Source organism: Pseudomonas sp. 10(2024) (assembly GCF_045164175.1).
Classification (GTDB): domain Bacteria; phylum Pseudomonadota; class Gammaproteobacteria; order Pseudomonadales; family Pseudomonadaceae; genus Aquipseudomonas; species Aquipseudomonas alloputida.
On sequence record NZ_CP174006.1, the window covers coordinates 509,086 to 620,801 of the forward strand.

The window sequence follows — 111,716 nt, forward strand, 5'->3', positions numbered from 1 at the left end:
TGCGTCGCGTTGCCGACGGTAGCGATAAGCCGAAGCCCAAGACGCTGTTCGAGCCAGGTGAAGTGGTTCGAGTCATTGATGGTCCGTTCGCTGACTTCAATGGTAGTGTCGAAGAAGTTAACTACGAAAAGAGTCGCCTGCAGGTTGCGGTGCTCATTTTCGGTCGCTCTACTCCGGTGGAGCTCGAGTTCAGCCAGGTCGAAAAGGTCTAGGCGGACGAAGCATCCCATACCCCGCAGCCCTGTGTGCTGCGGGGTTTTGTCGTCACTGGGATAAAACGCAAGTCATCCGGGGAGCCATCAGGCGTTCGTACCCGATTTTGGAGTAGCTCATGGCTAAGAAGATTCAGGCTTACATCAAGCTGCAAGTTAAGGCCGGCCAGGCCAACCCAAGCCCACCCGTTGGTCCAGCACTGGGTCAACATGGTGTGAACATCATGGAATTCTGCAAGGCCTTCAACGCCCGTACCCAGGGTCAAGAAGCCGGCCTGCCGACTCCAGTGATCATCACTGTCTACAGCGACCGTAGCTTCACCTTCGAGACCAAGAGCACCCCTGCCTCGGTTCTGCTGAAGAAAGCTGCTGGCCTGACCAGTGGTTCGGCTCGCCCGAACACCGTTAAAGTCGGTACCGTTACCCGTGCTCAGCTGGAAGACATCGCGAAAGCCAAACAGGCTGACCTGACTGCCGCTGACCTGGACGCTGCTGTACGCACCATCGCTGGCTCTGCCCGCAGCATGGGCCTGAACGTGGAGGGTGTGTAATGGCTAAGCTGACCAAACGCCAAAAGGCAATCGCCGAGAAAATCGAAGCAGGCAAGGCCTACAACTTCGAAGAAGCGGCAACTCTGCTGGCCTCGCTGCCTGCTGCCAAGTTCGTCGAGTCCTACGACATCGCCGTTAACCTCGGTGTTGACCCGCGTAAATCCGACCAGGTCGTACGTAGCGCTACCGTGCTGCCACACGGCACTGGCAAGACCGTTCGCGTTGCTGTCTTCACCCAGGGTCCAGCTGCTGAAGCTGCTCTGGCTGCCGGCGCTGATCGCGTAGGTATGGACGATCTGGCTGCCGAAATGAAAGGCGGCGACCTGAACTATGACGTCGTTATCGCATCGCCTGATGCCATGCGCGTTGTAGGTCAGCTGGGTCAGGTTCTGGGTCCTCGCGGCCTGATGCCTAACCCGAAAGTTGGTACCGTGACCCCAGACGTAGCCACTGCCGTGAAAAACGCCAAGGCTGGTCAGGTTCGCTACCGTACCGACAAAAACGGTATCATCCACACCTCCGTTGGCAAGATCGGCTTTGAAGCTGACAAGCTGAAGGAAAACGTTGAAGCCCTGATCGCTGACCTGAAGCGTATCAAGCCAGCTTCCTCGAAAGGTATCTACGTTAAGCGCGTTACCCTGAGCACCACCATGGGCCCAGGTCTGGTCATCGATCAGAGCTCGCTGAACGTGTAAGAACATGGCGGCGCGACCAGTCGCGCCGCCAGCAAAAATTGGGGTCCCTGCCTGGCGGGGGCTATCCAAGACCGTAGGCGGCGCAAGCCTTAAAACATCAGCCCACGCAGATGGTGCTCCCGATTCGTTACCGAATCAGACACCAAAACGACATCCGGCCTCGGCCAGATGAAACGGTAAAAACCAGGAGTAAACCCGTGGCAATTAAACTCGAAGACAAGAAGGCCATCGTCGCTGAAGTCAACGAGGCTGCCAAAGTCGCTCTGTCCGCTGTCGTGGCTGATGCCCGTGGTGTGACTGTAAGCGCAATGACCGGACTCCGTAAAGAGGCCCGCGAAGCTGGCGTATACGTACGTGTAGTGCGTAATACCCTGCTCAAGCGCGCTGTTGAAGGCACCGAATTCTCGATCCTCAACGACGCGTTCAAAGGCCCGACCCTGATTGCTTTCTCCAACGAACACCCGGGCGCTGCTGCTCGTCTGTTCAAAGAGTTCGCCAAGGGTCAGGACAAGTTCGAGATCAAGGCAGCTGCGTTTGACGGCAATTTCATTGCAGCGAACCAGATCGACGTGTTGGCTACCCTGCCGACCCGCGACGAAGCTATTGCACGACTGATGAGCGTTATTCAAGGCGCCACCAGCAAGCTGGCTCGTACTCTGGCAGCCATTCGCGACCAGAAAGAAGCTACCGCCGCCTAAGGCGCGCGAATTCTTTCAAAATCATACGTTTAATTTGATGGCTGCGTAGGCTGTCACCCCAATACAGGATTTAAGTCATGTCTCTGACTAACGAACAAATCATCGAAGCAATCGGCCAGAAAACCGTTCTGGAAGTTGTTGAGCTGATCAAAGCAATGGAAGAAACCTTCGGCGTTACCGCTGCTGTTGCCGCTGCTGGCCCAGCTGCTGCTGCTGCCGTTGTTGAAGAGCAGACCGAGTTCAACGTTGTTCTGGTTGAAGCCGGCGACAAGAAAGTGAACGTGATCAAGGCCGTTCGCGAACTGACCGGTCTGGGCCTGAAAGAAGCCAAAGAGAAAGTCGATGGCGCTCCTCAGGTTGTAGCTGAAGGCGTTTCGAAAGAAGCCGCTGAAGACGCTAAGAAGAAGCTGGAAGAAGCAGGCGCTAAAGTCGAGCTGAAGTAATCTCGACCTTGCGATGCCAGCCTGAGCGTTGAGCGAAAGGCTGATGGCTGGTGGCTTATGCCACCGGCCTTTTTCCGTTATTGGTGGCCGGTCAGGCCGGTCCCGATAACGAGCTGCAAGACACCCATGTGGGTGGCGCAAACCAAGGGGTTTGCACGATTTTCTGGCTGCTCCCGCCGGGAGAAGCCAAACAAGCAGGTGACCAAGCTGGGGAACGCTGATGGCTTACTCATACACTGAGAAAAAACGTATCCGCAAGGACTTTAGCAAGTTGCCGGACGTCATGGATGTGCCTTACCTCCTGGCCATCCAGCTGGATTCGTATCGCGAATTCCTGCAAGCGGGAGCATCCAAGGATCACTTCCGCGACGTCGGCCTGCACGCGGCCTTCAAATCGGTATTCCCGATCATCAGCTACTCCGGCAATGCTGCCCTGGAGTACGTAGGCTATCGCCTGGGCGAACCCGCCTTCGATGTGAAGGAATGTGTCCTGCGTGGCGTGACCTTCGCGGTCCCACTGCGGGTCAAGGTGCGCCTGATCATCTTCGACAAGGAATCGTCGAACAAAGCGATCAAGGACATCAAAGAGCAAGAAGTCTACATGGGTGAAATCCCCCTGATGACTGAGAACGGTACCTTCGTTATCAACGGTACCGAGCGTGTGATCGTTTCCCAGCTGCACCGTTCGCCTGGTGTGTTCTTCGACCACGACCGTGGCAAGACCCACAGCTCGGGCAAGCTGCTGTACTCCGCTCGCATCATCCCTTACCGCGGTTCCTGGTTGGACTTCGAGTTCGACCCGAAGGACTGCGTGTTCGTGCGTATCGACCGTCGCCGCAAACTGCCGGCCTCGGTGCTGCTGCGCGCCCTGGGTTACAGCACTGAAGAAGTGCTGAACACCTTCTACACCACCAACGTGTTCCACATTTCCGGCGAAAAACTCAGCCTGGAACTGGTACCGCAGCGTCTGCGTGGTGAAGTTGCAGTCATGGACATCCATGACGAAACCGGCAAAGTCATCGTCGAGCAAGGCCGCCGTATTACCGCGCGCCACATCAACCAGCTCGAGAAGGCCGGCGTCAAGCAACTGGACGTTCCAATGGAATACGTCCTGGGCCGCACTACCGCCAAGGCTATCGTGCATCCGGCTACCGGCGAAATTCTCGCCGAATGCAACACCGAGATGACTACCGAGCTGCTGATCAAGGTCGCCAAGGCGCAGGTTGTCCGTATCGAGACCCTGTACACCAACGACATCGATTGCGGTCCGTTCATCTCTGACACTCTGAAGATCGATACGACCAGCAACCAACTGGAAGCGCTGGTCGAGATCTACCGCATGATGCGTCCAGGCGAGCCGCCAACCAAGGACGCAGCCGAGACCCTGTTCAACAACCTGTTCTTCAGTGCCGAGCGTTACGATCTGTCCGCCGTAGGCCGCATGAAGTTCAACCGTCGTATCGGTCGTACCGAGATCGAGGGTTCGGGCGTGCTGAGCAAGGAAGACATCGTCGAGGTTCTGAAGACCCTGGTCGATATCCGTAACGGCAAAGGCATCGTCGACGACATCGACCACCTGGGTAACCGTCGCGTACGTTGCGTCGGCGAGATGGCCGAGAACCAGTTCCGCGTTGGCCTGGTGCGTGTCGAGCGCGCGGTCAAGGAACGCCTGTCGATGGCGGAAAGCGAAGGCCTGATGCCGCAAGACCTGATCAACGCCAAGCCGGTAGCGGCAGCGGTGAAAGAGTTCTTCGGTTCCAGCCAGCTGTCCCAGTTCATGGACCAGAACAACCCTCTCTCGGAGATTACCCACAAGCGCCGCGTCTCCGCACTCGGCCCTGGCGGTCTGACCCGTGAGCGTGCCGGCTTCGAAGTCCGTGACGTACACCCGACCCACTATGGCCGTGTGTGCCCGATCGAGACCCCTGAAGGTCCGAACATCGGTCTGATCAACTCCCTGGCGGCCTACGCCCGCACCAACCAGTACGGCTTCCTGGAAAGCCCGTACCGCGTGGTGAAGGAAGGCGTTGTCAGCGACGACATCGTGTTCCTGTCGGCAATCGAAGAGGCAGATCACGTTATCGCACAGGCTTCGGCCGCGATGAACGACAAGAAGCAACTGATCGATGAGCTGGTAGCAGTTCGTCACCTGAACGAATTCACCGTCAAGGCGCCGGAAGACGTCACCCTGATGGATGTTTCGCCGAAGCAGGTTGTTTCCGTTGCAGCGTCGCTGATTCCGTTCCTCGAGCACGACGACGCCAACCGTGCGTTGATGGGTTCGAACATGCAGCGTCAGGCTGTACCAACCCTGCGTGCCGACAAGCCGCTGGTAGGTACTGGCATGGAGCGCAACGTTGCCCGTGACTCCGGTGTCTGCGTGGTTGCTCGCCGCGGTGGTGTGATCGACTCGGTCGACGCCAGCCGTATCGTTGTTCGCGTTGCCGACGACGAAGTGGAAACCGGCGAAGCAGGTGTGGATATCTACAACCTGACCAAGTACACCCGTTCGAACCAGAACACCTGCATCAACCAGCGTCCGCTGGTGAGCAGGGGTGACAAGGTTCAGCGTGGTGACATCATGGCCGACGGCCCGTCCACCGACATGGGTGAGCTGGCTCTGGGTCAGAACATGCGCATCGCGTTCATGGCGTGGAACGGCTTCAACTTCGAAGACTCCATCTGCCTGTCCGAACGTGTTGTTCAGGAAGATCGCTTCACCACCATCCACATTCAGGAACTGACCTGTGTGGCGCGTGACACCAAGCTTGGCCCAGAGGAAATCACTGCGGACATCCCGAACGTGGGTGAAGCCGCACTGAACAAGCTGGACGAAGCCGGTATCGTATACGTAGGTGCTGAAGTTGGCGCTGGCGACATCCTGGTCGGCAAGGTCACGCCAAAAGGCGAAACCCAGCTGACTCCGGAAGAAAAACTGCTGCGCGCAATCTTCGGTGAGAAGGCCAGCGACGTTAAGGACACCTCCCTGCGTGTGCCAACCGGCACCAAGGGTACTGTCATCGACGTACAGGTCTTCACCCGTGATGGCGTGGAGCGCGATAGCCGCGCGCTGGCCATCGAGAAGATGCAGCTCGACGAGATCCGCAAGGACCTCAACGAAGAGTTCCGCATTGTCGAAGGTGCAACCTTCGAGCGTCTGCGTTCTGCTCTGAACGGCCAAGTGGTTGATGGTGGTGCAGGTCTGAAGAAAGGCACCGTGATCACTGACGAGGTGCTGGACGGTCTGGAGCATGGCCAGTGGTTCAAACTGCGCATGGCTGAAGATGCACTGAACGAGCAGCTGGAAAAGGCTCAGCAGTACATCGTCGACCGTCGCCGTCTGCTGGACGACAAGTTCGAAGACAAGAAGCGCAAGCTGCAGCAGGGCGATGACCTGGCACCGGGCGTACTGAAGATCGTCAAGGTTTACCTGGCAATCCGCCGCCGCATCCAGCCGGGTGACAAGATGGCCGGTCGTCACGGTAACAAGGGTGTCGTCTCGGTCATCATGCCGGTTGAAGACATGCCGCACGATGCCAACGGTACTCCGGTTGACGTCGTACTGAACCCGCTGGGTGTACCTTCGCGTATGAACGTTGGTCAGATCCTTGAAACCCACCTGGGCCTCGCGGCCAAGGGTCTGGGCGAGAAGATCGACCGCATGCTCGAAGAGCAGCGTAAAGCCGCTGAGCTGCGCGTGTTCCTGACCGAGGTCTACAACGAGATCGGCGGTCGTCAGGAAAATCTCGACGAATTCACCGACGAAGAGATCCTGGCCCTGGCTAACAACCTGAAGAAAGGCGTGCCGATGGCTACCCCGGTCTTCGATGGTGCCAAGGAGCGCGAGATCAAGGCCATGCTGAAACTGGCCGACCTGCCAGAGAGCGGCCAGATGGTGCTGTTCGACGGCCGTACCGGCAACAAGTTCGAGCGTCCTGTGACCGTTGGTTACATGTACATGCTCAAGCTGAACCACTTGGTGGACGACAAGATGCACGCGCGTTCCACTGGTTCCTACAGCCTGGTTACCCAGCAGCCGCTGGGTGGTAAGGCGCAGTTCGGTGGTCAGCGTTTCGGGGAGATGGAAGTGTGGGCGCTGGAAGCATACGGCGCGGCATACACCCTGCAAGAAATGCTCACAGTGAAGTCGGACGACGTGAACGGCCGTACCAAGATGTACAAGAACATCGTGGATGGCGATCACCGTATGGAGCCGGGCATGCCCGAGTCCTTCAACGTGTTGATCAAAGAGATCCGTTCGCTCGGTATCGATATCGATCTGGAAACCGAATAACACGTGACGCGAAGGGGAGTGGGGCAGGTAATGCCCGCTCCCTGCTCCGCCAGGAGGAAAGGCCTTGAAAGACCTACTGAATTTGCTGAAAAACCAGGGTCAAGTCGAAGAGTTCGACGCCATCCGCATCGGTCTGGCGTCGCCTGAAATGATCCGTTCGTGGTCGTTCGGTGAAGTTAAGAAGCCGGAAACCATCAACTACCGTACGTTCAAGCCTGAGCGTGACGGCCTGTTCTGCGCCAAGATCTTTGGCCCAGTCAAGGACTACGAGTGCCTGTGCGGCAAGTACAAGCGCCTCAAGCACCGCGGCGTAATCTGCGAGAAGTGCGGCGTTGAAGTTGCCCTGGCGAAGGTTCGTCGTGAGCGCATGGCGCACATCGAGCTGGCCTCGCCGGTTGCCCACATCTGGTTCCTGAAGTCGCTGCCGTCCCGTATCGGCCTGCTGATGGACATGACCCTGCGTGATATCGAGCGCGTGCTCTACTTCGAGAGCTATGTCGTTATCGACCCGGGCATGACTACCCTGGAAAAGGGCCAGCTGCTGAACGACGAGCAGTACTTCGAAGCGCTGGAAGAGTTCGGTGACGACTTCGATGCCCGTATGGGTGCCGAGGCTGTCCGCGAGCTGCTGCACGCTATCGACCTGGAGCACGAGATCGGCCGCCTGCGCGAAGAAATTCCGCAGACCAACTCGGAAACCAAGATCAAGAAGCTTTCCAAGCGTCTGAAGCTGATGGAAGCTTTCCAGGGCTCGGGCAACCTGCCTGAGTGGATGGTCCTGACCGTCCTGCCAGTGCTGCCGCCGGACCTGCGTCCGCTGGTTCCGCTGGATGGTGGCCGTTTCGCGACTTCCGACCTGAACGACCTGTATCGCCGGGTGATCAACCGTAACAACCGTCTGAAGCGCCTGCTGGATCTGTCGGCGCCGGACATCATCGTGCGCAACGAAAAGCGCATGCTGCAGGAAGCGGTTGACGCTCTGCTGGACAACGGCCGTCGTGGTCGCGCCATCACTGGCTCGAACAAGCGTCCGCTGAAGTCCCTGGCCGACATGATCAAAGGTAAGCAAGGTCGCTTCCGTCAGAACTTGCTCGGTAAGCGTGTTGACTACTCCGGCCGTTCGGTAATTACCGTAGGTCCGACCCTGCGTCTGCACCAGTGCGGTCTGCCGAAGAAGATGGCCCTCGAGCTGTTCAAGCCGTTCATTTTCGGCAAGCTGGAAATGCGTGGTCTGGCGACCACCATCAAGGCTGCCAAGAAGATGGTCGAGCGCGAGCTGCCAGAGGTGTGGGACGTTCTCGCTGAAGTGATTCGCGAACACCCCGTACTGCTCAACCGTGCACCGACCCTTCACCGTCTGGGTATCCAGGCGTTTGAACCCGTACTGATCGAAGGTAAGGCTATCCAGCTGCACCCGCTGGTCTGTGCTGCGTACAACGCCGACTTCGACGGTGACCAGATGGCCGTTCACGTGCCGCTGACCCTGGAAGCCCAGCTCGAAGCGCGTGCGCTGATGATGTCGACCAACAACATCCTGTCGCCAGCCAACGGTGAGCCAATCATCGTTCCGTCGCAGGACGTTGTACTGGGTCTGTACTACATGACCCGGGAAGCCATCAATGCCAAGGGCGAAGGTCGCGTGTTCGCCGACCTGCAGGAAGTCGACCGCGTATTCCGCGCCGGCGAAGCCGCCCTGCACGCGAAAATCAAGGTTCGTATCAACGAAACCGTGAAAGAGCGTGATGGCTCGGTGGTCAAGAACACCCGCATCGTCGACACCACCGTAGGCCGTGCGCTGCTGTTCCAGGTTGTGCCGGCAGGTCTGCCGTATGACGTGGTCAACCAGCCGATGAAGAAAAAGGCGATCTCCAAGCTGATCAACCAGTGCTACCGCGTGGTTGGTCTGAAAGAGACCGTTATCTTCGCCGACCAACTGATGTACACCGGTTTCGCATACTCGACCATTTCCGGCGTTTCCATCGGTGTTAACGACTTCGTTATCCCGGACGAGAAAGCCCGCATCATCGGTAACGCTACCGACGAAGTGAAGGAAATCGAGAGCCAGTACGCCTCCGGTCTGGTAACCCAGGGCGAGAAGTACAACAAGGTCATCGACTTGTGGTCGAAGGCGAACGACGAAGTGTCCAAGGCGATGATGGCCAACCTCTCGAAAGAGAAGGTCATCGACCGCGAAGGCAAGGAAGTCGAGCAAGAGTCCTTCAACTCGATGTACATGATGGCTGACTCGGGTGCGCGGGGTTCCGCAGCCCAGATCCGTCAGCTGGCCGGTATGCGTGGTCTGATGGCCAAGCCGGACGGCTCCATCATCGAGACGCCGATCACTGCGAACTTCCGTGAAGGTCTGAGCGTACTTCAGTACTTCATCTCGACTCACGGTGCTCGTAAGGGTCTGGCGGATACCGCACTGAAAACCGCTAACTCCGGTTACCTGACTCGTCGTCTGGTGGACGTTGCCCAGGATCTGGTTGTGACCGAGATCGACTGCGGCACCGATCAGGGCCTGGTGATGACGCCACACATCGAAGGCGGCGACGTTGTAGAGCCGCTGGGTGAGCGTGTATTGGGTCGTGTCATCGCCCGTGACGTGTTCAAGCCAGGCACCGAGGACGTTATCGTTCCGGCCGGTACCTTGGTCGACGAGCAGTGGGTTGAGTTCATCGAGCTGAACAGCATCGACGAAGTGATCGTGCGTTCGCCGATCAACTGCGAAACCCGCTACGGCATCTGTGCCAAGTGCTACGGTCGTGACCTGGCTCGCGGTCACCAGGTGAACATCGGTGAAGCTGTCGGCGTTATCGCTGCCCAGTCGATCGGTGAACCGGGCACCCAGCTGACCATGCGTACGTTCCACATCGGTGGTGCTGCAAGCCGTACCTCGGCTGCCGACAGCGTCCAGGTTAAGAATGGCGGTATGGTGCGTCTGCACAACCTGAAGCAGGTTGAGCGTGCCGACGGTAACCTGGTTGCCGTATCGCGTTCGGGTGAGTTGGCGATTGCTGACGAGTTCGGTCGTGAGCGTGAACGCTACAAGCTGCCTTACGGTGCGGTGATTTCGGTCAAGGAAGGTGAAAAGGTCGAAGCTGGCGCCATCGTCGCCAAGTGGGACCCACACACCCACCCGATCGTTACCGAGCTGAAAGGTACCGTGACCTTCGTGGGCATGGAAGAAAACATCACCATCAAGCGTCAGACCGACGAACTGACCGGCTTGACCAACATTGAAGTACTGGACGTCAAGGATCGCCCTGCCGCAGGCAAGGAAATCCGTCCGGCAATCAAGATGGTCGATGCTGCAGGCAAGGACCTGTACCTGCCAGGTACTGACGTACCTGCCCAGTACTTCCTGCCGGCCAACGCCCTTGTCGGTGTGGCTGACGGTGCTCAGATCGGTGTTGGTGACGTTATCGCGCGTATCCCGCAAGAGACGTCGAAGACCCGTGACATCACCGGTGGTCTGCCGCGCGTTGCCGACCTGTTCGAAGCGCGTCGTCCGAAAGAAGCCTCGATTCTGGCTGAAGTCAGCGGCACCATCGCATTCGGTAAAGAGACCAAGGGCAAGCGTCGCCTGGTGATCACTCCGACCGACGGTAGCGATCCGTACGAAGAGCTGATTCCAAAGTGGCGCCACCTGAACGTCTTCGAAGGTGAACAGGTAAACCGCGGCGAAGTTATCTCCGACGGCCCGAGCGATCCGCATGACATCCTGCGTCTGCTGGGTGTGAGTGCGCTGGCGAAGTACATCGTCAACGAGATCCAGGACGTTTACCGTCTGCAAGGCGTGAAGATCAACGACAAGCACATCGAGACCATCCTGCGTCAGATGCTGCGCAAGGTTGAGATCTCCGAGTCGGGCGATTCCAGCTTCATCAAGGGCGACCAGATGGAACTGACCCAGGTGCTGGTAGAGAACGAGCGTCTCGCTAGCGAGGACAAGTTCATCTCCAAGTTCACCCGAGTGCTGCTGGGTATCACCAAGGCCTCGCTGTCCACCGAGTCGTTCATCTCCGCGGCTTCCTTCCAGGAAACAACCCGCGTACTGACCGAAGCGGCGGTAACCGGCAAGCGCGACTACCTGCGCGGCCTGAAAGAGAACGTGGTCGTGGGTCGTCTGATCCCGGCCGGTACTGGTCTGGCCTACCACAGCGAGCGCAAGCGTCGCCGTGATGCCGACAAACCGCTGCGTGTAAGCGCCAGTGAAGTGGAAGCTGCACTGACCGAAGCGCTGAATTCCAGCGGTAATTAAGTACAGGGCAAGGCCCCGGCAAGCCTCGGGCGATCATCGGCGACATGAAATGTTGCCGATGATCGGGCGGGGAGGGCCGGGGCCTCGTCTTGACTGGGTGCAAGATCCTCTTTAGACTTTTGTACCCTTAAATTTGGTGAGGCTCCGTCTCGCCAATTTTTGGCTTTCTTGCAAGACAATAGAGTCGCAAGACAATCAGTGGAGCTAGTAGATGGCAACTATCAACCAGCTGGTACGTCAGCCGCGTAAGCGTTCGGTCGAGAAGTCCGACGTTCCTGCGCTGCAGAACTGCCCGCAGCGTCGTGGCGTGTGCACCCGTGTGTACACCACCACGCCGAAAAAACCTAACTCGGCACTGCGTAAAGTATGCCGTGTGCGTCTGACCAACGGTTTCGAGGTTTCCTCGTACATCGGTGGTGAAGGCCACAACCTGCAAGAGCACAGCGTCGTCCTGATTCGTGGCGGCCGTGTAAAAGACTTGCCAGGTGTTCGTTACCACACCGTTCGCGGCTCTCTGGATACTTCGGGCGTTAAAGGCCGTAACCAGGGTCGTTCGAAGTACGGTACCAAGCGTCCGAAGTAATCGGTCGTTTGCAGACATCCATTTTTTTGAGTCGATAAGAGTAAGGTCGGGCGTGGGTCGAATGACCTGGTCCCGGGCTAACCTGAAGACCGTTTGAGGGCTTATCATGCCAAGACGTCGTGTAGCAGCAAAACGTGAGATCCTTGACGATCCGAAGTACGGATCCCAGATTCTCGCGAAGTTCATGAACCACGTGATGGAAAGCGGCAAGAAGGCCGTAGCCGAGCGCATCGTTTACGGTGCCCTGGATACCGTCAAAGCACGCAAGAACAGCGACCCCCTGGAAATCTTCGAGAAAGCTCTCGACGCCATCGCTCCGCTGGTCGAAGTAAAGTCCCGTCGTGTCGGCGGTGCCACTTACCAGGTCCCGGTTGAAGTTCGTCCATCCCGTCGTAACGCTCTGGCAATGCGCTGGCTCGTAGACTACGCCCGCAAGCGCGGCGAGAAGTCGATGGCTCTGCGTCTGGCCGGCGAACTGCTGGATGCTGCCGAAGGCAAGGGTGCTGCAGTCAAGAAGCGTGAAGACGTTCACCGTATGGCTGAAGCCAACAAAGCGTTCTCGCACTACCGCTTCTAATTCAAGCATCAATCTTTTTGCGAGGGCTTTATGGCTCGTACTACAGCAATTAACCGCTACCGTAACATTGGTATCTGTGCCCACGTTGACGCGGGCAAGACCACCACTACCGAGCGGATCCTGTTCTACACAGGTCTGAGCCACAAAATGGGCGAGGTGCATGACGGCGCCGCGACCACCGACTGGATGGTGCAGGAGCAGGAGCGGGGTATCACCATTACCTCCGCTGCCGTTACCACCTTCTGGAAAGGTTCCCGTGGTCAGTATGACAACTACCGCGTAAACGTTATCGATACCCCTGGCCACGTTGACTTCACCATTGAAGTAGAGCGTTCGCTGCGTGTACTCGACGGCGCGGTCGTTGTGTTCTGTGGCACCTCCGGCGTTGAGCCGCAGTCCGAAACCGTATGGCGTCAGGCCAACAAGTACGGCGTTCCGCGTGTTGTTTACGTGAACAAGATGGACCGTGCTGGTGCAAACTTCCTGCGCGTCGTAGGTCAGATCAAGAACCGTCTGGGTCACACTCCGGTTCCTGTTCAGCTGGCCATCGGTTCGGAAGATAACTTCCAGGGTCAGGTTGACCTGATCAAGATGAAGGCTATCTACTGGAACGACGACGACAAGGGTACTACCTACCGCGAGGAAGAAATTCCTGCGGATATGGTCGAGCTGGCTAACGAATGGCGCAACAACATGGTTGAAGCCGCCGCCGAAGCCACCGAAGAGCTGATGAACAAGTACCTTGAAGAAGGTGAGCTGTCCGTCGAAGAGATCAAGGCAGGCCTGCGCGCGCGCACCCTGGCCAGCGAGATCGTTCCGGCTGTCTGCGGTTCGTCGTTCAAGAACAAGGGTGTTCCCCTGGTTCTCGACGCCGTTATCGACTTCCTGCCAGCTCCGACCGAGATCCCTGCGATCAAGGGTATCCACCCTGACCTGATCGACGTGCCTAAGGACGAAGTCAAGCCAGAGCAGTTCGACGAGCGTCATGCTGACGACGACGAGCCGTTCTCGGCCCTGGCCTTCAAGATTGCCACCGACCCGTTCGTTGGTACTCTGACCTTCGTTCGCGTTTACTCGGGCTTCCTGACCTCCGGTGACTCCGTCATCAACTCGGTCAAAGGCAAGAAAGAGCGCGTTGGTCGTATGGTCCAGATGCACGCCAACCAGCGTGAAGAGATCAAAGAAGTACGTGCAGGCGACATCGCTGCTCTGATCGGCATGAAGGACGTCACTACTGGTGATACCCTGTGCAACGCCGACAAGCCGATCATCCTTGAGCGTATGGACTTCCCTGAGCCTGTGATTTCGCTCTCTGTAGAGCCGAAAACCAAGCAGGACCAGGAGAAGATGGGTATCGCACTGGGCAAGCTGGCTCAGGAAGACCCATCGTTCCGCGTCAAGACCGATGAAGAAACCGGTCAGACCATCATCTCCGGTATGGGTGAGCTGCACCTGGACATCCTCGTTGACCGCATGAAGCGCGAATTCAACGTCGAAGCCAACATCGGCAAGCCGCAGGTTTCGTACCGCGAGAAGATCACCAAATCCAACGTCGAGATCGAAGGCAAGTTCGTTCGTCAGTCGGGTGGTCGTGGTCAGTTCGGTCACTGCTGGGTTCGCTTCTCCGAGCCGGACGTGGACGACAAGGGCAACATCACAGAAGGTCTGGTGTTCTCCAACGAAGTCGTTGGTGGTGTGATTCCTAAGGAATACATCCCTGCGATCCAGAAGGGTATCGAAGAGCAGATGAAAAACGGCGTTGTTGCCGGTTATCCTCTGATCGGCCTGAAGGCCGCGGTATTCGACGGTTCGTACCACGACGTCGACTCCAACGAAATGGCGTTCAAGATCGCTGCTTCGATGGCGACCAAGCAACTGGCCCAGAAGGGCGGTGGCGTGGTTCTCGAGCCGATCATGAAAGTCGAAGTTGTAACCCCGGAAGACTACCTGGGTGACGTGATGGGTGACCTGAACCGTCGTCGTGGTCTGGTCCAGGGTATGGATGAGTCGGTCTCTGGCCGCGTCGTCCGTGCTGAAGTACCGCTCGGAGAGATGTTCGGTTACGCAACCGACGTTCGTTCCATGTCTCAGGGTCGCGCAAGCTACTCCATGGAATTCTCCAAATACGCCGAAGCTCCGTCGAACATCGTCGAAGCACTCGTTAAAAAACAAGGCTAATCCCCTTTAGGCAAGAGGTTCACTGTCGTGGCTAAAGAAAAATTTGATCGTTCCCTTCCCCACGTTAACGTCGGCACCATCGGCCACGTTGACCACGGTAAGACCACTCTGACCGCAGCTCTGACTCGCGTCTGCTCCGAAGTTTTCGGTTCGGCAGTCGTTGAGTTCGACAAGATCGACTCGGCTCCGGAAGAAAAAGCGCGCGGTATCACCATCAACACCGCTCACGTCGAGTACAACTCGAACATTCGTCACTACGCTCACGTTGACTGCCCAGGTCACGCTGACTACGTGAAGAACATGATCACCGGTGCTGCCCAGATGGACGGCGCGATCCTGGTTTGCTCGGCCGCCGATGGTCCGATGCCACAAACCCGTGAGCACATCCTGCTGTCCCGTCAGGTAGGCGTTCCGTACATCGTGGTCTTCCTGAACAAGGCTGACCTGGTTGACGACGCTGAGCTGCTGGAACTGGTCGAGATGGAAGTTCGCGACCTGCTGTCCACCTACGACTTCCCAGGCGACGACACTCCGATCATCATCGGTTCCGCTCGTATGGCCCTGGAAGGCAAAGACGACAACGAAATGGGCACTACCGCTGTCAAGAAGCTGGTAGAAACTCTGGATGCCTACATCCCTGAGCCAGTTCGTGCCATCGACCAGCCGTTCCTGATGCCGATCGAAGACGTATTCTCGATCTCGGGTCGTGGTACCGTTGTTACCGGTCGTATCGAGCGTGGTATCGTCCGCGTTCAGGATCCGCTGGAAATCGTTGGTCTGCGTGACACCACCACCACCACCTGCACCGGTGTTGAGATGTTCCGCAAGCTGCTGGACGAAGGTCGTGCTGGCGAGAACTGCGGCGTTCTGCTGCGTGGTACCAAGCGTGACGACGTTGAGCGTGGCCAGGTTCTGGTCAAGCCAGGTTCGGTCAAGCCGCACACCAAGTTCACCGCAGAAGTCTACGTCCTGTCGAAGGAAGAAGGCGGCCGTCACACTCCGTTCTTCAAAGGCTACCGTCCACAGTTCTACTTCCGTACCACTGACGTGACCGGTAACTGCGAACTGCCGGAAGGCGTTGAAATGGTAATGCCAGGTGACAACATTCAGATGACTGTTACCCTGATCAAGACCATCGCAATGGAAGACGGTCTGCGCTTCGCTATCCGTGAAGGCGGTCGTACCGTCGGCGCCGGCGTTGTGGCCAAAATCATCGAGTAATCACTCGACCGATTGAAAAAACCCCCGCTCAGCGGGGGTTTTTTTTATTGGGTTGACACTAATTGGGGGCGTCTATAGAATCACGCCTCCTTTTAGCGGGCGTAGTGCGTCCGTTGGGAACAGCCTGGAGTCTGAAATCCAATGCAAAATCAGCAAATCCGTATCAGGTTGAAGGCTTTCGACCATCGCCTGATCGACCAATCCACCCAGGAAATCGTGGAAACCGCGAAACGTACTGGTGCACAAGTGCGTGGTCCAATTCCACTGCCTACCCGCAAAGAGCGTTTCACCGTTCTGGTCTCCCCGCACGTCAACAAAGACGCGCGTGACCAGTACGAGATTCGCACTCATAAGCGTGTTCTGGACATCGTCCAGCCAACGGATAAAACCGTTGACGCGCTGATGAAGCTTGATCTGGCGGCAGGTGTGGAAGTACAGATCAGCCTCGGCTAAGACTTCGGTCTAGTCGTGTAACGCTCTGAAATGGGCGGCCATAGCGGGTGAAAGCCCCGTACACTCATGAGGTTTACAACATGACTATTGGTGTAATCGGTCGCAAGTGCGGTATGACCCGCATTTTCACCGAAGAAGGTGTCTCCATTCCGGTCACGGTCATTGAGATCGAGCCGAATCGCGTCACCCAGTTCAAAACTGAAGAAACCGATGGCTACCGTGCAGTGCAAGTCACTGTCGGCGAGCGTCGTGCTTCGCGTGTGACTGCCGCTCAGGCAGGCCACTTCGCCAAGGCCAACGTTGCCGCTGGTCGCGGTGTTTGGGAGTTCCGTCTTGAAGAAGGCGATTTCCAGGCTGGCGATCTGATCAAAGCTGAACTCTTCACTGCAGGCCAGCTGGTAGACGTTACTGGTCAGTCCAAAGGTAAAGGCTTCGCCGGTACCATCAAGCGCTGGAACTTCCGTGGTCAGGACAACACCCACGGTAACTCCGTGTCGCACCGTGTTCCTGGTTCCATCGGCCAGTGCCAGACTCCTGGTCGTGTGTTCAAGGGCAAGAAAATGTCCGGTCACATGGGCGCCGAGCGCGTGACTGTTCAGTCCCTGGAAGTAGTTCGCGTAGACGCTGAACGCAACCTGCTGCTGATCAAGGGTGCCGTACCTGGCGCTACTGGCGGCGACGTGGTTGTACGTCCAGCTGTCAAGGCTCGCGGTTAAGGGGAAACTGACATGCAACTTAATGTAAATGACGCTCAGGCGATCGAAGTTTCCGAACTGACTTTCGGTGGCGAATTCAACGAGACGCTGGTTCACCAAGCAGTCGTGGCCTACATGGCCGGCGGCCGTCAGGGCACCAAGCAGCAGAAGACCCGTTCCGACGTGGCTGGTGGCGGTAAGCGCCCATGGCGTCAGAAGGGTACTGGCCGTGCTCGTGCTGGTACCACTCGTGGTCCGATCTGGCGTGGCGGTGGTGTAACCTTCGCAGCTCGCCCTCAAGATCACTCGCAAAAGCTCAACAAGAAGATGTATCGCGCAGCTCTGCGCTCCATCCTCGCTGAGCTGGTGCGTAGCGACCGTCTGGTCGTGGTTCAGGACTTCGCTGTTGAAGCACCGAAAACCAAAGATCTGCTGAACAAGCTGAACGGCATGGGTCTGAGCGATGTACTGATCGTTTCCGACGCTGTTGATCAGAACCTGTACCTGGCTGCTCGTAACCTGCCGCACGTCGACGTACGTGACGTACAAGGTTCCGACCCGGTCAGTCTGATCGCATACGAGAAAGTGTTGATCACTGTCTCGGCCGTGAAGAAATTCGAGGAGCTGCTGGGATGAACCAGGAACGCGTATTCAAAGTCCTCCTTGGCCCGCACGTTTCCGAGAAGGCTACCGTTCTGGCTGAGAAAAAAGGCCAGTTCGTATTCAAGGTTGCTACTGATGCAACCAAGCTGGAAATCAAGAAAGCTGTCGAAGGCCTGTTCAACGTAAAAGTTGAAAACGTGTCGACTGTTAACGTTCTGGGTAAAACCAAGCGTACCGCACGTGGTCTGGGCAAGCGTAATGACTGGAAGAAGGCGATCGTCTCCCTTCAGCCAGGCCAAGATCTCGATTTCAGCAGCAGTGCTGAGTAAGGAAGGGGTGCATCATGGCAATCGTTAAATGCAAACCGACTTCCCCTGGCCGCCGTTTCGTGGTCAAGGTGGTCAACAAGGAGCTGCACAAAGGCGCTCCTCACGCACCGCTGATCGAGAAAAAATCGAAGTCTGGTGGTCGTAACAACAATGGCCGCATTACCACTCGTCACGTTGGTGGTGGTCACAAGCAGCATTACCGTCTGGTCGACTTCCGTCGCAACGACAAAGATGGCATTCCAGCCACTGTCGAGCGTATCGAATACGATCCAAACCGTACTGCTCACATCGCCCTGCTGTGCTACGCAGACGGTGAGCGTCGCTACATCATCGCGCCTAAAGGCGTGAGCGCTGGCGACCAGCTGATCGCAGGTGCCCTGGCCCCAATCAAGGCCGGTAACTCCCTGCAGCTGCGCAACATTCCAGTAGGTAGCACCATTCACGGCATCGAACTGAAGCCGGGTAAAGGTGCTCAGATCGCTCGTTCCGCTGGTGCTTCGGCTCAGCTGATCGCTCGCGAAGGTGTCTACGTGACCCTGCGTCTGCGCTCTGGTGAAATGCGTAAAGTCCTGGCTGAGTGCCGTGCGACCCTGGGCGAAGTCTCGAACTCCGAGCACAGCCTGCGTTCGCTGGGTAAAGCTGGTGCCAAACGCTGGCGCGGCGTTCGCCCAACCGTTCGTGGTGTTGCCATGAACCCGGTTGACCACCCACACGGTGGTGGTGAAGGTCGTACCTCCGGTGGTCGTCATCCGGTATCGCCATGGGGCTTCCCAACCAAGGGTGCTAAAACCCGTGGTAATAAGCGTACCGACAACATGATCGTCCGTCGTCGCAAGTAACTAGAGGGATACGACAGTGCCACGTTCTCTGAAAAAAGGTCCTTTTATCGATCTTCACCTGTTGAAGAAGGTCGAAGTGGCGGTGGAGAAGAACGATCGCAAGCCAGTTAAAACCTGGTCGCGCCGTTCGATGATCCTGCCACAAATGGTCGGTCTGACCATCGCGGTTCACAACGGTCGCCAGCATGTTCCAGTTCTCGTGAACGAAGACATGGTCGGCCACAAACTGGGCGAGTTCGCCGGTACCCGCACCTATCGCGGGCACGTGGCTGACAAGAAAGCCAAGCGTTAAGGGGTAAGGAAATGGAAGTAGCCGCTAAGTTGTCGGGCGCTCGCATCTCCGCCCAGAAAGCCCGCTTGGTCGCCGACCAGATCCGCGGGAAGAAGGTGGGCGAAGCGCTCAACCTGTTGGCCTTCAGCAGCAAAAAAGCCGCTGAAATCATGAAGAAAGTCCTCGAGTCGGCCGTAGCCAACGCCGAACACAACGAAGGCGCAGACGTTGATGACCTGAAGGTCTCCACCGTCTTCGTCAACGAAGGGCGTTCGCTGAAGCGCATCATGCCACGTGCCAAAGGCCGTGCTGATCGCATCGTCAAGCGGTCTTGCCATATCACTGTCAAGGTTGCGGACAAGTAACGGAGTCGATCAGATGGGTCAGAAAGTACATCCCACTGGCATTCGCCTGGGAATCGTCAAGGAGCACACCTCCGTCTGGTACGCAGACGGTGCTACTTACGCAGATTACCTGTTGAAGGATCTGAAAACGCGTGAGTACCTCCAAGACAAACTAAAAAGCGCGTCCGTAAGCCGTATCGATATTCATCGTCCGGCTCAAACTGCACGCATCACCATCCACACCGCTCGTCCCGGTATCGTTATCGGTAAGAAAGGTGAAGATGTCGAGAAGCTGCGTCAGGACCTGACCAAGCAGATGGGTGTGCCTGTGCACATCAACATCGAAGAGATCCGCAAGCCGGAACTCGACGCTATGCTGGTTGCGCAGAGCGTAGCTCAGCAGCTGGAACGCCGTGTAATGTTCCGTCGCGCCATGAAGCGCGCGGTACAGAACGCCATGCGTATTGGTGCCAAGGGCATCAAGATCCAGGTGAGCGGTCGTCTCGGCGGTGCTGAGATTGCTCGTACCGAGTGGTATCGCGAAGGTCGTGTGCCTCTGCACACCCTGCGTGCCGATATCGACTACAACACCTACGAAGCTCACACCACTTACGGTGTGATCGGTGTGAAGGTTTGGATCTTCAAAGGCGAAGTTATTGGTGGTCGCCAAGAAGAACTGAAACCACAAGCACCAGCGCCTCGTAAAAAAGCTGCTAAGTAAGGGGTACGCCAAATGTTGCAACCAAAGCGTACAAAATTCCGCAAGCAGATGACTGGCCACAACCGTGGTCTGGCACTGCGCGGTAGCAAAGTCAGCTTCGGCGAATTCGCCCTGAAAGCTGTTGCTCGCGGTCGCCTCACCGCTCGCCAGATCGAGTCCGCACGTCGTGCGCTGACCCGTCACGTTAAGCGTGGCGGTAAGATCTGGATCCGTGTGTTCCCGGACAAGCCGATCTCCAAAAAACCTCTTGAGGTTCGTATGGGTAAAGGTAAGGGCTCCGTGGAATACTGGGTTGCCCAGATTCAGCCAGGCAAAGTCCTGTACGAGATCGAGGGTGTTTCTGAAGAGCTGGCGCGCGAAGCTTTCGCCCTGGCTGCTGCAAAGCTGCCTCTCGCCACCTCCTTTGTTAAGCGGACGGTGATGTGATGAAAGCGAATGAACTTCGTGAAAAATCGGCACAGCAACTGAACGAGCAACTGCTCGGCTTGCTGCGCGACCAGTTCAATCTGCGTATGCAGAAAGCAACTGGCCAGTTGGGGCAGTCGCACCTGCTCTCGCAAGTTAAGCGTGACATCGCTCGCGTGAAAACTGTGCTCAACCAGCAGGCAGGTAAGTGATCATGGCTGAAGCTGAAAAAACCGTCCGTACGCTGACTGGCCGTGTCGTCAGCGACAAAATGGACAAGACCATCACCGTTCTGATCGAGCGTCGCGTAAAGCACCCGATCTACGGTAAATACGTTAAGCGTTCGACTAAGCTGCACGCGCACGACGAAGCCAACCAGTGCAAGATCGGCGACAAGGTTTCCATCCGTGAAACCCGTCCGCTGGCCAAGACCAAGTCCTGGGCACTGGTTGAAGTCCTCGAACGCGCTGTTGAAGTCTAAGGGCTAAGGGTCGGAGAAATTTTATGATTCAGACTCAATCCATGCTCGATGTGGCCGATAACAGCGGCGCTCGTCGCGTCATGTGCATCAAGGTACTCGGCGGTTCGCACCGCCGTTACGCCGGTATCGGTGACATCATCAAAGTAACCGTCAAGGAAGCAATTCCGCGCGGTAAGGTCAAAAAAGGCCAAGTGATGACCGCTGTCGTCGTACGTACCCGTCACGGTGTTCGTCGCGCTGACGGTTCCATCATTCGTTTCGACGGCAACGCTGCTGTTCTGCTGAACAACAAGCAAGAGCCGATCGGCACTCGCATCTTCGGGCCAGTGACCCGTGAACTTCGTACTGAGAAGTTCATGAAGATCGTCTCGCTCGCCCCTGAAGTGCTGTAAGGAGATCCGACATGCAAAAGATTCGTCGTGACGACGAGATCATCGTGATCGCCGGCAAAGACAAAGGTAAGCGCGGTAAGGTGCTGAAGGTTCTGGCTGATGACCGTCTGGTTATCGGTGGCGTGAACCTGGTCAAGCGTCATACCAAGCCTAACCCGATGGCGGGCGTACAGGGCGGTATCGTCGAGAAAGAAGCGCCTCTGCACGCTTCCAACGTTGCCATCTTCAACGGTGAAACCAACAAGGCTGACCGCGTTGGTTTCAAAGTAGAAGACGGTAAAAAAATTCGTGTCTTCAAGTCGACCCAAAAAGCGGTTGATGCTTGAACACTGCTAGGTAGAAGACCATGGCACGACTGAAAGAGATTTACCGGAACGAAATCGCTCCTAAGCTTAAGGAAGAACTTAAGCTGTCGAACGTGATGGAAGTTCCGCGCGTTACCAAGATCACCCTGAACATGGGTCTGGGCGAAGCGATCGGCGACAAGAAAGTCATCGAGCACGCTGTTGCTGACCTGGAAAAGATCACCGGTCAAAAGCCGGTCGTGACTTTCGCTCGCAAATCCATCGCTGGCTTCAAAGTCCGCGAAGGCTGGCCGATCGGCGTCAAGGTGACCCTGCGTAGCGACAAGATGTACGAATTCCTGGACCGCCTGCTGGCGATCTCCCTGCCTCGGGTTCGCGACTTCCGCGGCCTGAATGCCAAGTCCTTCGATGGTCGTGGCAACTACAGCATGGGCGTGAAAGAGCAGATCATCTTCCCGGAAATCGACTACGACAAGATCGATGCTCTGCGCGGTTTGGACATCACCCTGACCACCACTGCTCGTTCGGACGACGAAGGCCGCGCTCTGCTGCGTGCTTTCAAGTTCCCGTTCCGCAACTGATTGGAGTAGGAAAATGGCCAAGAAGAGCATGAAAAACCGCGAGCTGAAGCGTCAGCTCACGGTAGCAAAGTTCGCTAAGAAGCGTGCTGAGCTGAAAGCGACCATCGTCAACCTGAACGCCTCTCCAGAAGAGCGTTTCGCTGCCGTTGTCGCTCTGCAGAAGCAGCCACGCGACGCTAGCGCCTCGCGCCTGCGCAACCGTTGCCGCCTGACCGGTCGTCCTCACGGTGTATACCGTAAGTTCGGCCTGGGCCGTAACATGCTGCGTCAAGCTGCAATGCGCGGTGACGTACCAGGTCTGGTCAAGGCCTCCTGGTAATCGCTGCAGGCAAGGCACGGGTGGAAGGGGAGCAATCTTCCGACCGCCGGTGACCTTGCCAACAAACAAGCCCCTATATGGGGCTTGTTTCGTTTCTGTCTTGTGTCTAGAATGACCGGCTCACCTGAGCCTGGGTTTTTGCCCAAACCGTTCGGGTGGTTGTCATAGCCGCAAGGCTAATAATTCTTGTATCAGGAGCATCTAGCCCATGAGTATGCAGGACCCGTTAGCGGACATGCTAACTCGCATCCGTAATGCCCAGATGGCTGAAAAGTCCGTCGTAAGCATGCCTTCCTCTACCCTGAAGGTCGCGGTTGCCAAAGTTCTGAAGGACGAAGGTTACATCGCTGGCTACCAGGTAACTGGTGAGGCCAAGCCTTCCCTGTCGATCGAACTGAAGTACTTCGAAGGCCGTCCGGTCATCGAGGAACTGAAGCGCTCCAGCCGTCCAGGCCTGCGCCAGTACAAGGCCGTCACCGATCTGCCGAAAGTACGTGGCGGTCTGGGCGTGTCTATCGTCTCCACCAACAAAGGTGTGATGACTGATCGCGCTGCGCGCGCTGCCGGTGTCGGCGGCGAAGTTCTGTGCACAGTGTTCTAAGGGGGGATAGACATGTCTCGCGTCGCTAAGAACCCCGTTAAGCTGCCATCCGGTGTCGAAGTCAAATTCGCCGGTCAGCAGCTTTCGGTGAAGGGTGCCAAAGGTACTCTCGAACTGAACGTTCACTCGTCTGTTGAAGTTACCGAAGAGTCTGGTGAGCTGCGTTTCGTCGCTCGCAATGGTGACCAGCAAGCTCGTGCCATGGCCGGTACCACCCGCGCTCTGGTCAACAACATGGTCCAAGGCGTAAGCCAAGGCTTCGAGCGCAAGCTCCAGCTGGTCGGTGTTGGTTACAAGGCACAGGCTAAAGGCACCGTCCTGAACCTGGCCCTGGGCTTCTCTCACCCAGTGGACTACGAACTGCCAGCCGGTATCACCGCTGAAACACCTAGCCAGACCGACATCCTGATCAAGGGTATCGACAAGCAGCTGGTAGGTCAGGTGGCCGCTGAAATCCGCGACTTCCGTCCGCCAGAGCCTTACAAAGGTAAAGGTGTGCGTTACGCGGACGAAGTAGTCCGTCGTAAAGAAGCCAAGAAGAAGTAGGGCCTAGTAAATGACCGACAAAAAAGTTATTCGACTGCGTCGCGCTCGCAAAGCACGTCTCAAGATGCACGAACTCGAAGTCGTGCGCCTGTGCGTGTTCCGCTCCTCGCAGCACATCTACGCCCAGGTCATTTCGGCCGACGGCAGCAAGGTTCTGGCAAGCGCCTCGACCTTGGACAAAGACCTGCGTGATGGCGCCACTGGCAACATCGACGCGGCCACTAAGGTTGGCAAGCTGGTAGCTGAGCGTGCGAAAGCCGCCGGTGTATCTCAAGTTGCCTTTGACCGTTCCGGCTTCAAGTACCATGGCCGCGTCAAAGCGCTGGCTGATGCTGCTCGTGAAGGCGGGCTGGAGTTCTAAGTTATGGCAAATAACGATCAAAAGCGCGACGAAGGCTACATCGAGAAGCTGGTTCAAGTTAACCGCGTTGCCAAAACCGTAAAAGGCGGCCGTATCTTCACCTTCACCGCGCTGACCGTGGTTGGTGATGGTAAAGGTCGTGTTGGCTTCGGCCGTGGCAAGTCGCGCGAAGTACCAGCCGCGATCCAGAAAGCCATGGAAGCTGCTCGCCGCAACATGATCCAGGTTGACCTGAAGGGCACCACCCTGCAGTACGCCACCAAGGCTGCCCACGGCGCCTCGAAGGTTTACATGCAGCCTGCCTCGGAAGGTACCGGTATCATCGCCGGTGGCGCAATGCGTGCTGTCCTGGAAGTTGCTGGTGTTCAGAACGTTCTGGCCAAGTGCTACGGTTCGACCAACCCAGTGAACGTGGTTTACGCCACCTTCAAGGGTCTGAAAGCCATGCAATCTCCTGAATCCATTGCCGCCAAGCGTGGCAAGAGCGTCGAGGAGATCTTCTGATCATGGCAACCGTAAAAGTAACGCTGATCAAGAGCGTCTCGGGCCGTCTGCCTAACCACAAGCTGTGTGTTAAAGGCCTGGGTCTGCGTCGCATCGGTCACACTGTAGAAGTCCAGGATACTCCCGAGAACCGCGGGATGATCAACAAGGCTTACTACATGCTGAAGGTCGAGGGCTAATCGATGAAACTCAATGATCTGAGTCCAGCGCCGGGTTCCCGTCGCGAGAAGCATCGTCCAGGTCGTGGTATCGGTAGCGGTCTGGGTAAGACCGGCGGCCGTGGCCACAAAGGTCAGACTTCCCGTTCGGGTGGTTCGATCGCTCCTGGCTTCGAAGGCGGTCAACAGCCGCTGCACCGTCGCCTGCCGAAGTTCGGCTTCGTTTCCCTGAAAGCCATGGACCGCGCTGAAGTGCGTCTGTCCGAGCTGGCCAAAGTGGAAGGCGACGTGATCTCCGTGCAATCCCTGAAGGATGCCAACGTGATCAACCAGCACATTCAGCGTGTGAAAATCATGCTGTCTGGCGAAGTTACTCGCGCAGTCACCATCAAGGGTATCGCAGCCACCAAGGGTGCGCGTGCGGCTATCGAAGCAGCTGGCGGCAAATTCGAGGAATAAATGGCTAAGCAAGGTGCTCTCTCTTCGCTCGGTAAGGGCGGGATGTCGGAACTCTGGGCTCGTCTGCGCTTTCTGTTCATGGCGATCATCGTCTATCGGATAGGTGCGCATATCCCGGTTCCCGGCATCAATCCGGACCGTCTGGCGGATCTGTTTCGGCAGAATGAGGGGACCATTCTTAGCTTGTTCAACATGTTTTCCGGTGGCGCGCTCGAGCGCATGAGCATCTTTGCACTGGGGATCATGCCGTACATTTCGGCATCGATCATCATGCAGTTGATGACGGCGGTCAGCCCGCAACTGGAGCAGTTGAAGAAGGAAGGTGAAGCTGGCCGTCGCAAGATCAGCCAGTACACCCGCTACGGCACCGTTATCCTGGCACTGGTCCAAGCCATTGGCATGTCTATTGGCCTGGCCAACCAGGGCGTGGCGTTTTCTGTAGGCCTGGGCTTCCATGTCGTCGCTGTTTCCACTTTCGTGGCAGGCGCGATGTTCATGATGTGGCTGGGCGAGCAGATCACCGAGCGCGGTGTGGGCAACGGTATCTCGATGTTGATTTTCGCGGGTATCGTTGCCGGTCTTCCGAGAGCAATCGGGCAGTCTTTCGAGTCTGCACGCACAGGCGATATCAACATTTTCGCCCTGGTCGCCATCGGTCTGCTGGCAGTAGCGATTATCGGTTTTGTGGTGTTCATTGAGCGTGGTCAGCGTCGTATCGCCGTTCATTACGCCAAGCGTCAGCAGGGCCGTAAGGTCTTCGCTGCGCAGACTAGCCACTTGCCGCTGAAAGTGAACATGGCGGGGGTTATCCCGGCTATTTTCGCGAGCAGCATTCTGCTGTTCCCGGCTTCGCTGGGTGCCTGGTTTGGTCAGTCCGAAGGTATGGGCTGGCTGCAGGACATCTCGCAGTCGATCGCTCCTGGTCAGCCGTTGAACATTCTGCTGTTTAGTGCAGGGATCATTTTCTTCTGCTTCTTCTACACAGCGTTGATGTTCAACCCGAAAGACGTAGCGGAAAACCTGAAGAAGTCCGGTGCCTTTATTCCGGGTATCCGTCCTGGTGAGCAGTCGGCACGCTACATTGATGGCGTTTTGACCCGTTTGACCATGTTCGGTGCTCTTTACATGATGGCCGTCTGCCTTCTGCCCCAGTTCCTGGTGGTGGCAGCAAATGTGCCGTTCTACCTTGGCGGGACCTCGTTGCTGATTGTGGTAGTGGTTGTGATGGACTTCATGTCCCAAGTACAATCGCACCTCGTTTCGCACCAGTACGAATCCCTGATGAAGAAAGCCAACCTGAAAGGCTACGGTGGCAGCGGTTTGCTGCGCTGATACGCCCCTAAGGTTCGAGGAGTCGGTAATGAAAGTTCGTGCATCGGTGAAAAAGCTGTGCCGTAACTGCAAGATCATCCGTCGCGAAGGCGTCGTACGAGTGATCTGCAGCGCGGAACCGCGTCACAAACAGCGCCAAGGCTGAGTGTGATCTGCGCTTCAAACCCAGCAGCTAGTGTGCTGCTGGGTTGATTATTCGTTTCTACAGCGATATTATCTCGCGCCCTATTTCTTGGCTTCCGGGGCGTAGGTAGCTGTCAATTGGAGTCCCACTGAATGGCCCGTATTGCAGGCGTCAACATTCCAGATAACAAGCATACTGTTATCTCGCTGACCTACATCTATGGTGTCGGTCGCACAACTGCACAGAAGATTTGTGCAGACGCTGGTGTAAACCCAGCCGCTAAGATCAAGGATCTGAGCGACGAGCAAATCGAAACCCTGCGTGGCGAAGTCGCGAAGTTCACCACCGAAGGTGACCTGCGTCGTGACATCAACATGAAGATCAAGCGCTTGATGGACCTGGGTTGCTACCGCGGCCTGCGTCATCGTAAAGGTCTGCCGGTTCGCGGTCAGCGCACCAAGACCAACGCACGCACCCGTAAGGGCCCGCGTAAGCCGATCCGCAAGTAATCGCCCAGGAATATAGACATGGCAAAACCTGCTGCTCGTCCTCGTAAGAAAGTCAAAAAGACAGTGGTTGATGGCATCGCCCACATCCATGCCTCTTTCAACAACACCATCGTGACCATCACCGACCGTCAGGGCAATGCTTTGTCCTGGGCGACCTCCGGTGGTTCGGGTTTCCGTGGTTCGCGCAAATCCACCCCGTTCGCAGCTCAGATCGCTGCTGAGCGTGCTGGTCAAGCTGCGCTGGAATACGGTCTGAAGAACCTCGACGTTAACGTCAAGGGTCCAGGTCCAGGTCGTGAGTCCGCCGTTCGTGCATTGAACAGCTGCGGCTACAAGATCGCCAGCATCACCGACGTGACGCCAATCCCGCACAACGGGTGCCGTCCGCCGAAGAAGCGTCGCGTGTAATCAGGAGACAGAAGAATGGCACGTTACATTGGTCCAAAATGCAAACTGTCTCGTCGTGAAGGCACTGATCTGTTCCTGAAGAGCGGCGTTCGCGCTCTGGAATCGAAGTGCAATATCGAAGCAGCCCCAGGTATCCACGGCCAGCGCCGTGGCCGTCAGTCCGACTACGGCACCCAGCTGCGTGAGAAACAAAAAGTCCGTCGTATCTACGGTGTTCTGGAGCGTCAGTTCCGCGGTTACTACCAAGCTGCTGCCTCGAAAAAAGGCGCAACCGGTGAGAACCTGCTGCAACTGCTCGAGTGCCGTCTGGATAACGTCGTTTACCGTATGGGCTTCGGCTCGACTCGTTCCGAGTCCCGTCAGCTGGTTTCGCACAAAGCGATCAGCGTCAACGGTAAGACTGTAAACATTCCATCCTACCAAGTTCGTCCGGGTGACGTGGTCGCAGTCCGCGAGAAATCGCTGGGCCAGTTGCGCATTGTTCAAGCCCTTGAACTGTGCGCCCAGCGTGGCCGCGTTGAGTGGGTTGACGTGGATGCTGCTAAAAAGTCGGGCGTTTTCAAGAACGTTCCTGCTCGCAGCGACCTGTCTGCCGACATCAACGAAAACCTGATTGTCGAGCTCTACTCCAAGTAAGGGCTAGAAAATAGGTGCATCCATGCAGATTTCGGTAAATGAGTTCCTGACTCCCCGCCACATTGATGTGCAGGTAGTCAGTCCGACCCGCGCCAAAATTACGCTCGAGCCTCTCGAGCGTGGTTTCGGCCATACCCTGGGCAACGCGCTGCGCCGCATCCTGTTGTCCTCCATGCCTGGCTGTGCAGTAGTCGAGGCCGAGATCGATGGCGTACTCCATGAGTACTCCGCGATCGAAGGTGTTCAGGAAGACGTAATTGAAATCCTGTTGAACCTGAAAGGTCTCGCTATCAAACTGCATGGTCGTGACGAAGTTACGCTGACCTTGTCGAAAAAGGGTTCGGGGGTGGTTACCGCTGCCGATATTCAGCTGGATCACGATGTCGAGATCGTCAACCCCGATCACGTAATCGCGAACCTGGCGTCGAACGGCGCTCTGAACATGAAGCTCACTGTAGCTCGTGGTCGTGGTTACGAGCCGGCCGACTCCCGTCAAACCGACGAAGACGAAAGCCGTAGCATTGGCCGTCTGCAGTTGGACGCCTCCTTCAGCCCGGTGCGTCGTATCGCCTATGTGGTCGAGAACGCCCGTGTTGAACAGCGTACCAACCTGGACAAACTGGTCATTGATCTGGAAACCAACGGCACCCTGGATCCTGAAGAGGCTATCCGCCGCGCTGCGACCATTCTGCAACAGCAGTTGGCCGCGTTCGTCGACCTCAAAGGTGACAGCGAGCCTGTCGTAGTCGAGCAGGAAGACGAGATCGATCCGATCCTGCTGCGTCCGGTTGACGACCTGGAACTGACTGTACGTTCGGCCAACTGCCTCAAGGCGGAGAACATCTACTACATCGGCGACCTGATTCAGCGTACCGAAGTAGAGCTGTTGAAGACTCCTAACCTGGGTAAGAAGTCCCTGACTGAAATCAAGGACGTTCTGGCCTCTCGTGGTCTGTCTCTCGGCATGCGCCTCGACAACTGGCCGCCTGCAAGTCTTAAGAAAGACGACAAGGCGACCGCCTGATCGTCGTAATCACCGAACGTAGTGTTTGGTAAGGAATGAATCATGCGTCATCGTAAAAGTGGACGTCACCTGAGCCGTACCAGCTCTCACCGCAAGGCTATGTTCCAGAACATGGCAGTGTCGCTGATCGAGCACGAGCTGATCAAAACCACCCTGCCGAAAGCCAAGGAACTGCGCCGCGTTGCCGAGCCGCTGATCACCCTGGCCAAGGAAGACAGCGTTGCTAACCGTCGTCTGGCCTTCGACCGTACCCGTTCGAAGTCCGCTGTTGGCAAACTGTTCAACGACCTGGGCAAGCGTTACGCCACCCGTCAGGGCGGCTACCTGCGCATCCTGAAGTGCGGTTTCCGCGCTGGCGACAACGCGCCTATGGCGTACGTCGAGCTGGTTGATCGTCCGGTCGGCGGTGCTGTAGAAGCTGCTGAGTAAGACGTTCTGTCTGCTACAGAAAACCGGGCCTAGTGCCCGGTTTTTTGTTTGTACATCTATTGTTTATATCTATTGATGTAAGTCGCGTAATGAATTTGTCCCTGTAATCTTGCTCGTCAATACTCTCTCTACAGCCGATTAGCCGGCCCTTAAGACCGAAAAGGAGAGCCCATGAGCAAGATTCTCACCACCGCTAGCGGTGCACCTGTTGCCGACAACCAGAACTCCCGCTCCGCCGGACCGCGCGGTCCGCTGCTGCTCGACGACTTCCACCTGATCGAGAAGCTCGCCCATTTCAACCGTGAGAACATTCCTGAGCGCCGCGTCCATGCCAAAGGCTCGGGCGCCTACGGTACCTTTACCGTTACTCACGATATCACCGGCTTTACCAGCGCCAAGCTGTTCGAAGAGGTCGGTAAACAAACCGAGACTTTCTTACGCTTCTCCACCGTTGGTGGCGAGCGCGGCTCTGCAGATACCGAGCGTGACCCGCGTGGCTTCGCGGTGAAGTTCTACACCGAAGAAGGCAACTGGGACATCGTCGGTAACAACACGCCAGTGTTCTTCATTCGCGACCCACTGAAGTTCCCGGACTTTATCCACACCCAGAAGCGCCACCCGCAGTCCAACCTGAAGAATGCTCAGATGATGTGGGACTTCTGGTCGCACTCCCCAGAAGCGCTGCATCAGGTCACCATCCTGTTTTCCGATCGTGGCATTCCGGACGGCTACCGTCACATGCATGGCTTTGGCAGCCACACCTACAGCCTGATCAATGCAAAGGGTGAGCGCACTTGGGTCAAGTGGCACTTCAAGACCCAACAAGGCATCAAGAACCTCACCCCGGCAGACGCTGCACGCCTGGCAGGGACCGATCCGGATTACGCTCAGCGCGACCTCTTCGAGGCCATCGAGCGTGGCGACTACCCGCGCTGGACTGTCTGCATTCAGGTGATGAGCGAAGCCGAGGCTGCCAGCCGCGACGAGAACCCATTCGACGTGACCAAGACCTGGTCGCAGAAGGATTATCCACTCATCGAGGTGGGTGTGCTGGAGCTCAACCGTAACCCGCTCAACTATTTTGCGGAGGTCGAGCAGGCCGCGTTCGGGCCGAGCAATATGGTGCCCGGCGTCGGTCTTTCGCCGGATCGCATGCTGCAAGGCCGTGTATTCGCCTACGCCGACGCGCACCGCTATCGCGTGGGGACCAACCACCAGCAATTGCCAGTCAACGCGCCACGCTGCCCGGTGAACAGCTACCAGCGTGACGGCTCGATGGCCACCGGCAGTTACGGTAGTGCACCGAACTACGAGCCAAACAGCTACAGCGATGCCCCGAAACAGTCGCCACGTCATGCTGAGCCAGCATTGGCCATGAATGGTTCGGCTGATCGCTACGATCACCGCGAGGACACCGACTACTTCAGCCATGCCGGCGCTTTGTTCCGTTTGATGAACGATGAGCAGAAGGCCCTGCTGATCAGCAACATCGCCGGCACCATGGCGGGCGTCAGCGAAGATGTCATCCAGCGTCAGCTACAGTACTTCTTCAAGGCGGATCCGGCTTATGGCGAAGGGGTTGCAAAGGCTTTGGGCATCAATCTCGCCTAAGTCGAAGTGATAAGAAGAACCGCCCTCATTTGGGCGGTTTTTCAATGAATATCACTGCTGTTTAACCGATTTTTTGCGTCTGATTGCGCGTTTTTCAGTGACCATAGACAAAAGCTGGTTCACACTATGTGGCATAGACGTTTTCACATGGAGAATCAGGGCGATGCAAGGCCACCCGGACGTAATCAACTATCTCGTCACGCTGCTGAAGGGCGAACTGGCGGCACGCGACCAGTACTTCATTCATTCGCGCATGTACGAAGACTGGGGCCTGTCCAAGCTCTACGAGCGCATCAACCACGAGATGGAGGAAGAGACGCAACACGCCGATGCCCTGATGCGTCGTATCCTCATGCTCGAAGGCACCCCTGACATGCGAGCGGATGACCTGGAGGTCGGCAGCACCGTGCCGGAAATGATCGAGGCGGACCTCAAGCTCGAATACAAGGTGCGCGGTGCGCTTTGCAAAGGCATCGAGCTGTGCGAATTGCACAAGGACTACGTCAGTCGTGACATCCTGCGTGCGCAGCTGGCTGACACCGAAGAAGATCACACCTACTGGCTTGAGAAGCAGCAGGGCCTGATCAAGGCCATCGGGCTGGAAAACTACCTGCAGTCGCAGATGTAAGTTATCCACAGACTCAAGTAAAAGCCCCTGGCACCATCGGTACCAGGGGCTTTTTCATTGCGCCGGCAATACTCAGGCCCTATCCCGCTCCAGCAATGGTTTCAGGTAATGGCCGGTATATGACTGCTTCATCTCGCTCAGCTCTTCTGGCGTACCGCAGGCAATGATCTGCCCACCCTTGGAGCCACCCTCAGGCCCCAGGTCAACCAGCCAGTCGGCGGTCTTGATCACATCCAGGTTATGCTCGATCACCACCACGGTATTGCCGTGGTCGCGCAGGCGATGCAACACGTCCAGCAGTTGCTGGATATCGGCAAAGTGCAGGCCGGTGGTAGGTTCGTCGAGGATGTACAAGGTCTTGCCGGTATCGCGCTTGGACAGTTCGCGCGACAGCTTTACCCGCTGCGCCTCACCGCCGGACAACGTGGTCGCTGATTGCCCCAGTTTGATGTACGACAGGCCCACATCCATCAACGTTTGCAGCTTGCGCGCCAGCGCCGGCACCGCATCGAAGAACTCGCGGGCATCCTCGATGGTCATTTCCAGCACCTCGTGGATGTTCTTGCCCTTGTACTTGATCTCCAGGGTTTCGCGGTTGTAGCGCTTGCTCTTGCACACGTCACACGGCACGTAGATGTCCGGCAGGAAGTGCATTTCCACTTTGATCAGGCCATCGCCCTGGCAGGCCTCGCAACGGCCACCCTTGACGTTGAACGAGAAACGCCCCGGGCCATAACCACGCGAGCGTGACTCCGGGACACCGGAGAACAGCTCGCGGATCGGCGTGAAGATGCCGGTGTAGGTGGCCGGGTTGGAGCGTGGTGTGCGGCCGATCGGGCTCTGGTCGATATCCACCACCTTGTCCAGGTGCTGCAGGCCGTCCATGCTGCTGTGCGGTGCGGCTTCCAGGCTGCTTGCGCCATTGAGGGCGGTGGCGGCCAAGGGGTAAAGGGTATTGTTGATCAGCGTCGATTTACCCGAGCCGGATACACCGGTCACGCAGGTCAGCAGGCCGATCGGTACTTCCAGGTCGACGTTCTGCAGGTTGTTGCCACGTGCGCCCTTGAGCTTGAGCTGCAGCTTCTTGTTGCGCGGCGTGCGCTTGGCCGGCACGACGATCTTCTTGCGCCCGGACAGGTACTTGCCAGTCAGCGAATCGGGATGGTCCATGACCTCCTGGGGCGAGCCCTCGGCGACGATCTGCCCACCGTGAACACCGGCGCCCGGGCCGATATCGACCACGTAGTCGGCCAGCCGAATGGCGTCCTCGTCGTGTTCCACCACGATCACCGTGTTGCCCAGGTCGCGCAAATGGTTGAGGGTGGCCAACAGGCGGTCGTTGTCGCGTTGATGAAGGCCGATGGACGGTTCATCGAGGATGTACATCACCCCCACCAGCCCAGCGCCGATCTGGCTGGCGAGGCGGATACGTTGCGCTTCGCCACCGGACAGGGTGTCGGCGCTACGATCCAGGGTCAGGTAGTCGAGGCCGACATTGACCAGGAACTGAAGTCGTTCGCAGATTTCCTTGAGGATTTTTGCCGCGATTTCGCCACGCCGCCCAGTAAGGGTCAGTTGACCAAAGTAGTTGCTGGCTTCACCGATCGGCAAATTGGTTACCGCCGGCAGGGTTTTCTCGCCCACCCACACATGGCGCGCCTCGCGGCGCAGGCGCGTACCCCGGCAATCCGGGCACGGTTGCGTGCCAAGGAATTTGGCCAGTTCTTCACGCACGGTGGCCGATTCGGTTTCGCGGTAGCGGCGCTCAAGGTTCGGCACAATGCCTTCGAACGGGTGCGATCGCTTGACGATGTCGCCTCGGTCGTTGAGGTACTTGAAATCGACACTCTGCTTGCCGCTGCCCTGCAGGATCACTTTCTGGTGTTCGGCTGACAGCTCGCCGAAAGGCTCCTCCAGGCTGAAGCCGTAGTGCGCAGCCAACGAACCGAGCATCTGGAAGTAGTACACGTTACGCCGGTCCCAGCCGCGGATCGCGCCTTCGGCCAAGGTCAGTTCGGTGTTGACCAGGCGTTTGGTGTCGAAGAACTGCTTGACCCCCAGGCCGTCGCAAGTTGGGCAAGCGCCAGCCGGGTTGTTGAAGGAGAACAGCTTCGGTTCCAGCTCGCTGATCGCGTGGCCGCACACCGGACAGGCGAAGCGCGCGGAGAAGATCGTCTCTTCGCCTTGTTCGTCGTCCATCGGTGCCACCAGGGCAATACCGTCGGCCAGCTTCAACGCGGTCTCGAACGATTCGGCCAGGCGCTGTTGCAGGTCGGCGCGGACTTTGAAGCGGTCCACCACCACATCGATGCTGTGCTTCTTCTGCTTGTCCAGCTTGGGCAACTCATCGAGTTCGTAGAGCTTGCCGTTGACCCTGGCCCGCACGAAGCCCTGGGCGCGAAGCTCGTCAAACACTGCCAGGTGCTCGCCCTTGCGCTCGCGCACCACCGGCGCGAGCAGCATCAGCTTGCTGCCTTCCGGGCGCTCCAGCACCAGGTCGACCATCTGGCTGATCGTTTGCGCCTCCAGCGGGATATCGTGGTCCGGGCAGCGTGGAGTACCGACGCGGGCGTACAGCAGGCGCAGATAGTCGTAGATTTCGGTGATGGTGCCGACCGTGGAGCGCGGGTTGTGCGAGGTCGACTTCTGCTCGATCGAAATCGCCGGCGACAGGCCTTCGATGGTGTCGACGTCGGGCTTTTCCATCATCGACAGGAACTGCCGGGCGTAGGCCGACAGCGATTCCACATAGCGGCGCTGGCCTTCGGCGTACAAGGTATCGAACGCCAGGGACGACTTGCCGGAACCGGACAGGCCGGTGATCACGATCAACTTGTCCCGGGGCAGGGTCAGGTCGATGTTCTTCAGGTTGTGGGTACGTGCCCCACGAATCAGGATCTTGTCCACTGCGGCCTCGCTTGGCGGGCATAAACAAGGAAGTATACGGCGCGCCAGTATGACGCGGCAAAGCGTCGCGTAGATGCCGTCAAGCTGTCGGACTGATAGAATCGCCGCCGGTTCACACGAGGTTAATCCATGCACGACACCCACAACGAGCGCATGAGTGGCGGCGAAACCCGCGCCGCTGGCGGCCTTGCCTTGGTCTTTGCCTTTCGTATGCTGGGCATGTTCATGGTCTTGCCGGTACTGGCCACCTACGGCATGGACCTGGCTGGCGCCACGCCTGCCCTGATCGGCCTGGCCATTGGTGCCTATGGCCTGACCCAGGCGATATTGCAGATCCCGTTCGGGATGATTTCCGACCGCATCGGTCGTCGGCCGGTGATTTATCTGGGGCTGGTGATCTTCGCCCTGGGCAGTGTACTGGCGGCCCAAGCCGACTCTATCTGGGGCGTGATTGCCGGGCGCATCCTGCAGGGCGCGGGGGCAATTTCTGCTGCGGTCATGGCACTGCTGTCGGACCTCACCCGCGAACAACACCGGACCAAGGCCATGGCCATGATCGGCATGAGCATCGGCCTGTCGTTTGCTGTCGCCATGGTCGTCGGTCCATTGCTGACAAGTGCCTTTGGTTTGTCAGGTTTGTTCCTGGTCACGGCTGGGCTTGCCCTGGTCGGCATGCTGTTGATCGCGTTTGTCGTGCCCAGCACCCACAGCATTTTGCAGCACCGCGAGTCGGGTGTGGCGCGCCAGGCCATCGGCCCGACCCTGCGCCATCCGGACCTTCTGCGCCTGGACGTCAGCATTTTCATCCTGCACGCCGTCCTCATGGCCAGCTTCGTTGCGCTGCCGCTGGCGTTCGTCGAGCGTGGCGGCCTGCCCAAGGAGCAGCATTGGTGGGTGTACCTGACCGCGCTGTTCATCTCATTTTTTGCAATGGTCCCGTTCATCATCTACGGCGAAAAAAAGCGCAAGATGAAACGTGTGTTGGCCGGCGCGGTCAGTGTCCTGCTGCTGACGGAGATATACTTCTGGGAGTGGGCTGACGGTTTGCGCGGACTGGTGATTGGCACCGTGGTATTCTTTACCGCATTCAACCTGCTGGAGGCTTCGCTGCCTTCTCTGGTGAGCAAGGTGTCGCCTGCCGGTGGCAAGGGGACGGCAATGGGGGTGTATTCCACCAGCCAGTTCCTCGGTGCAGCGTTAGGCGGGATTCTTGGCGGCTGGCTGTTCCAGCACGGCGGGCTGAACACGGTGTTCCTCGGTAGCGCGGTGCTGTGTGCTATCTGGCTGATCGTCGCCTTGCGCATGAACGAGCCGCCATATGTGACCAGCCTGCGCATGCCCTTGACGCCTGAGGCGGTCCGGGAAGCCGGCCTGACCGAGCGCCTGATGGCCGTGCCGGGTGTGACCGACGCTGTGGTGGTGGAAGAAGAAGCCGCCATCTATATCAAACTGGATACGAAAATTTTGGACCGTGCGACCCTCGAGCGACTGGTGAATCCAGCCTCTTCGGCGTGCGAAGCCTAGGAGAACGTTATGGCCCGTGGGGTTAACAAAGTCATTCTGGTCGGTACCTGTGGCCAGGATCCCGAAGTCCGCTACCTGCCCAACGGTAACGCCGTGACCAACCTGAGCCTGGCCACCAGCGAGCAGTGGACTGACAAGCAGTCGGGCCAGAAGGTCGAGCGTACCGAGTGGCACCGTGTGTCGCTGTTCGGCAAGGTTGCCGAAATCGCTGGCGAATACCTGCGCAAGGGTTCGCAGTGCTACATCGAAGGCAAGCTGCAGACCCGCGAGTGGGAAAAAGACGGCATCAAGCGCTACACCACCGAGATCATCGTCGATATCAACGGCACCATGCAGCTGCTCGGCGGTCGTCCGCAAGGCCAGCAGCAGGGCGGCGACCCGTACAACCAGGGTGGCGGCAATTATGGTGGTGGCCAGCAGCAACAGTACAACCAGGCACCGCCACGCCAGCAGGCCCAGCGCCCGCAACAGGCCCCTCAGCGCCCAGCGCCGCAACAGCCTGCGCCGCAGCCGGCGGCTGACTTCGACAGCTTCGATGACGATATTCCGTTCTGATCAGAGCGGTAGTGCGTTCAGCAAGACCAGAAACCCAGGGCAGTTGTCCTGGGTTTTTTTATGGGCAGCACTGCGTATCTGGCATCGCTTTCAGTAGAACAGCCGGGGCTCCGGCGAATCCAGCAGGCTTGCCAGCTTGGTCAGGGCAAAGCCCAGTTCTTGGCGGCTGGGTGCCATCAGGGCGATGCGCACACCGCTGGTGGCGTGGCTGCGTTCAGGCAGGAACTGGCTGCCGCTGACCACCGTTACGCCGTTGTCACGAGCCAGGTTAGCAAACTCGTCGCTGGTCCACGGTTCTGGCAGCTCCAGCCAGATATGGAAGCTGTGGGGCTGACTGCGGATCTTGTATTGGCCAAGAATCTCCCGGGCCATGTGCTGGCGCGCGGCCGCCTCCTGCTGCTGCATACGCACCAACTGGTCGGCCTTGCCGCTGTTGATCAGGTTACTGGCCAATTGCGCCATCAGAGGCGATGGCATCCACACGCTGCTGCGTACCATCGATGATAACCGCGACAGGGTTTGCGGCGGGGCGTACAGGTAGCCGATGCGCAGCGCCGGCAGCACGCTTTTGGACAGGCTGGTGAGGTATATCGAGCGTTCAGGCGCATACGCTGCAAGCGGCTTGTAGTCCGGGCTGGGCTCGAGAAAACCGTAGATATCGTCATCCACGATGAACAGGTCGAACTCACGGGCGATCTCGGCGATAGCCTGGCGCCTTGCTGGGGGCATGATCGAGTTGGTCGGGTTCTGGTGCGTGGTGACGCACACCAGCAGGGAAGGGCGGTGTTCCAGGCAGGCCGCGCGCAATGCCTCCGGGATGAGCCCGTGTTCGTCCATGGCGACGCCGCGCAGGCGCCGGCCCAGGCTGTGGGCCAGGGATATGATGCCCGGGTAGCAGAGCGACTCGCACAGCACCACATCGTCACTCTTCGACAGGCTGCTGATGGCCACCAGCAGCCCATGTTGGGCGCCAGCGGTCAGTACTACCTGCTGCCAGCGAGCATCAGGCAGCCAGCGCTGTATCCAGGTCGCACCGGCTTGTTTGTGGGAGGTGTGACCACCCTCTGTCACATAGTCGAGTACCTGCCCCAAGTCCGATGAGGCGGCCAGTTCGCTGATAGCCGTGCCTAGCCACTCGCTCATGTGAGCGTCGTTGGGCTTGATGATCGAGAGGTCGATCTGGCTACTCTCGCCGGCAACGGGTGTGGGCACCGACGGGGCGGGTAATGGCTGCCGCAGCTGCCTGACAAATGTACCTCGGCCTACCTCGCCAGCCACCAAACCACGCTTGGCTGCTTCGTCGTAGGCCCTGCCAACAGTGCCGGGGGTTACATTCAGCGCCTCGGCGAGGTCCTTGAGCGTGGGTAAGCGATCGCCTTCTACAAGCCGACCACTTTCGATGTCCTGTTCAAGGGCATCAGCGATCATCAGGTAAACCGGCTGTGTTTGATGGCTGTATTGGGGGACCCACATGGAGATGGCACCAGGCTTTGCAAGAGCGCGAAAGCCTAGCATGAAAGCTCGGATGCAGGTAATGATGGTAATTGGTTAAATTGAGTTGAATTTATTTTAGATTGAATCGATTCAATTTTTGAAATTACAATCATCGCACCGATCAGGCCAGCCGCTCTCAGGCTGCGTCTGGCATAACGCTCCACTGGATGGACTTTGCTATGGAAATGTTGGGTTCTTACTGGGCGGAGCACTGGTTGCTGGCAGTCCTCATACTTGGCGCGATCGCCTTCGTTGCGGGCTTCGTCGACAGCATTGCCGGTGGTGGTGGTTTGTTTCTGGTGCCGGGTTTTCTGCTGGTTGGCCTGCCGCCCCAAGTGGCACTGGGCCAGGAAAAACTGGTCAGTACCCTTGGCACGCTGGCGGCTATCCGCAACTTCCTGGCCAACAGCAAGATGGTCTGGCAGGTAGCGTTGGTCGGGGTGCCGTTTTCGCTATTAGGCGCCTACCTGGGGGCTCACCTGATTGTATCGATCTCGCAGGAAACGGTGGGCAAGATCATCCTGGCACTGATCCCCCTCGGCATTCTCATTTTCCTTACCCCCAAGGATCGTCCGGTCGAGGAGCGCAAACTGTCTTCGCGAATGCTGTACACCGTAGTGCCGTTGACTTGCCTGGCCATTGGCTTCTATGACGGCTTCTTCGGCCCCGGTACCGGCAGCATGTTCATCATCGCTTTTCATTACCTGCTGCGCATGGACCTGGTCTCCAGTTCGGCCAACTCCAAAACCTTCAACTTCGCTTCCAACATCGGTGCTTTGGTGGCGTTCGTCAGCGCAGGCAAGGTCGTCTACCTGCTGGCATTGCCACTTGTGGCCTGCAACATCCTCGGTAACCACCTGGGCAGTTCCCTGGCCTTGCGTAAAGGCAACGATGTGGTGCGCAAGGCGTTGGTGTTCTCGATGCTCTGCCTGTTCACCAGCCTGGGCGTGAAGTACCTGACCTGACCCATTGATAGGAGACAACGAATGAAAACCGCATTTGTAACCGGTGCTTCCTCAGGCTTTGGCCGCGCCATCTGCTGCACCCTGATCGGCAAAGGCTACCGTGTGATCGGTGGAGCCAGGCGCATGGACAAACTGAAAGCACTGGAGGCCGAACTGGGCGTAAATTTCATTCCGCTGGCGCTGGATGTCACTGATTCAGTGTCGCTCGAGAAGGCGGTCGAGCAGATGCGTGAGGCGTCGCTGCAGATCGATCTGCTGGTCAACAACGCGGGACTGGCGCTGGGCGTGGACCGTGCCCAAACCAGCAGTGCCGCAAACTGGCAGCAGATGATCGACACCAACATCACCGGCCTGGCCATGGTCACCCACAAGATCCTGCCGCAGATGGTGGAAGCCGATAGCGGCATGATCATCAACATCGGCTCGATCGCCGGCACTTACCCCTACCCGGGCGGTAACGTGTATGGCGCCAGCAAGGCGTTCGTCCGCCAGTTCAGCCTCAACCTGCGTGCCGACCTGGCTGGCACCCGGGTGCGGGTGAGCAACATCGAGCCGGGGCTGTGCTCAGGCACGGACTTCTCGGTGGTGCGCCTCAATGGCGACATGGACGCCGTGCAGGCCTTGTATCGGGATGTAGAGGCCCTTCTGCCGGAGGACATCGCAGCGACGGTAGCCTGGGTTGCCGAGCAGCCGGCGCACGTGAATATCAATACCATCGAGATCATGCCTGTGGCGCAGAGCAGTGCGGCGCTGAATGTGGTGCGCAACCTGCCACGTGCCTGATCGGGGCCGCACTACTGACCCAGGTCATCGCACCTTCTGGATTCTTGACTAGTCTTATCCTTTGGCGGCCATCAATTGGCCGCCACCGTGACTACCAAGAGGCGCCGGCAATGTTCCGCGCGTCCACCACCTGATCAGGAGTGCACGATGGACCTGAACCGTCGGCAGTTCTTCAAGGTCGCCGCCGTCGGCCTTGGAGGCTCGAGCCTTGCGGCGTTGGGCATGGCCCCGACGCCGGCATTCGCCGAGCAGGTGCGTCACTTCAAGCTGGCGCATACCAAAGAAACCCGTAACACCTGCCCCTACTGTTCGGTCGGCTGCGGCCTGATCCTGTACAGCCAGGGTGATGCGGGTAAGAACGTCAAACAGAACATCATCCATATCGAAGGGGACGCCGACCACCCGGTCAACCGTGGCACACTTTGCCCGAAGGGCGCTGGCTTGCTGGACTTTATCCACAGCCCGAGCCGCCTGCAGTACCCCGAGGTTCGCAAGCCGGGCAGCAAAGAGTGGGTGCGGGTCAGCTGGGACGAGGCGCTGGACCGCGTCGCCGACCTGATGAAGCAGGACCGCGATGCCAACTTCATCGAGAAGAACGCCCAAGGCCAAACGGTCAACCGCTGGCTCACCACCGGTTTTCTTGCCGCCTCCGCCGCTTCCAGCGAGGCTGGCTACCTGACCCACAAGGTCATCCGCGCAACAGGCATGCTGGGGTTCGATAACCAGGCACGTGTCTGACATGGCCCGACGGTGGCAAGTCTTGCCCCGACGTACGGCCGTGGCGCCATGACCAACCACTGGTCCGATATCGCCAACGCGAATCTGGTCCTGGTGATGGGTGGCAACGCAGCAGAAGCGCATCCGTGCGGCTTCAAGTGGGTGACCGAGGCCAAAGCGCACAACAAGGCGCGACTGATTGTGGTCGACCCACGGTTTACCCGTACCGCTTCGGTGGCGGATTACTACGCACCGATCCGTACCGGCACCGATATCGCCTTCATGGGCGGGCTGATCAACTACCTGCTCAGCAACGACAAGATCCAGCACGAGTACGTGCGCAACTACACTGACGTGTCGTTCATCGTCAAAGAGAACTATGGCTTCGAGGATGGGCTGTTCAGCGGCTACGACGAGGCCAAGCGTGTGTATGTCGACAAGTCCGGCTGGGGTTACGAGCTGGGGGAGGACGGCTACGCCAAGGTCGACCCGACACTGCAACACCCTCGCTGCGTGTTCCAGCTGATGAAGCAGCATTACAGCCGCTATACCCCGGAACTGGCGAGCATGACCTGTGGCATGCCACAGGACGCCATGATGAAGGTCTGGGAAGAGATCGCCTCCTGCTCGGTTCCGGGCAAGACCATGACGATCCTTTATGCGCTAGGTTGGACGCAGCATTCGATCGGTGCGCAGATTATCCGCAGTGCGGCCATGGTCCAGTTGCTGCTCGGCAACGTCGGCATGCCCGGAGGCGGGGTCAACGCCCTGCGCGGGCACTCCAACATCCAGGGCCTGACCGACCTCGGCCTGCTGTCCAACTCGCTGCCGGGCTACCTGACCCTGGCCGGTGACGCCGAGCAGGACTACGCCGCCTACATCGACAAGCGCGCTTCCAAGCCGCTGCGGCCTGGGCAGTTGTCGTACTGGCAGAACTACGGCAAGTTCCACGTCAGCCTGATGAAGGCCTGGTATGGCGCCAACGCCACGGCGGAAAACAACTGGGGTTATGACTGGCTGCCCAAACTCGATGTACCGGCCTACGACGTGCTGCGCATGTTCGAGATGATGGGCCAGGGCAAAGTCAATGGTTATATGTGCCAGGGCTTCAACCCGATCGCCGCGCTGCCGGACAAAAACCGCGTCACTGCGGCACTGGGCAAGCTCAAGTGGCTGGTGATCATGGACCCATTGGCCACCGAGACCTCGGAATTCTGGCGCAACGCCGGGCCGTTCAACGATGTCGACACGGCCTCTATCCAGACCGAAGTGATCCGCTTGCCCACTACCTGCTTCGCCGAGGAAGACGGCTCGCTGGTCAACAGCAGCCGCTGGCTGCAATGGCACTGGAAGGGCGCAGACGGCCCGGGCGAGACACGTACCGACGTGCAGATCATGAGCGAGCTGTTCCTGCGCCTGCGCCAACGTTACCAGGCCGAAGGGGGGACCTATCCTGACGCGATAATGAATATCAGCTGGCCGTACAAGATCCCTGAAGAGCCCTCCCCGGAGGAGCTGGCCAAGGAGATGAACGGCTGGGCGGTGGCCGATGTCACCGACCCGACTGGCGCGGTGATCAAGGCGGGCCAGCAACTGGCGGGCTTCGGCCAGCTCAAGGACGATGGCAGCACCGCGTCTGGCTGCTGGATCTTTGCCGGTAGCTGGACCGAACAAGGCAACCAGATGGCTCGCCGCGACAACAGCGACCCGTATGGCATGCACCAGGTGCAGAACTGGGCCTGGGCCTGGCCGGCCAACCGCCGCATCCTTTACAACCGTGCCTCCAGCGACCCGCAAGGCAAGCCGTGGGACCCGGAGAAAAAGCGCCTGGTATGGTGGAACGGCAAGGCCTGGACCGGCACCGACGTGCCGGACTTCAAGGTCGACTCGCCGCCCGAGGCGGGGATGAACCCCTTCATCATGAACCCCGAAGGCGTGGCGCGTTTCTTCGCCATCGACAAGATGGCCGAAGGCCCGTTCCCCGAGCACTATGAGCCCTTCGAAACACCGATCGGCATCAACCCGCTGCACCCGCAGAACAAGAAGGCCACCAGCAACCCGGCCGGGCGCATCTTCGATTCTGTGTGGGACACCCTTGGCACGCACGACGAGTTCCCTTATGCGGCGACCACCTACCGGCTGACCGAGCACTTCCACTTCTGGAGCAAGCATTGCCGGCTCAACGCCATTGCCCAGCCCGAGCAGTTCGTCGAGATAGGCGAGGTGCTGGCCAACGAGAAAGGCATCAAGGCCGGCGACCGGGTACGGGTGTCGAGCAAGCGTGGGCATATCGATGCGGTGGCGGTGGTGACCAAGCGGATTCGCCCGCTGCAGGTCAACAATCAGACCGTGCACCAGATCGGCATTCCGTTGCACTGGGGCTTCACCGGCGCTACCCGGCATGGCTACCTGACCAATACCTTGGTGCCGTTCCTCGGTGACGGCAACACGCAGACGCCAGAGTCCAAGTCGTTCCTCGTGAAAGTGGAGAAACTCTGATGGCCAGCCAAGACATCATCGCCCGCTCGGCCACCACTACCGTGCCGCCCTCGGTGCGTCAGCAGGAGGAGGTCGCCAAGCTGATCGACACTACCAAGTGCATCGGCTGCAAGGCCTGCCAGGTGGCGTGCTCGGAGTGGAATGAACTGCGTGACGAGGTTGGCCACAACCACGGCACCTACGACAACCCCCAGGACCTCACTGCCGAGACCTGGACACTGATGCGCTTTACCGAGCACGAGCGCGACGACGGCAACCTGGAGTGGCTGATCCGCAAGGACGGCTGCATGCACTGTGCCGACCCAGGTTGCCTGAAGGCCTGCCCGAGCCCGGGTGCGATCATCAAGCACGCCAACGGTATCGTCGATTTCAACCAGGACCACTGCATCGGCTGCGGCTACTGCATCACCGGCTGCCCGTTCAACATCCCGCGCATCTCGCAGAAAGACCACAAGGCGTACAAGTGCACCCTGTGTTCCGATCGCGTGAGCGTGGGGCTGGAGCCGGCGTGTGTGAAAACCTGCCCGACCGGGGCAATCGTGTTCGGCAGCAAGGACGAAATGAAAGTGCATGCGGCCGAGCGCATCGTCGATCTGAAGTCGCGGGGCTACGACAAGGCCGGGCTGTACGACCCGGACGGCGTCGGTGGTACCCACGTGATGTACGTGCTGCACCATGCCGACACGCCGAAGCTGTATGCCGGCCTGCCGGACCAGCCAGTGATCAGCCCGTTGGTGGGGTTGTGGAAGGGCTTCACCAAGCCGCTGGCGCTGTTGGCCATGGGCGCGGCGGTGCTGGCGGGGTTCTTCCACTATGTGCGGATCGGCCCACAGCGTGTCGAGGAGGAGGAACACCCGACACCGCCGGACGAAAGCGTGCATCAAGTGGACCCGTCGGTCCATGTCTATGATCCGAAGCAGCCCGGTGGGCAAGGGGAGCAGCGGCCATGAACGACAACAAACCCATCCTGCGCTACAACGCCAACGAGCGTAGCAACCACTGGGTGGTGGCGATCCTGTTCATCCTGGCTGGGCTGTCGGGGCTTGCGCTGTTCCATCCGGCGCTATTCTGGCTCAGCAACCTGTTCGGCGGCGGGCCGTGGACGCGCATTCTGCATCCCTTCATCGGGGTAGCGATGTTCGTGTTTTTCCTCGGCCTGGTATTGCGCTTCTGGCGGGCCAACTTCATCACCGCCAATGACCGCCTGTGGCTGCGCCGGGTGGACCGGGTAATGCGCAACGAGGAGGAGGGCGTACCGCCGATCGGCAAGTACAATGCCGGGCAGAAGCTGCTGTTCTGGACCCTGCTGGTGTGCATGCTGGTATTGCTGGTCAGTGGCGTGGTGATCTGGCGCGCATACTTCAGCCATTGGTTTGGCATCGATGCCATTCGCTTGTCTGCGCTGCTGCATGCGCTGGCGGCCTTCGTGCTGATTCTCAGCATCATCGTGCACATCTACGCCGGCATCTGGATCAAGGGCTCGATCGGCGCCATGCTGCATGGCTGGGTCAGCCGCGCCTGGGCACGCAAGCATCATGAGTTGTGGTACCGCGAAGTGACCGGCGACAAGACGCCGGGTGATCACGGACGAAAAGAAGGATAAGCGCTTGAGCACCCTACTCGAACCCGGGCAGATCGAAGCGTCGGCAGTCACGCCGCCATTTCTGCACCTGCCCGCCGCCAACCTGTTTGAACTGCGCGCCGCCCGCCTGGAGCAACTGGCTGTAGGCAACGCGCTTGGCGACTACCTGAGGTTGATTGCGCGTTTATGCCGCATCCAGCAGCAGCTTGTGGATAACCCGCCCAGCGGCTTGCCCGTGGCCGAGGAGCGTCAGCGCCTGTGCATGGATCATGGTTTGCCGCCGCTGGCGGCTGACAGCCTGGTGCGTGAAGGGCCGTGGCTGGTCTGGTTGCAGGCACTGCTAGAGCACCTCAGCGGCGAACGCAGTGGCCCGCTGGGTGAGGCGCTGCAGGTGCTACGAGGCAGTGATGACAATCAGCGCAAGGGCTGGGGCATTGCTTTGCTGGCAGGCCAGTACGATGGTGTGCCTGCAGCACTGGTGCCGTTCCTCGGGGCCGCGTTGCAGGCGGCGTGGTCCAGCTGGTTGCTGGCGCTGCCCGCACACCAGCTCGAGCCTGCCGGCAGCCTGGCCCAATGCCCGGCTTGTGGTTCGCCGGCGATGGCCGGGGTGGTGCGCAACCGTGGAAAGCACAACGGCTTGCGTTACCTGGCCTGTTCGTTGTGTGCCTGTGAGTGGCATGTGGTGCGGGTCAAGTGCGTGTACTGCGAGTCGAGCAAGGACTTGCGTTACACCAGCCTTGAGGATGATCGCCATGCGCCAGGCAAAGCGCCGCTGCGCGCTGAATGCTGCCCCGAGTGCGACAGCTACCTGAAGCAGAACTACCTGGAGAACGATGCGGCGGCCGAGCCGCTGGCCGATGACCTGGCCAGCCTGGCCCTGGACATACGCCTGGACGGGGAGGGGTTCCATCGCCTGGCGCCCAACCTGATGCTCGCCCCGGGTAGTGGCTGAGGGTCTACACTGAAACACCGACTTGCCTTCGTACCTACAGGTAATTGCGCCAACCTTCCGGATCACGCTGTACTTGTAGGAGCGGGTTCACCCGCGAATGGGCCAGCACAGACAACGGATCAGTCCAAGGTAGTACCGCATGTCCAACAGCCTAGCCAGCGACACCCCACGCCTGCCGTCCATCGACACTCTCCTTCGCCACCCGGCTTGCCTCCCACTGATCGATCGCCACGGCCGCGACGCCGTGCTGAATACCCTGCGCCAGCTGCTCGACGACCTGCGCGAACCCGCCCGTAATGGCGAACTCGGCAGCGCCGAACTGGCCCCGGAAATCCTCCTTGGCCGCAGCGGCGAACGCCTCGCCCTCCAGCAACGCAGCCAGGTTCGCCGCGTGTTCAATCTCACCGGCACCGTGCTGCACACCAACCTGGGCCGCGCCTTGCTGCCGGATGAAGCCATCGAGGCCATGCAGACCGCCGCTCGTTACCCGCTCAACCTGGAATTCGACCTGGCCACCGGCAAACGTGGCGACCGTGATGACCTGATCGAAGGCCTGATCCGCGAGCTGACCGGTGCCGAAGCCGTCACCGTGGTCAACAACAATGCCGCCGCCGTGCTGCTAGCGCTCAACAGCCTGGGCGCGCGCAAGGAAGGCATCATCTCTCGCGGCGAGCTGATCGAGATCGGTGGTGCGTTCCGTATTCCCGACATCATGGCCCGCGCTGGCGTGAAGCTGCACGAGGTTGGCACTACCAACCGTACTCACGCCCGCGACTACGAGGCCGCCATCGGCCCGCGCACTGGCCTGCTGATGCGGGTGCATTGCAGCAATTACAGCATCCAGGGCTTCACCACCCAGGTGCCTACTGCCGAGCTGGCACGTATCGCCCACCAACATCAACTGCCACTGCTTGAAGACCTGGGCAGCGGCAGCCTGCTCGACCTTACCCGCTGGGGCCTGCCCGCCGAACCCACGGTACGCCAGGCTCTGGCCGATGGTGCCGATATCGTCACCTTCAGTGGCGACAAGCTGCTGGGTGGTCCGCAAGCCGGGATCATCGTCGGCCGCAAGGACGTGATCACCAGGATCAAGAAAAATCCGCTCAAGCGTGCCTTGCGCGTCGACAAGATCACCCTTGCTGCACTCGAAGCGGTGCTGGCGCTGTACCGCAATCCCGATCGCCTGGCCGAGCGCCTGCCCAGCCTGCGCCTGCTGACCCGCAGCCAGGCCGAGATTCAGGCCCAGGCTGAGCGCCTGGCGCCTGAGCTCCAAGCGCGCCTCGGCGAGCAATGGGCCATCCGTGTAGAGCCTGCGTTGGGCATGATCGGCAGTGGTAGCCAGCCGGTTGCGCGCTTGCCCAGTGCCGCGCTGTGCCTGCGCCCGCAAGTGTCCAAGAAGTTGCGCGGGCGCAGCCTGCATGTGCTGGAGCGCGCCCTGCGCGACCTGCCGGTGCCGGTGCTGGGCCGCATTGACGACGATGCCCTGTGGCTGGACCTGCGCCAGCTGGATGACGAAGCCCAGTGGCTGGCCCAGTTGCCAGCCCTGCAGCTGGGGCCGGTGCAGTGATCGTTGGTACCGCTGGCCACATCGACCACGGCAAGACCGCACTGCTGCTGGCGCTGACCGGCCAGGCTGGCGACCAGCGGCAAGAAGAGCGCGCCCGCGGTATGACCATCGACCTTGGTTACCGCTATGCGGCGCTGAGCGAAGGCGCGCCGCTGACCGGCTTCATCGATGTGCCGGGCCACGAGCGCTTTATTCACAACATGCTGGCCGGCGCCCATGGCATCGACCTGGTGCTGTTGGTAGTGGCGGCCGACGACGGGGTCATGCCGCAGACCCGTGAGCACCTGGCGATCATCGAGCTGCTGGGCATTCCCCAGGCCTTGGTGGCGATCAGCAAATGCGACCGGGTAGAGCCGTCGCGTCTGGCCGAGGTGCAGATGCAAGTCAGTGAACTGCTGGCGCCTGGGCCGTATGCCGGTGCGCGGCAGTTTCCGCTGTCGAGCATCAGCGGGGAGGGCGTGGAAGCGTTGCGCCAGGCACTGCTGGAGGCCGAAGCAGGTACACGGCAACGCAGTGTGCACGGTGGTTTTCGCCTGGCCGTCGACCGTGCCTTTGCGGTTACCGGCGCCGGTGTGGTGGTCACCGGCACGGCACTGGCCGGACGGGTCAGTGCGGGTGATACGTTGTTGCTGGGCAAGGCCGGCAAGGTGGTGCGCGTGCGTGGTCTGCATGCGCAGAACCAGGCCGCGTTGGTGGCAGAAGCAGGCCAACGGGTGGCGCTGAACATCGCTGCCGAGCGCCTGGCCGTGGAGCAGGTGCACCGGGGCGACTGGCTGGTGCCCGAATGGTTGCATGCGCCCAGTGTTCGGGTGGATATCGAGCTGTACCTGTTACCGGACGAGAAGCGTACTTTCGAACATTTCAGCGCCGTGCATGTGCACCTCGGCACCCAGGATGTAACGGCCCGGGTCTCCTTGCTCGAAGGCGAAAGCCTGGCTGCCGGCCAACGCATGTTTGCCCAGTTGCTGCTCAACGCGCCGTTGCAGGCCGTGCACGGCGACCGCCTGGTGCTGCGCGATCAGCGCGCCCAGCGCACGCTGGGCGGCGGCAAGGTGCTCGACCCGTTCGCACCAAGCCGCCAACGCCGTAGCGATGCCCGTCTGCAGCAGTTGCAGGTGCTGCGCGACGCAGCGGATCTGGAGCAGGCACTGCCAGCACTGCTCCCCAGTGCACCGGGCGGCATTAGCCCGCAGCGGCTCGAGCGGCAGTTCAACCGCCTGCGGGAAACCTGGCAGTTACCGGACGATGTGCGGGTGGTGGCCACCCGGCAGGGCCAACTGCTGTTCGCCAACGCTCAATGGCAGGCGCTCAAGCAGCAGGTCCTGGAGCAGCTGGCGCGCTTTCACGAGCAAGAGCCCGACCAGCTTGGCCCTGACCGTGATCGCTTGCGGCGCTTTGTAGCCTTGCCTCTGGAACGGCCGGCATTCGTCAGTTTGCTGGATGAACTGCTCGACGACAGCGCCATCGCCAGCAGCGGGCCATGGCTGCATCTGCCCGATCACAAGGTACAGTTGAGCGAAGCCGACAGTGCATTGTGGGCACGTCTGCAGCCGAAGTTGATCGCAGGGCAATTTGACCCACCCTGGGTCAGGACGCTGGCGAGTGATGAGAACCGTGCCGAAGCCGATGTGCGCCTGTTACTGCGCAAGTTGGCCCGGCTGGGCCTGGTGCATCAGGTGGTGCGCGACCTGTTCTACCCCGAGGCGACGCTACAGCGCATGGCAGCGTTGATGCTGGGGCAGGCCAGCGAAACGACGATAGTGCAGGTTGCCGCGTTTCGCGATATGTTGGGCATCGGTCGCAAGCGCAGTGTGCAGATTCTGGAATACTTCGACCGCATCGGCCTGACCCGGAGGGTGGCCGACCAGCGTCACATCCGCGCCGACAGCGCCCTGGCTCAACAACACGCCAGGCACTGAGTTCAAGGAAGGCAATCGCGCCCGGTGGCGCGGCCGGGCTTCAAACCCGGTTGGGGACGGCAGCCGTTCCCGGGCAGGTTCGACTCCCGCTGCCTTCCGCCATTTTTTCAACCTTTTAGGGCCTCTTCGCGGGTGAACCCGCTCCTACACAGGAAACGCAATCGTCGTAGGCGCGGGTTTACCCGCGAAGAGGCCCTCAAAGGCGCTGATCAAGCCCGTTCGCCACACAGGTCCAGGACAAACCAGCGGTCCGCTGCGTCAGCATCCAACCCTGCGCCCAGTAGCGCCACCATCTTGCCCAGCGCTGCTTCACGGGTCATGCCACCGCCACTGACCAGGCCGGCCCCGCGCAAGCGGTTGCCCGCTGCATAGGTGTCGAACACCACCGAGCCTTCCGGGCACTGGCTGATAGCCGCCAGCATCACGCCGCGCTGGCGCGCTGCGCTCAGCACATTCAGCAGCGCCTGGTCATCCGATGGCCCGGTCCCGCTGCCGTAGCACTCCAGCAGCAAACCCTGCACACCACTGTCTATCAAGGCCTGCAAATGCCCGGCCTGAAGCCCCGGGAATACTGGCACAACTGCCAGGTTGACCGGCTTGCGCGGCTGCTTGTAGCCCAGTTCGGCAGGGATCGTATCGGCCCGCTCAGCGTCACGGTGGCGTGGCAGCGCAGCAAAGGCATCGAACGCTTCGCTGCGTAGCTTCGACGCCCGACAGCCATGCAGCAGCTGACCGTGGAAGTACAGCTGCACGCCATCTTCCAGGCCGTGTTCGAACTGGCGCAATGCGCCGCACAGGTTGTCCCAGGCATCGCTGTCCGGGGCACCTGCCGGCAGCATCGAGCCGGTCAGCACTACCGGTGCTGGCAGGCCCAGCAACAGGAATGACAACGCAGCAGCGCTGTAGGCCATGCTATCGGTACCGTGCAGCACCAACACGCCATCGTGGCCCGCGACATCCACCGCCGCGACGATGGCATCGCGCATCGCCAGCCAGTTGTGCTGTTGCATATTGGCGCTGTCGAGCAGCGGGTTCAGCTCGTGCAGTGTCCATTGCACCTGAGGTGCATTGGCCATCTGGGCAAAGTGTTCACGCATCCGCGCGTCAAAACCACCGGCCGGTGCCAGGCCTTCGGGGGTTTCGAGCATGCCGATGGTGCCGCCGGTATAGAGAACGAGAAGATTCTTTACTGCACGCATGGAAAGCATCCGTAGCGGTGAGCGGAGAAAGAAAAGCCGCCCGCGGAAGGGGCGGCTGGGCAGGGGAGGATATCAGCGCTGCGTCTGAACTTGGCCGACTGCTTTGTCAGTGGCTGTTTCCACCTGCGGATTGGCAGGCCAGGCATTGCGGTCCAGGTCCAGGTCGGCAAACTTGGACGAGTCGAACACAGGCTGCTTTACACCGGCCTTGCGCTGGTCGTCATAGTCGCGCATGACTCGCAGGCCGACCTTGAACAGCAGGGCCAGGGCCACCAGGTTGACGAAGGCCAGGCAGGTCATGGTGATGTCGGCGAAGGCGAACACGGTCGACAGGTCTTGCATCGAACCCCACACGACCAGTGCCAGTACCAGGCCACGGAACACCATCAACACTACGCGGTTACGGCTGAGGAACTGCAGGCTGTTCTCGCCGAGGTAGTAGTTGTAGAGGATGCAGGTAAAGACAAACAGCGACAGCGCCACGCTGACGAACACGCGACCCCAGTCACCGACTACGGCGGCCAGCGAGTTCTGGGTCAGGACAATGCCGTCGCCCTCGAAGCCCGGGGTGTAGAAGCCCGAAAGCAGGATCAGCAGTGCGGTGCAGGTGCAGATCAAGAAGGTGTCGAGGAACACGCTGAAAGCCTGGACCACGCCCTGCGCGCCCGGGTGTTTCACGGCAGCCACGGCAGCGACGTTCGGTGCACTGCCCAGGCCTGCTTCGTTGGCGAACACGCCACGTTTCACGCCCATGACGATGGCGCTGCCGAGCAGGCCGGCAAACGCCGGGTCGAGACCGAAGGCGCTCTTGAAGATGGTTTCCAGCATGGCTGGCACGTGTTCGATCTGGGTGCCGATCACGTACAGGGTCACGCCGATGTAGGCCAGAGTCTTGACGGGTACCAGCAGGTCCGACACCGCCGCGATGCGCTTGATGCCGCCGATGAAGGTGATGGCCAGCAGCACGGCCAGGACAATACCGGTGTGGCTTGGGTCGAAGGCAAAGGCATTCTGCAGCGAGTGGGTGACGGTGTACGACTGCAGGCCGATGAAGGCGAAGCCGTAGGTGACCAGCAGCAAGATCGAGAACACGATGGCCATGCTCTTGCGCTTCAGCCCGTGCTGGATGTAGTAGGCCGGGCCGCCACGGTACAGGCCGTCGCCATCAGCGCGCTTGTACACCTGGGCCAGGGTGCATTCGAAGAAGCTGCTGGACATGCCCACCAGTGCGGTGACCCACATCCAGAACACGGCACCTGGGCCGCCCAGGGTCACTGCGATACCGACACCGGCGATGTTGCCGGCGCCCACGCGGCCGGCCAGGCTCAGCATCAGGGCCTGGAAGGAGCTCAGCTGGCCTGCCTGGCCACGCAGCGATTCCTTGAACACGCTGAACATATGGGTGAAGTGGCGGAACTGGACGAACCGGGAGCGGATGGTGAAGTAGCTACCCAGCCCTACGATCAGCACGATGAGGAGTTTCCCCGAAAGGAAATCGTTGATTACTTCGAGCATTGGAAAATGACCTCGATTCTTATTCTTCGTGTGGAAAGACCAGCGGACGGCAGGCGCACCGCTATTCGTTGGGGCGCATGGTTGGCTATGACAAGAGTGGTTACAATTTCGCGGATTGCTCTGAATTGATGCGACTTGATGCTACAATGGCGTCATTAGCGTCACCTGGACTCCGCGTATGAGCGATCACTTCGCTACAAACCTCAAACTTGCCTGCAGCCATTACCGCTCTATTTCCGAAGTTTGCCGCCAGCTGTCGATCAATCGCGCGCAGTTCAACAAGTACCTGAGCGGGCAAAGCCGTCCGACGGCTTTCAACCTGAAGCGTATCGGCGACTTCTTCGGTGTCGAGGATTACGAACTGAACCTGCCCGCCGAGCAGTTCGCCCGTCTGATCGGTGCGCGGGTATCGCCCCAGCCCCAGCAGCCCAGTGACCCGATCAGCGAGTTGTTCCGCCCGTTGCACGAACATGGCGGCAACCTTTCGCGCTATTGCGGTTACTACTTCGAGTACTCCAACTGCATGTCGGTGCCGGGCACGATCCTCGTGTCGCTGGTGCACCTGTGGGAAGAACGCGGCCGTTTTCTGTTCGAGCGCCAGGAACGGCAGGAGCGCTCCAGCGCCACCGATCAGCATGCCGAGGTACGCTGCCGCTACCTGGGGGCGGCGTTCCAGCTGCAGGACCGGATGTTCCTCATCGACTACGAGTCGCTGACGTTCAACGAAATGAGCCAGACCATCCTCATCCCTAGCTTCAAAAGCCGCATTACCCGGCTGAATGGCCTGAAGGCCGGCGTATCCAGCGGCGACCGGCGCAACCCGGCCTGTACCCGGGTGGTGTGGGAATACCTGGGCGAGGAGATCAATCGCATCAATGCGTACCGGCAGGTGAAACTGTACCGGCCGGATGATCCGCGCATAGATGACGATGTGCGTGAGCGATTGAGCGTGGCGCCATTGCGCAATGGTCTGTTCGAGATCGAGTAATGCTAAACGCCTTAAGCATTGTCGAGGATGAACGTTGCGACCGTGTCGGCAACCTGGTCCGCTATTGCCGGAGTACTGCGCAAATGTGCCGCGATGCCATGGTCGCAGTCGGTAAGAAACAGGCATTGCAAACGCGACGCTGGAACTGCTCGCATCAAGGCGAGGTTAACTTCTTCAGGAATCGGGCTATAGCGTTCAGTGCCGGCAAGCCACAGGTTGCCAGCGCTGGTGCCGGGGCCTTTGCCGAATCGCTGGGAGTTGAGCCCGTCGTACTCGCCGATCACCATCAATACTCTTCCTCGAAACTGGTTGAGGAAGGTGTAGCTATCGCTCTCCAGAAAACCGAAAGGCTTGTTGATGGCGGCAGTGAATGCCGGGCCGAACGGCGCCTGGTGGGCATCGTCTGGATAAACTGCAGGGCAGATCAGTACGATGCTGTCCACTTGTGGCAACTGTGCTGCAAGCTTAAGCGTAATTGCCGCGCCAAGGCTGTGGCCTATGAGCGTTCGGCATCGAGGCGCGATATGCGCGTGGAAACGCTGTGCTTCATCAAGGTTCGTAGCCAGTGACGGCGCCATTGCGCCTGGCTCGCTGGCGAGGCTGTGACCTGACAGATTGCCAGTGAGTGAACCAATGCCCGCGGCTTGCAGGCGATAAAGCAGGGGGTTGAGCCGGGTAAAGTCGGAACGCGCGCCCCCCAAGACGAATGCGGGAGCTGCGCGCTCGATATCAGGTACCAGCAATCGCGCCTGTTGCTGGTAGTTTCCAAAGACTTCATTGATGAACAGTTCTTTGCCCGGGGCGGGCTCGTCAAACTGCCACTTCACGCGCTGCGGGGAAGCCATTTGAATGTGCATGGTGCTCTCTAGAAGAACTGGTTGAGCCATTCGCCGAGCGGGTTGCCGGTATCGAGCAGCAGTTTGAGTGCCATGATGCAGCAGACGCTGACCAGCAGCGGTTTTATGAGGCGAGAGCCGAAGCGAACTGCGCAGCGAGCCCCCAATTGTGCGCCCAGAAAGGCGGCGAGCGCCATTGCCAACGCCAGCGGCCAGATGATCGCCCCGCTGAGAGAAAAGACGGATAGTGCGCCTAGGTTACAGGCTGCGTTCAAAAGCTTGCTGGTGCATACGGCTTGAATGAGGTGCTGGCCCAAGAGGACCACGCAGGCCAGCATGAAGAACGAGCCGACTCCGGGGCCGAAGATGCCGTCATAAAAGCCAATGATTGGTGCAGCCGTCACGCAGAATAGGCTAGTCGATACCTTTGCCTTGCGCGCTTGTTCATTCGGCTTTGGACTGAAGGCAAAGTAGGCGGCGATCAGGATCAGCAGTGGTGGGACGCACGCCTGCAAAACGCTTTTGGGGACATAAGTTATCGACAAGGCCCCCAGCGCCCCACCGATAAACGCCATGACAGCCATGGGACTGCCTCGTCTCCAGTCGATCATGCCTTTGCGGGCGAAGGCGCACGTAGCCGAAACCGTAGCCGAAGCTGCCTGGAACTTGTTAGTGGCAATAGCTGCCAAGGGTTCTACACCGGCAATAAACAACACCGGGAGCGTGATAAGGCCACCGCCGCCGGCGATAGCATCAAAAAAGCCGGCCATCAGTGCAACCAGTGCGAGTAGCAGAACAAACGTCAAGTCGATTTCGATCATGGAGTATTTTCCTGTGCTCAACCACGTACCAGCAGCGGGTCTTCAGCGAGCACCTTTCTCGAGTTGATCGGCGAATATACGAGCCTGAAGTGCTACTCCTTTAGCCTCCGGTCCACCCAAATCAGCAAGGGTTTGGCTTGCAAAGGTTATGGCCTGGCTTTGCTCTGGGTAGAAATCCAGGTAGGCAGCTTCCGAATGAGGCATTGAACGTTCCTTGTCGTTTTTGTGTGAAACTCCCTGGCTGGCAAGTGGGGAGTCGACTATTCAATGCAGTTATGCCGTGACGTGGTAGTCAGCCCATTCCTCGTATGTCGTAGGAAATTTCTGTCTGCGGCGGTATTGAGCGGTGAAACTGTGGAATCCCGCCCTGTGGCATCGAATGGGTCCGGTGTTGGACTTCCCGGGCAGGAAACCGCAAAATGACTCTTTTTTCTCATCAACCTCTCCGGATCTGCTGACTCTATGCGTATGCGCCTAATGCTGTTGGGTGGTGGCAATGCCCTCGGGCAAGCGCTGATTCGTCTTGGGGCCGAGGAGGACATCGCATTCCTGGCACCGCGCCCGCCCGAGAACGGCTGGGCGCCCTCAAGCCTCACTCAGTTGCTCGATGACCATCGCCCCGACGCGCTGGTCAACCTGGCCTACTACTTCGACTGGTTCCAGGCCGAGTCGGTCAGCGAGCAGCGCCTGGCCCAACAGGAGCGGGCGGTGGAGCGGTTGGCAGAGCTGTGCCAGCACCATCAGATCACCTTGGTGCAGCCATCCAGCTACCGTGTGTTCGATGGTTCGCGGGCCACGGCCTATAGCGAAAAGGACGAGCCAGTGCCGCTGGGCATGCGTGGCCAGGCTCTATGGCGCATCGAGCAGAGCGTGCGTGCGGCCTGCCCGCAGCATGTGTTGCTGCGCTTTGGCTGGTTGCTGGACGAGAGCATCGATGGCGCATTGGGCCGCTTCCTGACCCGTGCCGAGCAACCACAGGAGCTGCTGCTGGCCGATGATCGACGTGGCAACCCGACGCCGGTCGATGATGCTGCCCGAGTGATCCTGTCGGTGCTCAAGCAACTTGATTGCAATGCGCCGCTGTGGGGCACCTACCATTACGCTGGCAATGAGGCGACCACGCCGCTGGCGCTGGGCCAGGCGATCCTCGCCGAGGCCGGCCAATACCGCCAGCTGGCCGTTCAGGCCCCCACGCCGCAGGCCCATGCCGCGCGCCCGGATGCCAGCGAAGAGCCACAGCACGCGGTACTGGCCTGCAAGAAAATCCTTCATACCTTCGGTATCAAGCCGCGTGCCTGGCGCGCTGGCTTGCCACCTCTACTGGACCGGTTCTACCGCCATGGCTGACGCCCCCATCCTGATCACCGGCGGTGCCGGCTTCATTGGCTCCCACCTGTGCGATGCGTTGTTGGACAAAGGCTACGCCGTACGCATTCTCGACGACTTCTCCACCGGCCGGCGAAGCAATCTGCAGGTCGATCACCCACGGCTGGAACTGATCGAAGGTGATGTTGCCGATGCAGGGCTGGTCACTCAGGCGGCGGCTGGCTGCCGTGCTGTGGTGCATCTGGCAGCGGTAGCGTCGGTTCAGGCCTCGGTCGAAGACCCGGTGCGTACCCACCAGAGTAACTTCATCGGTACCCTCAACGTTTGCGAAGCCATGCGCGTGCATGGCGTGCGCCGGGTGCTCTTCGCCTCCAGCGCAGCGGTGTACGGCAACAATGGTGAAGGGGAGTCGATTTCCGAAGACACGCCCAAGGCGCCGTTGACCCCTTATGCCGTGGACAAGCTGGCCAGTGAGCAGTACCTGGACTTCTACCGTCGCCAGCATGGTCTGGAGCCGGTGGTGTTTCGCTTCTTCAACATCTTCGGGCCACGGCAGGACCCTTCCTCACCGTATTCCGGGGTGATCAGCATCTTCTGCGAGCGTGCTGTGCAGGGCTTGCCGATTACAGTGTTCGGTGACGGCGAACAGACCCGGGACTTCCTTTATGTGGGCGACCTGGTGCAGGTGATGGTGCAGGCACTGGAGCAGCCGCAGGTCGAGGAGGGGGCGGTGAACATCGGGCTGAACCAGGCGACCTCACTGAACCAGTTGCTGGCCGCGCTGGAGAAGGTTGTGGGGAGCTTGCCAGCGATCAGCTATGCGGCGGCGCGATCGGGTGATATCCGCCATTCGCGAGCGGATAACCAGCGGTTGTTGGCGCGGTTCAAATTTGCGCAGGTAACGCCGATGGTTGAAGGCCTGACAAAGCTTCTAGGTAAAGGCTGAGCCCCGCGGGGCTGCTCAGCAGCCCTGACATCACCCATGCCGCACCCTTCTGCGCTGGCAATCTTCGGGATGTAAGGCCCGCCCATCCTGGCCACGGACCTGCAATATTTCAAGCGCCTGCCCCGTCACGCCGTCCACCAGTTCCGAACGCGCTTCTCCCGCCTCGAACAGAAACCGCTCCCCCCACTGCCTCAAACCAACCACCACTGGAAACACCGACCGCCCTTTATCGGTCAGCACATATTCTTTATAGGCACTGCCATCCGACGCCGGCTGTGTCATCAGCAACCCACTTTCCACCAACAGCTTTAGCCGCGAGGTGAGGATGTTCTTCGCCAGCCCCAGGTTCTTCTGAAATTCACTGAAACGCCGCAGGCCGTCGAAGGCATCGCGCAGGATCATCAGCGCCCAACGGTCACCCAGCACCTCCAGAGCCCGGGCTACGGGGCACTGCGCATTGTTTTCATCGAGCATGGGGCAAGCCTGTCTTGATTATCTGGTTGCAGATTAAAACCACATTTGCTAAATAGCCAGTATCTGGTTTCAAATTGAAACCAGATCCCAGAGGATTTGCCCGATGACTCCTTCGCTGACACGCTGGATAACCCTGTTGCTTGCCACCACCAGCGCAATGGCGGTGGCGACGGTGTACTTCGCTCAACCGCTGCTTGAGTCGATGGCTGCTGAGTTGGGAGTGGCGCAGCAGCAGATTGGCTGGGTAGTCGGCGCGACCCAGGCGGGCTACGCCCTGGGGCTGCTACTGATTGTGCCGCTCGGGGACTTGGTCGACCGTAAACGCTTGTTGCTTGGCCAGTTGCTGTTCGCGGCGCTTGCGCTGGTCGGCGTTGGCATGGCGCCGAACTGGGCAATATTGCTGCTGGCTCTGGCGATCACCGGGTTGATGGCAGTCATGGTGCAGGTGATGGTGGCTCATGCTGCGAGCCTTGCCTCACCTGGCCAGCAAGGGCAGGCGGTAGGCACTGTCACCAGTGGTGTGGTGCTGGGCATTCTGCTGGCACGGCTGGCTTCGGGCGGGCTGGCCGACCTGGCCGGCTGGCGGAGTGTGTACCTGGTCGCCGCAGGGCTGTTGATGTTGCTGGCGCTGGTGCTGTGGCGCAGTCTGCCCGGCGGGCAGCCGATGGGGAGCCGGCCGGGTTACCGGGCGCTGATCTTGGCCCAGTTCAGCTTGTATCGGCACGACAGGTTGCTGCGCCAGCGCGGCGTATTCGGTGTGTTGATCTTCGCCGCATTCAGCGTGCTGTGGAGTGCCATGGTCATGCCACTCAGTGCTGCGCCGCTGGCACTGAGCCATACCGAGATCGGCCTGTTTGGCCTGGCAGGTGTGGCGGGCACGCTGGCGGCTTCGCATGCTGGTCGTCTGGCTGACCTTGGGCGCGGTGAGCGTACGACCGGAGTGTCGTTGGCCCTGCTGACGCTGTCGTGGCTGCCAACAGCGTTCGTCGAACATTCATTGCTGGCCTTCGTGCTGGGTGTGCTGATGCTGGACTTTGCCGTGCAGGCAGTGCATGTCACCAACCAGAGCTTGTTGCTGGCCGGGCGTGGTGCGATGGCTAGCCGTTTGATCGGCGCCTACATGTGTTGCTATTCGCTGGGCAGCGGTATGGGGGCGGTGTTGGCGAGCTGGGTGTTTGCCCACTGGGGCTGGGTTGCGGTGTGTGGGCTTGGCATGGGCATCAGTGCCGTCGCACTGTGCTACTGGCTATGGCTGCAACGCGCGAGGGCGGCCGAGGCCGCCCTGCAATGTTCAGGTCAGAACTTGTAGCCAAGGCCGACCATGTATACCCACGGGTCGACGTCGACGTCGACCTTGGTCTTGCTGTAGCCAAGGGCGGTCGGGCCGTTGACGCTGGCCTTGGTGTCGATGTCGACGTACCAGACCGAGGCGTTTACCAGCAGGTTGTCGGTCAGCATGTAGTCCATGCCCAGTTGGCCGGCGATACCTACCGAATCCTGCAGCTTGAGGTTGCTGAAGCCTTGTTCCTTGCGTGCGCTGCTCAAGTCTTCGTCAAAGAACAGGGTGTAGTTGATACCGACGCCAGCGTACGGCTGGAAGCGCGAATTTGGCTCCATTGGGTAGTACTGCAGCGACAGCGTTGGCGGCAGTTGCTTGATGTCCGCCAGCTTGCCGTCCAGCCCGCCGCCCAGACCTTTTACGCCGACGGTGTGCTTGAACGGGGTAGCTGCCAGCAGCTCCAGGCCGATGTGGTCGGTGAGCATGTAGGCAAAGGTCAGGCCCAACTGGGTATCGCTGTCCAGGGTCGCCTTGGTGCCCGACACCTTGTTGCCGTCGAACTTGAGGTCGCCGCTGCTCTCGTTCGGGGCGGTGGTGATGGCGCCTGCGCGCAGGATCATGTCCCCCGCCTGATAGGCGTGGGCGGCAGGGGCGGCGAGCGCAAGGGCCACAAGCGAGGCACCCAGCAAGGACTTGTTCATGGAAGCTCCCAAAGGACGTTATTAATCGAGTAGTCCAATGGTACGGAGCTGGTCAAACGGAAAGTTTGACCCAGCTCAACGAAGCGTCTTCACGAATTCGAAACAGTTCTCATCTCAGCTCATAAGCGTAGATTTTCTCGGCTTCCATCTGGTAGCCGGCGTCGGCCAGCTCGCTGCTGGAAGCTTTAACCTGCATCTTTCCCTCTATCCAGTAGGGCTGGTAGAGGTCTTCGACGCGCACGCCCATCTCGCTGAAAATATGCACGATCTGGTTCGGCGGCGGCGGCGGCACGTGGATGCACGCGCCATAGTAAGGGACCAGCAGGAATTCGGTGGTGCGGCCTTCTTCGCTGACCTCCAGTGGCACGATGTAACCGGGAAGTTTGACCTGTTGGCCGTCGAGGCTTTTTACCACTGGCGCGTCGGGCGCCTGCTGACGCGCGGGAGGTGCGGATTCGGCAGACAGGGCGTTGCTGAGCTGTGACATGTCGTGCAGCGGCGCCAGTTGTGGCGGGATGACCGGGGCGCCTTCAGGGATCAGTGCGGGCCAGTCCAGCTCCTTGGGTTCGGCGGCCCATAGAGGCATCGCTACCAGCAACAGCAAGGCCAGCAGCATGTGCATTGCCGGCCTCTTCGCGGGCATGCCCGCTCCCACAGGTACTGCACAAGCTCCGAAGCCTGCGGGGCTCCCTGTGGGAGCGGGCGTGCCCGCGAAGCAGGCGGTGAGGTGTTTGATCATTACGCGCACTCAGAGGTGTATGGACAGGCCGTCGGCCAGCGATTGCCGGTAAGCCCGCCACGCCGGCACGCTGCCCATCAGCAACGCGGCCCCCAGGATGATAGCCAGCAAGGTCCATTCATGGGGACTCGGCAGAGCCAGTGGCAGATACAAACCATAGTTGGCCTGCACATACCCCTGTGCCAGGGCGATACCCGCATATAGCAAGCCAAGCCCGGCCACGATCCCGACCGAGGCCAGTGACAGTGCTTCCAGTACCAGCAACCCCGCAATATGCCAAGGCCGGGCCCCGACCGAACGCAAGATCGCCATTTCCCGGCGGCGTTCGTTGAGGCTGGTGAGAATCGCCGTGAGCATGCCGATCAAACCGGTCAGCACCACGAATAGCGACACCACGAACAATGCCTGTTCCGCAGTGCCCATCAGGCTCCACAGTTCCTGCAGGGCGACCCCCGGCAGGATCGCCAGCAATGGCTCGCTGCGGTACTCGTTGATCTCTCGCTGCAAACTGAAGGTTGCGATCTTGCTGTTCAGGCCAAGCATGAACGCAGTGATGGCGGCAGGTTGCAGGTCCATCGTACGGGCCTGTTCGGCGCTGATGCGCCCGGCGCCACGGGCGGGTACGCCGTTGTGCCAGTCGATATGGATCGCCTCCATGCCGCCCAGGCTGATATGCAGGGTGCGGTCGACGGGGGTGCCGGTGCGCTTGAGTACGCCGACCACGGTAAACGGCTTGTCGTCGTGCTTGACCAGACTGATTGCGGCCACGCCGTGGGCCAGCACCAGCTTGTCACCCAGCTTGTAGTGCAATGCCTCGGCCACTTCGGCGCCGAGCACTACCTCGAACGGGTCGTTGGCAAACTCACGCCCCTGGCTCAGTTGCAGATGCTGGCGGCGGCCGTACTGGTAATGGCTGAAGTAATCCGTGGTGGTGCCCATCACTCTGTAGCCGCGGTGCGAGTCGCCCAGCGAGATCGGGATTGCCCACTTCACCCGTGGGTCCTGTGCATAGTGCTGGAAGCTGTCCCAGCGGATGTTATTGGTCGCGTTGCCAATGCGGAACACCGAATACAGCAGCAGGTTCACCGAGCCGGAGCGTGCACCGACAATCAGGTCGGTGCCGCTGATGGTGCTGGCGAAGCTGGCACGGGCTTCGGTACGGACCCGCTCAACAGCCAGCAGCAGGCACACCGACAGGGCAATGGCAAAGGCGGTCAGAAACGCAGTGAAGCGGCGGTTGGCCAGGCTGGCCAAGGCAAGGCGGAGCAGGTACATCAGGCCTCCCGGGGCTTGGCGGCGCGGTTCAGTTCGGCAAGCGACAGGTGGCGGTCGAACAGCGGCGCCAGGCTCTGGTCGTGGCTGACGAACAGCAGGCTGGCACCGGCGGCACGGCACTCATCGAACAGCAGGCGGATGAATGCTTCGCGCGTGTCCGCATCCAGTGCCGAGGTCGGTTCGTCGGCGATCACCAGTTCAGGCTGGCCGATCAGTGCGCGGGCGGCGGCGACCCGCTGTTGCTGGCCGATCGACAGGCTGTCGGCGCGGCGGGCGAGCATGGCAGGGTCGCCCAGGCCCAGGTGGGTCAGCAGCGTGCTGGCTGCCTGGTCAACGCTACCATGGCGCTGCTCGGCGCGTGCCTTGCGGCTGCGCGAGAAGCGGCAGGGCAGTTCGACGTTTTCACGTACCGAGAGGAACGGCAGCAGGTTGAACTGCTGAAAGATGTACCCTGTGTGATCGACCCGAAAGCGGTCGCGGGCGCCCTGGCTCAGGCTGCCGAGGTCCTGACCGAGCAACTGGATGCGGCCCTGGCCCGGCACGTTCACCCCGCCCAGCAGGCCCAGCAAGGTCGTCTTGCCACTGCCGCTGGGGCCCTTGAGGAACAGTGCTTCACCAGCGTCCAGGCGCAATGCCGGAATATCCAGCAGCGGCGGGTGACCTGGCCAGGCGAACACCAGGTCATGCAGATCGATCAACGGCTGGTTCATTCAGAAGGCGACCGCTGCCTTGGTTGGCGTGGTTTCCACGCCTTTCTGGCCATTGGGGCCGATCAGTTGCACGTTGATTTTCTGGGTGGCGGGGAAGGCCTTGAACAGCGGCGCCAGGTCCAGCTGTGTGAGTTTGTCGGGGTTGGCGCAAGTCAGCTGATAGTGGGCGCCGATGTCGCTGTGCTGATGGTCGTGCTCATGTTCGTGCTCGTCACCATCGTCGTCGGCCTTCGCTGCGTCACCGAACAGAGGACTTTCCAGCGCCTGCTGCTCTTCCTTGCAGTCCGCGGCAGCAGAAAGGCCGAACAGCTTCAGGGGTTGTTCAAGCTGCTGGCGCACGGCGGCGACTTTGGCCTTGTCGGCATCGCTGCTGGCGGCATGCTCGAAGCCGACCAGGTTCATTGCCGGGCTGTCCAGCTCCAGTTCCAGGGTATTGCCATCGAGCACTGCGTTGAGCTTGGCTACGCCATGCTCGTGGGCGCCGAGGGAGCCGTGGGCGTGGTCATGATCATGGTCATGTTCATCGTGGGCATGGGCCACGGCCAGTGGCAGCAGAGCGAAGGGCAGGGCGAGCAGCAGGCGACGCATGGACGACTCCGGAGCGGGCTGAAAGATCGGGTTATGTTATAACAAGGTTTCGGCGCGCCGCCAGCCTACGTGGCGCATGTTTCATGTTGCGGTAGCATGGCTGCATTGACGTGGGTTCAAGGAATGCATCATGAGAATTCGTGGACAGATTGGTGACTGGCCGGTGGACCTGACCATCGAGCTTACGCCTGAAGAGTGGGCGCAACTGGGGCGACAGACCGAGGTGCCGGTGGCAGCCCAGGCTGCGGCGACCGCTGCGGTGGCCGGGCCGCGCCAAAATGACGCTCAGTGGGCTGCGGCGCGTGATGTGTTGCGTCTGGCAGGACAGATGAGCGGGCCGGAATTGCTGGACCGCCTGGAAGGGCTGGCAGGGAGTACGGCGGCGGGCAAGCGGCTGCTGGTGCGCTTGCGGCACAGCAGTGAGGTCAAGGTGGAGAGTGGCGTGGATGCGCCCGTTTATCACTGGGTAGGGTGAGCGCTGTCTTGCTTGAAAATTGAAACGCCTGCGCGGTCACCCGTAGGAGCGGGTTTACCCGCGAACACCGGCAGAGCCGGTGCCATCCACTGTGTCGGTTTCTTCGCGGGCATGCCCGCTCCAACAGGTCCAGCGCAGGCTTCAAGGTCACTCAGAACATCGCCGCCGACAGCTTGCGACGATAAACACCAACCAGCGGGTGATCGCCACCCAGCAACTCGAACACCTGCAACAGCGCCTTCTGCGGCAGCCCGTTCTCGTAGCCACGGTTACGCTGGAACAGCTTCAGCAGACCTTCCAGCGCCGCCTCGTACTGCTGGCGAGCCAGTTGCTGAATGCTCAGCTGATAAGCCGCCTCGTCGTCTTGCGGGTTCTGCGCCAGACGGCTTTTAAGGTCAGCCACTTCCGGCAGGCTGGCAGCCTGGCGCAGGAAGGTCAGCTGGGCCTTGGCACCGGCCAGTGCAGCTTTGTGTTCGTCAGTCTTGACCGCATCCAGCACCACTTGCGCTTCGCCCAGCTCACCACGCTCGGCCAGGCAGCGGGCATACAGGATCAGCGCCTCGGCATTGCTGTTGTCCTCACCCAGCAGCGCCTGTAGCAGCGTTTCGGTTTCGGCAAAACGGCTTTCGGCAAACAGTGCCTTTGCCTGCTCCAGTGGCGCGGCGGTGGGCGCGGCGGGCATTTGTACATGCGGCTCGAGCATGGCGCGGATCGCCGACTCCGGTTGTGCCCCGGCAAAACCGTCCACCGGCTGGCCGTCCTTGAACAGCACCACTGTCGGCAGGCTACGGATGCCGAACTGGGCAACCACCTGTTGCTCCACGTCGCAGTTGATCTTGGCCAGCAGCAGTTCGCCCTGGTAACCCTCGGCAATCTTTGCCAGCAAAGGCATCAGCGCCTTGCACGGCGCGCACCACTCGGCCCAGAAGTCCACCAGCACCGGCTTGTGGAAGGAGTTCTCGATCACCAGTTGCTGGAAGTTGGTATCGGTGGCGTCGAAAATGTAAGGCGTGTCTTGGGTCATCGCGACTCTCGCAAACTCGTGTATGGCACCACTATAAGGTGTCGCGGCTGGCGTGGTACAGGCTGACCCGGCGGAATTCGTGTGGCTCGGCCAGGTCCGGCAGGGTCAGTGCTTCGAGCACGCCCAATTGCTGGTACAACGGGTGGCGAAAGTCGCGTACCCGCGAGTCGGCCACCAAGGCCTGCCGACCGCGGCTCAGGAAGGCATCCAGCAGCGGCAGGTTGGCGCGGTCGTACAGCACATCGGCAACCAGGATCAGGTCGAAACGGTCTTCCTCGGCAAAAAAATCGCTGCTGTAGCTTAGTGTCACCCCGTTCAGTGCTGCATTCGCACGGCAGGCAGCGAGGGCCAGCGGGTCGAGGTCGCAGGCCACCACTTCCCGTGCACCGGCGCGTGCAGCAGCAATGCCGGCGATACCAGAGCCGGCGCCAAAGTCCAGCACGCGCTTGCCTGCCACCCATTCCGGGCGTTCGGCCAGGTAGCGGGCCATTGCCAGCCCACTGGCCCAGCAGAAGCTCCAATAGGGAGGTTCTTCAAGAATGCGTCGGGTTTCTTCGCTGCTGAAGGCGCGATCCATGTTCTGGTCGTCGATCAGCCATAGCTTCAGGTCACAGTCGGGCAGTTCGCTGACGATCAGGCGCGCTTCGCCGATCAGGCCGCTGAGGGCCTGTTGCAGGGCCAGCGGCATCACTTAAGGCGCCTTCTCGAAACGCAGCGGGCCGGTGGCCTGGGTTTGTGCCTGGGTAATGCGCACCGGGGGCAGGTGCATGATCAGCTGGCCGGAGTTGCTGGCGCGGCCACGCAGTTCGACCCGGGCACCGGGCGGGAAGGCTTCGGGGTTGAAACGCAGGTGGTAGGGCAGCGCCTGGCCGGTACCGGTCAGGTTGCTGCTGGCCAGCAGGCGCTGCGGGCGGTCGCGCTCGTCGATCACCAGCAAGGCCAGTTCCACCTCGGCACCCGCCGGGATTTCCAGCAAGGTGCCGCTCAGCTCGCGCTGGTAAGCCGGCAACGGGCCCGGTACTTCGGCCTTGGCCGAGGGGGCTGGCGCGGGCGCCGGGTTGTCGGTCTTTGGCCTGTCGCTGCCGCAGGCGGCAAGCAAAGCGGCGCAGCACAGCACGACGAGCGCTCGGTAGTGCATGGGGGAGTCCTTCACGGGCATATTTCCCATGGATGTTAACCCCTTTGGCTTGTCTTGCCAGTGCAATGCGCTACCATGGCCCTCCCTTTTTTTGTTGCCTGCCACCATGCACTGTCCCTTTTGCGGTGCCAACGACACCAAGGTCATCGACTCTCGCCTCGTCGCCGAGGGCGAGCAGGTGCGCCGCCGCCGTGAATGCGTGGCCTGCGGCGAGCGCTTCACCACCTTCGAAACCGCCGAGCTGGTGCTGCCCCGGCTGATCAAGCAGGACGGCACGCGCCAACCCTTCGACGAAGAAAAGCTGCGCGCTGGCATGCAACGGGCCCTGGAAAAGCGTCCGGTCAGCGTCGAGCGCCTGGAAGCTGCGCTGGCGCACATCAAGAGCCGGCTGCGTGCCACGGGCGAGCGCGAAGTCAAATCGCTGGTGGTCGGTGAAATGGTCATGGCCGAGTTGCGCAAACTCGATGAAGTGGCCTATATCCGCTTTGCCTCGGTGTACCGGCGCTTCCAGGACCTCGACGAGTTCCGCGAAGAAATCGACCGCCTGGCCCGTGAGCCAGCTAAAGAGTGAACATGCCCAGCCAAGCCGCCATCCTTGACGCCCACTACATGGCCCGTGCGCTGGAGCTGGCGCGTAAAGGCCTGTACACCACCCACCCGAACCCGCGCGTAGGCTGCGTGATCGTGCGTGATGGCGAAGTGGTTGGCGAAGGCTGGCACGTTCGCGCCGGCGAGCCACATGCCGAAGTGTATGCCCTGCGCCAGGCCGGTGAACTTGCCCGGGGTGCTTGTGCCTATGTCACCTTGGAGCCATGCAGCCACCATGGCCGTACGCCGCCGTGTGCCGAAGCGCTGGTCAAGGCCGGTGTGGCGCGTGTAGTCGCAGCCATGCAGGACCCTAACCCGCAAGTGGCGGGACAGGGCCTGCGGCGCCTGGCCGAAGCCGGAATCGAAGTGGCCAGCGGGGTGCTCGAAGCCGAGGCTCGCGCCCTCAACCCAGGCTTCCTCAAGCGCATGGAGCACGGCCTGCCGTTCGTTCGCGCCAAGCTGGCCATGAGCCTGGACGGCCGCACCGCCATGGCCAGTGGTGAAAGCCAGTGGATCACCGGCCCGGCCGCCCGCTCAGCCGTGCAGCGCTTGCGCGCCCGCTCCAGCGTGGTGCTGACCAGCGCCGCCAGCGTGCTGGCAGACAACGCACGCATGACCGTGCGTGGTGCCGAGCTGGGCCTGGATGCCGAAACTACTGCCCTGGCTCTTAGCCGCACACCCTTGCGGGTGCTGGTCGATGGCCGTCTGCGCCTGCCACTGGCGGCGCCGTTCTTCCAGGCCGGCCCGGCTCTGGTGGTGACTGCTGTCGCAGATGACCCGCGCTATGCCGCTGCCGGCCACGAATTGCTCAGCTTGCCGGGCGACAATGGCCTGGTCGACCTGGGGGCGCTGCTTCACGCCCTGGCCGCCCGCGGCGTCAACGAAATCCTGCTGGAAGCCGGTGCCGGCCTGGTCGGTGCCTTTGCACGGCAAGGCCTGGTCGATGAGTACCAGCTGTTCGTCGCTGGCACCTTCCTCGGCTCTCAGGCCCGGCCGCTGCTGGACTGGCCGATGGACAAGATGAGCGAAGCACCACGGCTGAAAATTACCGAAATGCGCGCAGTGGGCGATGACTGGCGGGTCACGGCCATCCCCCTGCCAGCGCCCGGCGTATAATGCCGGGCTTGCCCCGCGCAAACCGTTTTTGAGGAAGACCCCATGTTCACCGGCATCATCGAATCCATCGGCACCATCCGCAGCCTGACTCCCAAGGGTGGTGACGTGCGCGTCTACGTAGAAACCGGCAAGCTCGACCTAGGGGACGTCAAGCTCGGCGACAGCATCGCCGTCAACGGTGTTTGCCTCACGGCCGTAGAACTGCCGGGCGACGGCTTCTGGGCCGATGTCAGCGTCGAAACCCTCAAGCGCACCGCCTTCATCGACCTCAAGAGCGGCAGCAAGGTCAACCTGGAAAAAGCCCTGACCCCCACTACCCGCCTGGGCGGGCACCTGGTCAGCGGCCACGTCGACGGGGTTGGCGAAATCATTTCGCGCAGCGATAACGCCCGCGCCATCCAGTTCCGCGTGCGTGCACCGAAGGAACTGGCCAAGTACATCGCCCACAAGGGTTCGATCACCGTCGACGGCACCAGCCTGACGGTCAATGAGGTCAATGGCGCCGAATTCGAGCTGACCATTGTCCCGCACACTCTGTCCGAAACCATCATGGCCGATTACCGTGCAGGGCGTCGGGTAAACCTTGAGGTCGACCTGCTGGCCCGTTACCTGGAGCGCTTGCTGCTGGGTGACAAGGCCGCCGAACCGAGCAAGGGCAGTGGCATTACCGAAAGCTTCCTGGCCGCCAATGGCTTCTTGAAATCCTGATTGAGAAGGGGGTGCCGCGTGGCGCTCAACAGCATCGAAGAACTGGTCGAAGACATCCGCCAGGGCAAAATGGTCATCCTGATGGATGACGAAGATCGCGAGAACGAAGGCGACATCATCATGGCGGCCGAATGCTGCCAGCCGGAGCACATCAACTTTATGGCCAAGCACGCCCGTGGCCTGATCTGCATGCCGATGACCCGCGAGCGTTGCGAAACGCTGAAGCTGCCGTTGATGGCGCCGCGCAACGGCTCGGGCTTCGGCACCAAGTTCACCGTGTCGATCGAGGCCGCCGAGGGCGTCACCACCGGTATTTCCGCCGCCGACCGCGCACGCACTGTGCAGGCTGCCGCTGCCAAGGACGCCAAGGCCGAAGACATCGTCAGCCCTGGTCACATCTTCCCGCTGATGGCCCAGCCAGGCGGTACGCTGGCGCGTGCCGGCCACACCGAAGCCGCCTGTGACCTGGCGCGCATGGCCGGTTTCGAGCCAAGCGGCGTGATCTGCGAAGTGATGAACGACGACGGCACCATGTCGCGCCGCGCCGAACTGGAAGTGTTCGCCGCCGAGCACGGCCTGAAGATCGGCACCATTGCCGACCTGATCCACTACCGCATGATCCACGAGCGCACCGTGCAGCGTGTTTCCGAGCAATCGGTGGAGAGCGAGCTGGGTGAGTTCAACCTGGTCACCTACCGTGACGCGGTCGAAGGCGACGTGCACATGGCCTTGACCCTGGGCAAGATCTGCGCGGAAGAACCGACCTTGGTGCGCGTGCACAACATGGACCCGCTGCGCGACCTGCTGCTGGTCAAGCAGCCAGGCCGCTGGAGCCTGCGCGCGGCCATGGCCGCAGTGGCCGAAGCCGGCAGTGGCGTGGTGCTGCTGCTGGGGCACCCTCTGGACGGCGACGTGCTGCTGGCGCACATCCGCGAAAGCGCGGGCGATGCACCGGCCAAGGCACCGACTACCTACAGCACTGTAGGTGCCGGTTCGCAGATCCTGCGCGACCTCGGTGTGCGCAAGATGCGCCTGATGAGTTCGCCGATGAAGTTCAACGCGATATCCGGATTCGATCTGGAAGTTGTAGAATACGTGCCCTCCGAGTGACTTGAGGCGGCATTGACGCCCTCTGCTCGAGTCCAGACCCCTGTCGAGGCCGCTTGTATGCGGCCTCGCTCTTGAAGATGAGAATATCGGAATGACCCTGAAGACCATCGAAGGTACCTTCATCGCCCCCAAAGGTCGCTATGCTTTGGTGGTTGGCCGCTTCAACAGCTTCGTTGTCGAAAGCCTGGTAAGCGGTGCCGTTGATGCCCTGGTACGCCACGGTGTCAGCGAAAGCGACATCACCATCATCCGTGCCCCGGGTGCATTCGAGATCCCGCTGGTGGCACAGAAGGTCGCCCAGCAAGGCGCCTACGACGCGATCATCGCCCTGGGCGCCGTGATCCGTGGCGGTACCCCGCACTTCGAATACGTGGCGGGCGAGTGCACCAAGGGCCTGGCCCAGGTGTCCATGGAGTTCGGTGTTCCGGTGGCCTTCGGCGTACTGACCGTCGACTCCATCGAGCAAGCCATCGAGCGTTCTGGCACCAAAGCCGGCAACAAAGGTGCTGAAGCTGCCCTGTCCGCACTGGAAATGGTCAGCCTGCTGGCGCAGTTGGAGGCCAAGTGATTAGCGACGAAAGCGATCGTTTCAACCCGCGCGATCCAAAACCTGCGGATGCCGGCAAGCCCTCCAAGAGCGCCAAGCGCCGCGAAGCCCGCAAGCTCGCGACCCAGGCCCTCTACCAGTGGCACATGGCCCAGCATTCGCTGAACGAGATCGAAGCGCAGTTCCGGGTGGATAACGATTTCACCGATGTCGACGGTGCCTATTTCCGCGAGATCCTGCATGGGGTCCCGGCAATCAAGGGCGAAATCGACAAAGCGCTGGTGCCTTGCATGACCATCGCACTGGAAGAGCTCGACCCGGTCGAGCTGGCTGTGCTGCGCCTGTCCACCTGGGAACTGATCAAACGCGTCGACGTGCCTTACCGCGTCGTGATCAACGAAGGTGTGGAACTGGCCAAGGTCTTCGGTGCCACTGACGGCCACAAGTTCGTCAACGGCGTACTGGACAAGCTCGCCCCGGCGCTGCGTGAAGCAGAAGTCAAGGCGAACAAGCGCTGATCCTGGCGCTGCCTGGCCATGGGTGAGTTCGAGCTGATCAACCATTACTTCGCCGCAGCGCCCTGTGCGCAGGGCGGCGAGGGCGTGGCGCTGGGTATCGGCGACGACTGCGCCCTGCTGGACCTTCCCCCCGGTGAGCAACTGGCGGTGTCGACCGACACCCTGGTCGCCGGGGTGCACTTTCCTGCTGTTTGCGATCCGTTGCTGCTTGGCCAGCGTTCGTTGGCTGTGGCGGCCAGTGACCTGGCAGCCATGGGTGCGACTGCAATCGGCTTCACCCTCGCACTGACCCTGCCTGACGTTGGCCCTGACTGGCTGGCGGCCTATGCCGACGGCCTTGGTCGCATGGCCCACCGTTGCCGCATGAGCCTGATCGGTGGTGACACCACGCGCGGCCCGTTGAGCATCACCGTGACCGTGTTCGGCCGCGTGCCGGCTGGCCAGGCCTTGCGCCGCAGCGGTGCAAGGCCGGGTGATCTGTTGTGTGTTGGTGGTTCGCTGGGCAAGGCCGCCGGTGCCTTGCCGCTGGTGCTGGGTGAGCGCGAGGCGCCTGCCGCGCAGGCCGAGCCGCTGCTGGCTCATTACTGGTCACCGATGCCGCAGCTCACCCTCGGGGCTCTGCTGCGTGGCAAGGCCACTGCGGCCCTGGACATTTCCGATGGCCTGCTCGCTGACTGCGGGCATATCGCCAAGGCCTCCGGCGTGGCGCTGGAGGTGAACCTGGCGCAGGTGCCAGTGTCTCCTGCCTTAGAGGCATTCCTCGGGCGCGAAGCGGCGTTGCAGGCAGCACTCACCGGTGGCGACGACTATGTACTGGCCTTCACCTTGCCGCCCGAAGCGCTGGCGCCCTTGGCTGGTCTCGGTTGCATCGAGGTACATATCATTGGTCGTGTGCTCGAAGGGCAGGGTGTGACCTTGCGCGACTCACAGGGCCAGGACATAACCCCCGTCCAGCGGGGCTATCAACACTTTAGGGAGAGACCGTGACCGATCACCCCAACCAGGTGCCTGCGGAGTTCGTTCCGCCTTCGGTCTGGCGCAACCCGTGGCACTTCATCGCCTTTGGCTTCGGTTCCGGCACTCTGCCCAAGGCTCCGGGTACCTGGGGCTCGCTGGTCGCCATACCGTTCATCCCCTTGTGGCAGCTGCTGCCCGACTGGGGCTACTGGTTGTTGCTCGGCGTGAGCATGCTGTTTGGCTTCTGGTTGTGCGGCAAAGTTGCCAATGATTTGCGCGTACACGACCATGAAGGCATTGTCTGGGACGAGATTGTCGGCATGTGGATCACCCTCTGGCTGGTGCCGGAGGGCTGGCAGTGGCTGTTGGCAGGGTTCCTGATGTTCCGCTTCTTCGACATCCTCAAGCCGTGGCCGATTCGCTGGATCGATCGCCATGTGCATGGGGGCGTCGGCATCATGCTCGACGATATCCTGGCCGGCGTGTTTGCCTGGCTGGGCATGCAGGTTCTGGTGTGGGCGGTTGCCTGAAACAGGGAGTGCGTGAATGGCCTTAAGGACTGTACTGCTGGCAATGCTGCTGAGCGTTGCCCCGTGGGTGACGGCTGCCGAGGGCATGCCGAAACAGATCCATCTGGTTAGCGAGGAGTGGCTCGACTACACCAATGCCGACGGTACCGGGGTGGCCTGGGATGTGCTGCGCAAAGTGTTCGAACCGGCCGGAGTCGAGGTGGTTACCCAGAGCGCGCCCTACAGCCGGGCGGTTGGCCTGGTCAAACGCGGCGAGGCTGATGCCTGGGTCGGCTCGTACAAGGAAGAGAACGACGACAACCTGTACCCGCGCTGGCACTTCGACATGGACCATATCTATGCCCTGGGGCTGGCCAGCAAACCTGTGCCTACCCTGGAGACCATCGGCAAGTACCGGTTGGCCTGGGTGCGTGGTTATGATTACGGCAGCTACTTGCCCAATGTGCGCGAATTCCGCGAAATCCAGCGTCGCGAGGGCATTCTGCCGATGCTCGAGCATGACCGGGTGGACTACTACATCGACGCACTGACCGAGGTCGACTACGTGCTCGGGCAAACCTCTCACCCTGAGCGTTTCCGCCGTACCCATGTGGCCGAGTTGCCGTTGTACCTGGCCTTTGCCCGTAACGACCAGGCCAAGGCTCTGTGCGAGCTGTTCGACAAGCGCATGAAGGAGCTGATACGTAGCGGCGAACTGAAGCCGATTTTCGAGCACTGGAAACAGCCCTATCCGTTCAGCGCGGACAGTCACCCACACTGAGGCCGAATACACCAAGGTATATCGCGGCCCTCTTGGGCTGCGGGCTTGGGGTTGAGCGATGGCTTTTAATAAGTATCGAACTTTTCGATCTTAAGCCACTGTATACAGCCAGCCCACATTCCCCAACCTGCTGATACAATCGGCCCACGAGAAATTTCCTACTTACTCCAGGAGCACAACGTGCCCGTCGTCTTTGTTGCCGCCTCTAAACTCCCGACGCCCTTCGCGACCTTCACCATGCATGGCTTTCTCGATGAAGCCACAGGCCGTGAGCATGTGGTGCTCAGCCTGGGTGATATCGCGGACGGCCAGCCGGTACTGGGGCGCCTGCATTCCGAGTGCCTGACCGGCGATGCACTGTTCAGCCAGCGTTGCGACTGCGGCTCGCAGTTGGAAGCCGCGCTGCAGGCCATCGCCCGCGAAGGCCGTGGGGTGCTGTTGTACCTGCGTCAGGAAGGCCGTGGCATCGGCCTGCTGAACAAGATCCGCGCCTACGAGCTGCAGGATGGCGGCGCCGACACCGTCGAAGCCAACGAGCGCCTGGGCTTCGCTGCCGACCAGCGTGACTACGCCATATGCCTGCCGATGCTCGAGCACCTGGGCGTCAAGTCGCTGCGCCTGATGACCAACAATCCGCGCAAGGTCAAAGCCCTGACCGACATGAACATCGTGGTTGCCGAGCGTGTGCCGCTGCACACCGGGCATAACCCGCACAACCGCTACTACCTGGCGACCAAGGCCGGCAAGTTGGGCCACATGCTGGGCAACGAACACCAGGGCGAGGTGCCCCAGGCGTGACCCGCGCCGAGGTCAAGCGGCGCCTGGCGCTGGCCTGGTGGCAGTACCTGGCGGTGGGCCTGGTGCCGCTGCCAGTCATGGCTTGGGCCTTTGGGGGTGGTGATGCACTGATCCCGGTGTTGGCAATGCCACTGTTCATCGCCGGTGCGGCCACCATGTTCCTCAGCCTGCCGCGCTTCGGTGCCTACAAGCGCGCACTTATTGCCACCTCAAAGGTGCTCGGTACGGGCGAAGAAGCCACTGCCTGGATCGAACTGGCGCGGGTGCGGCGCATGGCCATGCTGTATGCCTGCTTCCCGGCTTGGGTTGCCGCATTGTCGGTGCTGGTCGGCCTGGAGGCAGTGCCGCAGATCCTCCTCGCAGTGTCTACCGTTGTAGTGCTGTACCTCTATCGCATTCCGCGCCAGCTGGGCTGATGCGACTGCTACCTGGCCTGCTGGCGTTGTTCGCCTGCACCGTACTGGCTGCAGAACCGCTACGTGTCGTCAGTCTGGCCCCCTCGATGAGCGAGATCATGCTTGAGCTGCAGGCCGACGACCTGCTGGTGGGCGTGCTCGATGGCGGCGAACGGCCGGCTGCACTGCGCCACTTGCCTTCGGTCGGGCGCCAAGGGCAACTGGACATGGAGCGCCTGCTCAGCCTGCGCCCCGACCTGTTGCTGCTGTGGCCAGGCAGTGTGCCGCCGGCCCAGCGCGACCAACTCAAGCGCCTGGGTATCGCCACCTTCAGCGCCGAACCCCATGACATCAGCCAGCTGATCGAGCAGATCGAGGCCATTGCCGAGCGTGTCGGGCGTACCGAGCAAGGCCATTCATACGCGCGAGCCCTGCGTGAGCGGCTGCAGCAGCTGCGCCAGCAGTATCGGCGTGACGAACCCTTGCAGGTGTTTTATCAAGTCTGGGATCGGCCGTTGTACACGCTCGGTGGCCGTCAGGTGGTGACCGACGCCTTGGCCGTGTGCGGGGCGCGCAATGTGTTCGCCGACCTTGGCCAGCCGGCGCCACAGGTGAATGTGGAGTCCGTGCTGCTGCGTAATCCGCAGGTCATCCTGGCAGCTGATGAGGCGCAACTGGCCAGCTGGAAGGCCTGGCCGCAGATTCGGGCGGTGGCTGATGGGCGTCTGCTGGTGGTGCCGGACAAAGGGCTGGAGCGCCCCAGCGGGCAGATGATCGAAGCCACCGCCCGCTTGTGTGCGTTGCTGGACGCTAAAGCGCCGGTGTCCAGGTGATGCTCAAGAGCCAAGTGCGTCTTTCTTCGCGATAGCCGTAGTCGTTGCCCTGGTGGTTGTAGTGGACGCGGCTGTACTGCTTTCCCAGCAGGTTGTCCAGCTTCAGGTCGAGCGTAAGCTCGCGGCTTGCTACCCAGCTTCCGCGCAGGCCCACGATGCCGTAGCCTGCAATGGGGTCACTATTGCCTTCATCGTTGTAACTGCTGCTGACTGCCTGCCAGGTAGCGCCAACAGCGAAGCGGTCGAACTGGCGGTCTACGTCCAGGTTCAAGGTGCGCCGTGCTCGGCGAGGTAGGGTATGGCCATTCTCCCTGTTGCGCGGGTCGATCAGTGCCAGGCCCAGTTGAGACGTCCAACTGTTCCATTCTTGGCTCAGGGCTATCTCGAAACCGTCGATGCGCGCGGTGCCGACATTCTCGGGTCGTTCGCTGTATTCGATCGCGTCACGCAGGTCGGTGCGGTATAGCGAGGCCTCCAGTTTGCTGTTTTTGCTCAGTTGGCTGCGCCATTGCAACTCATAACTTTTCGAGTGTTCGGGCTTGAGCTCCGGGTTGTTGTAGCCGGGGAAGTAAAGGTCGTTGAAGGTGGGGGCGCGGAAACCTTCGCTGTACGACAGCAACACATCATTGGCCTCGTTCAGCGGTAGCGTCAGGCTGCCGCTCCAGGTGGTCTGCCCACCAAACTGTTGATTCTTGTCGTGGCGCAGGCCAAGCTCGGTGGAAAAGTATTCGCCATGAAAGCGATGCTGGACGAACAGCGCATGATTCCAGCGGCTGTCTTCCGTGAAGTCCTCACTCGCATGGACACGGTCTTCGTACCAGTCGCTACCCAACAGCAGGCTGTTGTGTTCACCCAGGGCTAGGTTGTTTTGCCAAGTTGCTTGGTCGCGGTAGGTATTGAAAGGTGCGCTTGAGTGGCTGAGCTTGTCTCGGCTTTCATCGCGGTTTTCGCTGTGGGCCAGCTCAAACCGAGTGCTCCACTGCTCGGTGACCTGGGCATCCAAGTAGCTGCCGATGCTGCTGACAGCGAAGTTCGAATACGGCACCTGAGGGCTTGCACCGCGCGGCTCGTCAAATTCGCGGCGACCACGGCTGTCGAGCAGGTTCAAGCCGGCCTCGAAGCGCTCACTGAAGGTGTGGCTCAGGCTCAGGTTCAACGCCTTGTTGCGGTAGGCGTCGTGGTCACCATCGCTGGCGAAGGATGGCCCGGTCGAGTCGATACCGGCAGTTTCATCCAGGCTGGCGCCAAGGTTGAAGCGGGTCGAGTCGTTGCCGCCAGAAAGCCCCAGGCTGCGTTGGAATGTCTGGTTGCTGCCGGCGGCCATGCGCAGGCGTGGCTGCGGGCCGGGGCCATTGCTGCGTCGGGTGAAGATCTGGATCACCCCGCCAATGGCATCGCTGCCGTACACCGCTGAGCGCGAGCCGCGCAGGACTTCGATGCGCTCGATCTGGTCGATGTCCAGAAACTGCAGGCCGCTGTCGCCCGAGGTGGCGTTGGCGATGCGCACGCCATCGACCAGCACCAGGCTTTGCGCGGCCTTGGTGCCCCGGATAAAGATGCCCGGCAGGCTGCCACGGCCACCGGTAGGTGCCACTTGCACGCCCGGCACGCGGGAGAGCAGGTCGGTAACGCTGGTGGGTTGCAGGCGGTCGATGTCGGTGCGGGTGAAGACCGTGTTGGCAGCGCTGGTGGCGGTACGCGATTCGACCTGGCGGCTGGCGCTGATCAGCACGTCGGGGAGTTTGAGAGCGTCGTCGCGCTCAGCGGCCAGAAGGAATGTAGGGGCACAGAGAATCGTGGTACAGGCTAATTTTTTCATGGGCAGTTCCAAAGTATTTCCACAGCACTGTGCTGTCCCCGTAGGTGCGGGTTTACCCGCGAAAGGGCCGGGCCTGTTGGCCAATTTTCACCCGTCGTTCACCGTCGCCGCCGCTACCGTATTCGCGGGTAAACCCGCTCCTACAGTGGGCACATATCGGTGATCGGGCGCAGGCCGTCGTAGGAGCGGGTTCACCCGCGAAAGGGCCGGGCCTGCTGGCCAATTTTCACCCGCCGTTCACCGTTGTCGCCGCTACCGTATTCGCGGGTAAACCCGCCCCTACAGTGGGCACATATCGGTGATCGGGCGCAGGCCGTCGTAGGAGCGGGTTCACCCGCGAAAGGGCCGGGCCTGTTGGCCAATTTTCACCCGTCGTTCACCGTTGCCGCCGCTACCGTATTCGCGGGTAAACCCGCTCCTACAGTGGGCACATATCGGTGATCGGGCGCAGCCCGTCGTAGGAGCGGGTTTACCCGCGAAAGGGCCGGGCCTGCTGGCCAATTTTCACCCGCCGTTCACCGTTGCCGCCGCTACCGTATTCGCGGGTAAACCCGCTCCTACAGTGGGCACATATCGGTGATCGGGCGCAGGCCGTCGTAGGTGCGGGTTCACCCGCGAAAGGGCCGGTCCTGCTGGCCAATTTTCACCCGCCGTTCACCGTCGCCGCCGCTACCGTATTCGCGGGTAAACCCGCTCCTACAGTGGGCACACATAGGTGATCGGGCGCAGTCCGTCGTAGGAGCGGGTTCACCCGCGAAAGGGCCGGTCCTGCTGGCCAATTTTCACCCGCCGTTCACCGTCGCCGCCGCTACCGTATTCGCGGGTAAACCCGCTCCTACAGTGGACACACATCGGTAATCGGGCGCAGCCCGTCGTAGGAGCGGGTTCACCCGCGAAAGGGCCGGGCCTGCAGGCCAATTTTCACCAGTCATTCACCGTTGTTGCCGCTACCGTATTCGCGGGTAAACCCGCTCCTACAGTGGGCACACCTAGGTGATCGGGCGCAGCCCGTCGTAGGCGGGTTCACCCGCGAAAGGGCCGGTCCTGCTGGCCAATTTTCACCAGTCGTTCACCTTTGCCGCCGCTATCGTATTCGCGGGTAAACCCGCTCCTACAGTGGGCACACATCGGTGATCGGGCGCAGGCCGTCGTAGGAGCGGGTTTACCCGCGAAAGGGCCCTAGAGCCCGAGCTTGGCCATGCGGGCCTTCACCGAAGCCTCGATCCCGGCCGCATCCAGCCCGCACTCAGCCAGCATTTGCGCAGGCTTGGCATGCTCGACATAGATATCCGGCAGCCCCAGGTGCAGAAGCGGCTTGAGCACTGCCTGGCTGGCAAGGAACTCACCCACCGCAGCGCCTGCGCCACCCATGATGGCGTTTTCTTCGATGGTTACCAGCAGCTCATGGCTGCCTGCCAGCTCAAGCACCAGCGCCTCGTCCAGCGGCTTGACGAAGCGCATGTCGACCACCGTGGCGTTGATCTGTTCGGCCACTTGCATGGCCTCGGCCAGTTGTACGCCGAACACCAGCAGGGCCACTTTTTCGCCCTGGCGGCGGACCACGCCCTTGCCGATCTCCAGTGGTTGCAGGTCACCGCTGATCGGCGCATTCGGGCCGGTACCACGCGGGTACCGTACAGCGGCCGGGCCGTTGTACAGGTGGCCGGTGCTGAGCATCTTGCGCAGTTCGTTCTCGTCGCTGGGGGTCATCACCAGCATGCCCGGGATGCAGCGCAGGTACGACAGGTCGTAGCTGCCGGCGTGGGTCGGGCCATCCTCGCCGACCAGGCCGGCGCGATCGATGGCGAACAGCACGTCGAGGTTCTGCACCGCCACGTCGTGGATCAGCTGGTCGTAGGCACGCTGCAGGAAGGTGGAGTAGATCGCCACCACCGGCTTGCTGCCCTCGCAGGCCATGCCGGCCGCCAAGGTCACGGCATGTTGCTCTGCGATCGCAACGTCGAAGTAGCGCTCAGGGTAGCGCTCGCTGAAGTCGACCAGGTCCGAGCCTTCCTTCATTGCCGGGGTAATGCCCACCAGGCGGTTGTCGGCGGCGGCCATGTCGCACAGCCACTGGCCGAACACCGCGGAGTATTTGGGGCCGCTGGCTTTCTTCGGCGCGGCGGGCTTGTCGGCCGGCTCCAGCTTGGTGATGGCGTGGTAGCCGATCGGGTCAATCTCGGCAGGGGCGAAGCCTTTGCCCTTCTTGGTCACCACATGCAGGAACTGCGGGCCTTTCAGGTCGCGCATGTTGCGCAGGGTGGCGATCATGGTGGGCAGGTCGTGGCCGTCGATCGGGCCGATGTAGTTCCAGCCCAGCTCTTCGAACAGCGTGCCCGGCACCAGCATGCCCTTGGCGTATTCCTCGGTGCGACGGGCAATTTCCCAGGCGCCTGGCAACCGCGACAGCACTTTCTTGCTGCCTTCGCGCATGCTCGCGTAGGTGCGGCTGGAAAGGATCTTGGCCAGGTAGTTGGACAGGCCGCCGACATTGCGCGAAATCGACATGTCGTTGTCGTTGAGGATCACCAGCATGTCGGCATTGACTTCCTGGGCGTGGTTCAACGCCTCGAATGCCATGCCGGCGGTCAGCGCGCCATCACCGATCACCGCAATCGACTTGCGTGCGCTGTTCTGCAGGCGGGCAGCAATGGCCATGCCCAGCGCGGCGCTGATCGAGGTGCTGGAGTGGCCAACGCCAAAGGTGTCGTACTCGCTTTCGCTGCGGCGCGGGAAGGCCGCGATGCCGTCCTTCTGGCGCAGGCTGAGCATGCGGTTACGGCGCCCGGTGAGGATCTTGTGCGGGTAGGCCTGGTGCCCCACGTCCCACACCAACCGGTCGTCCGGGGTGTCGAACACGTAGTGCAGGGCGATGGTCAGCTCGATGACGCCCAGACCGGCACCAAAATGCCCACCGGTCTGCCCAACGGTGTAGAGCAATTCCTGGCGCAGTTCGTCGGCCAGCGTTTCCAGGTCGGCTTCGGCCAACCGGCGCAGGCCGGCAGGCGTGTCAGCGCGGTCGAGCAACGGCGTGACCGGGCGTTCGCGGGGGATCTCTTGAAACGTCGTGGGCATCAGGCGAGTCGTTATAGGTGTGTGAAGACGCGGCAGTTTACCCCATTGTGGGAAAAGTGCCCATTCGACCACAGGTTACGCGGCCCCCTGTAGGAGCGGGTTTACCCGCGAATGCGTCGGCAAATTCAAGATCGCATTCGCGGGTAAACCCGATCCTACAGGGATAGGTGAAGCTGTTTAGTTACGGCGTTCGACAATATAACGCGCCAAGGCCCGCAGCGGCTCGGCCTTTTCGCCGAACCCTTGCAGTGCGGCCAGCGCCTGGTCGCGCAGTTCGATTGCATAGAGTTTGGCGGCTTCCAGTCCCAGCAGGGCCGGGTAGGTCGGTTTGTCACGCGCTATGTCTGCACCTTGGCGTTTGCCCAAGGTAGCAGTGTCGCTTTCCACGTCGAGGATGTCGTCCTGCACCTGGAATGCCAGGCCAATGGCCTGTGCATAAGTCTGCAGGGCATCCAGCTGCGCTGGTTCGGCACGGGCACTGGCCAGGGCGCCGAGGCGTACGCTGGCTTCGATCAGCGCGCCGGTCTTGTGCCGGTGCATGAACTCCAGCGCCTGCTGGTCCAGCTTCTGGCCCACCGAACCGAGATCGATGGCCTGGCCGCCAACCATGCCGGCCGGGCCGGCAGCTTTGGCCAGCACCTGAACCATGGCCAGGCGAATACTGTCGATCTGAGGGCTCAGGCAAGGGTCGAGCAGGGCACTGAAAGCCAGGCTCTGCAAACCGTCGCCAGCAAGGATGGCGCACGCTTCGTCAAACGCCTTGTGGGTGGTCGGCTGGCCGCGACGCAGGTCGTCGTCGTCCATGGCCGGGAGGTCATCATGCACCAGCGAGTAAGCATGGATCAGCTCGACCGCGCAGGCTGCACCGTTGGCCTGTTCGGCCGGGGCGCCCAAGGCTTCGCAGGCCGCGTAGGCCAGCAACGGGCGCACGCGTTTGCCGCCGTTCATCACGCTGTAGCGCATGGCGGCGTAAAGGCGTTCCAGCTCTTTGCTCGGGGCGATGAACAGCGGTTCGAGTGCTGCGTCGACGCGCGCCTGGCAACTGGCCTGGTAGGTGCCAATCATGCTTCCGGCTCCGCGTCGAAGGGTTGGGCAGCCAGTTCGCCGTCGCGCTCCAGCAGAATTTGCACCTTCTGTTCGGCCTGGGCCAGGGCGCCCTGGCAGTCACGGGTCAGGGCGATGCCTTGTTCAAAGGCGGCCAGCGACTCTTCCAGCGACAACTCGCCGTTCTCCAGGCGCTCGACCAGTGCTTGCAGGTCTGCGAGGGATTGCTCGAAATCGAGGGAGGCTTTTTTGCGGGCCATGGCGACTGTCTCGGTGGCATTCAGAACGGCGCGACACTAGCAGAGCGGGGCGGGGGGAGCAAACTTCCGGCAGCTGCATCGGCTGATGCAGACCGATATGGGAGCGGCCCTGTGTCGCGAAAGGGCCGCTCGCACAAGGACCGCAAAGCGTCCCGGTTCGGTGGATCAGGCCGGCTCTGCTTCCCGTTCCAGCATTGCCTCACGGTACCGCGCCAGCTCCTCGATGGTCAGCACCGGCAAATTGTACTGCCGTGCATATACCGCCACCTGCTCACCACGGGCCATGCTGCCATCGGGGTTCATCAGCTCGCACAAGACCGCTGCCGGGCGCAGGCCGGCCAGGCGCGCCAGGTCCACCGAACCTTCGGTATGCCCACGGCGGGTCAGCACCCCGCCATTGCGGGCGCGCAGCGGAAAAACATGCCCCGGGCTGACTATATGGCGCTGTTCGGCGCTGGAGCGCAGTGCTGCGCCAATGGTGGTGATGCGGTCCTGGGCGCTAACCCCGGTGGTGATACCTTCGGCCGCCTCGATCGTGACGGTGAAACCGGTGCCGTGGCGGGCCTGGTTGTTCTGCACCATGGGTGCCAGCTGCAGTTCGTCGACGGTGGCTTCGTCCAGGCACAGGCAGACGATGCCGCTGCAATCGCGAATCATCATGGCCATGGTCTGCAGCGAAATGTTCTCGGCGGCGGCAATGATGTCCGCTTCGTCCTCGCGGTCGTCATCGTCGAGCAACAGTACAGGGCGCCCGGCCTGGAAGGCGGCGATGGCGGCGGAAACATTGGGGAATTGCGCGTGGTGCTGGGTGAACATGAAACGCTCCTCGTGAATGATCGATGAACGTCTCGGGGCGAACAAAATGCGCGCGCAAGGGCGCCCGGATGGCCCCTGCATGACGCCTTCTTTCATCCGGACTATGACCGTCGGCTCTGGAGTTGCACCAGATCTGCTGACCCCCGACATGGTCGGGGCGCTCGCGGGCTCATCTTTCGATTTACCGCCGGTGGGGACTTACACCCCGCCCTGAAGACCGGCCAAGCATACAGCACAGTGCCACCCCAGTGGCAACCCGCGGTGCTACTACCTTCGGCGAGACTTGCAGCAGTAACCATCTACTCCTTTCTCACCTGCCGCAGCGCTTACCTTCGTGACGGTCACATTGGCAAACCAAGGAAACGAACCGTCATGTCCTCTCTCTATCCTTTTACCGATACCGATCTCCATCTCGCATTCAGAAAGGTCGTCGACACTTTGTTCGAGAAGAAGCGCGACTACGTCGACGGCGTGCTCAAGCCCAAAATGCTCATCATTGCCGGTACACAAGGCTCGGGTAAGACGTACTTGTTGGAAAAAACGCTGCTGAAGAGCGGGCGCTACGACAATTATGTTCGCCTTTACGAAACCCATTTTCGTGAACTGCACCCTCATTATCGGGCGATGGAAGACAAAGGCGTGCTGCATGTCTATGAGCATACCGAGTCGTTCATCTGGCGCCTGGGGGCAATGATTTGCACGTATGCGATGGAAAACAAATACAACATCATCATGGAGACCGCGCTCGACAGCCCTCATTTCGCTGATTTTCCACCTGAAGCCGCCCGGCAGGGCTATCAGAGCGAGGTCCATCTGATTGCGTGTCAGAAAGAATTCAGCCACTGGTCGACCCTGGACCGTGTGGTCAACAGCGTTGGCAATCAGGAGATCGAGCGTGTGGTCAGCCTGACGCAGATCGAAGAGGCGCAAATCAATGGCAGGGCCATCATCGATGCTTTCGAAAACGCCTGTGTCGAGGTGCCGGGTTCCGAAATCGTGATCTATCGACGTGGCCTGGAGACAGACAGGAATAGCCTGCCGGTCTGTCACAGCACCTGTCCTGAAAAAGGGCTCCTCGTGCCCCAGCAGACCTACCAGGGCAGGGCATTCTTCCGCGGAGCAGACCTGAAGATCAACTTCAAGGTCCAGCGCAGCCCCCAGGCCGATTTCCCCTGTTCCTATATTCAGTATGCGCAGGTGGTGCATGCCGGCCTGCTGGGTTTGAAACACCGTCGGACGATGGCCGAACTCAATTGCAAAACCCTCGGCCAGGCTCAGAAGCTGATGTCGCAGCTGCCTGTGGATGTCTACCGGGAACTGTGCCTGTACGTGCTCAAGTATGCGCAACCTTGAGTCGGACAGGCGCAGGGCTGGTCACTGGCCAGACATGCCTTCGATCACCCTGCGCAGGGAGGCGGCCAGCATGGGCCCATGCCCCAGACCGTCGAAGCGCTCATAGCGCACGTCGAGGCCTTTGATCGCGGCCAGATCTGCCGCCAGGCGGCGCGCAGGCAACTCGTCGTCCTCGTGCGGCGAACCATGCGGGTTGGCGGGCTCCTGCCCGCCGCGCATCAGCAGCAGGCGCGGGCGCGCCCCGCCCAGGCGTGAGGGAAGTCCTTGCGCCTCCCGGACAATCACGCCATCGCGCCACCACAGTGACGGGCTGGCAGCCGCGTAAAGGCAGAATTCGCCGGGGCGCGTAAACAGTGCGTGAAGCACGGCCAGGCCACCATAGGAGTGCCCCCACAGCGTCTGTCGTTGCGGATCGACCGGCGCCACAGCCGACACCATCGTGCGCATGCGCCCGGTCAGAAGCTTCAGGAACGCATCGACCCCGCCGCTGGGCTGGCCGGTCAGCGGATCACGCTGCTGCACCTGCTCCGGCAGCGCCGGGGTGTAGTCCAGCGTGCGGCCGGCCCTATCGATGCGCAGTTCGGTCCGATAACCCACCGCCACCAGCAGGGGCGCCTGGCCCGCGGCGAGCCTGTCCAGTTGCTGCTGATCCAGCGTCCCCAGCGCAGCATTGCCATCGAGCATCCACAGCACCGGGTACCCCGATGCCGGCGCTGGACGATTCGGCTTGCCAACCCACAGGCGGTAGTGACGCAGGCCATCGGCCGAGTCCAGATCAAACTGGCTGAAGTGATAGGCCAGGTCCTGGCGCCGTAGCACCGACGTGTCCATCTTCTGGTCATGCTCGGGCTGTGCCAGGACAAGAGGGGCCGCCAGGGCAAGTGCCAAGGCCAGCATCAGGTTCTTCTTGCTCATCAGGCGTCTCGTCAGGGCTTTGCATGGAGCGCAAGGCTTGAGCGCCCAGATGATAACCAGTCCCGATCGAGCGTAAAGCGCATTAACTTTCTAAACAGTCTCAGGCCGCAGGCAAGGTCATGTGCAGGCACAGGCCCGGGTGCCCATTGCTGGCCCACAACCGGCCGCCTTGCAGTTCGATGGCGCGACGGGCGATAGCAAGGCCCAGGCCGAAGCCTGCGCCACTGTCGGCCAGGCGTTGGTAGGGCTTGAAGATGCGCTCTAGGTCGGTATCAGGTACGCCTGGCCCCTGGTCGCTCAGGCGCAGGTGCCAGTATGCGCCCTCCCGCCAGCCATCGAGGCTGACCTGGCCTTCGGTCGGCGAGTGGCGAATGGCATTGCGCAACAGGTTTTCCAGGGCCTGGGCCAGGCTGTCCAGATGGGCCTGCACCAGGCAGTCGGTGCCAAGTGAACACGGCAGGCGCGCACGGTCCCAGCCGCTTTCGAAGCAGACGTCCTCGCATAAGGCTTCCCACACGGAAAGCACCAATACCGGCTCGGTCGCCAGGCTGGGCTGTTCGGTGTCCATCCAGGCCAGGTCGAGGGTGTTTTCCAGCAGCTTCTGCATGTCGGCCACCTCACGGTCCAGGCGCTCGCGCAGCTGCGGCGGTGGCAAGTCGCTGTCATGGGCGATGCGCAGCCGCGCCAGAGGTGTGCGCAATTCGTGAGACAGCGTGCGCAACAGCAGGCGCTGTTGCTCAAGGCTCTGGCGCAGGCGCCCGGCCATGTGCTCGAAGGCCTGAGCCAGCTCACCCAGCTCATCACGCCGCTCCTGCAGGGGCAGGGCGGGGCTGTCCAGATCATCGGCCCGCAGGGCGTCGGCGCGGTCGCGCAGGCGGTTCAGCGGCACGACAAGATGCCGGTATAGCGCAAGGCCTAGCAGCAGGGCCAGCAGTGCGGGGGCAACGCCATGCGTGACCACATGGGTCCAGGGTGTCAGGCCTGTGGGTAGCAGCCGTTCGGGCAGTTGCAGCACCAGGCGGCCATGCTCGGGGTGTTGCGGAAATTCGATGCTGACGTAGGGCAGTTCATCCTGCAGGCGCCGGCTCATCGGCCAGTCGAGCTTGCGCATGAATGTCAGGTGGCTGGCTTCCTCGGCGCTCAGCGGCGTGGTGCCAAGGCTCTGAAGGTGTGGACCTATCACGGCCACCCAGGTGTCCTCGGCCCGTGCCACCTGCTTGCGCCAGGCTTCGGTGCCGGCTGCGCCGTCCTGCTCCCACGCCTGTTCGGCCTGTTGAGCATAACGCGCCAGGTAGTCCTGGTCGGCCTGGGATAGAAAATAGGTACTGCGCTCCACCGAAAGGCCCCAGGTCCAGATGAGCCAGATCAGCAACAGGCAGAAGCTGACTTGTAGCAAGGCCAGTTTCCACAGCAACGGGTGGCGACGCATCAGGCCTGATCCGTGTCGACCAGGATGTACCCTTGGCCACGCACGGCCTGGATCTGCAGGTGCTGGGCATTGATGTCGGCCAGTTTGCGGCGCAGGTTGCACACATGCACATCCAGGCCTCGGTCCAGTCGGGTATAGGCCCTGTGCAGCACGGTCTGGTACAGGAATGGCTTGCTCAACGCTTCGTCGGGGTGGGCCAGCAGCGTGACCAGCAAGCGGAATTCGGAAGCGGTAAGGCCAGCGGCGTTGCCGTTGTGGATAACGTCCTGGCGGTCGTGGTCCAGCATCACCTCCCCCACGTCGGCACGCAGCGCCGTACCACGATCGAATGCCACGCGACGCAGCAAGGCATCCACCCGTGCGTCCAGCTCCGCCAGGCTGAAGGGCTTGGGCAGGTAGTCGTCTGCACCACGGGTGAAGCCGCTGATGCGGTCCTGCTCGGCCCCTAGTGCCGACATCAGCATGACCGGCACTGCCTGCTGGCGGCGCAGGGCGTCGAGCAGGCTGAGGCCGTCGATGCCTGGCAGCATGATGTCCAGCAGCACCAGTTCGAACTGCGATTGCTGTATGGCATTCAGGGCCTGGGTGCCGCTGGCGCAGGCGTGCACCAGGAAACCGCGATTGCGGAAATGGCGGTCCAGGTCCTGAAGCAGGCGTGGGTCGTCTTCGGCAAGGAGAAGTGAGGTGGGCACGGCGAGCCTTGATGAGAACTTTTATCAGTTGCGAATCATCCCACTGGCTGCAGGGAAAGGGCAACGCCTTGATGTGTTAAGAAGGTTAATCCTGCTGCACCCTGGTTTTCGCTCCGGTATCGTTCGCAAAAAGCAACTTGTTTCGTTTGCGATTCAATATCATTTGGGCGAAGGGTGTGTCATGACCGGTTTCAAAAGTGTGGGCAGCTTGCAGCGGGTTCGGGGATGGCTGGCGCTGGGGTTGCTGGCACCGTTTTCTTTATCGGCGGTGGCCGAAACGGTAGCGGCCCAGACGGCGGCTGAAGACAACTCGCTTGATCTGCCTGCATTGACCATCGAAGGCAACCGCCTGTACGACATGCTGCCTTCGGAGGAAACCGGCGGTTACAGCGTCGATGCCGCTACCGTGGGCACCAAGACGCCGGCAGCGCTCAAGGACATCCCGCAGTCGATCACCGTCTACACCCAGGACTACGTCAAGGATCGCCAGTTCGTACATCTGGATGACCTGGCCAAGTACACCGCCGGCCTGCGCACCCTGACCAACGACAGCGGCCGTTCGTCGATCTACGCCCGTGGCTACGAGTACAGCGAATTCAACATCGATGGCCTGCCGGCCCCCATGGCCAGCATCTTTGGCACCGTACCGTCGCTGGCCGCGTTCGACCGTGTCGAAATCATGCGCGGCCCGGCCGGGTTGTTCAGCAGCACCAGCGAACTGGGCGGTATCGTCAACATGGTACGCAAGCGCCCGACCGCCGAGTTTCAGGGCCACATCGAAGGCAGCTACGGCACCTGGGACACCAACCATGAAGAAATCGACCTGAGCGGCCCGCTGGACGCCGCCGGTCGCGTGCGCGGGCGCTTCATTGCATCCCGTGACGACACCAATGGCGAAGTGGACTACAACGCCAACACCAGTAACAGCTATTACGGTGCGCTGGATATCGACCTGGACGACGCCACTACGCTGTCGTTCGGCCTGATGCACGAAGTGAAGAACATCACCCCGCACAACGGCTACCCGGCCACGTTGGCCGGCGAGGTGCCCGACTTCAGCCATTCGCGTTTCCTGGGCGCCGACTGGAACTACTTCGACGGCAAGACCACCGACCTGGTCGCCGAGCTGACCCACCGCTTCGACAATGGCGGTTACGGCCGTGTCGCGGCCCGTGGCTCGCACCGCGACACCAACTACCTGTACGCCTTCACTGCAACCAATGCCACCACAGGCGCCAACTCCGAACGCGCCAGCGCCCGCGATTTCACCCAGGACACCTACTCGCTGGACGCCAGTTACAGCCAGCCGTTCGAAACCTTCGGCCAGGTCAGCGAGTTCGTGGTGGGCAGCGATTACAAGAACTACGACACCGAGTATCTCAACGGCACCACCAACCTGGGTGCCATCAACGTCAACACCTACTCGCCTAAACAGTTCGCCAAACCGTCGCCCAACTACAGCACCGAGACCGGCATGCAGGAAGAGGAATACGGCCTTTATTCCAAGGTCACCTTCCGTCCGATCGAGCGCCTTGCGCTGATTGCCGGTGGCCGTTTCAGTTGGTACCGCGGTGATTTCTACACCACCACCCTGACCAGCGGTGCATCGACCAATGACAGCAAGCGTGTGGACGGCCACTTCACCCCGTACGGGGGCCTGGTCTATGACTTGACCGAGAACCACGCGCTGTACGCTAGCTACTCGCAGGTTTTCAAGCCTCAATCCGACACCGACAGCAGTGGCCGGGTGTTGAAACCGCGTGAAGGCGAGCAGTACGAGTTCGGCCTCAAGAGCAGCTACTTTGGCGGCGACTTGAATACGCGCTTCTCGGTGTTCCGCCTGACCGACAAGAACCGCGCTACCACCCTGTACGATGCTGATGGTGTGGCCACTACCGATTCCGTTGCATCCGGCAAGACCCGCGTGAAGGGCGCGGAAGTGGAAGTGAGCGGCAAGCTGACGCCGAATTGGGAACTGCTGGCTGGCTACACCTGGATGGAGACCGAAACCGTCAAGGGTGACGCCGAAACCACGTTCTTCATCATGCCGCGCAACCAGGCTTCGCTTTGGAGCAAGTACACCATCAGCCAAGGGCCGCTGACCGGCCTGGCGATTGGTGGCGGAATTTCCGCGATGAGCAACTTCTACTCCGAAAACGGCGGCGTGCGTATCGACGCGCCGGGCTACGCGACGGTGGACGCGATGCTGTCGTACCCGGTGACTTCGAAGCTGACCGCCACCTTCAACGTCAATAACCTGTTCGACCGGGACTACCTGTCGCGGGTGGGCTCGACCTCCACGTTCAACTTCTACGGGCCGTCGCGCAGCATGATGGTTGGGGCGCGGTATGACTTCTGACGGGATCTGTAGCCGCTAGGTGCAGCGCGACACAAGGCCGTGCCTGCAAAGGGCGCGGCCTTGATGCTGAATCATGAGAAATCTAGAAGAGTATCTGCACCATCGGGTATCAGTGCAACAAAGTTGTGAGAGTAAGTGTTAATCAGGCGCTTGGTTTTAATTCAAGAAGTCTCCGAGTGCCATTGATGCTTTATTTCTTGCCATTGGGTGTCTGACAACCACTTGTCTGCTACCGGAAAGAAAATATTCTCCTCGGCATCCATATGATCATAGTATTTCTTGATGAAGTCTTCGATCGTGTCGGCAATTACTCTGGCCTCTTGCTTTGACTGCTCCAACATCTTGAGCTGTCCGGCAATTCGCGTGAAGGCTTTATGATCTTGCTCGATGGCCATGACCCGTTGGTGAATCGGTGCGTCGGTTGTCAGCAAGGCCAGCCGAATAAGCTCTTCATTTTCATGGTGGTGCCGCTCTGCATCACCATGCAAGGCTTCCAGTTGCTTAAACAACAGCTTGCAGTCATCGGCACCCGCAGAGCCGTGCCTTATCCTCTCCAGTAATTCTTTGATCTGAGTAATTTTGGTAGCCACCTCATGATGATAGGCGTGCAGCTCTTTCAATAAGGCGTTCATGCTAAGTCCTCATCACTACATCAAACCGTTACAGATTAAATATAAGTAATAAGCAATCTCCAAGGATGGCCGCACGTGTCAGCGCACATCTGATCGTTTTATTATAGTCTGGCGCGAAACGCTCACCTTCAGAAAAAACCCTCCATTGGAAGATTTCGAAATATCAACTTGATATCTATATGCGCGACAAGAAGAAGCCGACACCCCAGAATCGCTTGCGGGCTGAACGTGAACAGCGGGGGGCTGAGCACAACGGGAGGTGTCAACCTTATGCAGGACGGGGCATTGCCAAATTAAAAAGCCGGCTTGTGGCCGGCTTCTCGGGGACGCTTCCGACTAATTTATGGTAAGCCGCAATCGCCTTAACTGTGTGGCCATCAAGGGCCTGAAAGAGATGGCAGATGCCCGTGTGGGATATCGCCGAGCCCTCTGGAACGCGGCTCGCGCCGGTCGGGGCTTAATGTGCGGCGTAGCATACAAGGGCGGGCGCAGGATGCCCAGCAAAAAATTGCCCAGAGTGCTTCAACTGGGCCGCTGCTGGCGGAAATGTGACCAGTGGAACACCCAGCCAAGAATTTCCAGGCCCTGCGCCTGACGCTGAGCAGCGGTGTAGCGTTCGACCGTGTAGTTGCGCCGGTCATGGCTGTGCAGGTACAGGGTGTCGTGCGGGCCAAGACTGAGGTTGTTTACCCTGAGCATGCCGTTTTGCAGCAGGGCATAGGTTTCGCCCTCGACCACCTGGGTCATGCCCAGGTCGATGGCCAAGGTAGCTTGCAGCGGAATCAGCGGGAGCATGTTGCTGGCCGGCATTGCCAGGCAGATTGCGTTGCCGGCTTGCACACCCAAGCCCTTCAGGGCTTTTGCCGGCAAGCGCAGGTGCTTGCTGCCCACCGGCGACAGCAAGCCGTTGCGCACTTCGTAGTAGGGCACCTTCAATACCCGGCCACGATATTCGGACAGCGGGGTAAGCGGGTTGGCGGGCGCTGGCCGTGGACGGCCGTTGCGCAGGAGTGGATTGGGGTGTTTGGGGCCTTCACCGGTGCGCAGCCAACGCCGGTGCACACAGAACAGATCGGCCAGTTCGTCCAGTCGGGCCAAAGGCACACCGCGTTTGAACCAGTTGTTGACGTGCTGTGCTGTGACGCTGCGCTGGGCGGCGAAATCGGAAGGGGTCAGGCCACATTCGTGGAGCAGGGCTCTGAGGCGGTCGCCGGAAGTGTTCATGGCGGCGAGTGTAGCGGCGGGTTGCCAGTAAGGAAATGAACCGGGTGTTGACGGGATTTGTACGAAAAGAGGCTGTTTGTAGGATGCTGGTGTAGGACTGTGTAGGATTTGTTCCCAGCAGTGAGCGCGTTCCATTCAGGCATGAAAAACCCCGCCAAAGCGGGGTTTCCCTGCAGTCGAAATCAGCCCTTGTAGGCAGCGACCGATTTGGTGATCGCGGCACGGGCGGCATCGGCGCCTTCCCAGCCTTCGATCTTGACCCACTTGCCCTTCTCGAGATCTTTGTAGTTGGCAAAGAAGTGCTCGATCTGCTGGATCAGCAGGGCTGGCAGGTCGGTGTATTCCTTGACGTCAACGTACAGCTGCGACAGCTTGTCGTGAGGAACAGCGATGACCTTGGCGTCGCCGCCACCGTCGTCGGTCATGTTCAGCACGCCAACCGGACGGGCGCGGATAACCGAGCCTGGGGCCACTGGGTAAGGGGTAACCACCAGCACGTCCAGCGGGTCACCGTCGTCAGCCAGGGTGTTCGGGATGAAGCCATAGTTGGCTGGGTAGAACATTGGGGTAGCCATGAAACGGTCGACGAACAGCGTGTCGCTGTCCTTGTCGATTTCGTATTTGATCGGCGCGTGGTTGGCCGGGATCTCGATGGCGACGTAGATGTCGTTCGGCAGGTCTTTGCCCGCCGGAATCTTGCTGTAGCTCATTGGGCAGTGCCCCCGTGTTTGACCAAAAAGTGGCGGCGATTATAGGCACATTCTGCCGGGGCACGCCACGCTTGGCCTGATGTGCGGGCCCGTCAGGCGTGGCTTTCGCGGTACTCGGGGTGTTCCGCCTGCAGCCGGCACAGGCGCGCCAGCGGGTCTTGCCGGTAGAACAGCGACAACTGGTGGTAGACCTTTGGATAAGCCTGATGAAGCAGGTCAGGGGCACTAAAGAAGTACTCGCTGGTAACGGCGAAGAACTCTGCCGGGTTTTCCGCAGCATAGGGGTCGATCGCGGTTTCGGCGTCGGGGTTGGCGTCCAGTTGCTGGTTGAGGTCGTCGTACGCCTGCTGCATGGCGCTTGCCCACTCATCAACGGGCATGCCGCTGTGCAACGGTGGCAGGCCGTTGGCATCGCCGTTGAGCATGTCGAGCTTGTGCGCCAGCTCATGGATGACCAGGTTGTAAGCCTCCCAGCCACCACTGGCCTGCACGCCGTTCCAGGCCAGGATGATCGGCCCCTGCTGCCACGCCTCGCCGCTGTGTTCGCCGTCCCACACATGCTCCACGCCACTGGCATCGCGGTGGCGCTGGGGGCTCTTGAAGTCGTCGGGGTACAGGATGATTTCGTGGAAGCCTTGGTACCAGTTCAGCTCACCCAGGTGAAGCAGCGGTAACTGTGCCTGGGCGGCCAGCATTAGGCGCTGCTCGTCGTCCAGTTCGACCCCGGGCAGGCAGGTGAGGTGCTTGTCGAGCAGGAACAGGATGCAGGCTTCGCGCAGCCAGCGGTCTTCAGCGTCGCTGATGCCGTCCAGCATCGGCAGCCGCTCGCGTACGGCCTGCCATTGCTGTGGCGTGATCGGGTAACGCGCCAGAGTACGCTTGCGCCGCCAGGCGCTGAATGACCACATGCCGTTTGTTCTTTACCTGTTCAGTGAGCCTTGGCCGTACGGCCCAGGCGCCCACGCAGCAAGCCGAGAATCATCGGCACCAGCGACAGGATGATGATGCCCACCACCATCAGCGACAGGTGCTGCTTGATGAACGGCACGTTGCCGAAGAAGTAGCCCAAGGTGACCAGGCCGCCGACCCAAAGCAGCGAACCGGCAACGCTGAAGCCGAGGAAGCGTGGGTAGTGCATGTGGGCGATGCCCGCGACGAACGGTGCGAAGGTGCGCAAGATGGGCAGGAAGCGCGCCATGGTCACGGTCTTGCCGCCATGGCGTTCATAGAAATCGTGGGTACGCTGCAGGTAGTCGCGGCGGAAGATCTTGGAGTTGGGGTTGTTGAACAAACGCTCGCCGGCTGTTCGGCCGATCACGTAATTGGTGCTGTCGCCCAGGATTGCAGCGGCCATCAGCAGGCCGGCCAGCAGCACCGGGTCCATGCCGCCACCCGCCGCCACGGCGCCGGCGATGAACAGCAGCGAGTCGCCTGGCAGGAATGGCATCACTACCAGGCCGGTTTCGCAGAAGATCACGGTGAACAGGATGGCGTAGATCCAGGGACCGTAATTGGTGACCAGCAGATCGAGGTAGGCATCGAGATGCAGGATAAGGTCCAGCGGGTTGAAATCCATGTACAGCACCTGTGTTCTTGGGCGTAGGCTTGGTTACCGGGGGGAGGGTAAATTTTCACACATGACAGGTGAGCCATTATACGGCTAAGTCAGGAACATGCCCGGAGAGTTTGTAGCGGGGGGTTACGGTAGAGGGGGTATTCCTTTACCAACCGCTTCGCGGGCACGCCCGCTCCCCCAAGGATCACTACCTTGCTTGTGGAAGCGGGCGGTGCCGGTCAATCCTGGCTGATTGGCAGGATGTAGCTCTTGAACTCGGTATCCTCACGAAACCCGATGGATTCGTAAGTCTTGTGCGCCACTTCATTGTTCGCGCTGGTCGACACGCGCATGCGCACAGCATTGGTCTCTTTGGCCATTTTCTTCGCCTCGCGAATCAAATGGTCGGCGACCAGCATGCGCCGGGAGTCCTCGGCTACATAGATATCGTTGAGAATCCATACCCGCTTCAACGACAGCGACGAGTAGCTCGGGTACAGCTGGCAAAAGCCCAGCAGTTTGCCGTCGTCATCATCCGGAAGTGCCAGGTAAATCACCGATTCGTCCCGCTTCAGGCGCTTTTCCAGAAAGCTGCGCGAGCTGTCGGGGTAGGGCAGTTGCCCGTAGAACTCACGGTATTTGACGAACAACGGGGTGAGCAGGTCGAGGTGTTCCAGGGTTGCTTTGATGATGCGCATGTGCGGCCCTCAGAGTCCATTTGGGAAACAGCGGAATGCCAGCAGCGTTCAAGGGCATGCTGCCCAATGCACGGCACGAGTGCAATCCGCCTTCCGTGACAGATTTTTTACCCTTTGCCGAGCAGGAAGTTACCTTTCTGGTTGGCGCTGTCTTCATTCTCCAGGCTATGGACCTCGGCTTCGTCCTTTAGATTCACCCCGGAAAGCTGGCGCCGGCAGGCTTCGCGCATCAAGTACAACAGGCGGTGCGCCGCCATGCCATAGCTCAGCCCCTCCAGGCGGATATTGGAAATGCAGTTGCGGTAGGCATCGGTCAGGCCGACCTTGGGTGCGTAAGTGAAATACAGGCCAAGGCTGTCGGGCGAGCTCAGCCCCGGGCGCTCGCCGATCAGCATCACCGTCATCCGGGCGCCCAGCAGCTCGCCGACCTCGTCGGCCACTGCCACGCGGCCCTGCTGCACCAGTACCACCGGGGCGCAGGTCCAGCCGTCGGCGGCAGCCTGTTCGTCGAAGCGGGTCAGGAACGGCAGTGTGTGGCGATGCACGGCCAGTGCCGAGAGGCCGTCAGCCACCACGATGGCCAGGTCGACGCCACCGGGGTTGGCCTGGGCATGCTGGCGAAGGGTCGCAATCGAGTCTTCGTTCAGCCGCCGGCCAAGGTCCGGGCGCTGCAGGTACTGGTGGCGGTCGCTGGCAGCGCTGTGCAACACCAGGCTTTCGCGCCCGCGGTCACTCAGCTGGCTGGCCAGGCCGGCGTGGTCGAAAGCCAGGTGCACGGCATCTCGTGCCTGGGCATGGGCGAACTGGAAGTCCAGCTGCGCCCCTGTCGGCAGGCTGGTGCCGGTGCGGCCCAGGGCGATGCGCGCCGGGGTCAGGTTGCGCAGGGCCAGCCAAGGGTTGTCGGGGGTAGGCGTGCGATGGTCCATGGTCATCCCTATGCAAGCTGTGCCAAGGCCTGGCGGAAGGCCGGCGGCAGGTTGTCACCGAAGCGCACCCGGCCATCGGCCTGGGTGAAGATACCGGTGCGGGCCAGCCATGCCTCGAATTCCGGCCCGGGCTTCAGGCCCAGGGTCTGGCGCGCGTACAACGCGTCATGGAACGAGGTGGTCTGGTAGTTGAGCATGATGTCGTCGGAGCCGGGGATGCCCATGATGAAGTTGATGCCGGCCACCCCCAGCAGCGTCAGCAAGGTGTCCATGTCGTCCTGATCGGCTTCGGCATGGTTGGTGTAGCAGATATCGCAACCCATCGGCACGCCCAGCAGTTTGCCGCAGAAATGGTCTTCGAGGCCGGCGCGGATGATCTGCTTGCCGTTGTACAGGTATTCCGGGCCAATGAAACCGACCACGGTGTTGACCAGGAACGGCTTGAAGTGACGAGCCACGGCATAGGCGCGGGTTTCGCAGGTCTGCTGGTCGACGCCGTGGTGGGCGTTGGCCGAGAGCGCACTGCCCTGGCCGGTTTCGAAATACATCAGGTTCTGCCCGAGGGTGCCACGTTTCAGCGACAGACCTGCTTCGTAGCCTTCCTGCAACACGTTCAGGTTGATGCCGAAGCCGGCGTTGGCCGCCTCTGTGCCGGCGATGGACTGGAACACCAGGTCCAGTGGCACGCCGCGGTTGATCGCTTCGATCGAGGTGGTGACGTGGGTCAGCACGCAGGACTGGGTGGGGATGTCGTAGCGCTGGATGATGGCGTCGAGCATTTCCAGCAGGGCGCAGATCGAAGCGATGCTGTCGGTGGCCGGGTTGATGCCGATCATGGCGTCGCCGTTGCCGTACAGCAAGCCGTCGAGAATGCTGGCGGCAATACCGGCCGGTTCGTCTGTCGGGTGGTTGGGTTGCAGCCGGGTCGACAGGCGCCCGCGCAGGCCCATGGTGCCGCGGAACCGGGTGACCACGCGGATTTTCTGCGCCACCAGCACCAGGTCCTGCACGCGCATGATCTTCGACACGGCAGCGGCCATTTCCGGGGTCAACCCGGGCGCCAGGGCGCGCAGGCTGTCTTCGTTGGCTTCCTCGCTCAGCAGCCAGTCACGCAGGCCACCCACGGTCAGGTGGCTGACCGGGGCGAAGGCCTGGGCATCGTGGGTGTCGATGATCAGGCGGGTAACTTCATCTGCTTCGTAAGGGATCAGTGCTTCATTGAGAAAGTGCGTCAGGGGAATATTGGCCAAAGCCATCTGCGCGGCAACGCGCTCGGCGTCGTTGCTGGCCGCGACGCCTGCCAGGCAGTCCCCAGAGCGTGCCGGGCTGGCTTTGGCCATTACTTCCTTGAGGCTGTCGAAGCGGTAGACCAGATGGCCGACCGTGTGTACGAAACTTGCCATACAGAATCTCCAGAGCCGCGGGTTGCCCCGCGGCGGGTGGCGGCGATCAGTGCAGGGCCTCTTCGGCCTTCTGGATCGCGGCGAATTCCTCTTCCGGTGTGCCCGCGACCAGGTGGTGGCGGCTGTAGAAAGCAAAGTAGGCAATTAATACCGCATAGATCACTGCAGCGCCAATGACTACCCGCGGGTCAACCAGGAATCCGGCGACCACGGCGATGCACGCCAGCACCAGCGCCAGGCCGGATGTGAAGATGCCACCCGGGGTGCGGTAGGGGCGCTCCATCTTTGGCCGGCGGATGCGCAGGGTGATGTGCGCAGCCATCATCAGCACGTAAGACAGGGTAGCGCCAAACACTGCCACCAGGATCAGCAAGTCACCCTGGCCCGTCAGCGACAGGGCAAACCCGATGATGCCGGGGATGACCAATGCCAGTACCGGGGCCTTGCTCTTGTTGGTTTCCGACAGTTTGCGCGGCAGGTAACCGGCGCGGGACAGGGCGAAGATCTGCCGGGAATAGGCATAGATGATCGAGAAGAAGCTGGCGATCAGCCCGGCCAGACCGACCAGGTTGACGAAGCCGCCCATCCAGGTGGAGCCGCCGTAGGCCTTCGACAGGGCTTCGACCAGCGGGTTACCGGAGGCCTTCAGCGCCTCGGAGCCTGCGCCGCCCGGGCCGACCACTAGGATCAGCAAGGCGAAGGCCAGCAGTACCAGCATGGCGCCGATCAGGCCGCGTGGCAGGTCACGCTTGGGGTTCTTGGTTTCTTCTGCGGCCAGCGGCACGCCTTCGACGGCAAGGAAGAACCAGATGGCGTAGGGGATGGCTGCCCACACGCCGACATAGCCGAACGGCAGGAAGCTGCTGGCGCCGACGGCGTCCGTTTTGGCGATGTCGAACAGGTTGGCTGCATCAAAATGGGGCACCATGCCTATCAGGAATACGGCCAGGGCAATGGCGGCGATGGCGGTGATGATGAACATCAGCTTCAGTGCCTCACCCACGCCGAAAATGTGGATGCTGATGAACACGATGTAGAACGCCAGGTAGATCATCCAGCCGCCGATACCGAACAGCGATTGGCAGTAGGCGCCGATGAACACCGCGATGGCGGCTGGGGCGATGGCGTATTCGATCAGGATCGCCGTGCCGGTCAGAAACCCGCCCCACGGTCCGAACGCGCTGCGGGCAAAGCCATAGCCGCCGCCAGCGGTGGGGATCATCGACGACAGTTCGGCCAGCGAGAAGCACATGCACAGGTACATGGTTGCCATCAGCAAGGTGGCCAGGAACATGCCGCCCCAGCCGCCCTGCGCCAGGCCGAAGTTCCAGCCGGCGTAATCGCCGGAAATGACGTACGCCACGCCCAGGCCGACCAGCAGTACCCAGCCGGCGGCGCCTTTTTTCAGTTCACGTTGCTGGAAATAGTCAGAGCCGACTTTCTCGAAGTCGACGGAAGAGCCTGCCGGCGATCCGGCGGAATGTTCGCTTGGCATAGATTCACCTGTTGTTTTTCTTGGTGGCCGGAAGGGTTCCGGGCCGATGGTGATGGGTACTGCAGGAAGCGAGCCAGAGCGGTTGGTGCACGGTTACCGCCCTGGGTTTTGTGTAAAGCAAGTCCGGCCTCTTCGCGGGCTTGCCCGCTCCCACAGGTACCGCACCGGCTCTGGAACCAACGGTGAACCTGTAGGAGCGGGTTTACCCGCGAAGAAGGCGACGCGGTCTAGAAGAAGCCCAGCGGATTGATGTCGTAGCTCACCAGCAGGTTCTTGGTCTGCTGATAGTGATCCAGCATCATCTTGTGCGTCTCACGCCCAACCCCCGACTTCTTGTACCCGCCGAACGCGGCATGCGCCGGGTACAGGTGGTAGCAGTTGGTCCACACACGGCCAGCCTTGATGCCGCGGCCCATGCGGTAGGCACGGTTGATGTCGCGGGTCCACACGCCGGCGCCCAGGCCGAACTCGGTGTCGTTGGCAATCGCCAGCGCTTCGGCTTCGTCCTTGAAGGTGGTGACGCTGACCACCGGGCCGAAGATTTCTTCCTGGAACACGCGCATCTTGTTGTTGCCCTTGAGCAGGGTCGGCTGGATGTAGTAACCGGTAGCCAGCGAACCTTCCAGCTTCTCGACCTTGCCGCCGGTGAGCAGCTCGGCGCCTTCTTCCTGGGCAATCTGCAGGTACGAGAGGATTTTTTCGAACTGCTGCTGCGAGGCCTGCGCGCCGACCATGGTGTCGGTGTCCAGCGGGTCGCCGCGCTTGATCTGCAGCACCTTCTTCATCACCACTTCCATGAACTGCGGATAGATCGACTCTTGCACCAGGGCACGCGACGGGCAGGTGCACACTTCGCCCTGGTTGAAGAACGCCAGCACCATGCCTTCTGCCGCCTTCTCGATGAAGCTTGGCTCGGCCTGCATGATGTCTTCGAAGTACACGTTCGGCGACTTGCCACCCAGTTCGACGGTGGACGGGATGATGTTCTCGGCGGCGCATTTCATGATGTGCGAGCCCACCGGGGTAGAGCCGGTGAAGGCGATCTTGGCGATGCGTTTGCTGGTGGCCAGGGCTTCACCGGCTTCGCGGCCATAGCCTTGCACTACGTTGAGCACGCCAGGTGGCAACAGGTCGCCAATGACTTCGAGCAGTACGGTGATACCCAGCGGCGTCTGTTCGGCAGGCTTGAGCACCACGCAGTTACCAGCGGCCAGTGCCGGGGCAAGCTTCCAGGCAGCCATCAAGATCGGGAAGTTCCAGGGGATGATCTGCCCGACCACGCCCAGTGGCTCGTGGATGTGGTAGGCCACGGTGCCTTCATTGATTTCGGCAGCGCCGCCTTCCTGGGCGCGGATGCAGCCAGCGAAATAGCGGAAGTGGTCGACCGCCAGCGGAATGTCGGCGTTGAGGGTTTCGCGGATCGGCTTGCCGTTGTCCCAGGTTTCGGTAATGGCCAGCAATTCGAGGTTCTGCTCGATACGGTCGGCGATCTTCAGCAGCACGTTGGAGCGATCCTGCACTGAAGTGCGGCCCCAGGCGTCGGCCGCAGCATGGGCGGCATCCAGGGCTTTGTCGATGTCTTCGGCAGTAGAGCGGGGGAATTCAGCGATCAGCTTGCCATTCACCGGGGAGGTATTTTCGAAGTACTGCCCCTTTACCGGAGTAACGAACTCACCACCGATGTAGTTGCCGTAGCGGCTCTTGAAGGAAACCTTCGCGCCTTCGGTACCGGGATGTGCATAACGCATGGTGTGTCTCCTTGGTATTGTGCTTTTTAGGGAGTTGAAAAGCATAGAGCAAGGGTTGGGCCAGTGTTGGCGGTGCCAGGCAAATCAATGACTTGGGTCATTTTTACGGGCCTGTTCAAGGACCGCTGTGCCGGCGCCGGTACGCCTGGGGTGACATTTTGTGCCGTTTGCGACACATCACAGGTGTGTGCATTGCAAAGGCTAACCGGGTGGAGGATGCTGGACTGACGCTCTATCTGCGGAGAATTACAACAATGCAGAGCAATCACTTCACTCGCCATGCCCGGCAGGTCCATAGCGTTGCCCATGGCGGGGCCGGGGAGGGCGGCAGTGATCCGTCCATCGCCCGTTCCTGGCTGCGCTGCCTGGAGGATTACCACCTCGACCCGGCGGTGATCGAAGCGCCGGTGGTGCTTGAGCATGGTCGCCTGCTGGAAAGCCGCGAGCGCCTGCACCAGGTGCTGCAAATTGCCGACCATGAAATGAACAGCCTGCACCGGCAGCTTTCCGGCGCAGGCCACGCGGTGCTGCTGACCGACGCCCGCGGGGTGATCCTCAATTGCGTCAGTGCCCCCGCCGAGCGGCGCAGCTTCGAGCGTGCCGGGTTGTGGTTGGGCGCCGACTGGAGCGAGGCGCGCGAGGGCACCAATGGCATCGGCACCTGCCTGGTCGAGCGCCAGGCGCTGACCATCCATCAGAACGAGCACTTCCGTGGCCGTCACACCGGGCTGACCTGCTCGGCCAGCCCGGTGTTCGACCCGCATGGCGACCTGCTGGCGGTACTCGACGTGTCCTCTGCACGCCCCGACGTATCGCGGCAAAGCCAGTTCCACACCATGGCGTTGGTCAACCTGTCGGCGAAGATGATCGAAAGCTGCTATTTCCTGCGCCATTTCGAGCAGCAATGGTTACTGCGTTTTCACCTGCAAGCCGAGTCGGTCGGCCTGTTCAGCGAAGGCTTGCTGGCGTTCGACGGCGATGGGCGTATTTGCGCTGCCAACCAAAGCGCACTGAACCTGCTGGGCACGGTAAGGGGTGGCGTGCTGGGCAAACCGTTGGCGTGCTTTTTCGCGTGCAGCCATGACGAAATGTTCAGCCGTGCCACGCCCGGTGGCAGTGCTGTCTGGCCGCTGCGCACCCTGGACGGTCGCCAGGTGTTCGCCAGCCTGCGGGGGCAGGCCCGGGCGCCGGTGTGGTCGGTGCCGGCCGCCCAGCCGCGGCCCGCAGCTGAAGTGGAGCCGCTGGTCTGTCTGCTTGACCCGGCGTTGCAAAATGATTTCCGCCGCAGCGTGCGGGTGTTCGAGCGCGATGTGCCATTGCTGCTGCGCGGCGAGACCGGCTGTGGCAAGGAAGCCTTCGCCCAGGCTGTGCATCAGGCCAGTGAGCGGCGCGGCAAGCCGTTCGTCGCCATCAACTGCGCGTCTATCCCGGAAAGCCTGATCGAGAGTGAGCTGTTCGGGTACCGCGGCGGCAGTTTTACCGGCGCGCGCAAGGAGGGCATGCGCGGCAAACTGTTGCAGGCCGACGGCGGCACCTTGCTGCTGGACGAGATCGGCGATATGCCGCTTGCCCTGCAAACCCGACTGCTGCGGGTGCTGGAGGAGCGCCAGGTGGTGCCGATCGGGGGAGAGCCACAGGCGGTGGACGTGCGCATCGTCAGCGCTACGCACCGTGACCTGCTGGAACGGGTTGAACAGGGCAGTTTCCGCGAGGACCTGTATTACCGCCTCAATGGCCTGGAGGTCGCGCTGCCGGCGGTGCGCGAACGCAGTGACAAGGCGCAGTTGCTGGACTTTCTGCTGCGTCAGGAGACGCAGGGGCAATGGATAGACATCGAGCCCCGGGCGCGGCAGGCGCTGCTCGCATTTAACTGGCCGGGGAACGTGCGGCAGATGCGCAATGTGCTGCGTACCCTGGTGGCGCTTTGCGAAGATGCCCGCATTACCTTTGCGGACCTCCCCGCAGTCATCCGCACCAGCCCACCTCTCGCGGGGGTAGGCGAGCCCGCGAAGATGTCCGACCAGGAAATGGAGGGCGAGGGCGCTGCCCTCGTTCGCGGGCACGCCCGCCCACACAGGTCCGGCGGTGCCGCAGAGATTGCGGGTGAATCTGTAGGGACCGAGGTTCTGCTCGACGCGGAGCGGCAAGCGCTGAAGGAGGTCCTGGAGGCAAAACACTGGCATCTCACCCGCGTTGCCGAGCACTTGGGCATCAGCCGCAATACCTTGTATCGAAAACTGCGCAAACACGGCATTACCAGGGGCGACTGAGCGAAACAGCGGGTGCGATTTGTCGCGCCCTGGGCTACCCTGCCTCGATGTTTTGCGAGGTCGACCATGCATATTCACATTCTCGGTATTTGCGGCACTTTCATGGGTTCGCTGGCGGTGCTGGCCAAGGAACTTGGCCACCGCGTCACCGGCTCTGACGCCAACGTCTATCCCCCAATGAGCACCCAGCTCGAAGCCCAGGGTATCGAACTGACCCAAGGCTATGACCCGGCCCAGCTGGATCCGGCGCCAGACCTGGTGGTCATCGGCAACGCCATGTCGCGCGGCAACCCAGCGGTTGAATACGTGCTGAACAAGGGCCTGCCCTACGTCTCCGGCCCGCAGTGGCTGGCCGACCACGTGCTGCAAGGCCGCTGGGTGCTGGCCGTTGCCGGTACTCACGGCAAGACCACCACCAGCAGCATGCTGGCCTGGGTGCTGGAGCACGCCGGCATGAGTCCGGGCTTCCTGATTGGCGGCGTGCCGCAGAACTTCTCGGTGTCGGCCCGCTTGGGCGACACGCCGTTCTTTGTGGTGGAAGCCGACGAGTACGACAGCGCCTTCTTCGACAAGCGCTCGAAGTTCGTCCACTACCACCCGCGTACCGCGATCCTCAACAACCTTGAGTTCGATCACGCGGACATCTTCCCGGACCTGGCCTCGATCGAGCGGCAGTTCCATCACCTGGTGCGGACTATCCCCAGCGAAGGCCTGGTCATCCACCCGACCACCGAGCAAGCGCTGGAGCGTGTGATCGGCATGGGCTGCTGGACCCCTGTGCAAACCACCGGGGAGGGCGGCCAGTGGCAAGCCCGCCTGCTCAGCCCAGATGGCTCGCGCTTTGAAGTACTGTTCGAGGGCGAAGTGCAGGGTGTGGTGGACTGGGCGCTGACCGGCCAGCACAACGTCGCCAACGCCTTGGCCACCCTGGCAGCAGCGCGTCATGTAGGCGTGGTACCGGCCATGGGCATCGACGGCTTGAGTGCGTTCAAGAGCGTCAAGCGGCGTATGGAGAAGGTTGCCGAAGTACAAGGTGTGACCATCTACGATGACTTCGCCCACCATCCGACCGCCATTGCCACCACGCTCGACGGCCTGCGCAAGCGGGTGGGGGAGGCGCCTGTGATCGCGGTGATCGAGCCACGCTCCAACTCGATGAAACTCGGCGCCCATCGTGACGGCCTGCCAGAAAGCGTCAACGACGCCGACCAGGTGATCTGGTATGCGCCGGCCAACCTCGGCTGGGATCTGGCCGCCACCGCCGCGCAGTGCAAGGTGCCGAGCGTGGTGGCCGATAGCCTCGAAGCGATCATCGAGCGGGTCAAAGGTCAGGCTCGCCCAGGCACCCATGTGGTGATCATGAGCAACGGCGGCTTCGGCGGCCTGCACGGCAAGCTGGCCGAGGCGCTGAAGTGAGCGGGCCGGAACGCATCACCCTGGCCATGACGGGCGCCTCGGGTGCCCAGTATGGCCTTCGCCTGCTCGATTGCCTGGTACGAGAAGACCGCGAGGTGCACTTCCTGATTTCCAAGGCCGCGCAGTTGGTGATGGCCACCGAGACGGATGTTGTGTTGCCGGCCAAGCCCCAGGCGATGCAGGCCTTCCTGACTGAATACACCGGCGCGGCCGATGGGCAGATCCGGGTATACGGCAAGGAAGACTGGATGTCGCCGGTAGCCTCGGGCTCTGGCGCCCCGGCGGCAATGGTGGTGGTCCCCTGTTCCACTGGCACCTTGTCGGCCATCGCCACTGGCGCCTGCAACAACCTGATCGAGCGTGCTGCCGACGTTACCCTCAAGGAGCGTCGCCAGCTGATCCTGGTGCCACGCGAAGCGCCATTCTCCACCATCCACCTGGAAAACATGCTCAAGCTGTCGCAAATGGGCGCGGTGATACTGCCGGCGGCACCGGGGTTCTATCACCAGCCGCAGACCATCGACGACCTGGTCGACTTTGTCGTGGCGCGTATCCTCAACCTGCTGAACATCCCCCAGGACATGTTGCCGCGTTGGGGCGAGCACCACTTCGGGGTGGATGATTGAAGCGAGCACTGGCGGGATTGCTGGCGCTGGTGATGCTGGGTGGCTGCGCCACGGTGCGCACGCTGGATGCCAACAAGCCGTGCGCACCGGTGGTGTATGCCGGTACCCGGCTGGATTTGTATGTGATCAATGGCGGGTGTTGCCCGCGGGATCATTACGGGGCTGACGCTCCAGCGTATCCGCGTCTGGATCTGCCGGGGAGCATGTTGCTTGATACCCTGCTGCTGCCGTTGTCTTTGCTGACAGCGGCCGGCATAGGCTTCCAGGCTAGCGGCGGCCTGTGATGGCCTCTTCGCCGGCACGCCCATTCCTATTGGTGAGTAGTCACTGGAAGATTATGGAGACCCTGTGGGAGCGGGCGCGCCCGCGAAGAGGCCAGCACAAGCGAAGCCTAGATCCTGCCCAGCTTGCGCAACTCATCCGACTCCACAACCCGCACGCCGTCTTCTTCTTCCAGCGCCAGCCGCCACAGCGCCCGCGCCAGGGTACAAGCCTCGATTCCCCGGTATTTCCCGGGTATGAACCGGGAAAACGGTGCAACTAGCTGTTCAGTCAGCCGTGGCTCCAGCCGCTCGCCCAGCAGGAACGAGGGCCGCACGATGGTCAGCTGTGGCCAGTCCTGAGCCTTGAGCGCTTCTTCCATCTCGCCCTTGACCCGGTTATAGAAAATTGACGACTTAGGGTCGGCGCCCACTGCACTGATCACCAGCAGATGCCGTGCGCCCATTTCCCGGGCACGCTTGCTGAAGGCGACCACCATGTCCAGATCCACTGCGCGGAAAGCCGATTCGGAACCCGCCTGCTTCAGCGTGGTGCCCAGGCAGCAATAGGCGATGTCGACCCGCCCGGCCAGTTGCGGAAGGAATACCGCCGGGTCGCCCACCGGGTTTTCCAGGTGCGGGTGCTCGGCCAATGGCCGGCGTGTAGGCGCCAGGACACGGGTGATGGTGGGCTCGTTGAGCAGGCGGTCTAGCAGGTGTTCACCGGTCAGACCGGTGGCTCCGGCAAGCAGGACATGCTGAGGCGTCAAGTACATGATGTCTCTCCCTTGTTACACTCAAGTCTAGTGAGTGCCGGGCATTTTTGCCTGCTTGCTCACGTTGGCCTGTGTGGCGTTACGCAACGCTTCTTCGGCTTGTTGCTGGCGCAGCTGGTGCCAGTGCTCAAGCACGGCCGGCGGTGCCCACAACTGCGGCTCGGAGGCCTCGAAGCCTTCCCTTTGTTCTCTTTCGGCAACGCTGGCACGCGCCAGTTCAAACGCCTGTTTCAGGTCGTCGGTCTGGTTCAGCGCTTCAGCGAACAGGGCATCGCCAAAGTAGGTGAAGTCGGCTTCCTCCGAGCAACCGAAGGAAACGCGGTCGGCCCGGGCAGCGGTCATGATGAGCGTGCGCTCGTCTTTGAGCGGCGCGATATAGCCCCCTGAATAGCAGGCGGAGATGACGATTACCTTGTCGCGATCCTTCAGCGGTGCCAGGGCAGTGGCCAGCTCGTCAGCGGCCAGGTCGGCCAGCTGCAGGCGGGGCTGGTCGAGCACCAGTTGGTGGTCCTGGCTGCCATGGCTGGTGAGGTAGATGAACACCAGGTCTTCAGGGCCGCTGCGCTCTGCCAGGGTGGTGGCGGCGCGGGACAGGTTTTCGCGGGTGGCCATGGGGCGTGTGGCCATGTGGTCGCGGTGGTTGACCAGGGTCACTTGGCCACGGGCGCCAAAGCGCACCTTTAGCATGTTGCTTACGTAGTCGGCTTCGCGCAGGAATACGCTTTGCTGGCCATCGCCGGCCACTACCAGGCTATACAGCTGGATCGGTGGCGCCGAGCGAGGTACCCGAGCCAGCGCCTCGTCCAGCAGCCGGCCCTGGTTGAGCAACGCCAGGTCCAGTGGGTCTGGCAGCAGCTTGCCATTCTGGTCGCGCACGCGCACGCCGTTGGCCCATGTTCCGCTTTCGACCTTGCCACTGGGCAGAATCAGCCGCCCATGGCCATGGTAGGCATCGTTGAGGAAACCGCCGATGTACTTGCTGCCGTCGGCCAGTTGCAGGCTGCCCTGGCCCGACAGACGCCAGTCGGCGAACTCACCCTTGTAGTGGCTGCCATCGCTGCCCAGCAACTCGCCTTCGCCGATCAGCGAGCCATCCTTGAATTCACCGATCCACACGTCGCCATCGGCATTTTCGTAGCGGCCTCGGCCTTCCAGGCGGTTGTCCTTGAATTCGCCGATGTACTGCTCGCCATCAACGCTGTCGTAGGTGCCGGCGCCTTGTAGCTGGCCGTTGACGAAGTGGCCGCTGAACTGGTTGCCGCTGGCATCGCTGCGCACCCCGGCGCCGTTAGGCTTGCCCTTGGCGAACAGGCCTTGGTAGCGACTGCCGTCGGCCAGTTCCAGTTGGCCTGCACCGTCGTACAGGTCGTCCTTGAACTGACCGCGGTATGTCTGGTCGGCTTGCTTGAGGGTGCCCTCGCCGTCGCGGCGGCCGTGGCGGAAGGTGCCGCTATAGTGGCTGCCTGGGGTGATCAGGTCACCCAGGCCCTGAAACAGCCCCTCGGCGAACTGGCCACGGTAGACCTCGCCGTTCTGCCCATGCCATTCGCCCTGGCCGTGCCACTGGCCATCCTTGAAGCTGCCGGCGTACCAGCTGCCGTTGGGGTAGTCGATCCGGCCCTCACCCTGCAGCAGGCCATCGACCACCTGCCCCCGGTAACGCCCACCGTCAGGCAGCCGTGCGTCGGGCGGGAGCAGCGATTCGCCATCGCCACAGGCGGCGAGCAGCAGGACCAGGGTAATGGGGAGCAGTGGACGCATGGCGAGGACCGGGCAATAGGTCTGCCGAGTATGACGCAGAATGGGATCCTGAGACAGCGAGCCCCTGTGCCAGCGCACAGCCTTTGAACCTTGCGCGTACCCTGTAGGAGCGGCTTCAGCCGCGAACACCGGCAAAGCCGGTGCCCTCCACTGTGTTGCATTGTTCGCAGGCCCACCCGCTCCCACAGGTGCCACGTTGCCTTCAAGGTGCAATCAGCGCACACCTGGTGAAACGATGATCTTCACGTTCTCCTCTTTGTTGTTCACCAGTTCCTCGAAGCCCAGTTCGACAATCTGCTCCAATCCGATCCGGCCGGTTACCAGCGGGCGAATATCCAGCCGACCATCAGCAATGAAGGCAATCACGTCGGCAAACTCGCCGTTGTACGCCAACGCCCCCAGCACCTGTTTCTCGGTGGACACCAGCTCGAAGAAGTTGAACTCGCTGGGCTCTTCGAAAATACCCACCAGCACGCACTTGCCTGCTTTGCGGATGGTGTCGATGGCCAGCTTGGCCGTATGTTTGTTGCCGATGCACTCAAAACTCACATCGGCGCCCAGCCCTGCAGTCAGTGCGCGGATTTCCGCCAGGGCATCGCACTGGCTGGGGTCCAGCACCACGTTGGCGCCCACTTCCTTGGCCTTGGCTTTGCGCGCAGAGGACATCTCAAGGGCGATGACCTGTGCCGCACCTGCAGCCTTGGCGCACATGATGGTGCAAAGGCCGATGGTGCCGGCCCCCACCACTACAACGGTTTGCCCAAGCAGGCTGCCGGCCTTTTTCACCGCGTGCATACCCACCGCCAGCGGCTCGATCAGTGCCCCGGCTTCGGCGGGGAAGCCCTGCGGCAGCCGGTAGAGCAGGTTGGCGGGCACGTTGACCAGCTCGGCGAAGGCACCGTTGTTCATCAGGCCGGTGAACGCCAGGCGTTCGCAGATGTTGTACAGGCCATGGGTGCAGTAATAGCAGGTGCCGCAATGCTGGCAGGCGTCTGCCGCCACCGGGTCGCCTACGGCATAGCCTTCCACGCCTTCGCCAAGCTTGGCGATGTGGCCGCAGAATTCATGGCCGAGGATGCACTGGCCCTGAATGCCGGTCAGCGGGTGCGGGGCCTCTACCGGGATGAACACCGGGCCGGCAACATATTCGTGCAGGTCGGAGCCGCAGATGCCGCACCAGTCCACCTTGATCTGCACCCAGCCAGGCGCAGGGTCGGCCGGGAAAGGTACCTGTTCGACACGAATATCGTGGCGGCCATGCCAGACGGCCGCGCGCATGTGGGTGTGGCTCAGGTCATTCATTGTTGTTCTCCAGGCTCACGAAAAGGGCTTAGTGCTTGCGCAGGAATGCGAGCAGTTGCTGGTTGACCTGTTCGGCCGCCTCCATCTGCACCATGTGGCCGGCCTCTGGCAGCACCTGCACTTCGGCTTCCAGGCCCTCGGCATGGCTGGCCGGGATGATCGCATCCTTGCCACCCCACACCACCAGTGCCGGGTGATTGCCAAGTACTCCGCGCAAGTCATGGCGCTGCCGGTCGCCGTCGGCGAGCGCCCCTGCCAGTTGCTGCAGGGCCTGGTCCACACCTTCCAGGCGCTTGAACTTGAGCATGTCCTCCAGCATTTGCCGGGTGACCAGCGCCGGGTCGGCAAACAACTGCACCATCTGCGGTTTGAGTGCATTGCGGTTGGCCGCGGTGACGAAACCTTGCAAGTACTGCCCGTTGATCGCTTCGCCCAGGCCGGCGCTGGCCACCAGGCTCAGGCTGGCCACCCGCTGCGGGGCCAGGCGCGCCACGTTGAGGCTGACGGCTCCGCCCATGGAATGGCCGGCCAGGTGGGCCTTGGCGATGTCCAGGTGGTCGAGCAGGGCGAGCACGGTTTCGCTCAACTCATCCAGGTCGCCCCGCTGCAGGGCCTTGGCCGACTCTCCGTGGCCCGGCAGGTCGAGGGCGATGACCCGCCGCTCGGCAGCCAGCGCCGGGTGGTTGAACAGCCAGTTGTTGAGGTCACCGCCAAAGCCGTGCACCAGCACCAGCGGTGTGCCGCCTTCACCCAGCTCGAACCAGCGCAGCAGGCGCCCGCCTACTTCCGCCTTCTGAGGGGCCGGCCCCTGGCTCTGGTCGGCGCCGCCTTCGGCGACGAACTCGGCCTGGAAGCGCTGTACCACGGCATCGATCTCGGCCTCCTCTGCTTCGCCTTCGACCACCACCGCCAGCAGTGCGCCGACGGGCAGGGTTTCATCCGGCTTGGCCACCTGGCGACGCAGCACACCGCTGAACGGCGCTTCGACGCTGCTGCTGATCTTGTCGGTCTCGACGTCCAGCACCTCGTCGCCCTTGCTGATTTCGTCACCTTCCTGCTTGAGCCAGGTGTCCACCCGGCCCTCGGTCATCGACAGGCCCCACTTGGGCATGGTCAGGGTATGGATCTGGCTCATGCGGCACTCCTTGCGGCTTCGATCACCTTGCGCACGGCGGCTTCGATCTTCGCCGCGTCAGGGATGTACAGGTCTTCCAGGGCGTCGGAGAACGGCACCGGGGTATGCGGCGCGGTGACCATTTCGATCGGTCCCTTGAGTGCGCCAAAAGCCTTCTGTGCCACCAGCGCGCTGATGTCGGTGGCCATCGAGCAGCGCGGGTTGGCTTCATCAATCACCACCAGGCGGCCGGTCTTCTCCACACTTTCCAGAATGCTGTCCTCGTCCAGCGGGCTGGTAGTGCGCAGGTCCAGCACTTCGCAGTCGATGCCCTGGCGGGCCAGGTTGTTGGCGGCCTCCAGCGCCACATGCACCATGCGCCCGTAGGTAACGAGGGTCACGTCGTCGCCATCGCGCAAGAAGTTGGCTTCGCCGAACGGTACGGTGTACACCTCTTCCGGCACCTCGCCCTGCATGCTGTACAGCAGTTTGTGTTCGCAGAAAATCACCGGGTCGTTGTCGCGGATCGCCTGGATCAACAGGCCCTTGGCATCGTAAGGCGAGGATGGGCACACCACTTTCAGGCCGGGGATGTGCGTCCATAGCGAGGTGAGCATCTGCGAGTGCTGGGCGGCTGCGCGCAGGCCGGCGCCATACATGGTGCGCATCACCAGCGGGGTTACTGCCTTGCCGCCGAACATGTAGCGGAACTTGGCGGCCTGGTTGAGGATCTGGTCCAGGCAGCAGCCGGCGAAGTCGACGAACATCAGTTCGCACACCGGGCGCAGGCCCTGGGTGGCAGCACCGACGGCCGCGCCGACGTAGCCGATTTCCGACAGCGGCGCGTCAAGCACGCGGCCGGGGAATTGGTGATACAGGCCTTTGGTCACGCCCAACACGCCACCCCAGGCGTCATCCTCGCCGGGCGCACCGGCACCGCCGGCGACGTCTTCGCCAATGATGAACACTGTGCTGTCGCGGCGCATTTCCTGGGCCAGGGCCTCGTTGATGGCCTGCTGGTAGCTGATCTTTCTTGCCATGGTGGTTCTCCTGTTGTTCTTGTAATCCGCGGCTCAGGGGTAGGCGACGTAGACGTCGGTGAGCAGGTCGGCGGGCTGTGGCTTGGGATCGGATTTGGCGCGGCGAACGGCGTCTTCGATCAGGTCCTCGACGCGGGCGTCGATGGCGTCCAGTTGCTCGGCCGTGAGCAGGCCGGCGCGGGTGGTCTTGTTGCGAAATTGCATGAGGCAGTCGCGGGATTCGCGCAGGTTCTTCACTTCATCAGGGGCGCGGTAGGTTTGCGCATCGCCTTCGAAATGGCCGTAGTAACGGCTGAGCTTGACCTCGATCAGCGACGGCCCTTGCCCGGAGCGGGCGCGCTCGATAGCAGCGCCGGCGGCCTCGTATACGGCAAAGAAGTCAAAGCCGTCGATGGTGACGCCTGGCATGCCGAAGCCGGCAGCGCGGTCGGCAATGTGGTCGCAGGCTACGGACCAGTTGGAGGCAGTGGCCTCGGCGTAGCCGTTGTTCTCGGCCACGAAGATGCAGGGCAGGTTCATGATCGACGCCATGTTCATGGCCTCGAACACGGCGCCCTCGTTGGATGCCCCATCGCCGAAGAAGGCTACCGACACGTCATCACGGCCCTTGAGCTTGGCCGCCAGCGCCGCCCCGGCCACCAGTGGTGCGCCGGCGCCGACGATACCGTTGGCACCGAGCATGCCCTTTTCCAGGTCGGCAATGTGCATCGAGCCGCCTTTGCCACCGCACACGCCGGTCTTCTTGCCGTAGATCTCGGCCATCATGCCGTACACGTCCACGCCTTTGGCGATGCAGTGGCCATGGCCGCGGTGGGTCGAGGCGATGCAGTCGCTGTCGCGCAGGTGGGCCATGACCCCGGCGGCAGAGGCTTCTTCGCCGGCATACAGGTGGACGAAGCCGGGAATTTCGCCGGTGGCAAACTCCACATGCAAGCGTTCTTCGAAGGCGCGGATGGTCCGCATGACTTCATAGGCATGCAGCAGTTGTTCAGTACTGAGTTGATTGGACATCTTGTTGTTCTCCGGGGTTGTCTCAACACGGGTTTGCAGGGTGCAGCCGGTGGCCGCGCGGGACGGCCAGCAGGTGGTGGCGGGCGGCATGCGCCAGCACGGCCTCGACGTCCACGCTGAGTGGGCCTTGGTGGTCGAGGGTGATGGTGGGGGTGTCATGCTCGGCAAATTCGATTTCGCGTTCGCCATCCAGCGCCAGGGTGCCGCTGGCCAGGCTCAGGCGCTGGGCGACGCCGGGTGTCAGCGGACCGCAGGCAGTGATGCCGCAGGCTTGCAGCAGCCCGGGCGCCAACGGCGCCAACAGCGCCTGTTCGGCGTCGGGGGCCAGGCGTACCCAGGCGCCGTGCGGATCTTGCCGTGACACCGGGCACCACAGACCGCACAGGGCCGACAGGCCGATGGCGTGGGGTTCGGCGAAGCAGGCGAAGACTTCGCAGAGGTCCTCGCTGCGACTGAGCGCACGGGCACCGATGAAGCGCTGCGGCGACACGGCCACCTCGACCAAGGCCCACTCGGCCAGCTGTTGTTCCGGCACGTTCACCAGTAAGCGCTTGTTGCGGCGCAAGCCGATGCTGGCCGGTACCCGGCCACTGGCAAGCAGGCCACCAGCCAGGCCTGCGCTGGTGGCTTCACGAAGTTCGGGGAAGGCGTTGTTGGTGCCGGTGGACAGGGTCAGCAGCGGCACGTCACCGGCCTCGGCGGCGACCGCCTTGTGGGTGCCATCACCGCCCAGCACGGCGATCATCGCCACGCCGCGCTCGACCATGCGCCGGGTAGCCAGGCGGGTATCGGCCACGGTCTGGCTCAGTGGCAGGTCGAGGATCTCGATGGCCGGCCAGTGCTGGTCACGGGCCCCCGGGCCCTGGCTGGCCTTGAGCACGGCGGCAGCGATGCCGGTCATGTCGCTGGGCAACAACACCTGGCCAATGCCGGTGGCACCGAAAGCGGCCAGCAGGCGCTGGATAGCCGAGGCCTTGTCGGTGCTCGAATAGAGCCCGGCATTGGCGGTCAGGCGGCGCAGGTCGCGGCCAGAGGCAGGGTTGGCAATGATCCCGACAATCGGGGCGGGTAGCGGCATGGCGCACCTCGTATTTTTGTTTGCAAGGGCAGGAGCAAGCGGGGTGCCAGCTTTCTTCGCGATGGCTGAAGTGGCCGGGCTAGAGGGCTCTGGTCGTGTTCGGGCAGGTTTTCACGGGTAGGGTGGCGAGACGCCGGGTGCCAGCGCCGGGCCTGCTTAGCCGAGACACTGAGACGCTGCGTCTCAAGCCAGCCGGTAATCACACAGTGCTTGTCGGGGCATGCCCAGAGGCGCTTAATGGCCGGACAACGATAAAAACAGTAACGAGAACCGGAGGGCCTGAATGCTTGCCGCGAACTCCCGAGCCCATGTGGACTGCGTCAGCAGGGTGTTGAAGAATGCCGACCGCCTGCCGCAGGCGCCGGTACCACCGCTGATCCTCGATTCATGGCGCCGCTCCATGGATGTGTACCGCCTCGACCCCGGTTCCCAGCAGGGGCCGCGTATCCTTTCCCAAAGCCTGCTCAACGAATGCCGCGAACGCGCCGAGCTGTTCCTGCGCATCGCCAGCGATGCCGTGGCGCGCTTGCATGAGCGGGTGCGCGGCGCTGACTACTGTGTGCTGCTTACCGATGCCCAGGGGCGCACCATCGATTACCGGGTCGAGTCGGCCATCCGCAACGACTGTCGCAAGGCCGGGCTGTATCTGGGGACCTGCTGGTCGGAGGGCGAGGAGGGCACATGCGGCGTGGCGGCGGTGCTGACCAGCAAGGCTCCGGTCACGGTGCACAAGCGCGATCACTTTCGCGCCGCCTTCATCGGCCTGA

116 protein-coding genes, 1 tRNA gene and 1 riboswitch (2 of these 118 only partly in view) are annotated in these 111,716 nt (G+C 61.2%); of the genes, 76 read left to right on the forward strand and 41 right to left on the reverse strand.

Annotation, left to right across the window (positions count from 1 at the left end; genetic code table 11):
- The 41 genes from nusG to bfr all read left to right on the forward strand — a co-directional run.
- On the forward strand, positions 1-212 hold the final stretch of the coding sequence (gene nusG, locus ACI7M0_RS02195) for a transcription termination/antitermination protein NusG (RefSeq protein ID WP_003255501.1). Its footprint begins 322 nt before the window's first position; 212 of the gene's 534 nt are visible here — the last part of the coding sequence; its start codon lies beyond the left edge, outside the window; it ends in the stop codon at positions 210-212.
- 119 nt (positions 213-331) lie between these two features.
- Positions 332-763, forward strand: a complete 432-nt coding sequence (rplK, locus tag ACI7M0_RS02200) for a 50S ribosomal protein L11 (protein WP_003255500.1) — start codon at positions 332-334, stop codon at positions 761-763.
- Positions 763-1,458, forward strand: coding sequence for a 50S ribosomal protein L1 (rplA, locus tag ACI7M0_RS02205; protein ID WP_003255499.1), 696 nt, complete (start codon positions 763-765; stop codon positions 1,456-1,458). Before rplK ends, rplA begins: the two co-directional genes overlap by 1 nt.
- A 197-nt stretch (positions 1,459-1,655) precedes the next feature.
- A complete protein-coding gene (gene rplJ, locus ACI7M0_RS02210; protein ID WP_003255497.1) occupies positions 1,656-2,156 on the forward strand; it encodes a 50S ribosomal protein L10 in 501 nt (166 codons plus the stop codon).
- A gap of 77 nt (positions 2,157-2,233) precedes the next feature.
- Positions 2,234-2,599: a 50S ribosomal protein L7/L12 gene (rplL, locus tag ACI7M0_RS02215; protein ID WP_003255496.1), complete on the forward strand. Its 366-nt coding sequence runs from the start codon at positions 2,234-2,236 to the stop codon at positions 2,597-2,599.
- Positions 2,600-2,819: 220 nt separating this feature from the next.
- A complete protein-coding gene (gene rpoB, locus ACI7M0_RS02220) occupies positions 2,820-6,893 on the forward strand; it encodes a DNA-directed RNA polymerase subunit beta (RefSeq protein ID WP_129932187.1) in 4,074 nt (1,357 codons plus the stop codon).
- A gap of 64 nt (positions 6,894-6,957) precedes the next feature.
- Positions 6,958-11,157: a DNA-directed RNA polymerase subunit beta' gene (gene rpoC / locus ACI7M0_RS02225; protein ID WP_014589475.1), complete on the forward strand. Its 4,200-nt coding sequence runs from the start codon at positions 6,958-6,960 to the stop codon at positions 11,155-11,157.
- Positions 11,158-11,368: 211 nt separating this feature from the next.
- On the forward strand, positions 11,369-11,740 hold the full coding sequence (gene rpsL, locus ACI7M0_RS02230) for a 30S ribosomal protein S12 (protein WP_003255492.1): 372 nt from the start codon (positions 11,369-11,371) through the stop codon (positions 11,738-11,740).
- A 106-nt stretch (positions 11,741-11,846) separates the two neighbouring features.
- The gene (gene rpsG, locus ACI7M0_RS02235; RefSeq protein ID WP_003246741.1) at positions 11,847-12,317 is read left to right on the forward strand and encodes a 30S ribosomal protein S7; all 471 of its coding nucleotides are present in this window, start codon (positions 11,847-11,849) and stop codon (positions 12,315-12,317) included.
- A 30-nt stretch (positions 12,318-12,347) separates the two neighbouring features.
- The gene (gene fusA / locus ACI7M0_RS02240) at positions 12,348-14,495 is read left to right on the forward strand and encodes an elongation factor G (protein ID WP_003255490.1); all 2,148 of its coding nucleotides are present in this window, start codon (positions 12,348-12,350) and stop codon (positions 14,493-14,495) included.
- Positions 14,496-14,522: 27 nt separating this feature from the next.
- On the forward strand, positions 14,523-15,716 hold the full coding sequence (gene tuf, locus ACI7M0_RS02245) for an elongation factor Tu (RefSeq protein ID WP_010951775.1): 1,194 nt from the start codon (positions 14,523-14,525) through the stop codon (positions 15,714-15,716).
- 141 nt (positions 15,717-15,857) lie between these two features.
- Positions 15,858-16,169 (forward strand): 30S ribosomal protein S10, encoded by a 312-nt coding sequence (rpsJ, locus tag ACI7M0_RS02250; protein ID WP_003186070.1) that lies wholly within the window; start codon positions 15,858-15,860, stop codon positions 16,167-16,169.
- An 80-nt stretch (positions 16,170-16,249) separates the two neighbouring features.
- Positions 16,250-16,885: a 50S ribosomal protein L3 gene (rplC, locus tag ACI7M0_RS02255; protein ID WP_003255486.1), complete on the forward strand. Its 636-nt coding sequence runs from the start codon at positions 16,250-16,252 to the stop codon at positions 16,883-16,885.
- A gap of 12 nt (positions 16,886-16,897) precedes the next feature.
- The gene (gene rplD / locus ACI7M0_RS02260; protein WP_003255485.1) at positions 16,898-17,500 is read left to right on the forward strand and encodes a 50S ribosomal protein L4; all 603 of its coding nucleotides are present in this window, start codon (positions 16,898-16,900) and stop codon (positions 17,498-17,500) included.
- On the forward strand, positions 17,497-17,796 hold the full coding sequence (gene rplW / locus ACI7M0_RS02265) for a 50S ribosomal protein L23 (protein ID WP_003255484.1): 300 nt from the start codon (positions 17,497-17,499) through the stop codon (positions 17,794-17,796). Before rplD ends, rplW begins: the two co-directional genes overlap by 4 nt.
- Before the next feature lie 14 nt (positions 17,797-17,810).
- Positions 17,811-18,635, forward strand: a complete 825-nt coding sequence (gene rplB / locus ACI7M0_RS02270; RefSeq protein WP_003255483.1) for a 50S ribosomal protein L2 — start codon at positions 17,811-17,813, stop codon at positions 18,633-18,635.
- A gap of 16 nt (positions 18,636-18,651) precedes the next feature.
- Positions 18,652-18,927: a 30S ribosomal protein S19 gene (rpsS, locus tag ACI7M0_RS02275; protein WP_003255482.1), complete on the forward strand. Its 276-nt coding sequence runs from the start codon at positions 18,652-18,654 to the stop codon at positions 18,925-18,927.
- A gap of 11 nt (positions 18,928-18,938) precedes the next feature.
- The gene (gene rplV / locus ACI7M0_RS02280) at positions 18,939-19,271 is read left to right on the forward strand and encodes a 50S ribosomal protein L22 (protein WP_003103908.1); all 333 of its coding nucleotides are present in this window, start codon (positions 18,939-18,941) and stop codon (positions 19,269-19,271) included.
- A gap of 13 nt (positions 19,272-19,284) precedes the next feature.
- Positions 19,285-19,971 carry a 30S ribosomal protein S3 gene (gene rpsC / locus ACI7M0_RS02285; protein ID WP_003255481.1) on the forward strand — a complete coding sequence of 229 codons (687 nt, stop codon included), beginning with the start codon at positions 19,285-19,287 and terminating at the stop codon, positions 19,969-19,971.
- Positions 19,972-19,983: 12 nt separating this feature from the next.
- Positions 19,984-20,397, forward strand: coding sequence for a 50S ribosomal protein L16 (rplP, locus tag ACI7M0_RS02290; RefSeq protein ID WP_003255479.1), 414 nt, complete (start codon positions 19,984-19,986; stop codon positions 20,395-20,397).
- Positions 20,397-20,588 carry a 50S ribosomal protein L29 gene (gene rpmC, locus ACI7M0_RS02295; RefSeq protein WP_002555481.1) on the forward strand — a complete coding sequence of 64 codons (192 nt, stop codon included), beginning with the start codon at positions 20,397-20,399 and terminating at the stop codon, positions 20,586-20,588. The genes rplP and rpmC overlap by 1 nt, the downstream gene beginning before the upstream one ends.
- A gap of 2 nt (positions 20,589-20,590) precedes the next feature.
- Positions 20,591-20,857 carry a 30S ribosomal protein S17 gene (rpsQ, locus tag ACI7M0_RS02300; RefSeq protein ID WP_003255478.1) on the forward strand — a complete coding sequence of 89 codons (267 nt, stop codon included), beginning with the start codon at positions 20,591-20,593 and terminating at the stop codon, positions 20,855-20,857.
- Between the two features lie 23 nt (positions 20,858-20,880).
- Positions 20,881-21,249, forward strand: a complete 369-nt coding sequence (rplN, locus tag ACI7M0_RS02305; RefSeq protein WP_002555479.1) for a 50S ribosomal protein L14 — start codon at positions 20,881-20,883, stop codon at positions 21,247-21,249.
- 11 nt (positions 21,250-21,260) lie between these two features.
- Positions 21,261-21,575, forward strand: coding sequence for a 50S ribosomal protein L24 (rplX, locus tag ACI7M0_RS02310; RefSeq protein ID WP_003255476.1), 315 nt, complete (start codon positions 21,261-21,263; stop codon positions 21,573-21,575).
- Between the two features lie 20 nt (positions 21,576-21,595).
- Positions 21,596-22,135 (forward strand): 50S ribosomal protein L5, encoded by a 540-nt coding sequence (gene rplE / locus ACI7M0_RS02315; protein WP_003255474.1) that lies wholly within the window; start codon positions 21,596-21,598, stop codon positions 22,133-22,135.
- 13 nt (positions 22,136-22,148) lie between these two features.
- Positions 22,149-22,454 carry a 30S ribosomal protein S14 gene (gene rpsN / locus ACI7M0_RS02320; protein ID WP_003255472.1) on the forward strand — a complete coding sequence of 102 codons (306 nt, stop codon included), beginning with the start codon at positions 22,149-22,151 and terminating at the stop codon, positions 22,452-22,454.
- 208 nt (positions 22,455-22,662) lie between these two features.
- Positions 22,663-23,055, forward strand: coding sequence for a 30S ribosomal protein S8 (gene rpsH / locus ACI7M0_RS02325; RefSeq protein ID WP_003255471.1), 393 nt, complete (start codon positions 22,663-22,665; stop codon positions 23,053-23,055).
- Between the two features lie 12 nt (positions 23,056-23,067).
- A complete protein-coding gene (gene rplF / locus ACI7M0_RS02330; RefSeq protein ID WP_003255469.1) occupies positions 23,068-23,601 on the forward strand; it encodes a 50S ribosomal protein L6 in 534 nt (177 codons plus the stop codon).
- A gap of 10 nt (positions 23,602-23,611) precedes the next feature.
- The gene (rplR, locus tag ACI7M0_RS02335; protein WP_003255467.1) at positions 23,612-23,962 is read left to right on the forward strand and encodes a 50S ribosomal protein L18; all 351 of its coding nucleotides are present in this window, start codon (positions 23,612-23,614) and stop codon (positions 23,960-23,962) included.
- 3 nt (positions 23,963-23,965) lie between these two features.
- The gene (gene rpsE / locus ACI7M0_RS02340; protein WP_003255465.1) at positions 23,966-24,466 is read left to right on the forward strand and encodes a 30S ribosomal protein S5; all 501 of its coding nucleotides are present in this window, start codon (positions 23,966-23,968) and stop codon (positions 24,464-24,466) included.
- Between the two features lie 2 nt (positions 24,467-24,468).
- A complete protein-coding gene (rpmD, locus tag ACI7M0_RS02345) occupies positions 24,469-24,645 on the forward strand; it encodes a 50S ribosomal protein L30 (protein ID WP_003255463.1) in 177 nt (58 codons plus the stop codon).
- Positions 24,646-24,648: 3 nt separating this feature from the next.
- Positions 24,649-25,083: a 50S ribosomal protein L15 gene (gene rplO, locus ACI7M0_RS02350; RefSeq protein WP_003255461.1), complete on the forward strand. Its 435-nt coding sequence runs from the start codon at positions 24,649-24,651 to the stop codon at positions 25,081-25,083.
- Entirely contained in the window at positions 25,084-26,415 is a 1,332-nt protein-coding gene (gene secY / locus ACI7M0_RS02355; RefSeq protein ID WP_003257108.1) for a preprotein translocase subunit SecY, read from the forward strand.
- 28 nt (positions 26,416-26,443) lie between these two features.
- Positions 26,444-26,560 carry a 50S ribosomal protein L36 gene (gene rpmJ / locus ACI7M0_RS02360; protein WP_002555468.1) on the forward strand — a complete coding sequence of 39 codons (117 nt, stop codon included), beginning with the start codon at positions 26,444-26,446 and terminating at the stop codon, positions 26,558-26,560.
- A 131-nt stretch (positions 26,561-26,691) separates the two neighbouring features.
- Positions 26,692-27,048, forward strand: coding sequence for a 30S ribosomal protein S13 (gene rpsM / locus ACI7M0_RS02365; RefSeq protein ID WP_003255457.1), 357 nt, complete (start codon positions 26,692-26,694; stop codon positions 27,046-27,048).
- Between the two features lie 18 nt (positions 27,049-27,066).
- Complete coding sequence (gene rpsK / locus ACI7M0_RS02370) at positions 27,067-27,456, forward strand: 30S ribosomal protein S11 (RefSeq protein WP_003255454.1); 390 nt, start codon at positions 27,067-27,069, stop codon at positions 27,454-27,456.
- Positions 27,457-27,471: 15 nt separating this feature from the next.
- Complete coding sequence (rpsD, locus tag ACI7M0_RS02375) at positions 27,472-28,092, forward strand: 30S ribosomal protein S4 (protein ID WP_003255453.1); 621 nt, start codon at positions 27,472-27,474, stop codon at positions 28,090-28,092.
- A gap of 22 nt (positions 28,093-28,114) precedes the next feature.
- Positions 28,115-29,116, forward strand: a complete 1,002-nt coding sequence (locus tag ACI7M0_RS02380; RefSeq protein ID WP_003255452.1) for a DNA-directed RNA polymerase subunit alpha — start codon at positions 28,115-28,117, stop codon at positions 29,114-29,116.
- 42 nt (positions 29,117-29,158) lie between these two features.
- Complete coding sequence (gene rplQ / locus ACI7M0_RS02385) at positions 29,159-29,545, forward strand: 50S ribosomal protein L17 (RefSeq protein WP_003255451.1); 387 nt, start codon at positions 29,159-29,161, stop codon at positions 29,543-29,545.
- Positions 29,546-29,716: 171 nt separating this feature from the next.
- The gene (locus ACI7M0_RS02390) at positions 29,717-31,156 is read left to right on the forward strand and encodes a catalase (RefSeq protein ID WP_129932188.1); all 1,440 of its coding nucleotides are present in this window, start codon (positions 29,717-29,719) and stop codon (positions 31,154-31,156) included.
- Between the two features lie 163 nt (positions 31,157-31,319).
- Positions 31,320-31,784 (forward strand): bacterioferritin, encoded by a 465-nt coding sequence (gene bfr, locus ACI7M0_RS02395; protein WP_003255449.1) that lies wholly within the window; start codon positions 31,320-31,322, stop codon positions 31,782-31,784.
- 72 nt (positions 31,785-31,856) lie between these two features.
- Here the strand turns inward: bfr and uvrA are convergent, their stop codons facing one another.
- Positions 31,857-34,691, reverse strand: a complete 2,835-nt coding sequence (gene uvrA, locus ACI7M0_RS02400; RefSeq protein WP_010951778.1) for an excinuclease ABC subunit UvrA — start codon at positions 34,689-34,691, stop codon at positions 31,857-31,859.
- 129 nt (positions 34,692-34,820) lie between these two features.
- On the opposite strand from uvrA, the gene ACI7M0_RS02405 reads away from it, so the two are divergent.
- Entirely contained in the window at positions 34,821-36,215 is a 1,395-nt protein-coding gene (locus ACI7M0_RS02405) for an MFS transporter (RefSeq protein ID WP_064492899.1), read from the forward strand.
- 9 nt (positions 36,216-36,224) lie between these two features.
- Positions 36,225-36,770, forward strand: coding sequence for a single-stranded DNA-binding protein (locus ACI7M0_RS02410; RefSeq protein WP_003255446.1), 546 nt, complete (start codon positions 36,225-36,227; stop codon positions 36,768-36,770).
- 90 nt (positions 36,771-36,860) lie between these two features.
- On the opposite strand, the gene ACI7M0_RS02415 is transcribed toward ACI7M0_RS02410, so the two are convergent.
- Positions 36,861-38,243, reverse strand: coding sequence for a PLP-dependent aminotransferase family protein (locus ACI7M0_RS02415; protein ID WP_129932189.1), 1,383 nt, complete (start codon positions 38,241-38,243; stop codon positions 36,861-36,863).
- A gap of 200 nt (positions 38,244-38,443) precedes the next feature.
- Here ACI7M0_RS02415 and ACI7M0_RS02420 point away from each other — a divergent pair, with 200 nt between their 5' ends.
- The 9 genes from ACI7M0_RS02420 to ACI7M0_RS02460 all read left to right on the forward strand — a co-directional run bounded on the left by ACI7M0_RS02420 (position 38,444) and on the right by ACI7M0_RS02460 (position 49,350).
- The gene (locus ACI7M0_RS02420; RefSeq protein WP_129932190.1) at positions 38,444-39,229 is read left to right on the forward strand and encodes a TSUP family transporter; all 786 of its coding nucleotides are present in this window, start codon (positions 38,444-38,446) and stop codon (positions 39,227-39,229) included.
- Between the two features lie 21 nt (positions 39,230-39,250).
- Positions 39,251-40,012: an SDR family NAD(P)-dependent oxidoreductase gene (locus ACI7M0_RS02425; RefSeq protein WP_020192248.1), complete on the forward strand. Its 762-nt coding sequence runs from the start codon at positions 39,251-39,253 to the stop codon at positions 40,010-40,012.
- A gap of 147 nt (positions 40,013-40,159) precedes the next feature.
- The gene (gene fdnG / locus ACI7M0_RS02430; protein WP_165366974.1) at positions 40,160-43,228 is read left to right on the forward strand and encodes a formate dehydrogenase-N subunit alpha; all 3,069 of its coding nucleotides are present in this window, start codon (positions 40,160-40,162) and stop codon (positions 43,226-43,228) included.
- Complete coding sequence (fdxH, locus tag ACI7M0_RS02435) at positions 43,228-44,178, forward strand: formate dehydrogenase subunit beta (protein WP_129932192.1); 951 nt, start codon at positions 43,228-43,230, stop codon at positions 44,176-44,178. Before fdnG ends, fdxH begins: the two co-directional genes overlap by 1 nt.
- Entirely contained in the window at positions 44,175-44,831 is a 657-nt protein-coding gene (locus tag ACI7M0_RS02440) for a formate dehydrogenase subunit gamma (RefSeq protein WP_011953329.1), read from the forward strand. Before fdxH ends, ACI7M0_RS02440 begins: the two co-directional genes overlap by 4 nt.
- Before the next feature lie 4 nt (positions 44,832-44,835).
- Positions 44,836-45,762, forward strand: coding sequence for a formate dehydrogenase accessory protein FdhE (fdhE, locus tag ACI7M0_RS02445; RefSeq protein ID WP_129932193.1), 927 nt, complete (start codon positions 44,836-44,838; stop codon positions 45,760-45,762).
- A 139-nt stretch (positions 45,763-45,901) separates the two neighbouring features.
- Positions 45,902-47,329, forward strand: a complete 1,428-nt coding sequence (gene selA, locus ACI7M0_RS02450; RefSeq protein ID WP_129932194.1) for an L-seryl-tRNA(Sec) selenium transferase — start codon at positions 45,902-45,904, stop codon at positions 47,327-47,329.
- Positions 47,326-49,248, forward strand: coding sequence for a selenocysteine-specific translation elongation factor (gene selB, locus ACI7M0_RS02455; RefSeq protein ID WP_129932195.1), 1,923 nt, complete (start codon positions 47,326-47,328; stop codon positions 49,246-49,248). The genes selA and selB overlap by 4 nt, the downstream gene beginning before the upstream one ends.
- Before the next feature lie 6 nt (positions 49,249-49,254).
- Positions 49,255-49,350, forward strand: a tRNA-Sec gene (locus ACI7M0_RS02460).
- Positions 49,351-49,457: 107 nt separating this feature from the next.
- On the opposite strand, the gene ACI7M0_RS02465 is transcribed toward ACI7M0_RS02460, so the two are convergent.
- Positions 49,458-50,456, reverse strand: coding sequence for an asparaginase (locus ACI7M0_RS02465; protein ID WP_011953333.1), 999 nt, complete (start codon positions 50,454-50,456; stop codon positions 49,458-49,460).
- 63 nt (positions 50,457-50,519) lie between these two features.
- On the reverse strand, positions 50,520-51,962 hold the full coding sequence (locus tag ACI7M0_RS02470) for a sodium:alanine symporter family protein (RefSeq protein ID WP_129932196.1): 1,443 nt from the start codon (positions 51,960-51,962) through the stop codon (positions 50,520-50,522).
- Positions 51,963-52,140: 178 nt separating this feature from the next.
- On the opposite strand from ACI7M0_RS02470, the gene ACI7M0_RS02475 reads away from it, so the two are divergent.
- Positions 52,141-52,950: a helix-turn-helix transcriptional regulator gene (locus tag ACI7M0_RS02475; protein ID WP_020191391.1), complete on the forward strand. Its 810-nt coding sequence runs from the start codon at positions 52,141-52,143 to the stop codon at positions 52,948-52,950.
- 11 nt (positions 52,951-52,961) lie between these two features.
- Here the strand turns inward: ACI7M0_RS02475 and ACI7M0_RS02480 are convergent, their stop codons facing one another.
- Genes ACI7M0_RS02480 through ACI7M0_RS02490 form a run of 3 tightly spaced genes read right to left on the reverse strand, consistent with a single transcriptional unit; the run spans position 52,962 to position 54,811 of the window.
- On the reverse strand, positions 52,962-53,807 hold the full coding sequence (locus ACI7M0_RS02480) for an alpha/beta hydrolase (RefSeq protein WP_129932197.1): 846 nt from the start codon (positions 53,805-53,807) through the stop codon (positions 52,962-52,964).
- A gap of 8 nt (positions 53,808-53,815) precedes the next feature.
- The gene (locus ACI7M0_RS02485; protein ID WP_014755162.1) at positions 53,816-54,607 is read right to left on the reverse strand and encodes a TSUP family transporter; all 792 of its coding nucleotides are present in this window, start codon (positions 54,605-54,607) and stop codon (positions 53,816-53,818) included.
- A gap of 42 nt (positions 54,608-54,649) precedes the next feature.
- On the reverse strand, positions 54,650-54,811 hold the full coding sequence (locus tag ACI7M0_RS02490; protein WP_155741836.1) for a hypothetical protein: 162 nt from the start codon (positions 54,809-54,811) through the stop codon (positions 54,650-54,652).
- Positions 54,812-55,069: 258 nt separating this feature from the next.
- Between ACI7M0_RS02490 and ACI7M0_RS02495 the strand changes: the two genes are divergently transcribed.
- Together ACI7M0_RS02495 and ACI7M0_RS02500 are read left to right on the forward strand one after the other, a co-directional pair.
- Complete coding sequence (locus ACI7M0_RS02495; protein WP_019439170.1) at positions 55,070-55,954, forward strand: sugar nucleotide-binding protein; 885 nt, start codon at positions 55,070-55,072, stop codon at positions 55,952-55,954.
- Positions 55,947-56,879, forward strand: coding sequence for an NAD-dependent epimerase/dehydratase family protein (locus tag ACI7M0_RS02500; RefSeq protein WP_003255418.1), 933 nt, complete (start codon positions 55,947-55,949; stop codon positions 56,877-56,879). The genes ACI7M0_RS02495 and ACI7M0_RS02500 overlap by 8 nt, the downstream gene beginning before the upstream one ends.
- 30 nt (positions 56,880-56,909) lie before the next feature.
- Here ACI7M0_RS02500 and ACI7M0_RS02505 read toward each other — a convergent pair whose 3' ends face one another.
- Positions 56,910-57,353, reverse strand: a complete 444-nt coding sequence (locus tag ACI7M0_RS02505; protein ID WP_129932198.1) for a helix-turn-helix domain-containing protein — start codon at positions 57,351-57,353, stop codon at positions 56,910-56,912.
- Between the two features lie 103 nt (positions 57,354-57,456).
- Between ACI7M0_RS02505 and ACI7M0_RS02510 the strand changes: the two genes are divergently transcribed.
- Positions 57,457-58,662 carry an MFS transporter gene (locus tag ACI7M0_RS02510; protein ID WP_129932199.1) on the forward strand — a complete coding sequence of 402 codons (1,206 nt, stop codon included), beginning with the start codon at positions 57,457-57,459 and terminating at the stop codon, positions 58,660-58,662.
- Here the strand turns inward: ACI7M0_RS02510 and ACI7M0_RS02515 are convergent.
- From ACI7M0_RS02515 to ACI7M0_RS02535, 5 genes are all read right to left on the reverse strand, one after another.
- Positions 58,650-59,333: an OmpW family protein gene (locus ACI7M0_RS02515; protein WP_010951793.1), complete on the reverse strand. Its 684-nt coding sequence runs from the start codon at positions 59,331-59,333 to the stop codon at positions 58,650-58,652. The two genes, ACI7M0_RS02510 and ACI7M0_RS02515, sit on opposite strands and share 13 nt — an antisense overlap.
- A gap of 109 nt (positions 59,334-59,442) precedes the next feature.
- Positions 59,443-59,955: a DUF3299 domain-containing protein gene (locus ACI7M0_RS02520; protein ID WP_020191397.1), complete on the reverse strand. Its 513-nt coding sequence runs from the start codon at positions 59,953-59,955 to the stop codon at positions 59,443-59,445.
- Between the two features lie 126 nt (positions 59,956-60,081).
- Complete coding sequence (locus ACI7M0_RS02525; protein WP_129932200.1) at positions 60,082-61,347, reverse strand: ABC transporter permease; 1,266 nt, start codon at positions 61,345-61,347, stop codon at positions 60,082-60,084.
- On the reverse strand, positions 61,347-62,057 hold the full coding sequence (locus tag ACI7M0_RS02530; protein WP_129932201.1) for an ABC transporter ATP-binding protein: 711 nt from the start codon (positions 62,055-62,057) through the stop codon (positions 61,347-61,349). The genes ACI7M0_RS02525 and ACI7M0_RS02530 overlap by 1 nt, the downstream gene beginning before the upstream one ends.
- Positions 62,058-62,645, reverse strand: coding sequence for a DUF2796 domain-containing protein (locus ACI7M0_RS02535; RefSeq protein ID WP_129932202.1), 588 nt, complete (start codon positions 62,643-62,645; stop codon positions 62,058-62,060).
- Positions 62,646-62,775: 130 nt separating this feature from the next.
- Between ACI7M0_RS02535 and ACI7M0_RS02540 the strand changes: the two genes are divergently transcribed.
- Positions 62,776-63,120: a hypothetical protein gene (locus ACI7M0_RS02540; RefSeq protein WP_129932203.1), complete on the forward strand. Its 345-nt coding sequence runs from the start codon at positions 62,776-62,778 to the stop codon at positions 63,118-63,120.
- Between the two features lie 151 nt (positions 63,121-63,271).
- On the opposite strand, the gene trxA is transcribed toward ACI7M0_RS02540, so the two are convergent.
- From trxA to ACI7M0_RS02555, 3 genes are read right to left on the reverse strand one after another with little or no spacing between them, the layout of a single operon-like run.
- Positions 63,272-64,144, reverse strand: coding sequence for a thioredoxin (gene trxA, locus ACI7M0_RS02545; protein WP_010951799.1), 873 nt, complete (start codon positions 64,142-64,144; stop codon positions 63,272-63,274).
- Positions 64,145-64,175: 31 nt separating this feature from the next.
- Positions 64,176-64,832, reverse strand: coding sequence for a methyltransferase (locus tag ACI7M0_RS02550; RefSeq protein WP_064492914.1), 657 nt, complete (start codon positions 64,830-64,832; stop codon positions 64,176-64,178).
- A gap of 3 nt (positions 64,833-64,835) precedes the next feature.
- The gene (locus tag ACI7M0_RS02555; protein WP_020191400.1) at positions 64,836-65,282 is read right to left on the reverse strand and encodes a YbaY family lipoprotein; all 447 of its coding nucleotides are present in this window, start codon (positions 65,280-65,282) and stop codon (positions 64,836-64,838) included.
- A gap of 106 nt (positions 65,283-65,388) precedes the next feature.
- Between ACI7M0_RS02555 and nrdR the strand changes: the two genes are divergently transcribed.
- From nrdR to ACI7M0_RS02615, 12 genes are all read left to right on the forward strand, one after another.
- Positions 65,389-65,853 carry a transcriptional regulator NrdR gene (gene nrdR, locus ACI7M0_RS02560; RefSeq protein ID WP_003255402.1) on the forward strand — a complete coding sequence of 155 codons (465 nt, stop codon included), beginning with the start codon at positions 65,389-65,391 and terminating at the stop codon, positions 65,851-65,853.
- A 2-nt stretch (positions 65,854-65,855) separates the two neighbouring features.
- Entirely contained in the window at positions 65,856-66,986 is a 1,131-nt protein-coding gene (gene ribD / locus ACI7M0_RS02565; protein ID WP_129932204.1) for a bifunctional diaminohydroxyphosphoribosylaminopyrimidine deaminase/5-amino-6-(5-phosphoribosylamino)uracil reductase RibD, read from the forward strand.
- Between the two features lie 42 nt (positions 66,987-67,028).
- The gene (locus ACI7M0_RS02570; RefSeq protein ID WP_003255399.1) at positions 67,029-67,694 is read left to right on the forward strand and encodes a riboflavin synthase; all 666 of its coding nucleotides are present in this window, start codon (positions 67,029-67,031) and stop codon (positions 67,692-67,694) included.
- Positions 67,695-67,712: 18 nt separating this feature from the next.
- Positions 67,713-68,804, forward strand: a complete 1,092-nt coding sequence (gene ribBA / locus ACI7M0_RS02575) for a bifunctional 3,4-dihydroxy-2-butanone-4-phosphate synthase/GTP cyclohydrolase II (RefSeq protein WP_003255398.1) — start codon at positions 67,713-67,715, stop codon at positions 68,802-68,804.
- A 91-nt stretch (positions 68,805-68,895) separates the two neighbouring features.
- A complete protein-coding gene (gene ribE / locus ACI7M0_RS02580; protein WP_003255395.1) occupies positions 68,896-69,372 on the forward strand; it encodes a 6,7-dimethyl-8-ribityllumazine synthase in 477 nt (158 codons plus the stop codon).
- Complete coding sequence (nusB, locus tag ACI7M0_RS02585) at positions 69,369-69,869, forward strand: transcription antitermination factor NusB (protein WP_003255393.1); 501 nt, start codon at positions 69,369-69,371, stop codon at positions 69,867-69,869. Before ribE ends, nusB begins: the two co-directional genes overlap by 4 nt.
- An 18-nt stretch (positions 69,870-69,887) precedes the next feature.
- Positions 69,888-70,856, forward strand: coding sequence for a thiamine-phosphate kinase (thiL, locus tag ACI7M0_RS02590; protein WP_010951802.1), 969 nt, complete (start codon positions 69,888-69,890; stop codon positions 70,854-70,856).
- Positions 70,853-71,356, forward strand: a complete 504-nt coding sequence (locus ACI7M0_RS02595) for a phosphatidylglycerophosphatase A (RefSeq protein WP_010951803.1) — start codon at positions 70,853-70,855, stop codon at positions 71,354-71,356. Before thiL ends, ACI7M0_RS02595 begins: the two co-directional genes overlap by 4 nt.
- A gap of 16 nt (positions 71,357-71,372) precedes the next feature.
- The gene (locus tag ACI7M0_RS02600; protein WP_104960701.1) at positions 71,373-72,116 is read left to right on the forward strand and encodes an ABC transporter substrate-binding protein; all 744 of its coding nucleotides are present in this window, start codon (positions 71,373-71,375) and stop codon (positions 72,114-72,116) included.
- A gap of 180 nt (positions 72,117-72,296) precedes the next feature.
- Positions 72,297-72,914, forward strand: coding sequence for a GTP cyclohydrolase II (gene ribA / locus ACI7M0_RS02605; protein ID WP_003255389.1), 618 nt, complete (start codon positions 72,297-72,299; stop codon positions 72,912-72,914).
- A complete protein-coding gene (locus ACI7M0_RS02610; RefSeq protein WP_020191402.1) occupies positions 72,911-73,330 on the forward strand; it encodes a hypothetical protein in 420 nt (139 codons plus the stop codon). The genes ribA and ACI7M0_RS02610 overlap by 4 nt, the downstream gene beginning before the upstream one ends.
- Entirely contained in the window at positions 73,330-74,142 is an 813-nt protein-coding gene (locus ACI7M0_RS02615) for a cobalamin-binding protein (RefSeq protein ID WP_064492916.1), read from the forward strand. Before ACI7M0_RS02610 ends, ACI7M0_RS02615 begins: the two co-directional genes overlap by 1 nt.
- Here the strand turns inward: ACI7M0_RS02615 and ACI7M0_RS02620 are convergent.
- From ACI7M0_RS02620 to ribB, 5 genes are all read right to left on the reverse strand, one after another.
- Positions 74,120-75,961: a TonB-dependent receptor domain-containing protein gene (locus ACI7M0_RS02620; RefSeq protein ID WP_129971881.1), complete on the reverse strand. Its 1,842-nt coding sequence runs from the start codon at positions 75,959-75,961 to the stop codon at positions 74,120-74,122. The two genes, ACI7M0_RS02615 and ACI7M0_RS02620, sit on opposite strands and share 23 nt — an antisense overlap.
- A 1,179-nt stretch (positions 75,962-77,140) precedes the next feature.
- Positions 77,141-79,036 carry a 1-deoxy-D-xylulose-5-phosphate synthase gene (gene dxs, locus ACI7M0_RS02625; RefSeq protein ID WP_104960704.1) on the reverse strand — a complete coding sequence of 632 codons (1,896 nt, stop codon included), beginning with the start codon at positions 79,034-79,036 and terminating at the stop codon, positions 77,141-77,143.
- A gap of 177 nt (positions 79,037-79,213) precedes the next feature.
- Positions 79,214-80,101 (reverse strand): (2E,6E)-farnesyl diphosphate synthase, encoded by an 888-nt coding sequence (gene ispA, locus ACI7M0_RS02630; protein ID WP_020192445.1) that lies wholly within the window; start codon positions 80,099-80,101, stop codon positions 79,214-79,216.
- Positions 80,098-80,340, reverse strand: coding sequence for an exodeoxyribonuclease VII small subunit (locus ACI7M0_RS02635; protein ID WP_003255380.1), 243 nt, complete (start codon positions 80,338-80,340; stop codon positions 80,098-80,100). The genes ispA and ACI7M0_RS02635 overlap by 4 nt, the downstream gene beginning before the upstream one ends.
- 165 nt (positions 80,341-80,505) lie before the next feature.
- Positions 80,506-81,156 (reverse strand): 3,4-dihydroxy-2-butanone-4-phosphate synthase, encoded by a 651-nt coding sequence (ribB, locus tag ACI7M0_RS02640; protein ID WP_020192444.1) that lies wholly within the window; start codon positions 81,154-81,156, stop codon positions 80,506-80,508.
- An 80-nt stretch (positions 81,157-81,236) separates the two neighbouring features.
- A riboswitch (FMN riboswitch) is annotated at positions 81,237-81,378 on the reverse strand.
- Positions 81,379-81,528: 150 nt separating this feature from the next.
- On the opposite strand from ribB, the gene ACI7M0_RS02645 reads away from it, so the two are divergent.
- The gene (locus ACI7M0_RS02645; protein WP_129932097.1) at positions 81,529-82,509 is read left to right on the forward strand and encodes a zeta toxin family protein; all 981 of its coding nucleotides are present in this window, start codon (positions 81,529-81,531) and stop codon (positions 82,507-82,509) included.
- 21 nt (positions 82,510-82,530) lie between these two features.
- Here the strand turns inward: ACI7M0_RS02645 and ACI7M0_RS02650 are convergent, their stop codons facing one another.
- The 3 genes from ACI7M0_RS02650 to ACI7M0_RS02660 all read right to left on the reverse strand — a co-directional run bounded on the left by ACI7M0_RS02650 (position 82,531) and on the right by ACI7M0_RS02660 (position 85,545).
- Positions 82,531-83,424 (reverse strand): alpha/beta hydrolase, encoded by an 894-nt coding sequence (locus ACI7M0_RS02650; RefSeq protein WP_121160963.1) that lies wholly within the window; start codon positions 83,422-83,424, stop codon positions 82,531-82,533.
- 100 nt (positions 83,425-83,524) lie between these two features.
- Positions 83,525-84,853, reverse strand: a complete 1,329-nt coding sequence (locus ACI7M0_RS02655; RefSeq protein WP_064492922.1) for a sensor histidine kinase — start codon at positions 84,851-84,853, stop codon at positions 83,525-83,527.
- Complete coding sequence (locus ACI7M0_RS02660; RefSeq protein WP_104960708.1) at positions 84,853-85,545, reverse strand: response regulator transcription factor; 693 nt, start codon at positions 85,543-85,545, stop codon at positions 84,853-84,855. The genes ACI7M0_RS02655 and ACI7M0_RS02660 overlap by 1 nt, the downstream gene beginning before the upstream one ends.
- Positions 85,546-85,726: 181 nt before the next feature.
- Here ACI7M0_RS02660 and ACI7M0_RS02665 point away from each other — a divergent pair, with 181 nt between their 5' ends.
- Entirely contained in the window at positions 85,727-87,904 is a 2,178-nt protein-coding gene (locus tag ACI7M0_RS02665) for a TonB-dependent siderophore receptor (RefSeq protein WP_129932098.1), read from the forward strand.
- A 161-nt stretch (positions 87,905-88,065) separates the two neighbouring features.
- On the opposite strand, the gene ACI7M0_RS02670 is transcribed toward ACI7M0_RS02665, so the two are convergent.
- The 10 genes from ACI7M0_RS02670 to ACI7M0_RS02715 form a co-directional block, all read right to left on the reverse strand.
- Entirely contained in the window at positions 88,066-88,536 is a 471-nt protein-coding gene (locus ACI7M0_RS02670) for a hemerythrin domain-containing protein (RefSeq protein ID WP_020193843.1), read from the reverse strand.
- A 522-nt stretch (positions 88,537-89,058) separates the two neighbouring features.
- Positions 89,059-89,760, reverse strand: coding sequence for an XRE family transcriptional regulator (locus tag ACI7M0_RS02675; RefSeq protein ID WP_129932099.1), 702 nt, complete (start codon positions 89,758-89,760; stop codon positions 89,059-89,061).
- A 182-nt stretch (positions 89,761-89,942) separates the two neighbouring features.
- Entirely contained in the window at positions 89,943-90,470 is a 528-nt protein-coding gene (gene ppa / locus ACI7M0_RS02680; protein ID WP_003255365.1) for an inorganic diphosphatase, read from the reverse strand.
- 92 nt (positions 90,471-90,562) lie between these two features.
- Positions 90,563-91,378, reverse strand: coding sequence for a zinc-dependent peptidase (locus ACI7M0_RS02685; protein ID WP_010951819.1), 816 nt, complete (start codon positions 91,376-91,378; stop codon positions 90,563-90,565).
- Positions 91,379-91,398: 20 nt separating this feature from the next.
- Positions 91,399-92,046, reverse strand: a complete 648-nt coding sequence (locus ACI7M0_RS02690; RefSeq protein WP_003255361.1) for a DedA family protein — start codon at positions 92,044-92,046, stop codon at positions 91,399-91,401.
- A 218-nt stretch (positions 92,047-92,264) separates the two neighbouring features.
- Positions 92,265-92,723: a GNAT family N-acetyltransferase gene (locus tag ACI7M0_RS02695; RefSeq protein WP_003255360.1), complete on the reverse strand. Its 459-nt coding sequence runs from the start codon at positions 92,721-92,723 to the stop codon at positions 92,265-92,267.
- A gap of 107 nt (positions 92,724-92,830) precedes the next feature.
- Positions 92,831-93,649 (reverse strand): ethanolamine ammonia-lyase subunit EutC, encoded by an 819-nt coding sequence (eutC, locus tag ACI7M0_RS02700; RefSeq protein WP_010951820.1) that lies wholly within the window; start codon positions 93,647-93,649, stop codon positions 92,831-92,833.
- Positions 93,650-93,657: 8 nt separating this feature from the next.
- Entirely contained in the window at positions 93,658-95,052 is a 1,395-nt protein-coding gene (locus ACI7M0_RS02705) for an ethanolamine ammonia-lyase subunit EutB (RefSeq protein ID WP_010951821.1), read from the reverse strand.
- Positions 95,053-95,098: 46 nt separating this feature from the next.
- A complete protein-coding gene (gene eat, locus ACI7M0_RS02710; RefSeq protein ID WP_003255355.1) occupies positions 95,099-96,547 on the reverse strand; it encodes an ethanolamine permease in 1,449 nt (482 codons plus the stop codon).
- Between the two features lie 227 nt (positions 96,548-96,774).
- Complete coding sequence (locus ACI7M0_RS02715) at positions 96,775-98,295, reverse strand: aldehyde dehydrogenase family protein (RefSeq protein ID WP_010951822.1); 1,521 nt, start codon at positions 98,293-98,295, stop codon at positions 96,775-96,777.
- A gap of 254 nt (positions 98,296-98,549) precedes the next feature.
- Between ACI7M0_RS02715 and ACI7M0_RS02720 the strand changes: the two genes are divergently transcribed.
- The 4 genes from ACI7M0_RS02720 to ACI7M0_RS02735 all read left to right on the forward strand — a co-directional run bounded on the left by ACI7M0_RS02720 (position 98,550) and on the right by ACI7M0_RS02735 (position 102,891).
- Entirely contained in the window at positions 98,550-100,565 is a 2,016-nt protein-coding gene (locus tag ACI7M0_RS02720; RefSeq protein WP_129932100.1) for a sigma-54-dependent Fis family transcriptional regulator, read from the forward strand.
- Between the two features lie 66 nt (positions 100,566-100,631).
- Complete coding sequence (gene mpl / locus ACI7M0_RS02725; RefSeq protein WP_064492931.1) at positions 100,632-101,981, forward strand: UDP-N-acetylmuramate:L-alanyl-gamma-D-glutamyl-meso-diaminopimelate ligase; 1,350 nt, start codon at positions 100,632-100,634, stop codon at positions 101,979-101,981.
- Complete coding sequence (gene ubiX, locus ACI7M0_RS02730) at positions 101,978-102,607, forward strand: flavin prenyltransferase UbiX (RefSeq protein ID WP_013970698.1); 630 nt, start codon at positions 101,978-101,980, stop codon at positions 102,605-102,607. Before mpl ends, ubiX begins: the two co-directional genes overlap by 4 nt.
- A complete protein-coding gene (locus ACI7M0_RS02735; protein WP_129932101.1) occupies positions 102,604-102,891 on the forward strand; it encodes a YceK/YidQ family lipoprotein in 288 nt (95 codons plus the stop codon). Before ubiX ends, ACI7M0_RS02735 begins: the two co-directional genes overlap by 4 nt.
- Positions 102,892-102,998: 107 nt before the next feature.
- Here ACI7M0_RS02735 and ACI7M0_RS02740 read toward each other — a convergent pair whose 3' ends face one another.
- The 7 genes from ACI7M0_RS02740 to ACI7M0_RS02770 form a co-directional block, all read right to left on the reverse strand.
- Positions 102,999-103,643, reverse strand: coding sequence for an oxidoreductase (locus ACI7M0_RS02740; protein WP_104960714.1), 645 nt, complete (start codon positions 103,641-103,643; stop codon positions 102,999-103,001).
- A gap of 27 nt (positions 103,644-103,670) precedes the next feature.
- On the reverse strand, positions 103,671-105,404 hold the full coding sequence (locus ACI7M0_RS02745; RefSeq protein ID WP_129932102.1) for a C13 family peptidase: 1,734 nt from the start codon (positions 105,402-105,404) through the stop codon (positions 103,671-103,673).
- Positions 105,405-105,617: 213 nt separating this feature from the next.
- Complete coding sequence (locus tag ACI7M0_RS02750) at positions 105,618-106,682, reverse strand: 2,3-butanediol dehydrogenase (protein WP_256658183.1); 1,065 nt, start codon at positions 106,680-106,682, stop codon at positions 105,618-105,620.
- Between the two features lie 52 nt (positions 106,683-106,734).
- Positions 106,735-107,841, reverse strand: a complete 1,107-nt coding sequence (locus tag ACI7M0_RS02755; protein ID WP_010951828.1) for an acetoin dehydrogenase dihydrolipoyllysine-residue acetyltransferase subunit — start codon at positions 107,839-107,841, stop codon at positions 106,735-106,737.
- On the reverse strand, positions 107,838-108,860 hold the full coding sequence (locus ACI7M0_RS02760; RefSeq protein ID WP_010951829.1) for an alpha-ketoacid dehydrogenase subunit beta: 1,023 nt from the start codon (positions 108,858-108,860) through the stop codon (positions 107,838-107,840). Before ACI7M0_RS02760 ends, ACI7M0_RS02755 begins: the two co-directional genes overlap by 4 nt.
- A 33-nt stretch (positions 108,861-108,893) precedes the next feature.
- Positions 108,894-109,871 (reverse strand): thiamine pyrophosphate-dependent dehydrogenase E1 component subunit alpha, encoded by a 978-nt coding sequence (locus ACI7M0_RS02765; protein WP_010951830.1) that lies wholly within the window; start codon positions 109,869-109,871, stop codon positions 108,894-108,896.
- Positions 109,872-109,893: 22 nt separating this feature from the next.
- Positions 109,894-110,949, reverse strand: coding sequence for an ATP-NAD kinase family protein (locus tag ACI7M0_RS02770; protein ID WP_108191695.1), 1,056 nt, complete (start codon positions 110,947-110,949; stop codon positions 109,894-109,896).
- 283 nt (positions 110,950-111,232) lie between these two features.
- Here ACI7M0_RS02770 and ACI7M0_RS02775 point away from each other — a divergent pair, with 283 nt between their 5' ends.
- On the forward strand, positions 111,233-111,716 hold the start of the coding sequence (locus tag ACI7M0_RS02775; protein ID WP_064492936.1) for a sigma-54-dependent Fis family transcriptional regulator. It continues 1,370 nt past the right edge of the window; the window shows 484 of its 1,854 coding nt (coding positions 1-484); it begins with the start codon at positions 111,233-111,235; its stop codon lies beyond the right edge, outside the window.

Coding starts and splice junctions, on each gene's coding strand:
- rplK (WP_003255500.1), top strand. CDS start 332: ATGGCTAAGAAGATTCAGGCTTACATCAAGCTGCAAGTTAAGGCCGGC.
- rplA (WP_003255499.1), top strand. CDS start 763: ATGGCTAAGCTGACCAAACGCCAAAAGGCAATCGCCGAGAAAATCGAA.
- rplL (WP_003255496.1), top strand. CDS start 2,234: ATGTCTCTGACTAACGAACAAATCATCGAAGCAATCGGCCAGAAAACC.
- rpoB (WP_129932187.1), top strand. CDS start 2,820: ATGGCTTACTCATACACTGAGAAAAAACGTATCCGCAAGGACTTTAGC.
- rpsL (WP_003255492.1), top strand. CDS start 11,369: ATGGCAACTATCAACCAGCTGGTACGTCAGCCGCGTAAGCGTTCGGTC.
- rpsG (WP_003246741.1), top strand. CDS start 11,847: ATGCCAAGACGTCGTGTAGCAGCAAAACGTGAGATCCTTGACGATCCG.
- fusA (WP_003255490.1), top strand. CDS start 12,348: ATGGCTCGTACTACAGCAATTAACCGCTACCGTAACATTGGTATCTGT.
- rpsJ (WP_003186070.1), top strand. CDS start 15,858: ATGCAAAATCAGCAAATCCGTATCAGGTTGAAGGCTTTCGACCATCGC.
- rplC (WP_003255486.1), top strand. CDS start 16,250: ATGACTATTGGTGTAATCGGTCGCAAGTGCGGTATGACCCGCATTTTC.
- rplD (WP_003255485.1), top strand. CDS start 16,898: ATGCAACTTAATGTAAATGACGCTCAGGCGATCGAAGTTTCCGAACTG.
- rplW (WP_003255484.1), top strand. CDS start 17,497: ATGAACCAGGAACGCGTATTCAAAGTCCTCCTTGGCCCGCACGTTTCC.
- rplB (WP_003255483.1), top strand. CDS start 17,811: ATGGCAATCGTTAAATGCAAACCGACTTCCCCTGGCCGCCGTTTCGTG.
- rplV (WP_003103908.1), top strand. CDS start 18,939: ATGGAAGTAGCCGCTAAGTTGTCGGGCGCTCGCATCTCCGCCCAGAAA.
- rpsC (WP_003255481.1), top strand. CDS start 19,285: ATGGGTCAGAAAGTACATCCCACTGGCATTCGCCTGGGAATCGTCAAG.
- rplP (WP_003255479.1), top strand. CDS start 19,984: ATGTTGCAACCAAAGCGTACAAAATTCCGCAAGCAGATGACTGGCCAC.
- rpmC (WP_002555481.1), top strand. CDS start 20,397: ATGAAAGCGAATGAACTTCGTGAAAAATCGGCACAGCAACTGAACGAG.
- rpsQ (WP_003255478.1), top strand. CDS start 20,591: ATGGCTGAAGCTGAAAAAACCGTCCGTACGCTGACTGGCCGTGTCGTC.
- rplN (WP_002555479.1), top strand. CDS start 20,881: ATGATTCAGACTCAATCCATGCTCGATGTGGCCGATAACAGCGGCGCT.
- rplX (WP_003255476.1), top strand. CDS start 21,261: ATGCAAAAGATTCGTCGTGACGACGAGATCATCGTGATCGCCGGCAAA.
- rplE (WP_003255474.1), top strand. CDS start 21,596: ATGGCACGACTGAAAGAGATTTACCGGAACGAAATCGCTCCTAAGCTT.
- rpsN (WP_003255472.1), top strand. CDS start 22,149: ATGGCCAAGAAGAGCATGAAAAACCGCGAGCTGAAGCGTCAGCTCACG.
- rpsH (WP_003255471.1), top strand. CDS start 22,663: ATGAGTATGCAGGACCCGTTAGCGGACATGCTAACTCGCATCCGTAAT.
- rplF (WP_003255469.1), top strand. CDS start 23,068: ATGTCTCGCGTCGCTAAGAACCCCGTTAAGCTGCCATCCGGTGTCGAA.
- rplR (WP_003255467.1), top strand. CDS start 23,612: ATGACCGACAAAAAAGTTATTCGACTGCGTCGCGCTCGCAAAGCACGT.
- rpsE (WP_003255465.1), top strand. CDS start 23,966: ATGGCAAATAACGATCAAAAGCGCGACGAAGGCTACATCGAGAAGCTG.
- rpmD (WP_003255463.1), top strand. CDS start 24,469: ATGGCAACCGTAAAAGTAACGCTGATCAAGAGCGTCTCGGGCCGTCTG.
- rplO (WP_003255461.1), top strand. CDS start 24,649: ATGAAACTCAATGATCTGAGTCCAGCGCCGGGTTCCCGTCGCGAGAAG.
- secY (WP_003257108.1), top strand. CDS start 25,084: ATGGCTAAGCAAGGTGCTCTCTCTTCGCTCGGTAAGGGCGGGATGTCG.
- rpmJ (WP_002555468.1), top strand. CDS start 26,444: ATGAAAGTTCGTGCATCGGTGAAAAAGCTGTGCCGTAACTGCAAGATC.
- rpsM (WP_003255457.1), top strand. CDS start 26,692: ATGGCCCGTATTGCAGGCGTCAACATTCCAGATAACAAGCATACTGTT.
- rpsK (WP_003255454.1), top strand. CDS start 27,067: ATGGCAAAACCTGCTGCTCGTCCTCGTAAGAAAGTCAAAAAGACAGTG.
- rpsD (WP_003255453.1), top strand. CDS start 27,472: ATGGCACGTTACATTGGTCCAAAATGCAAACTGTCTCGTCGTGAAGGC.
- ACI7M0_RS02380 (WP_003255452.1), top strand. CDS start 28,115: ATGCAGATTTCGGTAAATGAGTTCCTGACTCCCCGCCACATTGATGTG.
- rplQ (WP_003255451.1), top strand. CDS start 29,159: ATGCGTCATCGTAAAAGTGGACGTCACCTGAGCCGTACCAGCTCTCAC.
- ACI7M0_RS02390 (WP_129932188.1), top strand. CDS start 29,717: ATGAGCAAGATTCTCACCACCGCTAGCGGTGCACCTGTTGCCGACAAC.
- bfr (WP_003255449.1), top strand. CDS start 31,320: ATGCAAGGCCACCCGGACGTAATCAACTATCTCGTCACGCTGCTGAAG.
- ACI7M0_RS02405 (WP_064492899.1), top strand. CDS start 34,821: ATGCACGACACCCACAACGAGCGCATGAGTGGCGGCGAAACCCGCGCC.
- ACI7M0_RS02410 (WP_003255446.1), top strand. CDS start 36,225: ATGGCCCGTGGGGTTAACAAAGTCATTCTGGTCGGTACCTGTGGCCAG.
- ACI7M0_RS02415 (WP_129932189.1), bottom strand. CDS start 38,243: ATGTGGGTCCCCCAATACAGCCATCAAACACAGCCGGTTTACCTGATG.
- ACI7M0_RS02420 (WP_129932190.1), top strand. CDS start 38,444: ATGGAAATGTTGGGTTCTTACTGGGCGGAGCACTGGTTGCTGGCAGTC.
- ACI7M0_RS02425 (WP_020192248.1), top strand. CDS start 39,251: ATGAAAACCGCATTTGTAACCGGTGCTTCCTCAGGCTTTGGCCGCGCC.
- fdxH (WP_129932192.1), top strand. CDS start 43,228: ATGGCCAGCCAAGACATCATCGCCCGCTCGGCCACCACTACCGTGCCG.
- ACI7M0_RS02440 (WP_011953329.1), top strand. CDS start 44,175: ATGAACGACAACAAACCCATCCTGCGCTACAACGCCAACGAGCGTAGC.
- selA (WP_129932194.1), top strand. CDS start 45,902: ATGTCCAACAGCCTAGCCAGCGACACCCCACGCCTGCCGTCCATCGAC.
- ACI7M0_RS02465 (WP_011953333.1), bottom strand. CDS start 50,456: ATGCTTTCCATGCGTGCAGTAAAGAATCTTCTCGTTCTCTATACCGGC.
- ACI7M0_RS02470 (WP_129932196.1), bottom strand. CDS start 51,962: ATGCTCGAAGTAATCAACGATTTCCTTTCGGGGAAACTCCTCATCGTG.
- ACI7M0_RS02475 (WP_020191391.1), top strand. CDS start 52,141: ATGAGCGATCACTTCGCTACAAACCTCAAACTTGCCTGCAGCCATTAC.
- ACI7M0_RS02480 (WP_129932197.1), bottom strand. CDS start 53,807: ATGCACATTCAAATGGCTTCCCCGCAGCGCGTGAAGTGGCAGTTTGAC.
- ACI7M0_RS02485 (WP_014755162.1), bottom strand. CDS start 54,607: ATGATCGAAATCGACTTGACGTTTGTTCTGCTACTCGCACTGGTTGCA.
- ACI7M0_RS02490 (WP_155741836.1), bottom strand. CDS start 54,811: ATGCCTCATTCGGAAGCTGCCTACCTGGATTTCTACCCAGAGCAAAGC.
- ACI7M0_RS02495 (WP_019439170.1), top strand. CDS start 55,070: ATGCGTATGCGCCTAATGCTGTTGGGTGGTGGCAATGCCCTCGGGCAA.
- ACI7M0_RS02500 (WP_003255418.1), top strand. CDS start 55,947: ATGGCTGACGCCCCCATCCTGATCACCGGCGGTGCCGGCTTCATTGGC.
- ACI7M0_RS02505 (WP_129932198.1), bottom strand. CDS start 57,353: ATGCTCGATGAAAACAATGCGCAGTGCCCCGTAGCCCGGGCTCTGGAG.
- ACI7M0_RS02510 (WP_129932199.1), top strand. CDS start 57,457: ATGACTCCTTCGCTGACACGCTGGATAACCCTGTTGCTTGCCACCACC.
- ACI7M0_RS02515 (WP_010951793.1), bottom strand. CDS start 59,333: ATGAACAAGTCCTTGCTGGGTGCCTCGCTTGTGGCCCTTGCGCTCGCC.
- ACI7M0_RS02520 (WP_020191397.1), bottom strand. CDS start 59,955: ATGCACATGCTGCTGGCCTTGCTGTTGCTGGTAGCGATGCCTCTATGG.
- ACI7M0_RS02525 (WP_129932200.1), bottom strand. CDS start 61,347: ATGTACCTGCTCCGCCTTGCCTTGGCCAGCCTGGCCAACCGCCGCTTC.
- ACI7M0_RS02530 (WP_129932201.1), bottom strand. CDS start 62,057: ATGAACCAGCCGTTGATCGATCTGCATGACCTGGTGTTCGCCTGGCCA.
- ACI7M0_RS02535 (WP_129932202.1), bottom strand. CDS start 62,645: ATGCGTCGCCTGCTGCTCGCCCTGCCCTTCGCTCTGCTGCCACTGGCC.
- ACI7M0_RS02540 (WP_129932203.1), top strand. CDS start 62,776: ATGAGAATTCGTGGACAGATTGGTGACTGGCCGGTGGACCTGACCATC.
- trxA (WP_010951799.1), bottom strand. CDS start 64,144: ATGACCCAAGACACGCCTTACATTTTCGACGCCACCGATACCAACTTC.
- ACI7M0_RS02550 (WP_064492914.1), bottom strand. CDS start 64,832: ATGCCGCTGGCCCTGCAACAGGCCCTCAGCGGCCTGATCGGCGAAGCG.
- ACI7M0_RS02555 (WP_020191400.1), bottom strand. CDS start 65,282: ATGCACTACCGAGCGCTCGTCGTGCTGTGCTGCGCCGCTTTGCTTGCC.
- nrdR (WP_003255402.1), top strand. CDS start 65,389: ATGCACTGTCCCTTTTGCGGTGCCAACGACACCAAGGTCATCGACTCT.
- ribD (WP_129932204.1), top strand. CDS start 65,856: ATGCCCAGCCAAGCCGCCATCCTTGACGCCCACTACATGGCCCGTGCG.
- ACI7M0_RS02570 (WP_003255399.1), top strand. CDS start 67,029: ATGTTCACCGGCATCATCGAATCCATCGGCACCATCCGCAGCCTGACT.
- ribE (WP_003255395.1), top strand. CDS start 68,896: ATGACCCTGAAGACCATCGAAGGTACCTTCATCGCCCCCAAAGGTCGC.
- thiL (WP_010951802.1), top strand. CDS start 69,888: ATGGGTGAGTTCGAGCTGATCAACCATTACTTCGCCGCAGCGCCCTGT.
- ACI7M0_RS02600 (WP_104960701.1), top strand. CDS start 71,373: ATGGCCTTAAGGACTGTACTGCTGGCAATGCTGCTGAGCGTTGCCCCG.
- ACI7M0_RS02615 (WP_064492916.1), top strand. CDS start 73,330: ATGCGACTGCTACCTGGCCTGCTGGCGTTGTTCGCCTGCACCGTACTG.
- ACI7M0_RS02620 (WP_129971881.1), bottom strand. CDS start 75,961: ATGAAAAAATTAGCCTGTACCACGATTCTCTGTGCCCCTACATTCCTT.
- dxs (WP_104960704.1), bottom strand. CDS start 79,036: ATGCCCACGACGTTTCAAGAGATCCCCCGCGAACGCCCGGTCACGCCG.
- ispA (WP_020192445.1), bottom strand. CDS start 80,101: ATGATTGGCACCTACCAGGCCAGTTGCCAGGCGCGCGTCGACGCAGCA.
- ACI7M0_RS02635 (WP_003255380.1), bottom strand. CDS start 80,340: ATGGCCCGCAAAAAAGCCTCCCTCGATTTCGAGCAATCCCTCGCAGAC.
- ribB (WP_020192444.1), bottom strand. CDS start 81,156: ATGTTCACCCAGCACCACGCGCAATTCCCCAATGTTTCCGCCGCCATC.
- ACI7M0_RS02645 (WP_129932097.1), top strand. CDS start 81,529: ATGTCCTCTCTCTATCCTTTTACCGATACCGATCTCCATCTCGCATTC.
- ACI7M0_RS02650 (WP_121160963.1), bottom strand. CDS start 83,424: ATGAGCAAGAAGAACCTGATGCTGGCCTTGGCACTTGCCCTGGCGGCC.
- ACI7M0_RS02655 (WP_064492922.1), bottom strand. CDS start 84,853: ATGCGTCGCCACCCGTTGCTGTGGAAACTGGCCTTGCTACAAGTCAGC.
- ACI7M0_RS02665 (WP_129932098.1), top strand. CDS start 85,727: ATGACCGGTTTCAAAAGTGTGGGCAGCTTGCAGCGGGTTCGGGGATGG.
- ACI7M0_RS02670 (WP_020193843.1), bottom strand. CDS start 88,536: ATGAACGCCTTATTGAAAGAGCTGCACGCCTATCATCATGAGGTGGCT.
- ACI7M0_RS02675 (WP_129932099.1), bottom strand. CDS start 89,760: ATGAACACTTCCGGCGACCGCCTCAGAGCCCTGCTCCACGAATGTGGC.
- ppa (WP_003255365.1), bottom strand. CDS start 90,470: ATGAGCTACAGCAAGATTCCGGCGGGCAAAGACCTGCCGAACGACATC.
- ACI7M0_RS02685 (WP_010951819.1), bottom strand. CDS start 91,378: ATGTGGTCATTCAGCGCCTGGCGGCGCAAGCGTACTCTGGCGCGTTAC.
- ACI7M0_RS02690 (WP_003255361.1), bottom strand. CDS start 92,046: ATGGATTTCAACCCGCTGGACCTTATCCTGCATCTCGATGCCTACCTC.
- ACI7M0_RS02695 (WP_003255360.1), bottom strand. CDS start 92,723: ATGCGCATCATCAAAGCAACCCTGGAACACCTCGACCTGCTCACCCCG.
- eutC (WP_010951820.1), bottom strand. CDS start 93,649: ATGGACCATCGCACGCCTACCCCCGACAACCCTTGGCTGGCCCTGCGC.
- ACI7M0_RS02705 (WP_010951821.1), bottom strand. CDS start 95,052: ATGGCAAGTTTCGTACACACGGTCGGCCATCTGGTCTACCGCTTCGAC.
- eat (WP_003255355.1), bottom strand. CDS start 96,547: ATGCCAAGCGAACATTCCGCCGGATCGCCGGCAGGCTCTTCCGTCGAC.
- ACI7M0_RS02715 (WP_010951822.1), bottom strand. CDS start 98,295: ATGCGTTATGCACATCCCGGTACCGAAGGCGCGAAGGTTTCCTTCAAG.
- ACI7M0_RS02720 (WP_129932100.1), top strand. CDS start 98,550: ATGCAGAGCAATCACTTCACTCGCCATGCCCGGCAGGTCCATAGCGTT.
- mpl (WP_064492931.1), top strand. CDS start 100,632: ATGCATATTCACATTCTCGGTATTTGCGGCACTTTCATGGGTTCGCTG.
- ACI7M0_RS02740 (WP_104960714.1), bottom strand. CDS start 103,643: ATGTACTTGACGCCTCAGCATGTCCTGCTTGCCGGAGCCACCGGTCTG.
- ACI7M0_RS02745 (WP_129932102.1), bottom strand. CDS start 105,404: ATGCGTCCACTGCTCCCCATTACCCTGGTCCTGCTGCTCGCCGCCTGT.
- ACI7M0_RS02750 (WP_256658183.1), bottom strand. CDS start 106,682: ATGCGCGCGGCCGTCTGGCATGGCCGCCACGATATTCGTGTCGAACAG.
- ACI7M0_RS02755 (WP_010951828.1), bottom strand. CDS start 107,841: ATGAGCCAGATCCATACCCTGACCATGCCCAAGTGGGGCCTGTCGATG.
- ACI7M0_RS02760 (WP_010951829.1), bottom strand. CDS start 108,860: ATGGCAAGAAAGATCAGCTACCAGCAGGCCATCAACGAGGCCCTGGCC.
- ACI7M0_RS02765 (WP_010951830.1), bottom strand. CDS start 109,871: ATGTCCAATCAACTCAGTACTGAACAACTGCTGCATGCCTATGAAGTC.
- ACI7M0_RS02770 (WP_108191695.1), bottom strand. CDS start 110,949: ATGCCGCTACCCGCCCCGATTGTCGGGATCATTGCCAACCCTGCCTCT.